At 66.3% G+C, this 114,818-nt stretch carries 108 protein-coding genes and 1 riboswitch (2 of these 109 only partly in view); of the genes, 43 read left to right on the top strand and 65 right to left on the bottom strand.

Going from position 1 to position 114,818, the window contains the following annotated elements:
- On the bottom strand, window positions 1–20 hold the 5' portion of the coding sequence (locus VMT40_RS24915; RefSeq protein WP_326361162.1) for a hypothetical protein. The gene continues 310 nt to the left of window position 1, outside the view; the window shows 20 of its 330 coding nt (coding positions 1–20); its start codon is at window positions 18–20; the stop codon falls past the left edge of the window.
- A gap of 264 nt (window positions 21–284) precedes the next feature.
- On the opposite strand from VMT40_RS24915, the gene VMT40_RS24920 reads away from it, so the two are divergent.
- The 4 genes from VMT40_RS24920 to VMT40_RS24935 all read left to right on the top strand — a co-directional run bounded on the left by VMT40_RS24920 (window position 285) and on the right by VMT40_RS24935 (window position 2,031).
- On the top strand, window positions 285–449 hold the full coding sequence (locus VMT40_RS24920) for a hypothetical protein (protein ID WP_326361164.1): 165 nt from the start codon (window positions 285–287) through the stop codon (window positions 447–449).
- Window positions 450–538: 89 nt separating this feature from the next.
- Window positions 539–940 carry a nuclear transport factor 2 family protein gene (locus VMT40_RS24925; protein WP_326361166.1) on the top strand — a complete coding sequence of 134 codons (402 nt, stop codon included), beginning with the start codon at window positions 539–541 and terminating at the stop codon, window positions 938–940.
- Between the two features lie 285 nt (window positions 941–1,225).
- Entirely contained in the window at window positions 1,226–1,552 is a 327-nt protein-coding gene (locus VMT40_RS24930) for an ArsR/SmtB family transcription factor (RefSeq protein WP_326307584.1), read from the top strand.
- Window positions 1,549–2,031, top strand: a complete 483-nt coding sequence (locus VMT40_RS24935; RefSeq protein ID WP_326361168.1) for an SRPBCC family protein — start codon at window positions 1,549–1,551, stop codon at window positions 2,029–2,031. Before VMT40_RS24930 ends, VMT40_RS24935 begins: the two co-directional genes overlap by 4 nt.
- 19 nt (window positions 2,032–2,050) lie before the next feature.
- Here the strand turns inward: VMT40_RS24935 and VMT40_RS24940 are convergent, their stop codons facing one another.
- Window positions 2,051–3,178, bottom strand: coding sequence for a PLP-dependent cysteine synthase family protein (locus tag VMT40_RS24940; RefSeq protein WP_326361169.1), 1,128 nt, complete (start codon window positions 3,176–3,178; stop codon window positions 2,051–2,053).
- A gap of 102 nt (window positions 3,179–3,280) precedes the next feature.
- On the bottom strand, window positions 3,281–4,240 hold the full coding sequence (locus VMT40_RS24945) for a LysR family transcriptional regulator (RefSeq protein ID WP_326361171.1): 960 nt from the start codon (window positions 4,238–4,240) through the stop codon (window positions 3,281–3,283).
- Between the two features lie 240 nt (window positions 4,241–4,480).
- Between VMT40_RS24945 and VMT40_RS24950 the strand changes: the two genes are divergently transcribed.
- Window positions 4,481–5,323 (top strand): DMT family transporter, encoded by an 843-nt coding sequence (locus tag VMT40_RS24950; RefSeq protein ID WP_326361172.1) that lies wholly within the window; start codon window positions 4,481–4,483, stop codon window positions 5,321–5,323.
- Between the two features lie 21 nt (window positions 5,324–5,344).
- On the opposite strand, the gene VMT40_RS24955 is transcribed toward VMT40_RS24950, so the two are convergent.
- The 3 genes from VMT40_RS24955 to VMT40_RS24965 form a co-directional block, all read right to left on the bottom strand.
- Window positions 5,345–6,112, bottom strand: a complete 768-nt coding sequence (locus VMT40_RS24955; protein WP_442790041.1) for a 2-phosphosulfolactate phosphatase — start codon at window positions 6,110–6,112, stop codon at window positions 5,345–5,347.
- 64 nt (window positions 6,113–6,176) lie between these two features.
- Window positions 6,177–7,157 carry an AraC family transcriptional regulator gene (locus VMT40_RS24960; protein WP_326361173.1) on the bottom strand — a complete coding sequence of 327 codons (981 nt, stop codon included), beginning with the start codon at window positions 7,155–7,157 and terminating at the stop codon, window positions 6,177–6,179.
- An 89-nt stretch (window positions 7,158–7,246) separates the two neighbouring features.
- A complete protein-coding gene (locus tag VMT40_RS24965) occupies window positions 7,247–8,815 on the bottom strand; it encodes a hypothetical protein (protein ID WP_326361174.1) in 1,569 nt (522 codons plus the stop codon).
- A gap of 262 nt (window positions 8,816–9,077) precedes the next feature.
- Here VMT40_RS24965 and VMT40_RS24970 point away from each other — a divergent pair, with 262 nt between their 5' ends.
- Entirely contained in the window at window positions 9,078–10,043 is a 966-nt protein-coding gene (locus tag VMT40_RS24970) for a terpene synthase family protein (RefSeq protein ID WP_326361175.1), read from the top strand.
- A gap of 51 nt (window positions 10,044–10,094) precedes the next feature.
- Here VMT40_RS24970 and VMT40_RS24975 read toward each other — a convergent pair whose 3' ends face one another.
- Window positions 10,095–10,994 carry an oxygenase MpaB family protein gene (locus tag VMT40_RS24975; protein ID WP_326361176.1) on the bottom strand — a complete coding sequence of 300 codons (900 nt, stop codon included), beginning with the start codon at window positions 10,992–10,994 and terminating at the stop codon, window positions 10,095–10,097.
- A 218-nt stretch (window positions 10,995–11,212) separates the two neighbouring features.
- Here VMT40_RS24975 and VMT40_RS24980 point away from each other — a divergent pair, with 218 nt between their 5' ends.
- Genes VMT40_RS24980 through VMT40_RS25035 form a run of 12 tightly spaced genes read left to right on the top strand, consistent with a single transcriptional unit; the run spans window position 11,213 to window position 22,047 of the window.
- Window positions 11,213–11,437: a hypothetical protein gene (locus VMT40_RS24980; protein ID WP_326361178.1), complete on the top strand. Its 225-nt coding sequence runs from the start codon at window positions 11,213–11,215 to the stop codon at window positions 11,435–11,437.
- The gene (locus tag VMT40_RS24985) at window positions 11,438–11,626 is read left to right on the top strand and encodes a hypothetical protein (RefSeq protein ID WP_326361179.1); all 189 of its coding nucleotides are present in this window, start codon (window positions 11,438–11,440) and stop codon (window positions 11,624–11,626) included.
- The gene (locus VMT40_RS24990) at window positions 11,626–12,489 is read left to right on the top strand and encodes an MlaE family ABC transporter permease (protein ID WP_326361180.1); all 864 of its coding nucleotides are present in this window, start codon (window positions 11,626–11,628) and stop codon (window positions 12,487–12,489) included. Before VMT40_RS24985 ends, VMT40_RS24990 begins: the two co-directional genes overlap by 1 nt.
- A gap of 2 nt (window positions 12,490–12,491) precedes the next feature.
- Entirely contained in the window at window positions 12,492–13,355 is an 864-nt protein-coding gene (locus VMT40_RS24995; RefSeq protein WP_326361181.1) for an ABC transporter permease, read from the top strand.
- Window positions 13,356–13,363: 8 nt separating this feature from the next.
- On the top strand, window positions 13,364–14,713 hold the full coding sequence (locus VMT40_RS25000) for an MlaD family protein (protein ID WP_326361182.1): 1,350 nt from the start codon (window positions 13,364–13,366) through the stop codon (window positions 14,711–14,713).
- The gene (locus tag VMT40_RS25005) at window positions 14,710–15,732 is read left to right on the top strand and encodes an MlaD family protein (RefSeq protein WP_326361183.1); all 1,023 of its coding nucleotides are present in this window, start codon (window positions 14,710–14,712) and stop codon (window positions 15,730–15,732) included. The genes VMT40_RS25000 and VMT40_RS25005 overlap by 4 nt, the downstream gene beginning before the upstream one ends.
- The gene (locus VMT40_RS25010; protein WP_326361184.1) at window positions 15,729–16,739 is read left to right on the top strand and encodes an MlaD family protein; all 1,011 of its coding nucleotides are present in this window, start codon (window positions 15,729–15,731) and stop codon (window positions 16,737–16,739) included. The genes VMT40_RS25005 and VMT40_RS25010 overlap by 4 nt, the downstream gene beginning before the upstream one ends.
- Window positions 16,739–17,845, top strand: a complete 1,107-nt coding sequence (locus VMT40_RS25015) for an MCE family protein (RefSeq protein ID WP_326361186.1) — start codon at window positions 16,739–16,741, stop codon at window positions 17,843–17,845. The genes VMT40_RS25010 and VMT40_RS25015 overlap by 1 nt, the downstream gene beginning before the upstream one ends.
- A gap of 29 nt (window positions 17,846–17,874) precedes the next feature.
- Window positions 17,875–18,990 carry an MCE family protein gene (locus tag VMT40_RS25020; RefSeq protein ID WP_326361187.1) on the top strand — a complete coding sequence of 372 codons (1,116 nt, stop codon included), beginning with the start codon at window positions 17,875–17,877 and terminating at the stop codon, window positions 18,988–18,990.
- Complete coding sequence (locus VMT40_RS25025; RefSeq protein WP_326361188.1) at window positions 18,987–20,162, top strand: MlaD family protein; 1,176 nt, start codon at window positions 18,987–18,989, stop codon at window positions 20,160–20,162. Before VMT40_RS25020 ends, VMT40_RS25025 begins: the two co-directional genes overlap by 4 nt.
- Window positions 20,163–20,170: 8 nt before the next feature.
- A complete protein-coding gene (locus tag VMT40_RS25030) occupies window positions 20,171–20,824 on the top strand; it encodes a hypothetical protein (protein WP_326361190.1) in 654 nt (217 codons plus the stop codon).
- On the top strand, window positions 20,821–22,047 hold the full coding sequence (locus VMT40_RS25035) for a TetR/AcrR family transcriptional regulator (protein WP_326361192.1): 1,227 nt from the start codon (window positions 20,821–20,823) through the stop codon (window positions 22,045–22,047). Before VMT40_RS25030 ends, VMT40_RS25035 begins: the two co-directional genes overlap by 4 nt.
- Window positions 22,048–22,298: 251 nt before the next feature.
- Here the strand turns inward: VMT40_RS25035 and VMT40_RS25040 are convergent, their stop codons facing one another.
- Both VMT40_RS25040 and VMT40_RS25045 read right to left on the bottom strand, forming a co-directional pair.
- Complete coding sequence (locus VMT40_RS25040; protein WP_326361194.1) at window positions 22,299–24,407, bottom strand: amylo-alpha-1,6-glucosidase; 2,109 nt, start codon at window positions 24,405–24,407, stop codon at window positions 22,299–22,301.
- Window positions 24,404–25,690 carry a glycosyltransferase family 4 protein gene (locus VMT40_RS25045; RefSeq protein ID WP_326361195.1) on the bottom strand — a complete coding sequence of 429 codons (1,287 nt, stop codon included), beginning with the start codon at window positions 25,688–25,690 and terminating at the stop codon, window positions 24,404–24,406. Before VMT40_RS25045 ends, VMT40_RS25040 begins: the two co-directional genes overlap by 4 nt.
- 304 nt (window positions 25,691–25,994) lie before the next feature.
- Between VMT40_RS25045 and VMT40_RS25050 the strand changes: the two genes are divergently transcribed.
- A complete protein-coding gene (locus tag VMT40_RS25050) occupies window positions 25,995–27,074 on the top strand; it encodes an AraC family transcriptional regulator ligand-binding domain-containing protein (RefSeq protein WP_326361197.1) in 1,080 nt (359 codons plus the stop codon).
- Here VMT40_RS25050 and VMT40_RS25055 read toward each other — a convergent pair.
- Both VMT40_RS25055 and VMT40_RS25060 read right to left on the bottom strand, forming a co-directional pair.
- The gene (locus VMT40_RS25055) at window positions 27,047–27,889 is read right to left on the bottom strand and encodes an SAM-dependent methyltransferase (RefSeq protein WP_326361199.1); all 843 of its coding nucleotides are present in this window, start codon (window positions 27,887–27,889) and stop codon (window positions 27,047–27,049) included. The two genes, VMT40_RS25050 and VMT40_RS25055, sit on opposite strands and share 28 nt — an antisense overlap.
- Before the next feature lie 144 nt (window positions 27,890–28,033).
- Window positions 28,034–28,219 (bottom strand): hypothetical protein, encoded by a 186-nt coding sequence (locus tag VMT40_RS25060; RefSeq protein ID WP_326361776.1) that lies wholly within the window; start codon window positions 28,217–28,219, stop codon window positions 28,034–28,036.
- A 161-nt stretch (window positions 28,220–28,380) separates the two neighbouring features.
- A riboswitch (M-box (ykoK) riboswitch) is annotated at window positions 28,381–28,552 on the bottom strand.
- A gap of 146 nt (window positions 28,553–28,698) precedes the next feature.
- Here VMT40_RS25060 and VMT40_RS25065 point away from each other — a divergent pair.
- Window positions 28,699–30,081 (top strand): serine/threonine-protein kinase, encoded by a 1,383-nt coding sequence (locus VMT40_RS25065; RefSeq protein WP_326361200.1) that lies wholly within the window; start codon window positions 28,699–28,701, stop codon window positions 30,079–30,081.
- Window positions 30,082–30,087: 6 nt separating this feature from the next.
- Here VMT40_RS25065 and VMT40_RS25070 read toward each other — a convergent pair whose 3' ends face one another.
- On the bottom strand, window positions 30,088–30,543 hold the full coding sequence (locus tag VMT40_RS25070) for a pyridoxamine 5'-phosphate oxidase family protein (RefSeq protein WP_326361201.1): 456 nt from the start codon (window positions 30,541–30,543) through the stop codon (window positions 30,088–30,090).
- Between the two features lie 115 nt (window positions 30,544–30,658).
- Here VMT40_RS25070 and VMT40_RS25075 point away from each other — a divergent pair, with 115 nt between their 5' ends.
- Complete coding sequence (locus tag VMT40_RS25075) at window positions 30,659–31,639, top strand: adenosine deaminase (protein ID WP_326361203.1); 981 nt, start codon at window positions 30,659–30,661, stop codon at window positions 31,637–31,639.
- On the opposite strand, the gene VMT40_RS25080 is transcribed toward VMT40_RS25075, so the two are convergent.
- The 11 genes from VMT40_RS25080 to VMT40_RS25130 form a co-directional block, all read right to left on the bottom strand.
- Window positions 31,636–32,634 carry a 4,5-dihydroxyphthalate decarboxylase gene (locus VMT40_RS25080; protein ID WP_326361205.1) on the bottom strand — a complete coding sequence of 333 codons (999 nt, stop codon included), beginning with the start codon at window positions 32,632–32,634 and terminating at the stop codon, window positions 31,636–31,638. The two genes, VMT40_RS25075 and VMT40_RS25080, sit on opposite strands and share 4 nt — an antisense overlap.
- 82 nt (window positions 32,635–32,716) lie before the next feature.
- The gene (locus VMT40_RS25085; protein ID WP_326361207.1) at window positions 32,717–34,540 is read right to left on the bottom strand and encodes a 1-acyl-sn-glycerol-3-phosphate acyltransferase; all 1,824 of its coding nucleotides are present in this window, start codon (window positions 34,538–34,540) and stop codon (window positions 32,717–32,719) included.
- Between the two features lie 50 nt (window positions 34,541–34,590).
- On the bottom strand, window positions 34,591–36,126 hold the full coding sequence (locus tag VMT40_RS25090) for a hypothetical protein (RefSeq protein ID WP_326361208.1): 1,536 nt from the start codon (window positions 36,124–36,126) through the stop codon (window positions 34,591–34,593).
- 46 nt (window positions 36,127–36,172) lie between these two features.
- Window positions 36,173–37,582 carry a lipase family protein gene (locus tag VMT40_RS25095; protein WP_326361209.1) on the bottom strand — a complete coding sequence of 470 codons (1,410 nt, stop codon included), beginning with the start codon at window positions 37,580–37,582 and terminating at the stop codon, window positions 36,173–36,175.
- Between the two features lie 216 nt (window positions 37,583–37,798).
- Entirely contained in the window at window positions 37,799–38,413 is a 615-nt protein-coding gene (locus tag VMT40_RS25100) for a TetR/AcrR family transcriptional regulator (RefSeq protein ID WP_326361210.1), read from the bottom strand.
- Between the two features lie 78 nt (window positions 38,414–38,491).
- Window positions 38,492–39,652: a flavin-containing monooxygenase gene (locus tag VMT40_RS25105; RefSeq protein WP_326361211.1), complete on the bottom strand. Its 1,161-nt coding sequence runs from the start codon at window positions 39,650–39,652 to the stop codon at window positions 38,492–38,494.
- Entirely contained in the window at window positions 39,649–40,578 is a 930-nt protein-coding gene (locus VMT40_RS25110; protein WP_326361212.1) for an alpha/beta fold hydrolase, read from the bottom strand. The genes VMT40_RS25105 and VMT40_RS25110 overlap by 4 nt, the downstream gene beginning before the upstream one ends.
- 122 nt (window positions 40,579–40,700) lie before the next feature.
- Window positions 40,701–41,453 carry an IclR family transcriptional regulator gene (locus VMT40_RS25115; RefSeq protein ID WP_326361213.1) on the bottom strand — a complete coding sequence of 251 codons (753 nt, stop codon included), beginning with the start codon at window positions 41,451–41,453 and terminating at the stop codon, window positions 40,701–40,703.
- Window positions 41,454–41,482: 29 nt separating this feature from the next.
- Complete coding sequence (locus VMT40_RS25120) at window positions 41,483–42,613, bottom strand: epoxide hydrolase family protein (RefSeq protein ID WP_326361747.1); 1,131 nt, start codon at window positions 42,611–42,613, stop codon at window positions 41,483–41,485.
- A gap of 54 nt (window positions 42,614–42,667) precedes the next feature.
- Complete coding sequence (locus VMT40_RS25125; RefSeq protein WP_326361214.1) at window positions 42,668–44,239, bottom strand: alpha-amylase family glycosyl hydrolase; 1,572 nt, start codon at window positions 44,237–44,239, stop codon at window positions 42,668–42,670.
- A gap of 37 nt (window positions 44,240–44,276) precedes the next feature.
- Window positions 44,277–44,543 (bottom strand): SemiSWEET family sugar transporter, encoded by a 267-nt coding sequence (locus tag VMT40_RS25130; protein ID WP_326361216.1) that lies wholly within the window; start codon window positions 44,541–44,543, stop codon window positions 44,277–44,279.
- 47 nt (window positions 44,544–44,590) lie between these two features.
- On the opposite strand from VMT40_RS25130, the gene VMT40_RS25135 reads away from it, so the two are divergent.
- Window positions 44,591–45,802, top strand: a complete 1,212-nt coding sequence (locus VMT40_RS25135; protein ID WP_326361217.1) for an ROK family protein — start codon at window positions 44,591–44,593, stop codon at window positions 45,800–45,802.
- Window positions 45,803–45,890: 88 nt separating this feature from the next.
- On the opposite strand, the gene VMT40_RS25140 is transcribed toward VMT40_RS25135, so the two are convergent.
- Window positions 45,891–46,418 (bottom strand): hypothetical protein, encoded by a 528-nt coding sequence (locus VMT40_RS25140; protein WP_326361218.1) that lies wholly within the window; start codon window positions 46,416–46,418, stop codon window positions 45,891–45,893.
- A gap of 211 nt (window positions 46,419–46,629) precedes the next feature.
- Window positions 46,630–47,034 carry a hypothetical protein gene (locus tag VMT40_RS25145; protein ID WP_326361219.1) on the bottom strand — a complete coding sequence of 135 codons (405 nt, stop codon included), beginning with the start codon at window positions 47,032–47,034 and terminating at the stop codon, window positions 46,630–46,632.
- A 213-nt stretch (window positions 47,035–47,247) separates the two neighbouring features.
- Between VMT40_RS25145 and VMT40_RS25150 the strand changes: the two genes are divergently transcribed.
- Window positions 47,248–48,192, top strand: a complete 945-nt coding sequence (locus VMT40_RS25150; RefSeq protein WP_442790057.1) for a GlxA family transcriptional regulator — start codon at window positions 47,248–47,250, stop codon at window positions 48,190–48,192.
- Window positions 48,193–48,218: 26 nt separating this feature from the next.
- Entirely contained in the window at window positions 48,219–48,941 is a 723-nt protein-coding gene (locus VMT40_RS25155) for an HD domain-containing protein (RefSeq protein WP_326361221.1), read from the top strand.
- Between the two features lie 51 nt (window positions 48,942–48,992).
- Here VMT40_RS25155 and VMT40_RS25160 read toward each other — a convergent pair whose 3' ends face one another.
- Complete coding sequence (locus VMT40_RS25160) at window positions 48,993–49,676, bottom strand: helix-turn-helix domain-containing protein (RefSeq protein ID WP_326361222.1); 684 nt, start codon at window positions 49,674–49,676, stop codon at window positions 48,993–48,995.
- A gap of 257 nt (window positions 49,677–49,933) precedes the next feature.
- On the opposite strand from VMT40_RS25160, the gene VMT40_RS25165 reads away from it, so the two are divergent.
- The 3 genes from VMT40_RS25165 (at window position 49,934) to VMT40_RS25175 (ending at window position 52,547) form a co-directional block, all read left to right on the top strand.
- Complete coding sequence (locus tag VMT40_RS25165; protein WP_326361224.1) at window positions 49,934–50,911, top strand: hypothetical protein; 978 nt, start codon at window positions 49,934–49,936, stop codon at window positions 50,909–50,911.
- Between the two features lie 474 nt (window positions 50,912–51,385).
- Window positions 51,386–51,673: a MerR family transcriptional regulator gene (locus tag VMT40_RS25170; protein WP_326361748.1), complete on the top strand. Its 288-nt coding sequence runs from the start codon at window positions 51,386–51,388 to the stop codon at window positions 51,671–51,673.
- A gap of 505 nt (window positions 51,674–52,178) precedes the next feature.
- Entirely contained in the window at window positions 52,179–52,547 is a 369-nt protein-coding gene (locus VMT40_RS25175) for a hypothetical protein (protein ID WP_326361225.1), read from the top strand.
- An 85-nt stretch (window positions 52,548–52,632) separates the two neighbouring features.
- Here VMT40_RS25175 and VMT40_RS25180 read toward each other — a convergent pair whose 3' ends face one another.
- The 3 genes from VMT40_RS25180 to VMT40_RS25190 form a co-directional block, all read right to left on the bottom strand.
- On the bottom strand, window positions 52,633–53,058 hold the full coding sequence (locus VMT40_RS25180; RefSeq protein ID WP_326361226.1) for a hypothetical protein: 426 nt from the start codon (window positions 53,056–53,058) through the stop codon (window positions 52,633–52,635).
- Between the two features lie 318 nt (window positions 53,059–53,376).
- The gene (locus tag VMT40_RS25185) at window positions 53,377–53,817 is read right to left on the bottom strand and encodes a hypothetical protein (protein ID WP_326361227.1); all 441 of its coding nucleotides are present in this window, start codon (window positions 53,815–53,817) and stop codon (window positions 53,377–53,379) included.
- Window positions 53,818–54,012: 195 nt separating this feature from the next.
- A complete protein-coding gene (locus VMT40_RS25190; RefSeq protein ID WP_326361228.1) occupies window positions 54,013–54,606 on the bottom strand; it encodes an HD domain-containing protein in 594 nt (197 codons plus the stop codon).
- Window positions 54,607–54,766: 160 nt separating this feature from the next.
- Between VMT40_RS25190 and VMT40_RS25195 the strand changes: the two genes are divergently transcribed.
- Window positions 54,767–55,426 carry a hemerythrin domain-containing protein gene (locus VMT40_RS25195; protein ID WP_326361229.1) on the top strand — a complete coding sequence of 220 codons (660 nt, stop codon included), beginning with the start codon at window positions 54,767–54,769 and terminating at the stop codon, window positions 55,424–55,426.
- A gap of 264 nt (window positions 55,427–55,690) precedes the next feature.
- Here VMT40_RS25195 and VMT40_RS25200 read toward each other — a convergent pair whose 3' ends face one another.
- Genes VMT40_RS25200 through VMT40_RS25210 form a run of 3 tightly spaced genes read right to left on the bottom strand, consistent with a single transcriptional unit; the run spans window position 55,691 to window position 67,012 of the window.
- Window positions 55,691–57,166, bottom strand: a complete 1,476-nt coding sequence (locus tag VMT40_RS25200; RefSeq protein WP_442790058.1) for a DHA2 family efflux MFS transporter permease subunit — start codon at window positions 57,164–57,166, stop codon at window positions 55,691–55,693.
- Window positions 57,156–59,675 (bottom strand): FAD-dependent monooxygenase, encoded by a 2,520-nt coding sequence (locus tag VMT40_RS25205; protein WP_326361232.1) that lies wholly within the window; start codon window positions 59,673–59,675, stop codon window positions 57,156–57,158. Before VMT40_RS25205 ends, VMT40_RS25200 begins: the two co-directional genes overlap by 11 nt.
- Window positions 59,676–59,710: 35 nt before the next feature.
- Window positions 59,711–67,012, bottom strand: coding sequence for a non-ribosomal peptide synthetase (locus VMT40_RS25210; protein ID WP_326361234.1), 7,302 nt, complete (start codon window positions 67,010–67,012; stop codon window positions 59,711–59,713).
- Window positions 67,013–67,582: 570 nt separating this feature from the next.
- Between VMT40_RS25210 and VMT40_RS25215 the strand changes: the two genes are divergently transcribed.
- Window positions 67,583–68,260, top strand: a complete 678-nt coding sequence (locus VMT40_RS25215) for a carbon-nitrogen hydrolase family protein (protein ID WP_326361236.1) — start codon at window positions 67,583–67,585, stop codon at window positions 68,258–68,260.
- Between the two features lie 646 nt (window positions 68,261–68,906).
- Here VMT40_RS25215 and VMT40_RS25220 read toward each other — a convergent pair.
- Window positions 68,907–69,644: a hypothetical protein gene (locus VMT40_RS25220; protein WP_326361237.1), complete on the bottom strand. Its 738-nt coding sequence runs from the start codon at window positions 69,642–69,644 to the stop codon at window positions 68,907–68,909.
- A 92-nt stretch (window positions 69,645–69,736) separates the two neighbouring features.
- Between VMT40_RS25220 and VMT40_RS25225 the strand changes: the two genes are divergently transcribed.
- On the top strand, window positions 69,737–70,501 hold the full coding sequence (locus VMT40_RS25225; RefSeq protein ID WP_326361238.1) for an SDR family oxidoreductase: 765 nt from the start codon (window positions 69,737–69,739) through the stop codon (window positions 70,499–70,501).
- Window positions 70,502–70,556: 55 nt separating this feature from the next.
- Here VMT40_RS25225 and VMT40_RS25230 read toward each other — a convergent pair whose 3' ends face one another.
- Window positions 70,557–71,699, bottom strand: a complete 1,143-nt coding sequence (locus tag VMT40_RS25230) for a hypothetical protein (RefSeq protein ID WP_326361240.1) — start codon at window positions 71,697–71,699, stop codon at window positions 70,557–70,559.
- Window positions 71,700–71,788: 89 nt separating this feature from the next.
- On the opposite strand from VMT40_RS25230, the gene VMT40_RS25235 reads away from it, so the two are divergent.
- Window positions 71,789–72,910, top strand: coding sequence for a lycopene cyclase family protein (locus VMT40_RS25235; RefSeq protein WP_442790042.1), 1,122 nt, complete (start codon window positions 71,789–71,791; stop codon window positions 72,908–72,910).
- Here the strand turns inward: VMT40_RS25235 and VMT40_RS25240 are convergent.
- The 3 genes from VMT40_RS25240 to VMT40_RS25250 form a co-directional block, all read right to left on the bottom strand.
- Window positions 72,882–73,622, bottom strand: a complete 741-nt coding sequence (locus tag VMT40_RS25240; RefSeq protein ID WP_326361244.1) for a methyltransferase domain-containing protein — start codon at window positions 73,620–73,622, stop codon at window positions 72,882–72,884. The genes VMT40_RS25235 and VMT40_RS25240 overlap by 29 nt on opposite strands.
- 203 nt (window positions 73,623–73,825) lie before the next feature.
- A complete protein-coding gene (locus tag VMT40_RS25245; RefSeq protein WP_326361246.1) occupies window positions 73,826–74,023 on the bottom strand; it encodes a DUF397 domain-containing protein in 198 nt (65 codons plus the stop codon).
- Window positions 74,013–74,918, bottom strand: a complete 906-nt coding sequence (locus VMT40_RS25250; RefSeq protein ID WP_326361247.1) for a helix-turn-helix domain-containing protein — start codon at window positions 74,916–74,918, stop codon at window positions 74,013–74,015. Before VMT40_RS25250 ends, VMT40_RS25245 begins: the two co-directional genes overlap by 11 nt.
- Window positions 74,919–75,291: 373 nt before the next feature.
- Between VMT40_RS25250 and VMT40_RS25255 the strand changes: the two genes are divergently transcribed.
- Together VMT40_RS25255 and VMT40_RS25260 are read left to right on the top strand one after the other, a co-directional pair.
- The gene (locus VMT40_RS25255) at window positions 75,292–75,585 is read left to right on the top strand and encodes a hypothetical protein (protein ID WP_326361248.1); all 294 of its coding nucleotides are present in this window, start codon (window positions 75,292–75,294) and stop codon (window positions 75,583–75,585) included.
- A 107-nt stretch (window positions 75,586–75,692) separates the two neighbouring features.
- The gene (locus VMT40_RS25260; RefSeq protein WP_326361249.1) at window positions 75,693–75,980 is read left to right on the top strand and encodes a hypothetical protein; all 288 of its coding nucleotides are present in this window, start codon (window positions 75,693–75,695) and stop codon (window positions 75,978–75,980) included.
- 220 nt (window positions 75,981–76,200) lie between these two features.
- Here the strand turns inward: VMT40_RS25260 and VMT40_RS25265 are convergent, their stop codons facing one another.
- The 11 genes from VMT40_RS25265 to uraD all read right to left on the bottom strand — a co-directional run bounded on the left by VMT40_RS25265 (window position 76,201) and on the right by uraD (window position 84,322).
- The gene (locus tag VMT40_RS25265) at window positions 76,201–76,350 is read right to left on the bottom strand and encodes a hypothetical protein (protein WP_326361251.1); all 150 of its coding nucleotides are present in this window, start codon (window positions 76,348–76,350) and stop codon (window positions 76,201–76,203) included.
- A gap of 12 nt (window positions 76,351–76,362) precedes the next feature.
- Window positions 76,363–77,493 carry a glycerate kinase gene (locus VMT40_RS25270; RefSeq protein WP_326361253.1) on the bottom strand — a complete coding sequence of 377 codons (1,131 nt, stop codon included), beginning with the start codon at window positions 77,491–77,493 and terminating at the stop codon, window positions 76,363–76,365.
- Window positions 77,494–77,593: 100 nt separating this feature from the next.
- Window positions 77,594–77,758, bottom strand: a complete 165-nt coding sequence (locus tag VMT40_RS25275) for a hypothetical protein (RefSeq protein ID WP_326361255.1) — start codon at window positions 77,756–77,758, stop codon at window positions 77,594–77,596.
- On the bottom strand, window positions 77,755–77,934 hold the full coding sequence (locus tag VMT40_RS25280) for a hypothetical protein (RefSeq protein WP_326361257.1): 180 nt from the start codon (window positions 77,932–77,934) through the stop codon (window positions 77,755–77,757). Before VMT40_RS25280 ends, VMT40_RS25275 begins: the two co-directional genes overlap by 4 nt.
- On the bottom strand, window positions 77,931–78,821 hold the full coding sequence (locus VMT40_RS25285; RefSeq protein WP_326361258.1) for an NAD(P)-dependent oxidoreductase: 891 nt from the start codon (window positions 78,819–78,821) through the stop codon (window positions 77,931–77,933). Before VMT40_RS25285 ends, VMT40_RS25280 begins: the two co-directional genes overlap by 4 nt.
- Entirely contained in the window at window positions 78,818–79,624 is an 807-nt protein-coding gene (locus tag VMT40_RS25290) for a hydroxypyruvate isomerase family protein (protein WP_442790059.1), read from the bottom strand. The genes VMT40_RS25285 and VMT40_RS25290 overlap by 4 nt, the downstream gene beginning before the upstream one ends.
- Window positions 79,612–79,995: an allophanate hydrolase-related protein gene (locus tag VMT40_RS25295; protein ID WP_326361261.1), complete on the bottom strand. Its 384-nt coding sequence runs from the start codon at window positions 79,993–79,995 to the stop codon at window positions 79,612–79,614. Before VMT40_RS25295 ends, VMT40_RS25290 begins: the two co-directional genes overlap by 13 nt.
- Window positions 79,996–80,181: 186 nt before the next feature.
- Window positions 80,182–80,718, bottom strand: a complete 537-nt coding sequence (locus VMT40_RS25300; protein WP_326361263.1) for an XdhC family protein — start codon at window positions 80,716–80,718, stop codon at window positions 80,182–80,184.
- 3 nt (window positions 80,719–80,721) lie between these two features.
- Entirely contained in the window at window positions 80,722–82,152 is a 1,431-nt protein-coding gene (locus tag VMT40_RS25305; RefSeq protein WP_326361264.1) for an NCS2 family permease, read from the bottom strand.
- Window positions 82,153–82,444: 292 nt separating this feature from the next.
- On the bottom strand, window positions 82,445–83,797 hold the full coding sequence (locus tag VMT40_RS25310) for an 8-oxoguanine deaminase (RefSeq protein ID WP_326361265.1): 1,353 nt from the start codon (window positions 83,795–83,797) through the stop codon (window positions 82,445–82,447).
- A 9-nt stretch (window positions 83,798–83,806) separates the two neighbouring features.
- Window positions 83,807–84,322, bottom strand: coding sequence for a 2-oxo-4-hydroxy-4-carboxy-5-ureidoimidazoline decarboxylase (gene uraD, locus VMT40_RS25315; RefSeq protein WP_326361266.1), 516 nt, complete (start codon window positions 84,320–84,322; stop codon window positions 83,807–83,809).
- A gap of 164 nt (window positions 84,323–84,486) precedes the next feature.
- Here uraD and VMT40_RS25320 point away from each other — a divergent pair, with 164 nt between their 5' ends.
- Entirely contained in the window at window positions 84,487–85,995 is a 1,509-nt protein-coding gene (locus tag VMT40_RS25320; protein ID WP_326361268.1) for a PucR family transcriptional regulator, read from the top strand.
- A gap of 199 nt (window positions 85,996–86,194) precedes the next feature.
- Here VMT40_RS25320 and VMT40_RS25325 read toward each other — a convergent pair whose 3' ends face one another.
- Window positions 86,195–86,629, bottom strand: coding sequence for a MarR family winged helix-turn-helix transcriptional regulator (locus VMT40_RS25325; protein ID WP_326361269.1), 435 nt, complete (start codon window positions 86,627–86,629; stop codon window positions 86,195–86,197).
- A gap of 89 nt (window positions 86,630–86,718) precedes the next feature.
- Here VMT40_RS25325 and VMT40_RS25330 point away from each other — a divergent pair, with 89 nt between their 5' ends.
- Together VMT40_RS25330 and VMT40_RS25335 are read left to right on the top strand one after the other, a co-directional pair.
- Window positions 86,719–88,290 (top strand): MFS transporter, encoded by a 1,572-nt coding sequence (locus tag VMT40_RS25330; protein ID WP_326361270.1) that lies wholly within the window; start codon window positions 86,719–86,721, stop codon window positions 88,288–88,290.
- A 279-nt stretch (window positions 88,291–88,569) separates the two neighbouring features.
- Window positions 88,570–88,938: a hypothetical protein gene (locus tag VMT40_RS25335; RefSeq protein ID WP_326361271.1), complete on the top strand. Its 369-nt coding sequence runs from the start codon at window positions 88,570–88,572 to the stop codon at window positions 88,936–88,938.
- Between the two features lie 3 nt (window positions 88,939–88,941).
- Here the strand turns inward: VMT40_RS25335 and VMT40_RS25340 are convergent, their stop codons facing one another.
- The gene (locus tag VMT40_RS25340) at window positions 88,942–89,361 is read right to left on the bottom strand and encodes a DUF6463 family protein (protein ID WP_326361272.1); all 420 of its coding nucleotides are present in this window, start codon (window positions 89,359–89,361) and stop codon (window positions 88,942–88,944) included.
- A gap of 194 nt (window positions 89,362–89,555) precedes the next feature.
- Here VMT40_RS25340 and aroQ point away from each other — a divergent pair, with 194 nt between their 5' ends.
- The gene (gene aroQ, locus VMT40_RS25345) at window positions 89,556–90,146 is read left to right on the top strand and encodes a gamma subclass chorismate mutase AroQ (protein ID WP_326361274.1); all 591 of its coding nucleotides are present in this window, start codon (window positions 89,556–89,558) and stop codon (window positions 90,144–90,146) included.
- A gap of 6 nt (window positions 90,147–90,152) precedes the next feature.
- Here the strand turns inward: aroQ and VMT40_RS25350 are convergent, their stop codons facing one another.
- Both VMT40_RS25350 and VMT40_RS25355 read right to left on the bottom strand, forming a co-directional pair.
- Window positions 90,153–90,581 carry an SRPBCC family protein gene (locus VMT40_RS25350; RefSeq protein ID WP_326361276.1) on the bottom strand — a complete coding sequence of 143 codons (429 nt, stop codon included), beginning with the start codon at window positions 90,579–90,581 and terminating at the stop codon, window positions 90,153–90,155.
- 122 nt (window positions 90,582–90,703) lie between these two features.
- Window positions 90,704–91,459 carry a bestrophin-like domain gene (locus VMT40_RS25355; RefSeq protein WP_326361277.1) on the bottom strand — a complete coding sequence of 252 codons (756 nt, stop codon included), beginning with the start codon at window positions 91,457–91,459 and terminating at the stop codon, window positions 90,704–90,706.
- A gap of 191 nt (window positions 91,460–91,650) precedes the next feature.
- Here VMT40_RS25355 and VMT40_RS25360 point away from each other — a divergent pair, with 191 nt between their 5' ends.
- Window positions 91,651–93,324 (top strand): flavin monoamine oxidase family protein, encoded by a 1,674-nt coding sequence (locus tag VMT40_RS25360; RefSeq protein WP_326361278.1) that lies wholly within the window; start codon window positions 91,651–91,653, stop codon window positions 93,322–93,324.
- 53 nt (window positions 93,325–93,377) lie between these two features.
- Window positions 93,378–93,854 (top strand): hypothetical protein, encoded by a 477-nt coding sequence (locus tag VMT40_RS25365; protein ID WP_326361279.1) that lies wholly within the window; start codon window positions 93,378–93,380, stop codon window positions 93,852–93,854.
- Between the two features lie 24 nt (window positions 93,855–93,878).
- Here VMT40_RS25365 and yjfF read toward each other — a convergent pair whose 3' ends face one another.
- The 4 genes from yjfF to VMT40_RS25385 are packed head-to-tail and all read right to left on the bottom strand — an operon-like array spanning window position 93,879 to window position 98,517.
- Window positions 93,879–94,901 (bottom strand): galactofuranose ABC transporter, permease protein YjfF, encoded by a 1,023-nt coding sequence (gene yjfF, locus VMT40_RS25370; protein WP_326361281.1) that lies wholly within the window; start codon window positions 94,899–94,901, stop codon window positions 93,879–93,881.
- Window positions 94,898–95,986, bottom strand: coding sequence for an ABC transporter permease (locus VMT40_RS25375; protein WP_326361282.1), 1,089 nt, complete (start codon window positions 95,984–95,986; stop codon window positions 94,898–94,900). Before VMT40_RS25375 ends, yjfF begins: the two co-directional genes overlap by 4 nt.
- Entirely contained in the window at window positions 95,983–97,527 is a 1,545-nt protein-coding gene (locus VMT40_RS25380) for a sugar ABC transporter ATP-binding protein (RefSeq protein WP_326361283.1), read from the bottom strand. Before VMT40_RS25380 ends, VMT40_RS25375 begins: the two co-directional genes overlap by 4 nt.
- Window positions 97,528–97,554: 27 nt before the next feature.
- Window positions 97,555–98,517 (bottom strand): ABC transporter substrate-binding protein, encoded by a 963-nt coding sequence (locus VMT40_RS25385; protein ID WP_326361285.1) that lies wholly within the window; start codon window positions 98,515–98,517, stop codon window positions 97,555–97,557.
- Window positions 98,518–98,654: 137 nt separating this feature from the next.
- On the opposite strand from VMT40_RS25385, the gene VMT40_RS25390 reads away from it, so the two are divergent.
- Entirely contained in the window at window positions 98,655–99,704 is a 1,050-nt protein-coding gene (locus VMT40_RS25390) for a LacI family DNA-binding transcriptional regulator (RefSeq protein WP_326361286.1), read from the top strand.
- Between the two features lie 60 nt (window positions 99,705–99,764).
- On the opposite strand, the gene VMT40_RS25395 is transcribed toward VMT40_RS25390, so the two are convergent.
- From VMT40_RS25395 to araB, 7 genes are all read right to left on the bottom strand, one after another.
- A complete protein-coding gene (locus VMT40_RS25395; RefSeq protein ID WP_326361288.1) occupies window positions 99,765–100,562 on the bottom strand; it encodes an aldose epimerase family protein in 798 nt (265 codons plus the stop codon).
- 124 nt (window positions 100,563–100,686) lie between these two features.
- Entirely contained in the window at window positions 100,687–102,009 is a 1,323-nt protein-coding gene (gene mmsB / locus VMT40_RS25400) for a multiple monosaccharide ABC transporter permease (RefSeq protein WP_326361290.1), read from the bottom strand.
- Window positions 102,006–103,556, bottom strand: coding sequence for a multiple monosaccharide ABC transporter ATP-binding protein (gene mmsA, locus VMT40_RS25405; RefSeq protein ID WP_326361291.1), 1,551 nt, complete (start codon window positions 103,554–103,556; stop codon window positions 102,006–102,008). The genes mmsB and mmsA overlap by 4 nt, the downstream gene beginning before the upstream one ends.
- 20 nt (window positions 103,557–103,576) lie before the next feature.
- Window positions 103,577–104,665 carry a multiple monosaccharide ABC transporter substrate-binding protein gene (gene chvE, locus VMT40_RS25410; protein ID WP_326361293.1) on the bottom strand — a complete coding sequence of 363 codons (1,089 nt, stop codon included), beginning with the start codon at window positions 104,663–104,665 and terminating at the stop codon, window positions 103,577–103,579.
- 15 nt (window positions 104,666–104,680) lie between these two features.
- The gene (locus tag VMT40_RS25415) at window positions 104,681–106,108 is read right to left on the bottom strand and encodes an L-fucose/L-arabinose isomerase family protein (protein WP_326361294.1); all 1,428 of its coding nucleotides are present in this window, start codon (window positions 106,106–106,108) and stop codon (window positions 104,681–104,683) included.
- 42 nt (window positions 106,109–106,150) lie between these two features.
- On the bottom strand, window positions 106,151–106,819 hold the full coding sequence (locus VMT40_RS25420; RefSeq protein WP_326361295.1) for an L-ribulose-5-phosphate 4-epimerase: 669 nt from the start codon (window positions 106,817–106,819) through the stop codon (window positions 106,151–106,153).
- Entirely contained in the window at window positions 106,816–108,483 is a 1,668-nt protein-coding gene (araB, locus tag VMT40_RS25425) for a ribulokinase (protein WP_326361296.1), read from the bottom strand. Before araB ends, VMT40_RS25420 begins: the two co-directional genes overlap by 4 nt.
- Window positions 108,484–108,866: 383 nt before the next feature.
- Between araB and VMT40_RS25430 the strand changes: the two genes are divergently transcribed.
- A complete protein-coding gene (locus VMT40_RS25430; RefSeq protein ID WP_326361297.1) occupies window positions 108,867–109,094 on the top strand; it encodes a hypothetical protein in 228 nt (75 codons plus the stop codon).
- A gap of 17 nt (window positions 109,095–109,111) precedes the next feature.
- Here the strand turns inward: VMT40_RS25430 and VMT40_RS25435 are convergent, their stop codons facing one another.
- Complete coding sequence (locus tag VMT40_RS25435; RefSeq protein WP_326361298.1) at window positions 109,112–109,597, bottom strand: MarR family winged helix-turn-helix transcriptional regulator; 486 nt, start codon at window positions 109,595–109,597, stop codon at window positions 109,112–109,114.
- 187 nt (window positions 109,598–109,784) lie between these two features.
- Here VMT40_RS25435 and VMT40_RS25440 point away from each other — a divergent pair, with 187 nt between their 5' ends.
- Both VMT40_RS25440 and VMT40_RS25445 read left to right on the top strand, forming a co-directional pair.
- A complete protein-coding gene (locus VMT40_RS25440) occupies window positions 109,785–112,007 on the top strand; it encodes a hypothetical protein (protein ID WP_326361749.1) in 2,223 nt (740 codons plus the stop codon).
- Between the two features lie 361 nt (window positions 112,008–112,368).
- Window positions 112,369–113,877, top strand: coding sequence for a chloride channel protein (locus VMT40_RS25445; protein ID WP_326361299.1), 1,509 nt, complete (start codon window positions 112,369–112,371; stop codon window positions 113,875–113,877).
- On the opposite strand, the gene VMT40_RS25450 is transcribed toward VMT40_RS25445, so the two are convergent.
- On the bottom strand, window positions 113,867–114,818 hold the 3' portion of the coding sequence (locus VMT40_RS25450) for an alpha/beta hydrolase (RefSeq protein ID WP_326361300.1). The gene runs 188 nt beyond the window's last position; only the last 952 of its 1,140 coding nucleotides appear in the window; its start codon lies off the right edge, out of view; it ends in the stop codon at window positions 113,867–113,869. The genes VMT40_RS25445 and VMT40_RS25450 overlap by 11 nt on opposite strands.

The raw sequence follows: 114,818 nt of genomic DNA on the forward strand, positions 1-114,818 counted from the left end.
GCGGGCAGTGCCTCGGTCATGCCAATCCCTTCGTTTCGGTCATCGGGTTCGAACCCGGCCGACAGTGCCCGTCGGTCCTGGCAGTTCACTGGCAGCACCGGCGGCACCCCAGCACCTGGACGGCACGCCCGAGTGCGGGATAAGTCAGAAGAATGGGACAATTGCCCATATATACGTGGTGCTGAGTTTTCTACAGTTAATCCAGAGCAAGCAGCTGCCCGCTTTGTGGTTCGGATTTAACTTCTATCGTCTCGGACGCTTTCACAGGGTCAGGAGAGGGAGACATGAATGCTCATGCACCACTCAATGAGCGGGCCATCGTCAAGTTCGAGCATCTCGAGGATCGATACAAGGTGTCAGTGACCCCGATCGATCGACTCAATTGGCGGGTCGGATACGCGCCGGATATGAAGGCCGCCGTGCAACTCGCCCACGAACTCGTGAACTGAGCTACCAGCCCGCATTCGCGACCGGCACCCGATCGGTCCGCCATAAAACCACTGGCCGCCGGACCCCTGCCCGGACGAGACTGCACCCCATGCCGTTCACCACAGCAGACCGCCTGGCCATTCACGAATTGCTTTCGCTCCACGGCCATCTCAGCGACAGCGGCGAATTCGACCGCTTCGGCGAGGTTTTCACCGACGACATCGTCTATGACATGACCGCCTACGACGCGGGCCACCTCACCGGGCGAGACGCCCTGCGCGACGCGGCCCTCCAACTCGGCGACGCCAACCCGCTGGCCCACCACGTCACCAACATCACCGTCACCCCCATCACCGACGACACCGCCGCGGCCCGCTCCAAGGGCTTGGCCGTCAACCTCGACGGCACCACCGCCAGCGTCACCTATGAGGACACCCTCGCCCGCACTCCCACCGGATGGCGCATCACCCGCCGCCGCGTCATTCCGCGCCAAAAGCCGCTCACCCCATAGGGTAAAGCCCCCGTCGCGCGGACTCTGAAGCCTCGGGGCGCGTGGCGGGGGCTGGGGTCACCGCTTCTCGGATTCGCTCGATCGACCACCTCCTTCCGCTCCGGTGACCGACATGTCCGGTACTGCGATCAGTGCCGTCGAGCATCCTCCGGTGGCCCGCGTCCCCAGTACGGCCGAAAGTCCCCCGGTCCCGGGCAGATTGCCATCGACCGGCCCGAACCGCCCGGGGCCGGACGAGCCGGGTCGGCCTTGCCAGTCTGCTTATGAAAGCGCACACTTACGTACGTGGCTGCTTTCAAAGAGGTCGACCTGACCATTCTCGGGGATCCGAGCCGGAAGGCGATCTTCGAGTTGCTGGCGCGGCGGCCGTGTTCGGTGGGCGAGTTGGCCGAGCGGTTGCCGATTACCCGGCAGGCGGTGTCGCAGCACCTGCGGGTGCTCAGGGATGGCGGGCTGGTGGTGGCCACGGCGGAGGGCACGCGACGGATCTATCGGATCAATCCGGAGGGTGTGGCCGCGATTCAGGCGTACTTCCAGCGGATCTGGGATGACGCGCTGACCAGTTTTCAGAAGGCCGCCGACGCGGCCGATCCCGAACAGGAGCAATCATGAGCACTCCCACGATTCCCGCGCTCACCGGCACCGCGACGGTGGCCCTGCCGCAGGAGCGGGCCTTCCGGTTCTTCACCGAGAACTTCGGCAGCTGGTGGCCCGCCGACTATCACATCGGACAGGCCGACATGGTCGACGCCGTCATCGAGCCATCGGTCGGGGGCCGCTGGTTCGAGCGCGGCGCGGATGGCAGCGAATGCGATTGGGGTCGCGTGCTCGCCTGGGAGCCGCCACACCGCTTCCTGGTCACCTGGCAGATCAACGGTTCCTGGCAGTTCGATCCGGATCCGGCGCACGCCAGCGAGATCGAGGTGCGCTTCGTGCCCGACGGCCCGGAACAGACCCGGGTCGAGCTCGAACACCGTCACCTCGATCGACTCGTCGACGGGCAGACCATCCACGACATGATCGCCATTCAGGGCGGCGGATGGGGCACGCTGCTGGAGCTTTTCGCCAAAACCGCTGCGGCACAGGCTTGATCGAAGGGATGGACGCGGATCAGGCGGACAGGTCACCGGTCCGGAGGAAGCGCTCCAGGCGTTGGGTGTAGGGCTCGGGATCGATGCCCTGTTCGGTGAGCCAGGCGTCGGAGTAGTACTTGTCGAGGTAGCGCTCGCCCGGGTCGCAGAGAAGGGTTACGACGCTGCCCTTTTCGCCTCGGGCGAGCATCTCGGCGATGACGTGGAAGGAGGCCCAGACGCCGGTGCCGGTGGAGGCGCCGCAGCGGCGGCCGAGGAGTCGCTGCAGGAGGTGGATGGTGGCGACGCTGGCGGCGTCGGGGACGCGCATCATGCGGTCGACGGCGTGCGGGACGAAGCTGGGTTCGACGCGCTGGCGGCCGATGCCCTCGATGCGGGAACCCTTGTCGGAGGTGATGTTTCGATCCAGGGTGCGCCAGCCTTCGAGGAAGGCGGAGTTCTCCGGGTCGGCCACGCAGATGCCGGTGGCGCGCTGGGTGTAGTGGACGTAGCGGGCCAGGGTGGCCGAGGTGCCGCCGGTGCCCGCGGTGGCGACGATCCAGCTCGGCTCGGGGAAGCGTTCCTGCTCGAGCTGGCGGAAGATCGATTCGGCGATATTGTTGTTGCCCCGCCAGTCGGTGGCGCGTTCGGCGTAGGTGAACTGGTCCATGTAGTGCCCGCCGGTCTCCTCGGCGAGCCGGGCCGCGACCTCGTACACCTCGCACGGGTCGTCGACCAGATGGCAAGTGCCGCCGTGGAATTCGATGAGTTCGACCTTGGACTTGACGGTGGAGCGCGCCATGACGGCAATGAACGGCAGGCCGATCAGCTTGGCGAAGTAGGCCTCCGACACCGCGGTCGACCCGCTGGACGCCTCGATCACCGGGCGGCCGGGCCGCAGCCAGCCGTTGCACAGCGCGTAGAGGAACAGGGAGCGCGCCAGCCGGTGCTTCAAACTGCCGGTGGGATGGGTGGATTCGTCCTTGAGGTAGAGGTCGATGCCCCATTCGGCGGGCAGCGGGATGGTCAGCAGGTGGGTGTCGGCGGAGCGGTTGCCGTCGGCCTGGACCTTGCGCACGGCCTCGCGCAGCCAGGCGCGGTATTCGGGGTCGTAGCGATTGATATCGCTCTCGTCGACGAGCGTTTGCGATCCGGTTGCCAGTGCCATGCCCCCGACGCTAGTCGAGGACCGGCTTTCGAGGGACTGACCTGGGCCGACAAATCCTAAGCGTTCGTAATAGGGGGTGAAACTCCCGATAATGGTCGGGCCCTACCCTGTGACGGCCGTCTCGACGAGCGGCACGGTCGCCTGGAGTTCGTCGATGACCGCGCGCACCGCGGGCACCTTCTCCAGTTTGGGCAGGGTGACGGCGAGAATGCGCCGCTGCATCGCGGGTTCCACCGCCACCGACCGCACCGAGCCCACGGCCGGGATACCGGCGATGGCGAGTTCGGTGGCCAGCGCGACGCCCAATCCCTCGGACACCAGGCCGACGACGGCACCGAGATTCTCGGTGGCGAACGAGATGTCCGGGTGGAATCCGGCCTCCCCGCAGACATCGATGAGGTAGCCGCGACATTGCGGGCATCCGGCAATCCACTTCTCGTGCGCCAGCTCCGACAGCTGCAGCGGACTCATCCGATAGCCGCCCGCCAGCTCGTGCCCCGGCGGCAGCAACACGCGCAGCCGGTCGGTGAACATCGGCCGCACACTCAGCTCGGACAGATCGGGACTGGCCGCGTCGCAAGAGCTTTCGGAGTCAGGCACCCCGCCGTCCGGGTAGTCGAACATGAGCGAGATCTCGCACTCCCCCGCCCGCAGCATGGCCACCGCCTCCGGCGGTTCGGCCTCCACCAGCGCGATCCGCAGCTCGGGTTCGGCGGCGCGGACACGCGCGATGGTCTTGGGCACCAGCGTCGACATCGCACTGGGAAACGCGGCCAACCGCACCGTGCCCGCCCGCAATTCGGTCAGCGCGCGGATCTCGGCCTCGGCGGCGTCGAGACTGCCGAGCACCGTGGCGGCATGGCGGCGCAGCGCCTCACCGGCCTCGGTGAGCTGGAGTTGATGCCCCGAACGCGACACCAGCGCGGTGCCGAGCTGACGCTCCATGGCCTTGATCTGCTGGCTGATCGCGGGCTGGGTATAGCCGAGATGCCGGGCCGCGGCCGAATACGAGCCGGTCCGCGCGACCGCCTGGAAAATCTTCAGCTGTCTGACCTCCAGCATGTCGACCATCCTAAACGGGCCAGTTCAGTGGCCCGGGACACCTGCTAGGTTGGATATCGATCGCGTATAGGGTTCCGCGCACCGCCGTCAGAGCGACACCATAATCAGGCGAATGCGGACTGGTCCGAGCTGCGCCTCGGTGCTTCCGCCGGAAGTGCCGACATCTAAAGGGACAAAAGCCTGGAGGACTCCCTTCCGCCTGCGCCGGTGCCGGTGCGGCCGACCGAGAGCCCGAGGCACATGCCCGTAATCGTCCTGGTGGGAACACTTTTCGCGGCCGTGCTGCACGCGAGCTGGAATGCCATCGCGCACAAGATTCCCGACAAGACCGTCGCCTTCACCCTGGTGAATCTCGGCAGCATGATCGGCGGCATCCCGCTGGTCTGCCTGGCACCGATTCCGGATCCGCGCAGCTGGATCTTCCTCGGCGCATCCGCCGCCCTGCACCTGGCCTACAACGGTTTGCTGATGGCGTCCTATCGGCTCGGCGACCTGAGTCAGACCTACCCGCTGGCTCGCGGCACCTCGCCGCTGGTGGTCACCCTCGCGGCGGCCGTGTTCCTGGGCGAATTGCCCAGCGCCGGGCAGATTTCTGGCGTTCTCCTGATCTCGACCGGCCTGGCCTGCCTGGTCGGCTGGGGCTACCGCGCCCACCCGGCCCGCCCCACCGCGATCTACGCCGCCCTCGCCACCGGCCTGATGATCGCCTCCTACACCACCGTCGACGGTGTCGGAGTTCGCCTGTCCCACAGCACACTCGGTTACATCGGCTGGCTCATGCTCCTCGGCGAATTCGGCGTCCCCCTCGCCGCCCTGACCCAACGCCGCCGCGCCCTACTGACCGACCTGCGCCCGTTCTGGCTCCTCGGCCTCACCGGCGGCCTGTGCAGCGTGCTCGCCTACGGCATCATCCTGTGGGCCCAGACCCGAGCCGACCTCGCCGACGTCGCCGCACTGCGCGAGTCGAGCATCATCGTGGGCGCACTGATCGGAACCCTGTGGTTCAAGGAAAGTTTCGGCGCACCCCGCATAGTCGCCACCTGCGCCGTGACCGCCGGAATCGCGCTGATGTACCTGGCCTGAGCCCATGGGTTTCGAGGTTGACTACGCCGCCGCGTCGCTGAACACACCGTCGGTCAATACGGGAACCACTGCGCTGCCGTCGATTTCGATCGCGATGGCGACGTCTTCGCCGAATCCGATGGCCGTCAGTTCCCGACCGGAAGCGCAGTCGGTGATCAAGCCGGGCACATCGGCAATGCCGGTGTAGGCGTTGCGCGCGATCATGGCCTCCGACGACAGCGCCCCGACACCGTGGTCGGCGAGCACCGCGATGACGGCTCCCGCGCCCACCAGGTCTTCGATCGCGGGCCGCAGCACATCCTGCCCGGGCCAGTGCTCACCCGCGGCGATGACACCGACCGGCCGGTCCGAGGTCCCCCACCCGTGCTTCGCAATCCATGCCCCGACCGCCGAGGCGTTCCTCAAACACGCCGCGATCACCGGAACACCATCGACCGCAGCCGAAATGGCCGACCCGTTCGGTGAGGGCAGGACCAGCCGCTCCGGCACGGGCGCACGCCGCAGCGCCGCCGGGGACAGTGACCACGGCTGTTCGGCGGTCATCGCACTGCGCCCGACCGCCAGTCGGGCATCGTGTGCGGCCGCGAAGTCCGCGGCCGTCCGGTCACGCGCCGGGTAGGGATACACGCACGTCCCGGCGTCCATCGCAACCGACACCGAGGTGGTGAACGACAGCACGTCGACGACCACGATCGCGGCGCACCCCGGCCCGAGCGCTCGCGCCCCCGTGATCCCCCACTCGAACCGCACCCCGGCCCCGTCCTGCCTCGACCACGCGGGCAACTCCACGACCCCGATCCCCCTCTCCGCGAATTCCCTTCGCGGCCCTCACTCCCACAACGAGCCCACCACCCTACCGCCCGCGGCCCCGGGGGCCGAGTTGGTCGCGGAATTGGCCGGGGGTGAGGCCGGTTTCCTCGCGGAAGGCTCGGTAGAAGTGGCGGTCGGTGGAGAAGCCGGAGGCGGCGGCCACCGCGGCCAGAGAGCGGGAGGGGTCGGCCCGGATGAGGCGGCGGGCGTGGGCGATGCGGGTGCGGCGGACGATGGCCCCCGGTTCGCCGAAGCCCTCGCAGACTCGGTAGAGGGTGCGGCGGGAGATCAGGCAGGCGTGGGCGATTTCGTCGACCGTCAGATCCGGGTTGGTGAAGTTCTTGCGGATGTAGGCCAACACCTGCTGGCGGGTGTAGAGCGAATCCGAGGGTGCGGGTGAGGTTTCGCCCGTCGCCAGCAGCAGCGCCGAGGCCATCATGCCCGCGGCGTCGGTGCCGAAGACCGAGACCGCCTGGCTGATGTCGTCGGGCGGGAGTTCGGCCAGGCCGCGGAAGAAACTCGTGACCACGCCGAGCGCCCCGACCGCGGGAACGGCGGTGGCCGTGGGCAGTTGCTCACGCGTGAGGCCGGAATGTTCCATCACCAGTTGGAGCGGCGCGCGGACCAGCGTCGACAGGCAATTGTCGGTGGTCCGGCTCTCCAGTGGTAGGCCACTGTCGAAGAACGAGATGGTGCCGGGCTTGCATTCGGCCACCTGCCCGCCCTGCTCGGTCCAATTCGTCCCCTCCAGGACGATATTCACCAGGATGAACTCACCGGTGGACTGTGCCACCATCCTTTTCGTCCGCAATGCCCGTTGCGCACTGGCCTGCATGCGCGAGACGGCGAATCCGTCGAATTGGGTCGTGGTGATTTGTCCATGCCAGTGACCTTGGCGCAATGGTTCGATCACCGTCGGGGCGACCGCATCCGACATCAAGGCTTCCCACTGCTCGAACGCCTGACGTGGCGAAAGGGTCGAGGACGATGAGATCTCGACAGCGCCGAAAACGGCTTGCTCCACGCCGGTAATCTTCCCACCACATATCGCTCAGCAACCACGTTTCGAACGAGTTCCGTATTCGGTTGTCGGTGAAGGCCACGGCGATGACCTCACGGAACGGGCGAACCGCTCATCAAGAGTGCTGTCAATGTATACAGACGCTCGATTCGGAGCGGCGAACCGAGATCTTTGTAGTGCCACAATGGGGTTCGCACAGAATCGGTTACTGCGCTGTCGAAGGAATCGACAAGAAAAATGTGAGCACGCCGTAACGCGGTGGCCACGAAGCGCTCGATCATGGGATTTGTACATGTGCCCAGCGCGTGGACCGCGCAGGCGGTCTCCTCGGTCGTCGAATGCCACACACCCCACGAACCGTTCGGTCGCTGAGTCGCGAGCAGCCAGGCGACGGCGCGCGAAACCGCCAGCAGCGCATCGGCGGAGAACTCGGCCTCGATCGCGCGGGCCAGGGCCATGGCCGCGGCGGCGGTGGGCAGGTACGGGGAGGCGACCGACCTGTCGCTCCAATGACCGTCCGGGTGTTGGGTTTCGACGAGCGTGCGCAGCGCCGCCGTTTCGCGGTCGCGAACCGGGCCGGTGCGGCGTGGGGAAATCGTGGTCAGCGCCTCGAGCAGGTGCGCGGTCGCCATGGGTGCCGTGGTCGCGGGAAAGGCCATCAGGCAGCCGGGATTCACGCCGTCGTCCCACGAGTTCAGGACGAACACCGCGAGCGCGGTGGAGTTCGCGTCCGGCGGCAGACCCGATGCGAAGGCCATGCCGTCCGCGCCGAGCGCGGCGCGCAACGCAGCGCTCAGCGACGCGGTGAACCCGGGCGGCAGCGGGAAGCCCAGCCGCACGAAAAGCGCCGCCGCCATGGCCCGTTCGAAGTTCGTAGCGGGGGCGAGGGCGGGCCACAGTCCTTGGTGGCGCACGCCCTCGCGGCGCAGATAGCGTTCGACACCGCGTATTTCGGATCCGCGCCAGCGGACCGCGCTGGCGGTCAAGGCCGGTGAGCATGCCACCGCTCCGCCGCTCAGCGAATCTTCGGCACGCCAACCGCGGGGTGCCGTCGGGAGCAACTCCAGCGGGTACTCGCGCCACGCATCGCGATCACCCTCGCCCGCTCGCGCCCGCATTCCCGCGCAGCGATCGGCATTGGCCCGCTGCGTCATTCGGGCCCGGTCCAGTGCAATCGCGTACCGACCGCCCTCGAATAGGGGCCGTCCGGCAACCCGCTCCAGCAGAACAGGAACCGTGCAGTCGATCGACTCCAGACTGGGCAGTCGGTCCGGCGCAAGCACTTCCGGATCGGCGAACAGGAACTCACACCCGCCCCGCACCGCGTCCCGCACCCACCCCCGATCGATCGGAGCGTCCGACGGCAGCGCCGACAACGCGGACACCACCGCCAGCGTCGGCACCGTCCGATACCCGGTCGGCGCATGCGGACTCCCCCAGCTGCCATCCCCATTCCGCATGCGCGCCAACGCATTCAGCCCCAGTCGCGCCAGCGAATCGGGCAGTAGCCGTGGTGTTTGCTGAAGCCTTTCCACCACCACCGCGGTGGCATACGGCGACCCGGTGATCATGCCGTCGGCGTCCTCGTCGACCAGCCTGATCAACTGCCACAACGACATCAGAGCGCGCTTGCGGATCGCGCCGATGGATTCCTCGTTCACGGATGCTCGCACGGGGTTGCGGACGGGGACGGGAACTCCTTCACGATACCCCCGCGACCATCGCGAACCCGTCTCCACGGAAAGCCAAAACGATTGCAGCCCTGCAGATCTTGCGAATCCACCGATATTCGCCCGAAATGTCGGTTATGCTGGCGACGGAGGGATCCCGCCTCCGGCCGAGTGAACCCGAGTGTGTCCTATGAACGAACACGAATTGCGGCACCTGGAGATCCCACTTCCGTTCCCGCCGCAAAAACATTCCATGAGCGATCGAGCACAGGAAAGAGTTCAGATCTGGGCGATGCGTTTCGGATTACTGGCCGACGAGGACGCGGCACGGCGATTCGATTCGCTCGGATACGCTCGCTTCTCCGCCTATTGGTGCCCCACCGCGTCTTTCGCCGACATGCTGCTCGTCGCCGAATGGATCACCGTATTCTTCATCTTCGACGATCTGCAAAATCTGGCCATCACCACCGGCCGCCTCGACGATTACGACCGACTGCGCCACGCGGCACTGCGGGTGGTGCACGAGCGCGGGGTGACCGGTCCGGTACCACCCGTCATCGCAGCTCTGTCCAATCTGTGCACCCGAACCTTCCCGCGCAATTCCGAAGTGTGGCAACGCAGATTCGCCTTGAACCTGGAATTGTGGCTCATCGGACATGCCCGGGAGAACGCCTTCCGGCAAGCGCTCCGGTCCCCCAGTCCGGAGGAATACCCGCGGCTGCGTCGCGACGCGTGCACGGTATTGCCGACGGTCGATCTGGCCGAAATCATCGAGCACACCGAACTTCCCGACGCCCTCTATTACGGGCCCGCCTATCAGGAGATCATCGCCACCACCGCCGATATTATGTGCTGGACCAACGACTTACACTCGTTGGCCATCGAAACCGACGCCGAGGACACCATCAATATGGTGACCACACTGCGCGATCATCGCGGTATGGATCTGCCTCGATCCGTCGTGGAAATCCGGCGTCTCATCGATACCCGGGTGACCGATTGCCAGCGCGCCGCGCAATCCATTACCGCCGAAATGGATGCCCTGCGCCTGCCCCCGAGAATTCGCAACGGAGTCCGTCGCTGCATTCGCGATTGCCAATCCGCGATGGCCGGAATGGAACTCTGGGACCGCACCGACACCGTCCGCTTCACCCCGAACGACGAGCTGCGCGAACCCCGGACCATCGACTACGGCAACGGATTTCTCGATCGTGTCTGAGACCAGCGCGGCCCGATCCGCGGATTCGCGGAAGGTGTAGCCGACCCGTCGTCAGATCAGGGCTCTGTGACGCTTCAGACGACGCCGGACGTTCGCCATCATCGAGCGGGTGCCCGCGGTGCGCAGGAACCTGGGGATGAAGCGATTGACGAAGCCTACGAACAGAAAGAGGTGTTCGAAGCGGCGCTGGTCGGCCGCGGTCCAGGTCAGGCCCATCTGGTCGCGGAAGTAGGGCGGCAGGTAGCCGACGGTGAGGAAGCGCAGCAGTCCGCCGAAGAGGACCCGCAGGTACCAGTGGATCATGCGCAGGTGCAGCAGGTCGTCGATGAAGGCGCGGATCTTCTCGTCCACGGCGATCTGCTCGCAGGCCACGACCCAGTATTCGTCGAATTCGGCCCGGGTCTTGGGCCACATCTCCTCGGTGACCTGCAGGGTGGTGCCCAGCGGCGCGGCGGTCGCGTAGAACGCCTCGGCCTGTTCGGGACTCATCCTGCCGTTGAGCAGCTGGTAGGAGTCCTCGAAACCGATGTAGAGGCAGGCCGCGACCCACAGCTGCAGGTTGCGGTCGAAGGCGTTGTACTTCACCGGGGCACCGGGTTCGGACTTCACCTGTCGGTGCGCCACATTCACCGCCTCCCGGAACGCGACCTTCTCCTCGGGCGTACCGAGAATCGCCACCGCGAGGTAGGAAGCCGTGGTGCGCAACCGCTTCCACGGATGCACCATGAGCGCGCCCGACTCGACCTTGCTGTCGGCGACACCGTGCCCGACGCCGGGCCGCGCCATCTGCATGGCCACATTCGCCGCGGCCCCGGAGAACTGCCAGAAGTCCAGCGCGTCCTCGAGTTTCGGCGGCCGCTTACTGTCGGGCCGGTGCACGCCGGGGATGTGGATGCGAGTCTGTTCGAGGGTGAGGGACGCGCCGGACGGCTGCGCTGCCGCGATTGTCATGGGTACCACTCCCGGGCCGATCTGACGATGAACAGATAGTAACTTAGCGCCGTTCCACGGCGGCAGATACTTGCAGTCATCAGCGATTCTGCACCACAGAGCTGCGCAAAGAAAGATCTCCCAAATCACTACCTACTCGAAGAATGCTGAGTAACATACTGCGCTGCGGCGGCTCGTGCACAGGGGCACGGGCAGGGACCGGAAGGACGCGCGGCGGCATGCTCAGACGCTTGGATCGCATACTCAGCTACGAGATGAAGGTGTCGGAATTTCTCGGCACGCTCATCATTCTCGGCATCCCCTACGGGCTGGTCGGGGTGGTGTGGACGCTCACGCACACCTCGCATCTGAAGCAGATGCACGGCCTCGATGTGATCATCTCGTTCCTGGGATCCATCGTGTGCTGGCCGGTGCTCACCTTCTCGAACGTGTGCATGACCTAGATGATGGCCCTGGTCTGGCTCATCGACATCCTGGTGATCGGGATCAAGATTCTCGGTGGGCGTATGAAAGTCAATCCCGTTCTGCGCGTGGGGCTCTGGGTTGCCGTGCTGTGCACGGTGGCGGCGGGGATCGCGGTGGTCGGGTTCGGCCTGGTGCTGTTGCAGAGCTACCTCGAGGGCACGGCCTGATGACGACACTCGAAAAGCACTCGGCCCCCGCCGAACCGACCGAGCTCGAACGCATCGCCAGCAGCGTTCGCGGACTTTGGCAGCGGCATCCGCAACGGTCGCTGGAAACCCTTGGGCGACAGGTCGATCTGGGCCGAGACGCGCTGCGGCAACTGGTCGTTTCGATCCTGCGACGCCGCTTCCCGTACCGGGAGTTCATCAAACAGTGCGCCTTCATGACGAGCGTATCGGCCGCGCCGACCGTGCTGGTGGCCATACCGATCGCCGTCGTGGTGTCGATCCAGGTGGGCGCGCTGGTCAATCAGGTCGGCGCGACCACGTTCATCGGCGCGGTCGCCGGGTTGGGCATCATCCGCCAGGGCGCGCCGCTGGTGACCTCGCTCATGATCGCGGGCGCGGTCGGGTCGGCCATTACCGCCGATCTCGGCTCCCGGACCATTCGGGAGGAGATCGACGCCATGATGGTCATGGGCGTGGATCCGGTACGCCGACTGGTCGCGCCCCGGCTCGCGGCGGCTGTGCTGGTGAGCATGCTGCTGTGCGGATTCATCGTCTTCGTCGGCTTCGCGACGGCCTACATGTTCAATGTCTATGCCCAGCAGGGGACGCCGGGTTCGTTCATCGGGTCGTTCGCGTCCTTCGCGGTGGCCAATGATCTGGTGATCGCGGTGCTCAAGGCCGCCATCTTCGGGCTGCTGACCGCGGTCATCGCCTGCGATATCGGCCTGCACGCGCACGGCGGGCCGGGCGGGGTGGCCAATGCGGTGAACTCGGCGGTGGTGAGTTCGGCGCTCATGCTCTTCGCCACCAATATCGTGCTCACCCAGCTCTACAACACGCTGCTGCCGACGAAGGTGGTGTGAGGATGAGCAGTAGCTACACTCCCCCGGCGCTCAAACCCGTGCGGATGGCCGCGAATGTGGTGTCGATTCCGGTCGAGGCCAATCAGCGCCTCGGGCATCAGGTCATCACGTTCTTCCAAGTGCTCATCGCGATTCCGTTCGTGCTGAAGCACTATCGACAGGAAGTGCTGCGGCTGACCGCCGATGTCGGCTGGGGCAATGGCTCACTCGTGGTGGGCGGCGGCACCATCGGCGTGGTCGTGGCGCTGTGCGGGTTCGGCGGGATCACCGTGGGCATGGAGTCGTTCACGGCGCTGAACCTGCTCACCATGTCGCCGCTGACCGGTGCCATTTCCGGCTTCGCCACCACGCGCGAGCTCGCGCCCATCATCGCCACCCTGGCCTTCGCCATTCAGGCCGGGTGCCGGTTCACCGCGCAACTGGGTTCCATGCGCATCTCCGAGGAGATCGACGCGCTGGAATCCCTTGCCATTCGGCCACTTCCGTATCTGATCGGCACCCGCATGATCGCGGCCACGCTGACCATCATTCCGCTCTACAGCGTGGGATTGGCGACGGCGTATCTGGCCACCAAGCTGTCGGTGCTGTTCCTGGGCGGGACCACCGCGGGCACCTACGACCACTACTTCTTCCAGTTCCTGCTGGGCCCGGACGTGTTCTGGTCGCTGCTCAAGGTCGTCCTCTTCGTCATGATCTCGACATTCATCCAGTGCTACTACGGCTACGTCGCCACCGGCGGGCCCGAAGGCGTCGGGGTGGCGGCCGGGCGGGCCATCAAGATGGTCATTGTCGTCATGGTCTTCGTCAATCTGTTTCTGACCCTTGCGATCTGGGGCATCGACCCCGGCTTCCGCATTTCGGGATAGGTGTTTCGATGATTCTCGATCCCAGCGGACGGGGCCCGACGGCCCGGCAGCTCACGCTGGCCGGACTCGCCCTGATCGCCACGGTGGCGCTGCTGCTGTATCTGCTGGCGCTGCGCTACAACGGCCGCTTCGAGGAGAAGGTGCCGGTTGTCGCGGAGCTCACCAGCACCGGCGACGGGCTGCCCGCGCACGCGGACGTGAAGTTCCGCGGCATGGTCGTGGGCCGCGTCGAGGATGTGACGGTGGTGGCCAAAGGAGAGCGACAGCGGGCCGCGCTCGCCCTGAAACCCCAAGTGGCGGGCACGATTCCGGCGACGGTCGCCGCACGGGTGATTCCGAACAACATCTTCGGGGTCACGGCGATCGAACTGGTGGACACCAGGCCGACCCGGGACACATTGCGGGCGGGTGCGACCATTCCCGAGGACACCAGTTCGGCGACGGTGCAGCTGCAGACGACGCTCAATGTGCTGCGCACCGTGCTCAACACCATACAGCCGGAGAAGTTGGGGCGGGTGCTGTCGACCTTGTCGGCGGCACTGGATCCGGGCTCGCGGGTGCCGGGGTCGACGGTGGAGCGGCTCGATCACTGGATCACCGAGGTGCGGAGCATCGACGGCATCGGGGATCTGCTGGGCAACCTCGGACGCGCGGCCTCCGCACTGAGTACGTCGGCCCCGGATCTGGTTGGCACACTGACGAAGTCGGTGACCACCGCGCGGACGTTGACCGAACAGCGGGCCGCCCTGATGGATCTGCTGATCAGCGGCGGCACGGCCGTCGACACGGTGAACGGCCTCTTCGCCCGCAATCCCGATTCCGGCAAATTCCTGGTCTCGGGCCTGAACCAGCTCTTCGGCAGCCTGGCCCAGGACCCGCAGGCCATCCCCTACGCCATCGCCAATCTCAATACGGCGCTGCAGCGGTTGCAGACCACGTTCACCTACGGACCCAAGAAGCAAATGGTGTGGAAGATGGATGTCTCCTTCACCCCGTTCCAGCAGTACACCGCCAAGGACTGCCCGCACTACGGAGATCTGGCCGGACCGCGCTGCGGCGGCGGGACAGTGCCGGAAGCCGCTCCGGCACAGGAGTTTCCGCAGCAATTGACGCCACAGCGTCTCGATGCGGCAGGACCGGCTCCGACCATTCCCGGGATTCCGGCCCTACCCGCGATTCCCGGGCTCACCGCGCCCGCGGCGGCTCCCGCCGCCGAAGTGGAAGGTGGCGGACTGCGCGGTGTCGACGCCATCGCGGCACTGGTCGGGCGTACGCCGACGGCCGCCGAGATCCTGCTGCTCACCCCGGTGTTGGCCGGTGGCTCCCTGGTCCCCGCCGAGGCCGGGGGTGCCGCGTGAAGTCGGGGAAAGCCTTGGCGGGCTTCAGTCTTTTCGCCGTGGTGGCGATCGTGTTGACCTACACGATCTGGTCCACACTCCAGCGGGCGGTGCCCGGTGGGACACACAGCTATTCGGCGGTGTTCTCCGATGTGCTCGGGCTGCGGGTCGGGGATGACATTCGGATGGCCGGGGTGCGGGTCGGGCGGGTGGACAAGATCTCGTTCGGTGACGAGTACCGGGCGCGGGTGGACTTCCGGATCCAGGACGATCAGCATCCGACCACGACGACCAAGGCGCTGGTGCGGTACCAGAACCTCATCGGACAGCGGTATATCGCGCTCATGCCCGGTAAGGACGCCGGGCAGCCGCTCGCGGCCGGGGATCAGATTCCGCTCGAGCGGACCGAACCGTCGTTCGACGTGTCCTCGCTGCTGTCGGGCTTCGAACCATTGTTCAGTGTGCTGCAACCGGATCAGGTGAACTCCCTGTCGGAGACGCTGATTCAGGCCCTGCAGGGCAATGGCGTGTCGCTCAGCGCGCTGGTGACCCAGACCGCGCAGCTGGCCGGGACCTTCGGGCAGCGGGACGAGATTCTCGGGCAGGTGGTGAGCAATCTCAGCGGCGTCATCTCGGGGCTGGCCCATCGCAGCAATGAGTTGGAGACACTGATCACGCAGGCCCGGGCGCTCACCGAGGCGCTGTACACCCAGGGCTCGACCTTGAAGTCCTCGGTGGAACGGGTTGCGACGGCGACGGATTCGCTGGTGAACATTATCGCCGCGGTCAAGCCCGGTGCCGCCCGCGCGCAGACCGATGCCTCCGCCGGTGTCGCGCTGCTCCTGCTCAATGGCGCGTCGCTGGACAAGGCCGCCGTCGAGCTGCCCGACGTGCTCAATGGCGTCGCGCGGTTCAGCGGCTATGGCGCGTACGGCAATGCCTACCTGTGCAGCCTCGACGTCTCGCTGTGGGGCGTGCTGCTTCCGCCGGGTCTGTTCAATCAGATTGGCGGCCAATCTCATTCGGAGGTGTGCCGATGAAGCGGCTGCGCTGGCCCGGATTCCTCGCCAACCGGTACCTGCGGCTCGGGCTGTTCGCCGCCGGGTTCGTGGTGCTGCTGCTGGTCGGATCGACCGTGCTGAAGCAGGCGCAGGTGGGCGACAAGACGATTCACGCCGAGTTCGCCCAGGCGGCCGGGCTGCGGCCGGGTGCGACCGTGGATGTGTCGGGCATCGAGGTCGGGCAGGTGAGCGCGGTCAAGCTGGACAACGGCAAGGTGCTCGTGGACATGCGAGTGCATCGGGATGTCAAGCTCGGTGATGACGCGCGGGCGGCCATCAAGATGTCGACCATTCTGGGTCGGCTGCACGTCGATCTCACGCCGGGGCGCGGTAGATCGCTGGCCGGGGATCGGATCAAGCTCGATCACACCGAGGTGCCCTACAACCTGGGCAAGGTCATTCAGGATCCGCAGTACAAGAACTCCTTCGAGCGCATCGAGAAGCTGGATCCGCAGAAGCTGCGGCAGGCCCTGGATCTGGTCGATCAGCAGATGGGCACCTCGCCCGAGCTGACCGTGCAGGCCCTCGACAGCGTGGGTGCGCTGGCCAAGGTGATCAATGATCGCCGCGACGAGGTGGACACGCTGTTGAAGAGCATGGACACCGTCTCGCAGCTGGCCTCGGATAATCAGAACAGTGTGCTGCTGTTGTTGACTCGCGGTGAGGCCATCGGCAATGCGGTGCAGCAGCGGCAGACGCTGTTGAAGCAGCTCCTCGACAATGTGGCCGCCCTGTCGAGCCTGCTGCAGCAGATGGGCCTGGAGAACAACAACCAGCTCGGGCCGCTCATCACCGATCTGAACACCATGTCCGAGGGGCTGGAGAAGAACAAGGGCAATCTCGACCGGCTGTATCAGATCATGCCGGTGACCTTGCGGCAGTTCAACAATGTGCTCGGCGACGGGCCGTACGGAAATGTGTACGCGCCGTGGCTGTTTCCGGACAACTGGCTGTGTTTCGCGCAGGCCGTGCGGGGGTGCAGGTGATGACATTTCGCAGACTGTGCAAGTTCGCCGCACTGTGCGGCGCGTTGCTGCTCACCTCGGCGTGCGCGCTGCTACCTGACTCGCTCACCTCGCTACCGAGGGAATACCTGGGGGCGCGGATGAAGGTGACCGCGGATTTCGAGAATGTCGCGGGGCTGTATGCAGGCAATGACGTTGCGGTGCTGGGTGTTCCGATCGGAACGGTCGAAACCGTCACCCCCAAGGGCAGTTACGTGCAGGTCACCATGTCGCTGGACAAGAGTGTGAAGATTCCGGCCGATGCCATTGCGGCGCTGGTGAATCCACAGTTGATCACGAATCGTCACGTGGAGTTGGCTCCGGCCTATGCGGGTGATGGTCCGACGCTGGCCGACGGGGCCTATATTCCGTTGCAGCGCACCAGGGTTCCCGTCGAGCTGGATCGCATTCTGGCCACCTTCTCCCAGTTGGGCGATGCGCTCAAGGGCGACAATCAGAGCGGACCCATGGCCAGCCGCGTGCTGTTCCCGCTGCTCAACGGCAATGGCGACAAGCTGCGCGAGACACTCGACGCGCTGTCCTCCGCTTTCGAGGTGACCTTCGCCAACAAGGATCAGATCTCCAACACCATTATCAAACTCAATGACATCACCCAGGTCATCGCCTCGAACGATCAGACCGTGCGCGACTTCAGCGGGCGGCTCACCGAGCTGGTGAACCTCATGGGTCAGCAGGCCCCGGGCATCGAGGCCGTCCTGCAACAGCTCGACGACTTCGTCACCAATACCGCGACACTGGTCGGACAGAACCGGGATCAGCTCGCCGGGGCGCTCACCCGCTTCGTCGGGATCACCGATCAGATGCGCGCCAATGCCCGCGGCCTCACCGAGATCGTGGACGTCGGGCCGCTCATGTTCCAGAACCTGGCCAATGCCACCAGCACGGAACGCCAAACCCTGCGCCTGCACGGGCTGCTGGACAAGTCACTGCTCGACGGCGAGATCCTGTCGACCTTCTGCGAACGCATTCAGATGCGTCTGGACGGCTGCCGCACCGGCAAGGTGCAGGACTTCGGGCCCGATTTCGGCATCACCGCCGCACTCCTGGGGATCGCGAACCTGAAATGAGACTACGCACAACGGCTTCGGTCGGAATCATGACCGCCACCGCCCTGCTCGCCGCCACCTCGTGCGCGGTCACCGTGGACACCCTGCCCATGCCCAAACCCGGGCTGGGCGCGCAGGGGTACACCGTGCACGCGGCGTTCGCGGACGCGTTGAATCTGCCCGACCACGCCCACGTCAAGATCGGCGGAACCGATATCGGGGTCGTCACCAGGATCAAGACGACGAATTTTCTCGCCGATGTGCAGATGCTGATCCGTCAGGACATTCGGCTGCCCAAAGGCACGACCGTGGAACTGCGGCAGGCCACTCCGCTGGGCGACATGTTCGTGGCCATGACCCTGCCCTCGGCGCAAGAGGCCGGGGAGCCGCTGCGGGACGGGGACACCATCGGGGTCGATCACACCGCGGCGGGGGCGTCGGTGGAGCAGCTCATGATGTCGATCTCGTTGCTGCTCAACGGGGGTGGGATCAATCAAGCCGCGAAGATCACCGGGCAGTTGGACTCCATGTTCGCCGGACGCGCGCCCGAGCTGTCGCATCTGATCACGGAGATGACCGCGGCCATTGCCGCGCTCAACGCCCGCACCGGCGATATCGATCAGGTGCTCGGCGGGATGAACTCGCTCTCGGGCGAATTGGCGCGACGCAAGGCACAGCTCGGGCAGGCGGCCGACACGTTTCCCGCGCTCATCGCGCTGCTGACCGAGAACAATCAGCAGATCGTGGATCTGCTCGCCAAGGTGGCGACGACCACCGACGCGCTCGGCGACTTCGCCACGACCACCGGTGACGATTTCGTGGGGTTGTTCAACAGCATTCAGGCGCTCATGTCCGGATTCGCCCAGAGTGATCAGCTGACACCCGCGTTGGACGGGCTGCATCAGATTTACCCCTCGCTCATGGCCAGCCTGCGCGGTCCGGCGCTGGCCGTGGCGGCGACGGTGTCCTATCTGGATATCGGCGCGCTCACCGATCCCAGCGGTAGTCGCTGGCCGGAGGTCGGGGATGTCGGGCAGTTCATCGGCAGTCTGGCGCAGGTGCTGGCGAAGGTGTTCGGGCGGGTCACCAGTCCGCCTCGGCAGCCGGACGCGCAGCCCGAACTGCCGCAGAGCCAGCCCGAGCCACCGCAGGGAGGGGATCGATGAATCCGCCGCTGTGGCAGTGGGTGGTGCGGCATCGCATCGCCATCGCCAATTTCGGGTTGATCGCCGTGCTGGTGCTCGGGTCGGGGTATATCGGCGGGTATGTGTTGCGGTTCAATCCGATTCCGCACACGTATTCGGTGACGGTCGAATTGGCGTCCTCGGCCGGGCTGTCGCCGGGCAATGACGTCACCTTCCGGGGTAGCCGGGTCGGGAAGGTCACCGATGTGCACGTCGCCGGGGACGGTGTCGCCGCCGTCGCCCAGATCGAGGACAGCGCACGGATTCCGATCGGTGGGACCGTGGCGGTGGGGCGGCTCTCGGCGGCCGGGGAGCAGTACCTCGACTTTCGGCCCGACTCCGACACCGGGCCGTATCTGCGCGACGGCGCGGTGGTGGAGCGGGCGCGCACCAGCACTCCGGTGCAGATCCAGGCGGTGTTCACCAATCTCAGCGATCTCATCGGCGGCATGAATCCCGAGCGGATCGATGTCATCGTCGACGAGCTCGACAAGGCGCTGGCCGGTGGGCCGGATCGGCTGCGCAATATGGTGTCCGGGATCAGCCGCGCCATGTCCGGGCTCGACGGTCTGCTGCCGCAGACCCGACAGTTGATCGAGAACCTCGAGGTCATCGCCGATACCACGCAACACGCCCAACCCGATCTGGGGACGCTGACCAGGGCGGGCAGCGTGCTGTTCGACCAATTCGCCGCCGCCGATCAGGAATTGCGCAAACTGCTGCAACAGGGGCCGGGTCAGTTGGCGACGCTCAACGGCTTCATCTCCGAAACCCAGGACCCGGTCACCAATCTGGTGACGAATTTCGTAGCGGTCACCAAGGCCGCCAAGCTCCGCGCTCCCGCCATTGCCGCGCTGTTCCCCGCCCTACGCGCGGGCTCCGAGGCGCTCGGCGTCCCCGCCCACGACGGTGCCTACAACACCCTCGTCGACCCTTGGCCCCGCCCCAGCTGCGACTACGAGACGATCCCGGTCGTCCCCACCGACATCCAAGCCGATACCCGAGTCCGGCTCTACAACTACTGCGTCACCTCGAATCCGGCCCTGCAGATCCGCGGCTCCGCCAACGCTCCGCGGCCTGCCGTCCCCGACAACGGCGCGACCGCACCGCCCGGTGTCGGCGGCAACGAGCTCTCTCAGCCCATCCCCCGATAGGAAACCTCATGAGCGACACCACAATCGACCCGGCTTCGACCGAAGCACTCGAAGCCACTTCCGAGACCACGGCCGAATCATCGGCCGATACCGAGTCGAACTCTATTGAGCGCCCGCGGAAGTCGCTGTCCGCTCGCTTGCGGCCGCTTCGGCTGGGTAAGCGCGGTCGGATCATAGGGGGCGCGGCGGTTGTGGTGGTGTTGGCCGCATCGATCGGCTCGAGCATTGTTCTCTACCGCCACAATGCACACAGCGACGATCTGTTGGCGGCCCAATCGGAGGCTCAGGCCGCGGCGTGCAAGTACGCGCCGGTGCTCGCCACCTATGACGCCAAGAATCTCGACCCGTATTTCACCGCGGTCCTCGATGGCGCGACCGGCGACTGGCGCAAGCAATTCGATTCGACCAGCAAGGATTTGCGAGATGTGCTGACCCAGGGACAGGTGGTGTCGAAGGCCACGGATGTGCAGTGCGCGGTGCGGAACGTGGACCGTGACTCCGCCGAGGCCATTGTGGTGATCGGGCAAACGATCACCAGCCTCGGCACCCAGGGCAAGCCCGCGCCGGGTCAGCTGTCCATGGTCATGCGCCTGGAACGGTCCGGCGACCGCTGGTTGGTGAACAAGGTGAATTCTCCACTGGCACAACAGCCTCAGCAGTGAGCCACCTCGGCACGCCCGACGCCGATCCGGGTGCGCGGGCCGTGCGTCGACGCCCGAAGAACCGGCGGACACAGATCGCCGCCGTGTCGGCGGCCGAATTCGCGGCACTGGGCTATCACCGAGTGAGTATGGAGGACATTGCGACTCGCCTCGGCATCACCTCGACCGCGCTGTACCGGCATTTCCCCAGCAAGTACGCGCTGTTCGCCGGTGAACTGCTGCGGCTCGGTGAGGTGACGGTCGCGGCGGTCGGTCTGCCCGAGGTGGCCGCGGGCTGGCCCGCACGCCGTCGGCTCGGATACGCCATCGACCGGATCATCGCCCAGACCATCGCCAATCGCGCCACCGTCGGCCTGGCCCGCTGGGAGCACCGCTACCTCGAGGAACCCGACAAGCGCACGGTGGACCAGCATTTCGCCACCGCCCTCACCGAGCTGAGCGCCCTGATCGGCGCGGTCCGGCCGTCGCTCTCGGCGCACCAGCGCCGGATACTCGCCGTCGGCATCTTCAGCACGGCCAGCTCCCTCGGCGACCACCGCATCACCCTCGCCACGAAACCTCTTTCCGCCCTACTGAATTCAGCCTGCTGGTCCCTCATCGAAACCGATCTCCCCACACCGACAGAACCGCCGCCCGGCCCCCGCGCGATCGAGATCCCACCTACCCTCAAACACGAACTCCTCCTGCACGAGGCGATCCGCCTCTTCCACGAGCACGGCTACCCGAACGTCACCGTCGAAGACATCGCCGCCGCCGCGAACCTCCCCTCGCCCTCCGCCGTCTACCGCTACTACCGCGGCAAGGCGGACCTCCTCACCACCGCCTTCCGCCGCACCGCCAATCACATGTCCGCCGTCATAGCCCCCACCCTCGCCGAATCCCCCACCCCCACAGCGGCACTCACCAAACTGATCGACATGTACGTGGCAGGTGCCCACGAAGACCGCGCCCTGATCCACGTCTATTTCGCCGAATTCGCTCGCCTCCCCGACAGCGCCCGCACCCCGCTCCGCCTGATCCAGCGCCAAATAGTCACCGAATGGTCCACCCTCCTCGCCGCCATCCGCCCCACCCTCACCCCCGCCGAATCCCAGATCCTCATCCACGCGGCCCTGACCCTCCCGGTCGACTACGACCGAGCCCTCACCCCCACCACCCCTTTCCCCCGCCAGCACCTAACCCACCTGATGAAATCCCTCCTCATGATCCCCACCCACCCCTGACGACCGATGCTTCGATCATGGTTGGTGGGTGGGGCGGGTGGGCCGCCCCGGCACCGGCGGGGTTAGTGCTCGCCGTCGCACCACTGGTCGGTGGGGACGATGGCCTTGACTTCGGCGATGTGTTCGCCGCAACCGGCCCAGGTCGTCTTGCCGCAGGTCTCACAGGGGACGGGCTGACACATGGGGGTTCCTCTCTCGTCGGGTTCGATGCTTCGTCACTATGCTGCCCGAACCGTTCGAGCGCCCTTTCATCAGGTCTGACGCAGCTCCCAGTCGGGCGGGAGGCCCTCCACTTTCACCGTGGTGGTTCTGGCCTCGATCGTCACGGTCGCGTCGCCGAGTTTCAGGTCGGCAAGACGGACCTGACCGATGCGTTCGGGGAGGCGTGGGGAGACCGTGAGGGTGCGGTGGGGGACGTCGGGTTCCAGGCCGAGGAAGGCGCGCAGGAGGAGCAGGGGCGCGGCGCTTGCCCAGGCTTGGGGGGAGCAGGAGGTCGGGTACGGCACCGGGGTGGGGAGGGCGGCGCGCGAGAAGCCGCAGAACAGTTCGGGTGGGCGGCCGCCGAAGGCGATGATCGCCTCCAGCAGGCCGCCCGCGAGACGTTCGGCGAGTTCGATGGCACCCGAAATGTGTTGGTAGCGCATCAATCCGGCGACCGCGAGGGCGGTGTCGTGCGGCCAGATCGAGCCGTCGTGATAGCTCATCGGGTTGTAGCGGCCCATGGTGGAGGCCAGCGTGCGCAGCCCGAAACCGCTGTCCATGCAGGCGTCGCCGAGGTTCTCGATGAGGGTGCGGGCGTGGTCGTCGTCGACGATGCCGGTCCACAGGCACTGTGCGGCATTGCTCGACAGGGCGTCGATCTGCTGCTTGTTCGCATCCAGACCGATGGCGTACCAACCCATTTCGGGGATCCAGAAGGCCTGCTCGAACTTCCGACGCAACTGCTCCGCCTCCCCGCGCAGCCGCCGCGCGGTGGCGGTGTCACCGAAGGCTTCGGCTATGTCCGCGCGCCCGAGCTTGGCCGCGTACACATAGCCCTGGACCTCGCACAGGGCAATCGGCGGGTCCGCCAGGCGCCCGTCGGCGAAGTTGATCGCATCCCAGCTGTCCTTCCATCCCTGATTCGCCAGGCCACGGTCGGTTTTACGGCGATATTCGACGAATCCGTCGCCGTCCGCGTCCCCGTACTCGTCGATCCACGCCAGGGCCGCGTCGGCGGCAGGCAGCAGATCCTGGATTTCTCGTTCATCGGCTCCCCACCTCCAGCATTCGGCCAACAGCATGACGAAAAGCGGTGTGGCGTCGACGGTTCCGTAATACACGGACCCGCCGAGCACCTGCTCACCCCCGGGACCGTGCCGCATCTCGTGCATGATGCGACCCGGCTCCTCCTCGGTAACCGGCTCCGACACGGTGCCCTGCAGCTTCGCGAGCTGATGCAGGGTGCCCAGCGCCAGTGCCGAATCCAAGGGCAACGCCATCCACGAGGTGAGCAGGCTGTCGCGCCCGAACAACGCCATGAACCACGGCGCGCCCGCGGCCACATAGGCCGGACCGCCATTGGGTGAATCGTCGATTCGCAGTGCGCCCAAATCACTTTCGGTGCGCTGCAGGATCGCGGTCAGGCTCCGGTCACCGGTGGTGAGGGAGGTGGCGCTGGCCCGCCACTGCTTGAGCCGCGCCAGCGGACTGTCCTGCTCGTCGTCGCCGAAGCTCATCTCGACGGCCCGATGCGCGATGACCGGGCGGCAGTACACGGTGGTCTGCCAGTGCGCCCGCCCGGGCACCACGATCCGCCAGCTGAGCGTGCCGGGCAGGGCGAGCGGATGGCCGTCGGCGCTGATGATCAGCCCGCGTCCGCCGCCCGAGCGGTCGGTCAGGTGCAGTTGGCCGTCGTCGGCGCGGACCTCGCCGGTGCCGGTCGCGGCCGTGCCGGACTTCACCGCGAACAGATCGGCGAAGTCCGACTCGGCGTGCAAGGTCACCGTCATGGCGGTGTCCTCGTCACCCAGATTGTCGATCAGGATGACCTCGCGCATGCCGTCGCCGATCATGCGCCGCCGCACCACCAGCACCGTGGAGTCGGCCACGCCCGGACGCGGTGGCTTGCGCAGAATGAAGCGGGCGCGAAACGCCTCGGGCGTGGTGACCGAAAGCGGTTCGGGCGCATGGTCGTCCAGCCGTAGCTCCCAGCGCGACAACACGCGCGCGTCGCGATAGAACAAGCCCTGCGAGGTGCCGTCGTGAATGTCGCCGAGGTGGTCGGACAGGCAGAACGTGCTCGATTCGACGAGGGTCACCACGCCCCCGCTCGCGTCGACCGGCACCGGCGGACCGGCGTTGAACACCGCGCCGGTCATGACCGCACACTCACGGCGTCCTCGGTGTCGGTGGCGGTGAGAGTCTCGGTAGCGGTGAGGGTCTCGGCGGAGGGCAGAACCTCCGCGGCGGTGAGACTCTCTGTGACGGTGAGACTTTCGGGGGCGGTGAGCGGATCCGGCGTGGATACCGGCATCGGCAGCCCGCGCCAACCCTGAATGCGGGCCCGCGCCTCGGCCACCATGATGGCGTGCCGGTAGACGTCGACATAGCCCGTCCCCAGCCGATCCAGCGAAAACCGTTGCACCACACGCTCACGACAGGCGAATGGATCGAGTTCACCCACGCGAGCGATGGCGTCGGGCAGCTCGGCCGGATCATCGCAGATCCACCCGGTGACGCCGTGCTCGACCACCTCCTCGACCGCGCCGCCGCGCAGGGCGACGACCGGGGTGCCGCACACCATGGCCTCGATCATGACGATGCCGAACGGCTCCTCCCACGAGATCGGGAACAGCAGACAACGCGCCGAGGCCAGGAGTTCGCGTTTGGCAATCGCGTCCGCCTCACCGAAAACGCAGTCGTTCGCGGTCAGGCGCGGCCGGATGTGCTCGTCGAAATACGCGTGTTCGGCTGGCTCATTGCATTTTCCGGCCAGAATCAGGCGAATGCCCGCCGCGTGCGCGGCATCGAGCGCACGGTCGGGGCCCTTGTAATCGGCGTAGCGGCCCAGGAACAGCGCGTAATCCTTCTTCTCCTCGTGGAACGGCCAGTCCTCCGGATCGATCGCATTGTGTACGCGTCCGATCCACGGCAATTCCGGCGCGAGCGCGCGTTGCCGGTCGCTGATCGCGACCAGCCCGACGCCGTCGTCGAAGGAATGGTAGTAATCCCGCATGTCGTCCTCGACCGGGCCGTGCACGGTCACGACCGTGGGGATGCCGAGCAATCGGTAGAACGGCGCGTTCGACGGACCCGCGAAGGTGTGATCGTGCACGATATCGATGTGGTCGGTGGCGGCCAGCTCCTCGATGACGGCGCGAACCTTCATGGCGTGCACCACTTCCGGGTAGATCTCGCCCAGCCGCTCGGTCAGCAGGTCGTCCCAGATCCGAATGAAATTCGCCGCCGTGCCATCGCGTCCGGCACCCAACAGGGTGACTCGATGACCTTGGGCGACCAGTTCGTCGCACAGACTCGCCACAATGGCCTCTACGCCGCCATATCCGCGGGGTGGAATATCGAAATACGGTGGGGCAACCATCACAATGTGCAAAGGTCGGTCCGATTCGGCCAGACGGTCGCGGTACAGATCGAAACTCATCGCAAACTCCTTCTCGTCATCGAGAGGCGAAAACTCGAGTATCTCTGTGTACAGCCGATACCCACCCTGCCAAGACCCCAAACGAGCGGCAACCGAGAAACACGGTGAGCGGATTCTTCGTAGAGAATTCCCGATATATTTTGCGGCATCGCGGATGTGAACAGCCCGGTGTTCACCGGTAAATATCATTCGATTCCGCGAAATTGGAATCGGGTGCGCGCCAGACACTTCCGGTGCCTCTCCCCCGCCGCCCCGGTGCGCCGAACCGGTGGCGGAGCGTGGGCGGTGCGTTTAACGTCTCCGTATGGCATGGCCGCGCCACGACACGGAGCCGATCGGGACCGACCAGACGCTGCTGCATCGGTTCGTCATCCGGCAGTTGACCGCCGCCGGTCTGGATCGCGACCGCCTGATTCGCGAGTGCGGGGTACCCGAGTGGACGCTGACTGGATCGGGTGTGCACGTGCCCAGCGAGACATTCTCGCGGCTGTGGGAGATCGCGGCGCGGTGGCTCGACGATCCGGAAGTGGCTCTGCGCGTCGGCAATCGGTACGAATTGAAGGCGACCCAGCTCTACGACTACCTGTTCTCCTCCGCACCCACGGTCGGCGCGGGGCTGGCCACCTGCGGCCCGTACGTGAGCGCGGTGACCACCAACCACCGCTTCGACTTCTTCGCCGAGTCCGAAGGCGAGTGCACGCTGACCCTCGACATGGTCAATGGCGAGGGCCGTGCTCGCGACCTCACACACGCCTGGGGCCTCACCGCCGTGCTCGCGCGAGCCCGCGGCGTGGTCGCCGAACCATTGCACCCCGTGCGAGTGTCACTGCGGCAGTCCGCACCTCGCGACCTCACCGTCTACCACGATGTATTCGGTTGCACCGCCATCGATTTCGGAGCCAACCAGGATTCGATGACCTTCCGCGCCGCCGACATGGACCTGCCCCTGACCACAGCCGATCCGGTCCTGGCCGATGTCCTGCGCCCGCTGGCCGCGGCCCTGCCGCCCCCGCCGCCCCTGGCTACCGCCTGGCCCGAGCGAGTCGCCGTGGCCATGGCCGAGGAGCTGGACCTCGGTGAGGTCTCCCTCGAACAGATAGCCCGCCGCCTCACCGTCAGCCCCCGCACCCTGCAACGCCGCCTCGCCGAGGCCGGAACCACTTGGCGCAATGAACTCGACCGCGCCCGCTACGCCCGCCTCGTGGCAGCCTCCGCCGACGGCCCTCTCAGCCGCACCCAACAGGCCCGACTCCTCGGCTACGCCGACACCACCTCGGTCCGCCGAACGGCGCTCCGCTGGGCCCTGGCCACCGCGACCCGCCCCGACACTCGGGACAGGTCGGCGCAGGACGCGGGTCAGGGTTTGCGGCCCAGGCCCGCGTAGGCCCAGGCGGGACCGGAATACGGGTCGGGTTCGAAGAGGGGCGCTTCGGCGAGTTCGGGGTGCCAGTCGTCGAGGTGGACGACGCCGGGGTCGACGAGATCTGTTCCGGTGAACAGGGTTTCGGTCTCGGCGCGGGTGCGCAGGGCCATGGTGATGCCCGCGCGCTCGCAGGCCTGGGCGGCCAGGTCCGCGCCCTTGGGGTCGACATCGGCGGTGGGGTAGGTGATGACCAGGCAGCTGCCGGAGGGGACGGCGTCCAGGAGACGGGCGATGATGCCGTGCGGGTTGTCGGCCTCGCGGAAGTACATGAGGACCGCGACCAGCATGATGGCGACGGGGCGATCCAGGTCGATGGTCTCGGCGAGGGTCGGATCGTTCAGAATGGAGTCCGGGTCACGCAGGTCGGCGAGGATGAAAGCCGTTCTGCCCTGCGGGGTTCCGGACATCAGGGCGCGGGCGTGGGCCAGCACGATCGGATCGTTGTCCACGTAGACCACCCGGGCCTCGGGATCCACGTCCTGGGCCACCTGGTGGACATTGCGCGCGGTGGGCAGGCCGGTGCCGATATCGAGGAACTGGGTGATGCCCAGCTCGGTGATGGCATAGCGCACGGCCCGGCCCAGGAATGCGCGATTGGCGCGGGCCATCGCGCGAATGCCGGGGATATAGGAGGCGATCTCGTCGCCTAGTCGACGGTCCGGTAGGTAGTTGTCGCGGCCGCCCAGCCAGTAGTCGTAGAAGCGCGCGGGATGCGGCCGAGACGAATCGATGGTGGATGGCACACCCGAGATGATCCGGCCCCGGTGTCTGGACATTGTGGAACCCTTCTCCCAACGACGCGCAGGCGATCGGCGATGGCCTGGCTACCCGTTCAGGATCAGGCATTCCGGGAACTCCGGCGGGCGAATCGCCGGAGTTCCCAGGGTTTCAGCTCGGCGCGGCCGAAAACCGGCCGGTTTTCAGGCGTGGAACGGGTGACCGCCCAGCGAAGCCGTGTACACGGCCGCGCGGGAACGGGCGAGTCGCATATTGGCGCGCTCTTGATCGGTCAGGCCGTACCGGGCGCGGACGCGGACGATCGACTCACCCAGCACCGACAGCACGGTCATCGGGGTACGGACGCGCGGAATCGCGAAAGTTGCCATGGCGGAACTCCTTTGCGGGAAAGAGGTGGGTACTCGGATACGGACTATCGCCGGAACTCATTCGTCCCTCACCTCCTCGCCGCCAGGACGCACGCGCGCGTCGACCACATTCGCTGTGCCGCACCGGGCGAGGGATCCGAGACCGCACATGACCGGCGGCCGAGGCACCCCTCTCGTCAGAGCTTCGGCACTGCACGACGTATCCCGCTGTGCGGGAAGCCACTTCGGATCACCCCTTAATCCGGGGAGATCTGTCCTAACCCTGGGCGTCTCTCGACGTCGTCGGATCAGTGGCCTGTGTTCGTACAGGAGCCTCGCCTAGCGAGGTGCTGACCAACCCATCCTCGGCCCGTCCACGCCGGGAAGTCAAATCCCTTTACGAGTTCCATGCGCGGCCTAGGGCCCGTCGAGTGCGGTCCACGCGGACCGGTGTTATCGAACTGGTCGCTCACACAACACCTTCCGACAATAATGGGCCAATGCAGTTGGGGCCCGGAGCCGTCTTCGCCGGTCACCTGATCGAACGGGAGATCGGGTCGGGCGGGATGGGGACGGTGTATCTGGCCCGTCATCCTCGGCTGCGGCGGCTGGTGGCATTGAAGGTGCTGACCAGCGAGAAGAATCGCAGTTCGTCGGTTGGTGCGCGCTTCGAGCGCGAGATCGAGCTGATCACGGCACTGGAGCATCCGAACATCATCCCGGTCTACGACCGGGGTGTCGAAGAGGGCATGCCGTGGTTGTCGATGAAATACGTCGCGGGTGGGGATGTCGCGAGCCTGATCGCGACCGAAGGAACGCTGGCACCGCAGCGTGCCGTGCGGCTGCTGGCCGATGTCGCCGCCGGATTGGATTTCGCGCACCGCAGGGGCGTGATTCACCGGGACGTGAAACCCGCCAATCTGCTGTTGGAATCCGTCGATGGGCAGGAGCGTGTTCTGGTCGCAGATTTCGGCATTGCCCGCGCGGTCGATGCCACCGTGACGGCCACGGGATTGCTCGCGAGTTTCGCCTATACGGCACCGGAGCGTTTCGAAGGGGAAGCCGCCGACAAGTACTCCGACATCTATTCGCTCGGGTGCACTTTCTACCAAATGCTCACCGGCAGAGTGCCTTTCCCCGGTGACAGTGAAGGCGCTGTTGTCGCGGCGCATTTGACCTCGACGCCGCCGCGGCCGAGCAGTATCCGCCCCTCGGTGCCAGCGGGATTGGACGCCGTCATTGCCAGAGCGCTCGCCAAAGACCCGCAGGAGCGTTACCCCGACTGCTCGTCCATGGTCGATGCCGCCCGGGCCGCGCTGGCCGAGGCCACCACCTCCGAGTCCGAGCACCCGGGTACGACCTGGAAGCGACGCCCATCCACTCGCCGCGCGGCCGTCATCCTCGCGGCGGTCGGCATTGCGTCCGCCGCCGCGATCGCGACTCCCGTCTACCTACACCTGCGGGCCGTCAACAGCCACAGTGGTATCGCCGCTACAGCGACCGACACATCACCGGCGAGTTCGGCCGACTCACGTTCACCCTCCGCGGCACTGCCATCGCCGGTGTCGGCACCCCCACGCGTCATCTCCCACTGCGGTGATCAACCAGAAATCCGTCCCACGAAGATCTCCGCCCTACACTGCGGCACCAACGCCGACATTTGGATCGACGACCTGGTCTGGTCGAAATGGGACCAAACCGCCGCAGCCGGAACCGGCACCATTCACCGCAACACCTGCCAGCCCTCGTGCTCGGCGGGCCACTACATGACCGTCCCGGTTTCCGTTACCCTGCAGCGATATTCGCCATTTTTCAACGTGTACATGAGCATCACCATCGACGACGGCACCGCCCTCGAAAGCGACGACCTGCCCACCGGCTGACTTCGCTCAGCTGGCCTCGGCCCGGATCGAGCCGCGCTCGACCAGTCTCACCCCGGTCACCAAGGTGGGTTCGATGGCCACGATGGTGTCCATGAGTCCGTCGATCCACGGCCGCACCTGCCGGTCGTAGCGGGCCACCCGCATGGGATCGGTGACGGTCCGCGCGATACCGGTGACCACGACCGACCAGCCCAGCCGCCGCACCGGATCGATCTCGTCGGCCTCGAAGGCGACCACGACCTCCGAGTCGGCGCGCACCGTGGTGGTGAGCCGCGAGCTCAGTCGGGTCCGCACGATCACCTGGTCACCGTCGACAATGTGGTTCACCGGCCGAATGGCGGGCAGCGCGTCGCGGGTGAACACCACGCGGCCGAACGGAACGCTGGCCAGCAGACGCAGAGATTCGGTCCGCGACAGATTCACCATGCTGCGCGTCTCCTCGAGGGAGTCGAACGGGTCCATGTCCGCACCTCCTGTCGACTGGTTCACGGATCTGTCCGATCTCCATCTGACCATCGACGGATGCCCATTCGACAGGGACAAACGCCCTCGATTGTCCTCCCGTTACGATCGTCGGATGCCGATTCCGAAAGCCGAGTTGCATCTGCACATCGAGGGCACCCTCGAACCCGAGTTGGCCTTCCAGCTCGCCGAGCGGAACGGCATCACGCTGCCCTTCGGGAGCGTCGAGGAATTGCGGGACGCCTACAGTTTCAGCGATCTGCAGTCGTTTCTCGATCTGTACTATGCGCTCACCGATGTGTTGCGGACCGAGCAGGATTTCACCGATCTCGCCAACGCCTATCTGGCCAGGGCGCGCGAAGACGGCGTGCGGCATGCCGAGATCTTCTTCGATCCGCAGGCCCACACCTCCCGCGGCATCCCCTTCGACACCGTCGCGCGCGGACTGCTGGCCGCCCTGGACCAGAGCCAGCGCGACTACGGCATCACCACCGCGCTGATTCTGTCCTTCCTGCGCGATCAGTCGGCGGAGTCGGCGCTCGAAACCCTCGACGCGGCCGAACCTTTCCTGGACCGCATTGTCGCCGTCGGCCTGGACTCCGCCGAGGTCGGCCACCCGCCCGCCAAGTTCGCGGCGGTCTACGAGCGCGCCCGCGCCCTCGGCCTGCGCGCGGTCGCGCACGCCGGTGAGGAAGGCCCGCCCGAGTACATCCGGGAAGCCCTCGACATCCTGCGCGTCGAACGCATCGATCACGGCGTACGCTGCCTCGAGGATTCCGACCTGGTGGATCGCCTTGTCCGCGAACGCATTCCACTCACGGTATGCCCCTTCTCCAACGTGCGCCTGCGCGTCGTGAACACCCTCGCCGACCACCCCCTGCACCGCATGCTCGACGCGGGCCTGCTGGTCACCGTCAATTCCGACGACCCGGCCTACTTCGGCGGCTACGTCCACGCCAACCTCACCGCGACCGCCACCGAACTGTCCCTCACCGACGCCCAGGTCCGCACCCTGGCCCGCAACTCCTTCGAGGCCGCCTTCCTCGACGAGCCCACCCGCGCCACCTACCTCGCCGAACTCGACGCCTACCACTAGCTGTTGAGTAACTCTGGGGCGAAGACGTCGTCGACTTTCCAGCGGCGCGACGACAATCCTTGTTCGAAGTGGTAGCGCAGGTAGGTATCGAGGGCGGCGTGATTGGCGGCGATGCCATAGGGCCACCAGTCCGCGCCCAGCTGGTCGATATCGCGGTCGATCAGCGCGTTCATCCACGGCACCATGGTCTGGACCTGGTAGAGCCTGCGACCACGCCGATAGTGTTCGGCGGCACGTTCTTTCGCCTGGGTGAAGGCCCGGTAGACATCCTGTGCGAGACGTGGCCGGGCCTGGAGCAGATCCTTGCGCACGACGATCGTGTGCATGATCGGGAAGATCGCGGTCCTGCGGTAATAGTCGCGTTCCAACGGTTCGAAGTCGGGGAACAGGCGCGCGACATTCGGGGAGCCGTCGAGCACGCATTGCGGCACGTTCGCCGAGAACAAGGCGTCGATCTCGCCCGCGTCCAGCATCGCGTTCAGAGACGCCCCTTCCGACGCCGCGCTCCATTCGAGCTCGGCCGGACGTGGGTGCGGAACGAAATCGAAGGGGGGCGCGGGCGATTCGAGGCCGCCGATCACCCAGCGATTCCGTTCGGGCCGGAATCCGTACTCGTCGCTGAGGATCCCCTTGGCCCAGACGCCGGAATCCTGGCCATAGATGCCGAATTCCCCGATGACGCGTCCGCTGAGATGCGTGGGATCGGTTATGCCGCAATGGACATTGACGAATACGCACGAGTGCCGAAACACCCGGTTGGGGAAGATCGGTAACGCCACATACGGCAGCCCGGTTTCCAGCAGCCGCAGATAGAACGTGAGCCCGAGCTCGGCGATGTCGAACTCGCTCGCCCTGATCAGCCGCTCGAAGAGCTCCGGCAGGGTCGCTGCGGTCGCCATCGTGACATCGGCGCCCTCGAGGCGGACGCTCCCGTCGAAGAGCGCGCGTGTCGTGTCGTATTGAAAGCATCCGATGGTCAAAGCGCAATCGGTCATGACTGTGGATCTCCTTGTCGGCTCGATGCTTTCAACAGTCCTCCCCCGATGAGTCGACTGTCAGGAGTTCCAGACGGTTTGGCTACGCACCGGTTTCGCCGCGGCGGGCATCGAGGCGGTCCTGGATCCAGGCCCGGACCTGATCGCACAGGTCGAGGACGGTTTCGGCGTCGTCGACGGCGTCGGGGCCGAGGTGTGCGGTGGGGATGGGCGGCCCGAATTCGATGGACAGCCGAGAGCGGCGCGGGATCAAGCCCAGCGGGCCCAGCCACGGGAATGTCGGTGTGATCGGGAAGTACGGCACCCCGAGCAGCTTCGCCAGCGGACGGGCCTGCGAGAGCATCGGGTAGAACTCCTCGGCGCCGAACACCGCGGCCGGGATCAGCGGTGCCCCGGAAAGCAGTGCGGCCCTGACGAATCCGCCGCGGCCGAAGCGTTGCAGCCGGTATCGCTGCGAATACGGCTTCCCGAGTCCCTTGTAGCCCTCCGGGCACACCACGACGAGTTCCTCGGCGGCCAGCAGCCGCGCCGCGTCATCGTGACAGGCTGGTACGCAACCCAATCGGTGCATCACGTCGCCGATGTAGGGGAACGCGCCCACGAGATCGCCGCCGAGCACCCGCGCGGCCCGCCGCGCCGGGTGGACGAAGCCGAGCGCGTAGCCGAGCCCGATCATGTCGAGGGGAATGGTGCCCGAGTGGTTCGCCACGATCATGGCGCGGCCGGTATCGGGGACATTGTCGAGCCCGACCGCATCGAGTCCCAGGTAGCCCTCGAACAACGGCTCGAGCACACGCTTTCCGCACCAGCTCAGGAATTCGGGATCGAATCCGTATTCGTCGATCTCGCCCGGGCGCGGCAGGCCGGTCAGTGCCGTCGCGGTGTCGGCGATCCGGCCGATCGTGCGGGCCACCTCCCCCGGGCGCGGCAGGCCCATCCATGACGATTCGCGGCCGCGAGACCCGAGATGGTCGGCGACTGCCGCCGCCGTCGTATAGGCGGCGGTGAACCCCAATACCGTTGCCGCCCTCCGGGTGTCGAGGCAACGACCGAATCGCAGCAGGGCGATGTCCTCGCCGCTCAACCCGGCGACGCCCATCGCGCGCGCGGCCCGCGCCAGCAGCGGATGCGGTACCGCGGCGGGTCGCTGACCGCGCTGCCGGGCGATCTGCCCGAGGGTGGTCACGCCCGACCCGGCGATATTGAAGGTGCCGCCGACGGTCGCGGTGAGGGCGGACTCGATCGCCGCCGTCGCGTCGTCGATGTGCAGCAGTTGCAGGCGCGCGTCGTATCCCGTTGGCTTGAGCGGGATTTCGGCGGCCAGCAGCCGTGCCAGCGGTGAATCCGTCCCCGGACCCACCACCGGCGCGAGTCGCAGCACGATGACCTCGATCCCGGATTGTTCGACGCCCCGGGCCAGGCGTTCGATTTCGGCCAGATCCCGCACCGCTTTCGAACTCGTCGCCGTGGGCGCCTCCTCACCGACACACGACGGCGAGGACGGCCCGCAGGCGTACACCCGCGCATCGGAGACCACGACAATGCGGCGGACGGTGGCGCACTGGCGGCAGGCCGACAGCAGCCGCATCGCCCCCAGTACCCCCGCCACACCGGATCCCGCGGCGATCAGCACCACCGTCCCGGTCTCGGCCGCGGCCAGCAGTGCCGACCAGGACGGGACGCGGACCTCACGGGTGTGTGCCATGTATCGGACACCCATGGTGAGCTCGCGCGGCTCGCGCCAGCTCACCGCCGCCGCGGTGCCGTTCTCGGCGTGGTCGGCGCGAACCAAGCGGCGCAGGTCGCCGCGGGAGGCGAGTCGGCGCGCGACCGCGTCGGCGATTTCGCCGGTGCCGACGACCAGCACCGAGCGGTGCCCTCTCCCCTCGTCGACCACAAGGGGCACAGGGCTTTTCGCCTCCGAGCCATTCCCGGAGCCCCGGGAAGCGGAGAGCGTCATTCGATGCCTTGCGACGCCACCGCGCGCAATCCCGCCGCCGCCTGTTCGACATCCTCGGCCGCGCGCTGGCAGCGTTCGGCCTGCTCGAACAGCACCACCCGGACGTCGTAGAACCGGTCGGCGGCCAGGTCGGCCCCGTCCGCGCAGTCGCGCAGCCGCTGGGCGTGCGCGCGCAGGCGGGCCGCCGAGGCCGCGGCCAGATCGCCGTACCGCTGGGGAGTGTCGCCCTTGAACACCAGATCCCCGACCGAACCGGTCTCGAACGCCAACACGTCGACATCCCGCGGCAGATCGCCCCGGGCGATGAACCGCAACCGGATTCGGTCCACGGGCAGCCGCGCCGGGAGGCGGCTGGCCGCGAGTCCGCGCGGCGCGATGAGGGTGGGCACGGTGTGGTCGGTGATCGCGGTGAGGAAGGCGGAGAGCGCCTCCGAGACCAGGTCATCGACGAAACACCGTGCGGTGCCGCCACATACGCGTGCCGCAGCGAAGGCGTCCGCGCGACGACGGAGACCGGGATCGATGCTGAATCCGTCCGGTGCGGCGAAGACCCGCCCATCGCGCAGCAACCACGCGACGGGAACCTGAATCGTTTCACCGAAGCCGAATTCGTAACCGCGCCAACGGAAAGGGGCCGCGGCGACATAGACCAGGTGCGACCATCCCGGCCAGAGCCGCCGCGATTCGGACACCACCGCCCGCGGTGCAGCGTGGGTCATGGCCCACAGGGCCAGTGCCCGGCCGCCGCGCTCCAGCGTCCCGGACAGGTTCAGCAGCAGATGCGCCACCACCTCGCAGGCCGCGGCCGTACCCAGTTCGGTACACGCGATCGCCGCGATCGTGTCCGGTTCCGGGTCTTGCAGATACGGCGCGATTCGGGCGGTCAGGCTCTGTTCGGCGCGCTCGAGCGCGGTCAGCGGCGCCTGAATGCGCGCACGTATCTCGCGGTGCAGCAGCGTGTCCAGCCCCGCGCGGTCACCCAGAACGATTCTGCGACAAAGCCTTTCCCAGGCCGCGACGCCGTGCTGGAAGGGAATCCGGTCGTCGAAATGCCGACGGCGCAGCAGCCGGTCGACCTCGGCCGCCGCCACGGCGCGGACGGTTTCGCGGGCTGCGGTCCACCCGATGTCGTACGGCGGGCAGGCTTGCAGGTATCGCCTGCTTCCGTCGTCCCCGACGGCGATCTTCAGGCTCCGTGGCGAGGCGTCGAGCACCGCCGTCGACAATTCCTCGGCGGTGTCGACCGTGCACGGCAGCACCACCGTTCCGTCGAGCGTGGGCAGCCGGATCGGCTTGCCGCCGTGCGCGGCCTCGACACGGTGCAGCCAGGCCCGGGCCAGCTGCGGAGCGCTCGGGGCGAGTGCGCCCACCAGCGGCGGCCGGGGCAGCCGGGGACCCATGATCAAGCCGTGGAATGCCGCGATCTCGGGCGGCGAGGCGAGCGGCGGGACGACCGGACGGGGCGACTCGTCCCGCTCGGAGTCGACGACGTGCAGTCGCCGGGAACCGTTGTCCCCCAAGGGGTTCTGCATCGCTGTCTACTCCTCCGATCTGCACATCGGTAACGGGGGGCCGCGCCTAGTTGTCGCGCACCGCGTACGGCCGGTCGGCGATGACATCGCCGTCGTACGCGGCGATCAGGGTGTTGGTCCGCTCGCGGATATCGGGAACGATGCTGAGCAGGGTCGCCGCATACGTCTGCGGCGCGTGGCTGAGCGGGAAATCGTAAGTCTCCTCGCGCCAGGTGAATTCGGTCCAACTGGCCGGAACACCGACCGGGCAGGCCGGTCCCCGGCCATCCAGGCACGGGATCACGTCGCACTCGTTGACCAGGCTGATCACCTTGGTCGCCGGATCGGCGGGCCGCTTGTTGTCGATCGGGGAACCGACCGTGACCACATGCGTCAGCCGGTACATGGCGGCCGTGACCGGATCGCAGGCCAGATTGATGGCGGTGATCCCGCCCAGACTGTGGCCGACCAGCATCACCTCCGACCCCTCCGGTACCTCGGCATCGGCCAGCAGCTTGCGCACCGCGCGGGTATAGGTGGTGTCGATGTGGACCAGGTTGTCGAAGCAGCTGACCACATCCTGCGGTGTCGCATTGGACAGCCGGGCAAACGAGGTGCCGGGCAGCAGCACCACATGGCGAACCTTCTTGTCGCGGCAGCGGATTCGCCGCAGCAGCACCAACCCGTGATTGCCCATGGCGGCAATGATGTTGACGTAGTCGACGATATCGTTGGCCTGGTTGCGACGCATGGTCGCCCGCAGGATCCGATCGGGCTCCACGCGGTGCGCCCGGCCCCGACCGCGGCTGAAGCGGGCCAGCGCCTGCACCGGAATTCCGGCCATCGGATCCGCCCGCGGCGTCCCGCCCATGAGCACCACCCAGGCGACATCGTCGTTCCACGGGTTGGCGTCGACCAGACCGCCCAGCGCGCACAGTTCGATCGTCACCGGCGCCAGCACGGTCAATGTCCGGGTCAGGCCCAGGTTTCCGATCATCGACCGCAGACTGGCCGCGACCTGGAACGGGTTCGCCGCCACCAGCGCGGCGATCAGATTCTGGACGTCCGAGACCGCCAGATTCGGGTTGTCCGCGGCCGCGGCCTGCAGGCGCGTCCGGAACGATTCCACGGCCAGCCCGGTACTCAACGGCCGCCGCCGCCCCAGCACGCCGATCGCCCGCAGCCCCTCACCGACCAGCCCTCCACACGGCGAAAAGCCCAGGCCGCCAATGGTCAGCGATTTGGCCGCGCCGAGGACCGCCCGCCCCGCGCCGACCGGATCCGTCAGCGACGAGAAGGAGCACAGGCTCGACAGTCCGGCCGAGATGGTCGCCGAGGCCCGGCGGGCCTCCACCGCCGCCTCGGCCAACGCGACCGAGACCGCCATCAACGGGTCGACGCCCCGCTCCCGACCGCACGCCTCGCCTCCGAGCTCGATGGACGGCGTGCTCTTTCGTGTTGTCGTCTCCGCTGTCATATTCGTCCCATCCAGAGCAGCCAAAGCTGGCCCTCACGAGATTGATGCCGAATACCGAGAACGAACCGGAACGCAGGCCTGGCCCGGCGACACAGCGAGAACTGCGCCCCGCCGACCAAGATCGTTTGACGCCGATCCTAACGCACGCTCAGCCCCGCCCCGCTCACCCGCACCGACATGCCCGCGGGTTTGGGCAACCGATGGATTCGGTTCGGATCAGCTGGTCTTGCGGCGCTTCGGTCGATCGGGCGTCGGGAGGGAGAGGCGGGTCAGCAGTTCGTCGAGAGCGGGGGCCAAGATGGCGGTTTCGAATTTGGGCCGGGGATAGGCGAGTTGCTTGAGGAGCAGGCCGGTGATCGCGGCGATGAGGAGCGGAGCGTGGGCGTCGGGGGTCGCCGAGCCCGCTTCTCGGAGGGCCACGACGGCGAGGCGTGATTGCGCGGCGGTCCAGTCGGACATGACGTCGCGCAGGCCCGGGCGGCGGGCGCATTCGAGGAGCAGTTCGTAGGTGGCCTGGAGTTGGAGGGCACCGGCTCGGGTGCGGTCGGCCAGGTAGCGGGCAACCGTGGCGACCCATTGGGCCTGATCGAAACCCGAGGTCGCCAGGCTGAGGGTGAGCTGGTCGAGGGTCTGCTGTTCACGCTGGGCCAGCAGCCGGAGAGCCTGTTCGACCAGGACGTCGCGCGTCTTGAAGTGGTGCGTGATCGCGCCCAGGGAGACTCCGGCCTCGGCCGCGACACTGCGGTGGGTGACGGCCTGCGGTCCGCCGGAACCGATCAGGCGCAATGTCGCGTCGAGGATGAGCTCGGTGCGGTCGGTGTGCACGGGCACGTGGCCATTCCCTCCGGACTGGACGAACAGATGTTCTGTGTATGAGAACAAACTAGCAAACTGTCCGTCCCGGTCGGGTCAGTCGTCGGTTCCCGCGCCGATTCGCCGTCGCGACCGGCGGATGATGGCATCGGCGACATCCCGTGAGCGCAACCGCAACTCGCGCAGCGGACCGGTGAAGGGCTCGCCGAATCCGGGGAAGTACAGACCCGGCGCACCCGCGGGGTTGACTCCGCCCTGCGCGCGCGGCCTGCCCTCCGCGTCCAGGACACCGAGATGGCCGACCAGCGGCTCGAGATCGCGACGGTAGCCGGTGGCGACGACGATCGCGTCCACCTCGATCGCGGATCCGTCGGCGAGCACGACACCGCGAGCGGTCAATCGCTCTACCGCACCGACGATTTCGATACCGCCCGCGCGCACGGTGTCCACGAAGGAGTCCGACACCGTGGGAATGCGGCCCAGTCTCCGCACCTGCGTGTACACCCCGTGCGGCGGTCTGCCCAGCCCGTAGGCCTCGAGGTCACCGAAGAGCAGACGGCGCGCCAGCCAGCCGAGCCCGTCCACCACCGCGAGCGGAAACCGCTGCAGCGCAATGTTGTACACGTCGACCGGCAGCGGTCCGATCCGGCGGGTGAACAGGTGCGGCGGCGTTCGAATCGCGATCCGGACCCGCGCCGCGCCCTCGTGGGCCAGTTGCACGGCGATATCCGCGCCGGAGGATCCGGCACCGACCACGAGCACGTCCATACCCCGGAAGGGCTCGGCATTGCGGTAATCGCGCGAATGCACGACCGCCCCGGTGAATTCGTCGAGCCCGGGCCACGACGGGACGTCCGGTGTGCGGTAGTTGCCGGTGGCGATCACGACCTGCGCGGCCCGCAGCACGCCTTTGTCGGTGCTGATCCGCCAGCCGTCGCCGTCGGTATCCACCTGTCGCACTTCGGTATCGAACGCCACCTCGAGGCGATGGTGCGCCGCATAGGAATCGAAGTATTCGACCATGGCGTCGCGCGTGGGCCACAGGCCGTGTCGGCCGGGAATGCGCAGACCCGGAAGGTGCGAGAACCATCGAGAGGTGTTGAGCCGGAAGCCGTCATAGCGTCCACGCCAGGCGGCCGCCAGCTGCGCCGACCGCTCGAGCACCAGGACGTCGGACAGCCCGAGCTGGCGCAGCCGCCCGGCCGTCGCGAGTCCGGCCGGACCGGCTCCGACAATGATCACGTCGTGTCGGGTCACGCGGCACGCTCCTGATCACCGAGGAACTCGCGCACGGTCGCGGTGAACCATTCGGGGTGCTCGAGATGCGGCCAATGCCCGCAGTGCGGCCGCACCGTCAGCATTGCGTCGGGGATCCCGCGTTCCAGCGCGAGCCCCCATTCCAGCGGCACGAAGCGATCCTCGCGCCCCCACAGCAGCAGCGTGCGCGCCCGCACCCGGCCGAGTTCGCCGCTCAGGTCGCCGAGCCGAGCGACCAAGAGCCGCAAGGCCAGCCGCTGCACCGGACCGGCCGACAACAGCGCGCCGATCGGCACGCCCAGCCGCACCAGCCGATCGACGATCGGCGGCACACCGGCGGCGGCGCGCACCCCGGGCTCGAGCGATGCGAGATAGCGCTGTTCGACGAGTTCGCTTCTGTCCCAGGCGGAGTCGTAGACGGCGGCACGGACGAACCGCTCCACGTCGGCGGGGGTCGACCCCTCGATCAGGTCGCGCAACAGCAGCGCGAGCCCCTCGGGCAGGGCGCGTTCACCGGGCGGCACCACACCGGCCGAGCCGAGCAGCACCAGTGCGTCGACGAGGTTCGGCTCGTCGATGGCGATCTTGGCCGCGATGCCCCCGCCCAGGGAGTTGCCGATCAGCCGCGCCCGTTCGCACCCCAGCGCCCGCAGCGCCGCCGCCAACTGCCTTGCCCCGGAATCGATCAGGGGGTCGGTGCTGCGCGGCTTGTCCGACTCGCCGAATCCGGGCAGGTCGAAGACGAGGTTGCGATGATCCTCGAACGCACCGAGGGTGCGGCCGTAGCTGGTCATGCCGGAGGCGCCGGGCCCGCCGCCGTGCAGCCAGATCAGCGGCCGTCCGCTCCCGAATTCGTGATATCGCAGGGTGATTCCGTGGACTTCGATCGACCGTGCGACGGCCGTGCCGGTACTCGACTCAGACATGAGAACCCATCAGACGCGGGCATGAGCCAAAACTCATGTTCCCTTAGACAGAACGTTTGTTCCGTGAAGCTAGCATGACGCTCCGCGGCCTGTAAAGCACGCGCAGGCCCGGCGCGAAAGGTTCAGCGGTCCGTGGCCAGCCACTCCGGATCACAGTCGCGACCGATGGCCTGCCCGATACCGGCCGCGGCCTCGAGCAGGGGGCGCAGTACGGCGTGGCCGCCGGTCGCGGTATCGGCCGGGAACGCCACCGACACCGCCGCGACCACCCCGAGCCCACTGCGAATGGGCGCGGCCACACAGGACAATCCGGCCGCGGCCTCCTCCCGATCGACCGCGAAGCCGGACCCGCGGATCCGCCGCAACTCCGCCCGCAAGCGGCCCGGCTCGGTGTACGAATGCCGGGTCAGCGGCCGCAATGGCGGCTGGAGTCGATGCGCTAGTGATCGTTCGGGCAGGTCCGCCAGCAGCACCTTGCCCACGGCCGTGCAGTGGGCCGGATTTCGACCGCCCGTGACCGTCGGCGTCGCGGGCGTGCCATGGGCGCGCAGCTTCTCCAGATACACCACCTCGCCGCCCCGGAGCACGGCCATATGGACGGTCTGGCGCGTACGGCCCTGCAGCTCGGCCAGATACGGCATCGCCTGGTCGCACCATGCGCTCGCGGGTGTCATCGACGCCAGCGTGCCGACCGCCAGGCCGATCCGGTAGTCATTGCCGTGACGTTCCAGCGCCCCGAGCGCCACCAGCTTGCGAGCCAGGCGATGCACCGTGGAGGTAGGCAGGTCGACCGCCCGCGCGAGTTCGCTCAACGTCATCACTCGCCTGTCCGGGCCGAAGGCCTGGAGCAGGTCGAACGCCCGCTCGAGGATCATGAGTTCGACATTACAGAACAAATGATCCGCTATGGCGGGTTGGTGCTGCGGATCGCGTGGTCGGTTGCTCGCAAGTCTGCGACGAAGAGGTCGGGTTGTTCCCATGCGGCGAAATGGCCGCCGCGGGTGGGTTCGCTCCAATGCACGATGTTGGTGAAGCGGCGGGCTGCCCAACGGCGTGACGGACGCGGTACTTCTTTGGGGTAGACGGTGCAGCCGGTCGGGACGTCTATCGTGTCGTCGACGGCCGCGGTGAACCATCGGCTGACCTGGGCGATGCTCTCCCAGTACAACCGGATCGAGGACGTCGCGGTGCGGGTGAGCCAGTAGAGGGTGACGTTGTCGAGTATCTGGTCGCGGGTCAGGCCGGGATCGTCGGTCCAGGTGCACAGTTTCTCCGCGATCCATGCCGCGAGACCGGCCGGTGAGTCGGTCAGCCCGTATCCCACCGTTTGTGGCCGGGTGCCGTGGATGGCCGAGTAGCCGGATCCGGTGCTGGTGCGTTCTTCGAGGTCGGCGAGGGACGCTCGTTCGGCATCGGTGAAAGGCGCGGAGTGATCAGGGGGTACGAGCGGGGGTACGAGGTGCAAACCGATCAACCGTTCCGGTTGCTGGAGCGCGATGCTGGTGGAAATGCTTGTGCCCCAATCGCTTCCCGCAGCGAGGAAGCGCGGATAGTCCAAGCGGGTCATCAGTTCGCACCAGGCTCGGGCGATGCGCTCGATGCCCCAGCCGGTGGTGGCGGGCTTCCCGCTGAATGCGTATCCGGGTAGCGAGGGAACGACGACGTGGAACGCCGACTCGTCATGCGGTGGGTCGGTGAGCGGCGCGATGACCTGCTCGAACTCCAAGAAGGCGCCCGGCCAGCCGTGGGTGAGGACCACCGGCGTGGCGTCCGGCCGGGGCGAACGCACGTGGAGGAAGTGGATCGGCAGGCCGTCGATGGTGGTGTGGAACTGCGGGATCTGGTTGAGGCGTCGTTCGGTGGCGCGCCAGTCGTATTCCTGCATCCAGTAGCGGCACAGCCCTCTCATGGTGTCCAGCGGAATGCCCTGGGACCAGTCCGGCACCGGTTCCCGCTCCGGCCAACGGGTTTCGGCCAGCCGTCGACGTAGGTCGTCGAGTTGGGGTTGTGGGATGTCGATGCGAAATGGGCTGATGGCCTGGGACATTGGCGGTCTTCCGTCTTCGCGAGCCACGTTCCGGTCGCGTGGTCAGGGGGTGCAGATCATCGCCTCGCCGGGTAGCAGGGTGACAGTGTTGTGCGGCAACGAAATACGGATGGTGGACAGGCGGGGCGTCATGCCGGTCGCGGGAAGCGGCGCGTCGGTGGCACCGAGATTCGCGGCGACGCAGAGGTTGTCTCGCCGGTAGGCCACAACCTCGTTGCCGGTGTCCAGCCATGTCGGTTCGCCTCGCACGGTCCGGCGCAGCTCCCTGGCCAGGTGCAGCAGGCGACGGTAGGCGTGTAAGGGCGAATTCGGGTCGGCCCGTTGCACGGACACGGTATCGCTGGGTGCGCGCTCCCCGTCCGGCAGCCAGCCTGCGGCAGCGGTGGTGAACCCGAGCCCGGGTCCGGGTCGCCACGGCATCGGGGTTCGTACCGGGTCGCGGGAGGCGTGCAGCGCGCCGCCAATGCGGACCATCGGATCGCGGGCCGCCTCGATCGGAACCACACCATCCGAGAGGCCCAACTCTTCGCCCTGATAAAGAAACGGCGTACCGGGCAGGCCGAGAGTCAGGGCGGTCAAGGCCAGTGACCGCCGCTGCGCGGCCCGACCGCCGCCATAGCGGGTGACGGGCCGCGACCAGTCGTGGCTGCTCTGCGGCCACGACAGGCGTGTGCTCGCGGTCGTCGCGGTCCGGATCAGCTCGGCCGCTCGGCCCGGATCCTGTTGGGCCAGACCGAAATAGAACATCGAATGCAGGCCGCTCTGATCGTTCAAGTGTTCGGCGAGCCGGTGTGGATCCAGGACATGCGTCTCACCGACCAGGAAGGCGTTGTAGTCGTCGGCCAGGGTCCGCCAGCGGCGGTGGATATCCCGCAACTGGGGCTGACCGATATCGTGCCGGTGGTCGTAGCGATACCAGTCGGCCACCGCGCCACCCATGGTGGGCACCTCGTGCGCGGGCAGCAGTGGATTGTCCGGCAGCTCAGGATGTTTGGCGAGATAGTGCGCGGTGTCGACCCGGAAGCCCGCCAGACCGCGGCCCAGCCAGAACCGCATGATGGCGTCGACCTCGTCGGCCACCTTGGGATTGGACCAGTTGAGATCGGGTTGATCGGGAGTGAACAGCTGCAGATACCACTCATCGGTGGCAGGGTCGTGGGTCCAGGCTCGCCCGCCGAAGGTGGCGACCCAGTTGTTCGGCGGCCCGTCTCCCCTACCCGGACGCCACAGGTAATAGTCGCGATAGGGGTTGTCCCGATCGGCGCGAGACGCGGTGAACCACGGATGCCGACTGGAAGTGTGGTTGACGACGAGGTCGGCGATGACCCGAATACCGCGCGAACGCGCCGCGCCGATCAGCCGGTCGACATCGGCCAGCGTGCCGAAACTCGGATCGACGTTCAGGTAATCGGCTATGTCGTAGCCGTGGTCGGCGATCGGGGAGACGAAGAACGGACTCACCCAAAGCAGATCCACGCCAAGCCAACTCAGATAATCCAGATGATCGATCAAGCCGGGCAGGTCGCCCCACCCGTCACCGTTGCCGTCGGCGACGGACGGTAGATATACCTCGTACCCGATGGCATGCTGCCACCAGGCGGATGCATCGGACATGATGGCTTTCCTTGCCGCGCAGTGTATTTCGGATTCCTCAGCCCGGTTGTTCGGCGAGGGTGTGTCGTGTCTTCACCACGATCAGCGTGGAGATCAGGACCATCATCGCCGCGTTCGTGACCGCGACGGCCAGATCGGCACTGCGCACGCCGTATACGAGCCAGCCGCCGACCGCGGCGGCGAAAAGTGCCAGCCACCACCATGAGAGATCGGTCGTTCTGCCCGTACGGATCGCGCGGACGACCTGGGGCAGCAAACTGGCCGTGCTCAATGCTCCACTGGCGAGACCGAGAGCGGTGTCCACGTGACCTCCCAGGTTTGTGCAGTAGCTGCACAAAGTATGCTAGGCGGATGGCACCGAAACGGCAAGAGACTGGCCGAGACTCGCTTGCCGCGCTGATCACCCAGCTGCACCTGCTCGGCGGAACCGCAAGCCGCGCAACACTTACCGAACGGCTCGGCTGTGGACGTAGCGTGATGGGCTTCCTGCTCACCGAGTTGACCGATCGCGGTGTGGTCACCGTCGATCGGGCGGCGCGGCCGAGCAATGGTCAGGACACCGGTCGCCCGTCCCACCGCGTCTCGATCGCGCCGGAGGCACCGGTGGTGATCGCGGTGCAGATCAATGTGGATACGGCCACGGTCGCGACGGTGGCGCTCGGCGGACGCGTCCTGCGGAGTTCGACGATCTCCCTGCAGCGGCGAATCGCGGTGGAAACCCTGCTCGATCGGATCTGTTCGCTCGCCGCCGAACAGTCGAGGGCGCATCCGCGGCTGCTGGCCATCGGCGTCTCCGTCCCCTCGCCGGTACGACGCCGCGACGGATATGCTTTCGCGCCTTTGCATCTCGGGTGGGGAGCGCTACCGCTGCGCGAGATGCTGACCGAACGGATGGCCCGCGTACCCGGCCTGGCCGAGTTGCCGCTGGCCATCGGCAATGACGCCAACCTCGCCGGACTGGCGGAGTATCACCACGGCGCGGGGCGCGACGCCACCCAGATGCTCTACCTCACCACGGCCGATATCGGCCTGGGCGGTGGGCTGATCAGCAATGGACAACTCTTCGACGGTGCGCACGGCTATGCGATGGAACCCGGCCACATCACCGTCGACCCCGCCGGAGCGCCCTGCCCCTGCGGGTCCACCGGGTGCCTCGAGATCGAGGCCGATCATCGTGGGTTGTTGCGCGCCAGCGGACGCGCGACGGTGCCGGACCACGAAATCGCCCATTCCGCAGACCTATTGCTCCAAGCGGCCACTCGCGGTGAGGAAGCCGCCATGCTCGCCGTGCGTCATGTCGCCGCCCGACTCGGCAACGGCCTGGCCAGCCTCACCAACCTCACCGACCCCGATCGCATCGTGCTCGGCGGCAGCCTGGCCCGCTACCGCCAACTCGCTGCCGACACCATCGCCGAAAGTCTCACCGCGCGATCGTTTCTCAGCCACGCCGATCCGGCCCTCGTCCTGGAGGGCACCCTCACGGCACCGGCGCTACTCGGCGCCGCCGACCTCGCATTCCAACCCCTGCTCGACGACCCCCGCCTCACCTTGGACCGCCTGTGACCGCGCGAATCACTGTCGTTGCAGTCCTACTGGGCGGCGATTCGAGCCCGAAGGTCGGGTTCGAATCGCGCCGAAAGCTGTTTCCCTCCTAGTGACTCGAGCCTTGGCTCGACCCGCTGGTCAGTAGGCCGAACAGGCCGGAGAGCACGCTGCCGCCCAGGGCGCTGGGCAGGCCATTGCTCGAGCCGGACGCGAACCCACTGGCGGAGCCGGTCAGGTAGCCGCGCCCCGGGCCGCTGGTAGAACCCGTGAATCCATCGGGCGCATCGTTGTTCAACTCGTCGAGACCGCAGGTGGCCAGCCCGCCGCCGGAACCACTGGCCAGCGCGGTGAGGATGCCATTGGCCAGGCCCGCTGCCGAGCCAGCCTGCGGGCCGCCGGAGGATCCGCCAAGGAAGCCGGTCGCGGATCCGGTGACCGAACCCGTGGCGGCCGATTTGGCCCACCCGCTGAGGAAACCCTGCACGCAGGCCTCCCCCGGTGCCAGCACCGGCGCAGCGGCGTCGGTCGGAGTCGCGCTCGGAGCCTCCACCGAAAGCGGCTCGGCCGCAGCAGGTCCGGCCCCGACGGCCAGCGCGATGCCAAGGGAAGCGGTGATCAGAATGGTGTGTCGCATGAATAGCTGCTCTCGTGTGAGTCACGTCGAAGACAACGCACGGGCCAAGCATCCACACCTACTCCCCCGCACCGGTTCTCCCAACTCGATTACGCTGCGTAACAGTCGTTTTCGAGCAACTGGGATGATCCGTCCGGGCGACCACCAAAGATCACCTGGACGTGCGACCAAAATAGCGCGAAGCCCACGACCTCGCACGCCGTTCGCGGAATTAGTATTGACCACGCTCGTCCGCCGATGCCCTCGACCACACCAACTTCCAGGCTGCCCGATACTCGTTGGTGTCGGACCGTCGGCCTGCCAAACCGCGAAGCACCAGCAGTCCTCCGACAACGGGAAGTAATGCGAGCGCTTTGACACCGGGCCGAGTCTCCGGGAGCCGGAAGGCCAGCATGATGACGACGATGTAGGCGCAGCCGTGCACGGGGCCGATCAGCGTGGAGACCATCGGCCAATGCACGGTGATCAGGTTGAGCAGCAGCACCACCAGCGACAGCGTCTCGATGATCGCCGCGCGGCGCAGGGCCGTGGTGATCATGCCCTCTTCGGGCGAAATCGGTTGCGCTGCAGGAAGATCACCGTCATCCAACGCTGTGGATGTGTCGAATTTGGTCATGATTGTTCCTTCGAGAACGGCCGACCGTCGCGGTCCGGCGCGATGCGCTCAGTCTGTTCGGTTCGAAACAGCGCCCGCAATGACAAGAAGCCCACGGATCCGGACCTCGCCACACGGTGGGGCTCGCGCCGCGGCAACCTCTCAGCCAGTGGCCGGATCTGTGGGGTGGTTGTCCTTGTGGACTCCGCGGCCGGTACGCAAGATCGAAATGTGGTGGTTGCGAAGCCCGCGGACATCGTGGTGGCGGTGGCGGATGGTGTGGTGCTGCTGGATCTCGCCGGACCGGTGCAGGTACTGCACTGGGCCGGGCATCGGATCCGGTTCGCCTCCCCGACCGGTCGGCCGGTGCGCACCGATATCGGGGTCGAGATCGGGATCGATTGTGCCCTGGGCGATTTCGCCGGGCCGATCGATACAGTGATCGTGCCCGGTTACGCACCGACCGGCGGTGTCCCCGCCGAAATGGTCGCCGCGATACGGGACATGCGGCAGGTACGCCGGTTCGCCTCGGTGTGCACCGGTGCGTTCGTGCTGGCCGAGGCGGGACTGCTGGACGGGCGGCGGGCCACCACACATTGGGCGGCCTGCACCGAACTCGCCGCCCGGTTCCCCACGGTGGACGTCGATCCCGACGCCCTGTACGTGCGCGACGGACCCGTGGTGTCCTCGGCCGGGGTGACCGCGGGCATCGATATGGCCCTGTCGCTTGTCGAGGCTGACCACGGTGCCGAGACCGCGTCCAGAATCGCGAAGTATCTGGTCGTCTTCCTGCACCGACCGGGCGGGCAATCGCAGTTCAGTGTCCGCACCAGCGTCAATTCGCCACGGACCGAGGCATTGCGCACCGTGCTCGATTCCGTGGTCGCCGATTTGTCTGCCGACCACCGGCTTTCGGCGATGGCCGAACGGGCCGCCATCAGCCCGCGTCATCTGACCCGGCTATTTCGTCGCGAACTCGGTATGTCGCCGGGGCAGTACCTCGAGCGGGTGCGGATCGAGGCCGCGAAAGCCCAACTGACCACGGGCAGTGACGGCGTGGCGACCATTGCCCGCCGATGCGGATTCGGCTCCGAGGAATCCATGCGCCGGATATTCCAGAAGGCGATGGGTGTCACCCCGAGCGACTACCGCCAGCGATTCCGCACCGCCATCGAGTGAAATATGTTGTCTGACAAGGAGTTATCGTGTCTATTCCACGTCGCCGCGCGCTCTGCGGCGGGGCAGCGGTCACCGGGATGTTCCTCGCCACTGCGCCCACCCGGTCGCGAGCGGAACCGGCCGGGCCGCCGCTGACCTCGCTCGCCGTCAAGGCAAGCCAGCTGCTGGACCAGGTGGCCCAGCCGCACGTGCGCAATCACAGCATGCGCAGCTACTTTTACGCCCGCGCCGTCGCCGAACAGCAGCGGCTGGCATGCGACGACGAAATCGTGTTCCTCATCTGCGTATTGCACGACATCGGCATGACCGACGTCGCCAACGGCGATCAACGCTTCGAGATCGACGGCGCCGATTACGCGGCCCGCTTCCTCGAAGACAACGGCGTCACCGACGCCCGAGTGGACATCATCTGGGACGCCATCGCCGCGCACACCTCGGGATTCATCGATTCCCCGGTCTACCAGCGCCGTCGCCCACCGGAAATCCAAGCCGCCGTCACCGGCATCGGAATCGACCTCGGCGGCAGCCCCTCCGACCTACCACCCGGCTACGCCGACGAAGTAACCGCCCGCTACCCCCGCCTGGGCGGCAGCCCCGCCCTCTTCCGCACCCTCGAACAACAAACACTCGCGAACCCCCGCAAGGCCAGACCCGCGACCCTCGCCGGTGAGATTGTGCGCCAGCGCCATCCGGAGGTCCGCGTCGAAACCGTGGAAGACATTCTCGCCAGCAGCGGTTGGGCCGACTAGGGCGGATCCGATTGCGACGCAGGAATTCTGGGTAGAAGTCCTGTGGTCCGATCAACCCGGGAGGTCGCGCCAGCGGTCGGCCGACGCCAGGCCGTCCACGCAGATCCGCTCCAGGAACGCACCGCCCCTGGCCAGGCGGGCACCCATGGGGGTGTCGAGGCCGAGTGTCTGTGCCGCCGCCTTGGCGCTCTCGGCCGCGGCGAGGGTGCGCTGCAAGCTGATCACGGTCGAGCGGTACCAGGCGTCGTCGTCGACGACGTAGATGTCGCGCCGCCGACGAGGATCGCGTTCGCGCCTGATCAGGCCCTGCCCGATCAGGTAGCCCACCGCCGTGGAGATCGAGGCGGGGCTGACTTTCAGCCCGCGTGACAGCTCGGCCGCCGTGAGTCGGCCGTCCTCGCTCAGCCACAGGCCGATCAGTACGCGCGCAACCATTTTCGGCAAGCCCATCCCTATGGCCATCTCGACGGCCCCGTCCTCCACCTCCGACACCTTGCGGTCCCGGGGTTCTGCCTCGGGCGGGCGCGGCCGTGCGCTGCGTCGCGCCCGACGCGCCGTCGCCTGGTGTGCTCGTTCGGGGCGATAGTCGCCGGGACCGCCGTTTCGAGCGACCTCACGGCTGATCGTCGAGGTCGGTCGATCCAGCCGTCGGGCGATCTCGGCGTAGGAGCGGCCTTCGGCGAGGCCGGTGGCGATGCGGCGGCGGTCCTGCAGGGTCAGCCTTCCTTCCGACATGACATCACTATTGCGTTCGGTGCCACACAATGCAATGGATCATTGCATTCAGCCTCATCGTCAACGCATGAATTTGTCTGTTTTTACCTGCGGATATGTAATTCAAACAATTGACGCAATTTCTGAAAGCAACGTAGCGTTCAATTGTGATGAATATGTTCCACCGCGGCGAGGCCGGGCAGGTTTCCGTGAATACCCAGGCTCCGGCACCGGTGAGATCGCACCTGCTGAAACGAGTTCGACCAGCACTGGGCCTAGTGGTTCTCGCTCCGCTGATCGGCGAGTATTTGCTCGGCAATGTGCCCATCAATGCCCTGCCGATGATCATCGGACTGATTCCGCTCTACGGCGGTGGTGCGCTGCTGATCCGTGAGGTCGCCCGGCGGTGGCGGCTCGGATGGCCCGGGATCGTCCTGCTCGGGCTGTCCTATGCCGTGATCGAGGAGGGCCTGCTCACCCGGTCACTGTTCGATCCCGACTACGCCGGGTTGCGACTGCTCGACTATGGCTTCATTCCAGCGCTGGGCATCGGTGCCTACTGGACCGTGTTCGTCCTGGCCATCCACGGAGTGTGGAGCATCGCGGTACCGATCTCGATGGTGGAGGCAGGCTCAGATCGACCGGACACACCCTGGCTGGGCAAGGTCGGCCTCACGGCCTCGGCCGCCCTGTTCGTACTGGGTGGCGCGGTGCCCGTCACCCTGACAGGTTCGGCCCTCTACCCGTTGTCGACCGCCCAGGTCAGCGGGACACTGATCACGGCCGTCGCCCTGATCATCGCCGCGTTCATGTCGATTCGACTCCGCCGCCCAGTCCGATCTGGCACGCCGACCGGTCCGGGGACCGTCTTCGCCATCGCCCTCGCGGCCGGGCTGGCGTTCTGGATCCCCAGCCTGCTCGCCGCCGCGGGCATCAAGCTGGAATCCGTTGTGCCCGCGTGGATCACCGTCAGCTGCTACCTCGCGCTCTACACCACGATGGCGCTGCTCATCCTGCACTGGTCCCGATTTACGGGCTGGGGACCGTGGCACCGACTCGCTCTGGGCGCGGCCGGGCTACTCACCTACGCATGGCACGGCTTCCTTCAACGGCCGAGCTTCTCGGCACCCCCGAATGTGGACCGCATCGGCAACGCGATCTTCGCACTCGCCGCCCTCGGACTGCTCGCCTTCACGACGGCACGACTCCGTCGCCCGGCCGCGGACCTGGGCTATCGCGTGTCAAAAAATCTGTAGTGGCGACTCTAGACATTCGGCCTTGGGGTGTGTAATTTCACTGTCGTTCAAGTGAGAGATCGAGTGACTGGGCAGCTGAACTGCCTGGTATGCGGTACCCCCGTCCCCGCCGGGGCAGGCGAGAATCCGGCTGGCCCTCTGGCTGCCCGACCGCCGTCGGTGGGGACGGGGCACAGCAAGACGAAAACTCGCAAACATGACGTGCACGCATGGAGGTGGTGGCCACTGAGTAGTCCAAATCCTTGTCCGCAACCCGAGCGGTTACGGGTGCGGTGTACGCCATCGGCCTTCGGAGGCCGGTGAACAGTTCGACCCTTTCGTATACGTAAGTTCCAGGCCCCGGCGCACCCCGCGCCGGGGCCTCCCGTCGTTGAAAAATCTTTGAGAGGTGTTGTGCAGCAATCGGATATGACTCCCACGCCCGCCACAGGCGGCGTGGACCGACTCGACGATGAAGATTTCCCCGCCTACAGCATGGGCCGCGCCGCGGAACTCCTCGGTGTCACCCAGGCCTTCCTGCGCACCCTCGACGCCGCCCGCCTCCTGACCCCCCAACGCTCCGAAGGCGGCCACCGCCGCTACTCCCGCTACCAACTCCGAATCGCCGCCCGAGTCCGAGAACTCATCGACGCAGGCAACTCCCTAGAAGGCGCCTGCCGCATCGTCATCCTCGAAGACCAACTAGCCGAAGCCCAAGCCCTAAACGCCACCCTCCAAACCGCCCTCGACGAACACAAATCCCGCAACCCAAAGCACCCCTAACCCCCACCCGAAGGCACCCCCAGGTGTGAGACCGTTCCACCGCGATTCATTGCGCCACGTCCGTGTACACCGCAGGGATCTAAGATGGCCGAGGGTCAATGGATCGAGATCATCTCGGCCCACCGACCCATCTGGCCTGCCGAGTTGCGTGTAAGGTGCCGAGCCCGCATGGCATCGGCATGGCCACTGTGCGGCGGGCTGAACGCTCGCCGTCGATGCGTAGACGCGATGTTCCGATTACGGCCGGTGTACTGGCGGCACCGGCGCCCAACCCATCCCGGACATTGGCCAGTGCCTGCATATCGGTCCGACGGGACACGAAACGTCGGCCACAACGGCGTGCATTGGCCGCACCGATGGCCGCACCGCCCTGCGCCACAAGCGAATCGATACGGTGCACCGGGAGTCGGTCCGGCTCGGCTTGGGGCGAGGCCATGGAGAATCGTGTCGCAAACCAGAGCGCCCGATTTCTAGATACATATCCCGAGGGTGCACCTCTTACGGGATGGACGGGAAACTGACGATGATCGAGTTATTGAGCGAGACAGACCTGCCCGCGGGGTTCACCTATCCCCACGAATTCGCACGGATAGTCGACCTTGGCCTATTGGACCTCGAGCCTTGGAACATCCTGCACGGCAAGGTGCTCGAGTTGCGATATCACGGCATGCGCGAGCGCTACCCCGACCGGCAACTTGTGCCGTTCGCGGCACGCATCGACAACGACGATGTTGCGTGCTGGGAGCACGGATCGTCCGAGATTGTCACCGTCCACGACTTCGCTCAGCCTGGGTGGGAAAACCGCGACACCTATCCCTCCTTCTACGACTGGCTCAGAAAAGCGGTAGACGACCTGATCGACTTCGACAGTTAACCTCCGACGCCCACAGCTGTCCGACTCGGCCAGCACGTCCTCAATTCCGGATAGTCGTGCCGATATCGCCCAGCCCGGTTGGCTTTCAAGAACTCGAGTTCATCCGAGGCGCGAAGTCACGTTCCCAAAGCTCTCGAATCGCCACCGCGGCCAGGATAAGCACCAAGGCAGGAATCGGGGCGAGAGTGTCGTTGGTGTAACCGCGTGGCAGCGCCAGGTGGATCAGAATCGCTGATACGAAAGGGATCACGATGGTGAGGACTCCCGCGATCGGGCGGCGGATGGCCACCGCTTCGACGACCGCCGCGAGGATCACCAGGCAGAACGCCGCCAATTGGATCGGTCCCAGAGGATCGAATCCGTCGGAGGGGACATAGTCCGCGTAACGGCGCGGTTGCCCGGGGTGCGCCGTCCAGTCGTAGTTGCCGGACAGCAATGTCGAGACGAGGAACAGCCACCAGAATGCGTGGCCCGCAAGCTTTGCTGCGCGAAATGTCCGATACCTGGTCACCTAAGCGAATGTAGAGCTGAACTGACGCATTTCCTTGTACGTCGGTTTTCGTAGCGCGGCGGAGTGGAACGCATTGGACTGCTGCTGCGCGCTCAGTTCAGGGCTGCCGCCCGATACCCGTCTGCGATTTCTCGGATTTGCCGCAACCCACGCGATCCGGTGCGACTTGGCACGGTTCGGCTGGATGCCGACGGTCAGAGGTGAATTCGGCCGTTTCGGTGCACCTCATGCCGATGAGCGTAACAATGGAGGTGTCAGGTCGGCGAATTTGCAGGCCTCGGCACCGACCCGATCGAAACATGCGGCTGCCCCGCTGGATCAGGCTTCCTCGCGCAGCGCTTCCAGCATCTCCGTCAGCGCCCGAGAACGGTCCCGCTCGCCGAAATCCCGCAGCGCGCCAGCGTATTTGAAGACCACGTTATCGCCTTCGGGGTCGTCGAGACAGCTGCGGATCCAGTTCAACGTGAACTCGACAGTGCCGTTCTCGTGGACCGCGTAGACGTCCTCGAGGTGCATAACCTCACCCTTGACAACCCGGGTCACACCCGGGCATGTCGCTGCCAACACCTCCGCCAAATACACCGAATAGGCCAGCAGCTTGACCGCACGCAGCGACGGCTCCTCATCACCGTCCGTGGACATCGACTCGACGACACCCTGAACGAAGAAGACACTTTCGTCGGTGCCGTCCAGGTCCGCGCCATTCTCACGAGCCCATATCAGAAACCGATGCGCCTCAGCCAGCAGTTCGTCAGCCACCGCTGCATCCTAACCAGGCACGATCCGGCGAAAACGGATCAACGACCTATGTCCCGACAGGGCCAATCTTGGTTTCGATCCAGCCGAGGACTTGGTCGCGATGCCGTTGCGCTGGACGATTCGTTGCCCGTCGTCGAAGTAGTCGGCAAAACGCACGGTATTGGCCCATTCAGCGCGGATCTATTGCGGTGCAGCCTATGTCGTGACCGGGTAGGCGGCCTGGAACGCCAATCGTTGATCGGCGTCGGCGGCGATCCTGTCGAGTTCTTCGTCGAGGGTCATGAAGACGTGCCAAGGTTCTTGCCCGCTGACCTGGACCAAACGCTGAACGATGAGTGCTTCGAGTTCGGGAATCCGCTTGGCCTTCCAGATCTTGTCGGCCAGGCTGACCAGAAGGTCATCCATGCCGATGTCGGGTTCGGTCCATGCGGCATGGGTACGGGCGAAGCGGGCGGCGCTTTCGGACACCCCATGGTCGAGCAGGAGTTGGTATCCGGCAGATTCGTGCGCTGAACCAGTGCCGGACAGTTCGGCAGGATGGAGAACCTTCCCGATGTCATGGGTGGCTGCACCGAACAACACAGCATCGGCGTCGAACTGCACCGTGCTATACGTGGCCTTCAGCCAATCGACCAGTTGACACGCCACGTTGTGAACCGCCCGCAAGTGCGCAGCCAGCCGAGGCGGAGCATCCGGCGCCCGAAGGATCGCCGCAGCGCTGTCGGGCAGCGGGCGCAGGGGAGGCTCGGGTTGGTCGGTCAATGCCTGCTCGAGCACACCTGAGGTCACTCGGCCACGGTAATCCCCACAAGATCGGATTCGCCGAACCCACACGAATGCACTCATCAGGTAGCCCGCCCCTCACAATGTTTGCTGCAAGATCGCTCCGGCTAGGGTAGTTCTCGGCTCGGGTCTGCTTCTGATCGTTCGATCGAGAGGAGTGTTCGCGATGGCCGAACCCGCCGACAAGGGACCCGCGGTCGACAGCATGATCGTTTCGCATCGGTACTACCGTGGACAGCTCGCGCAAGCCCCCATGCTGGTGCGCGAGTTGCGAGCGGGCAACGCCACGCGAATTCGGTTGGTGATCGGTCACGTGTATGCGGTGGTCCTCGGTCTTCAGAATCATGACCGCGACGAGGACGACCTTCTCTGGCCATTGCTGCGGGCTCGCATCGACCCACCGCCCGAGGCGATCGGGCGCGTCGAGAACCAGCATCACCAACTCAGCGCACTCACCACTCGCGTACGCCAGGCTCTCACCGACCTGCTCGCCGATGCGGACCTCACCATGTGTGAACCGACCGCTGAACTGCTGACGGAACTCTCCGAAGCGGCCGACGCCCACATGCTCGACGAGGAGAAAACGATCCTGCCGCTGGTGGCCGAGCATCTCACTGCCACCGAATGGACCGAATACGCTGCCCGCGGAATTTCGCGAATGAGCAAGGCGCAGAGGCGATATGCCAAGAGTGCGATGTTCGCTTACTGCACTCCCGACGAGCAAGCCATCATGCTCGCGAAGTTATCGGTGTGGGCGCGGCTGATGTGGCAGCTGCACGGTCAGCACGTCTACCCACGGCACCTGGCACGCATCCACGGCCGGTGAACCCCATAGCCAACAAACTCGAACACGACCGTGCCAACCGCTGGAAGTGAAATCGACGGGAGGAACGATGCGCAAACTCGGCTCCACCTCATGCGCGGCGGCAGGTGATGGGCTGCGCGGCCACAGGAACCTGCAGGTTCGTCGTGAGCCTGCGACCGTCGAGATAACGGTACAGCGCACGACGGACAACCACGCTACTACCGAAAGTGGCCCGGAACCATCGGGTTCCGGGCCACTTTCGGATTCGCGATCACCGCGATCCGGTTAGCCCACTTCGGCTTTGGCTTCCTCCTTCACCGCCGCCGACGCCATCGCGCCTGCGGGTTGGACCGGGACGAGGAACACCGTCGAGATAGCGCAGAACACCAACAACGCGAGTGTCAGGTACAGCGAGTCGGTCAACGCAGCAGCGTAGGGCACCTTGATGGCATCAGGCAGGTGCCCAGCCTGAATAGACGAGCCGGTGGGCAGCGAATGCGCGGTCATCCGGGCCGTGAGAAGTGCGCCGATGCCCGCGCTGCCGAGCACCGAGCCGACCTGGCGGGTGGTGTTGTAAATCCCAGAGGCCGCCCCCATCTGCTCTAGCGGCAGGCTCCGCAGCGCGGTCGCGGGCAGCGGTGCCCAAATGCACGCACCCGCCACACCGAGCATCGCCGCACTGACACAGATCCAAGCGATGGATCCATTCGGCGTGGCGAGGTGGATGAACCACCACAACCCCAGGGAAAACACCACGAAGCCGAACGTCGGTAGATAGCGCGGCGGCAGCTTGTCCGAGTACTTGCCGACCACCGGAGACAGCACACCGGACACAACGGCCATCGGGGCGAACACCAACGCCGCCTTGGTCGGCGAGAAGTCCCGCACCACCTGCAGATAGAAATAGGACGGCACCATCTGCGCGGCCATGCCCACCGACAAGGCGCTGGTCGCGATGTTGCCGATGGCGAAGTTTCGATTGCGGAACAGCCCCAGCGGCACCAGCGGTTCCTCGGTGTTACGGCTCTGATAGAACAAGAACAGCGCCAGCACCGCGAGACCACCGACGATCATGCCCCACACCCAGCTGGCCCAGTGGTAGGTGTTGCCCTGCTGAATGCCGAACACCAACGCCGCCATACCGATTCCGGCCAACAACACGCCTGGAACGTCGAAGCGATGACCGTTGGTCGGCAGCTTCGGAACCAGCCACCCGCCCAAGACAAGCCCGGCCAAACCGATCGGCACATTCACGTAGAAGATCCACTGCCAGCCACCATTATCGATGAGCACACCGCCGAGGATCGGGCCGACGAGCGTAGCGACGCCCGCGACACCGCCCCACACACCCATCGCGGCACCGCGCTTGTCCCAAGGGAATACGCGGCCGATCACCGCCATGGTCTGCGGCGCGATCAACGCCGCCCCCAGGCCTTGTACCGCGCGCGCCGCGATCAGCGAGCCGATGCTGTCGGCCAGCCCGCACCACAACGACGCCAGCGTGAACACGGCCAGTCCACCCAAGAACAGGTATTTCGGACCGAACCGGTCACCGAGCCGACCCGTAATGAGCAGCGGCACCGCAAAGGTGAGCAGGTAGGCGCTGGTCACCCAGATCACCTTGGACACGTCGGTGTGCAGGCCGGTCATGATCGCCGGGTTGGCCACCGCCACGATGGTCATGTCCAGCAGGATCATGAAATAGCCCACGCACAGCGCGGTCAACACCCACCAGGGGCTGCGTGTACGGTCAGTCGACATCAATGTTCCCTTCTTGATCAACAACAGCGACACCGCTGTTGTGCGTGGTCACCGCATTCCGCACGGCGGCGGCGACAGCGGCGACCAGCTTGTCTGCACGGCTGGCCGATAGCAGGCCTTCGACATAGCCGAGGTTCAACGACAGCGCGTCAGTTCCGACTTCCACGGTCAGCATCAACATGCCGCTCACCGACATCCCGGACACGAATTCGACATCGGAGCAGTCCCAATCGCCGATCCGGCTCGGAAACTCGCGGGTGTCGACACAGGTCATGCAGAGGAAACCGGATCCACGCGAATCTAGTTGCGCCACTGCCTGATCCACCTGGTCCGGCGTATCGAGGGCCATGTGCTCCAATGCCGCCAAGCCCGCCAGATGCCGTCGCTGGCCAACCCGCGAGTCGTAGTCGGACTCGAAGGCGGCCGCCACGTCCCACAACGACGGCCCGGCCGGGGTGGGCACCGCAAGCATCGCCTGGTACGCACCGGTGTGAATGTCTTCGAGCGGCGAAGCCAGATGTTCCCGGAACAGCACGGAGATCATGACCGCGTAGTGGGCTTGCGGTTCCCCGGTGTCCGCAGCAGCGGCGGCCGCCAGTGCAGCCGCGACCACGCTCTGCGGCGAGACGCCGCGTTCGTCGCATGCCTTCAGCAGTGACTGGTAGTCGCTGCCCGCGAGCGCTCGGCGCACCAGTCTGGTGTAACGCTGTGCGGGGGCTGGCTGGGCCTCCGCGGACAACCGCAGCGGCTTCAGTTCGCGATCACTCTCGGCTTCCGCCATTAGAGCGTCGAATGCCGCTCGTTTGCCCTCGGCGGTCTGAAATTCTTTGGGCAGCAATGTTTCCGGTGCAGGTGGTGCTGGGATCTCGGGAACCCAGCCGGTCGTCCCCGCAGCCGCGAATGCGATCGTCTGGCGCGCGAACGACAGCACCGTGACCGCGTCAGCGATGGCGTAGGTAGACGTCAGGAGAAGGTCGTGCACACCTGGTGCAGCGCCGACCAGAGTGGCTCGCAGGGGCGGAGTGTCCGGCGCGAACCGTTCCCGCAATTCTGTGTCCGCTTCCGCGATCCAGTCTCCGGCTGTTACTTCCCGCAAGGGAATCGGCGCCCCGGCGACGGGCACGAACCGCGGGTTGCGGCCGTCGTCGCTGCGCACCCGGGTACGCAGCATCGGGTGCCGCTGAACCAGCGCTGCCAGCCCTGCACGGACAGCATCGGCATCCAGGTCACCGGTGACCCGAACCCGAGACACGATGTGAAGCGGCGCAACCTGATCCGCGCTCCAGTGCCAGCGTTCCAAAGGAGACAGCGGTCGCGGCAGCGTGGCCGATTCCCAATCGCCGAGACCGGGCCAGGTCATCGGGACGATGAGCCGAGATTTGCCGCCGTTCTCCGGGGGACTCGCCATCGCACGGTTGCGGGCCTCGACTTCTTCCGGGTCGACGGTCTGCTCGAGGTGAGCCAGCCAGCGCGACTCGTCAACCAGCATGGTGGCCCGTGAAATTCGACGCCGTTCATAGACACGTAGTGCGGTTTCAGCACTGTCCTCAGTAGCCAGTGCATGTGCCAGCACGATCGCGTCCTCGACAGCCGCGTTCGCGCCCTGGCCAAGACTGGGCAGCATCGGGTGGGCAGCATCGCCCAGCAATGTGACGCGGCCTCGGCCCCATTCAGCGATCGCGGGCCGATCCTGTGCCGGGCGCGTCAGGATGTCCTGCTCTGGTGTTCTCGCGATGATCTCGGATATCTCAGGAGCCCAGTCGGTGAATCTGGCGAGCAGATCGTCCTTGCCGTGAGGCCAATTCGCCGCCAGCTCCGCGGTAGTGGTGAGTGTGGCCCACCAGTAGACTCGACCGTCGCCGAGGTCGCTGATGCCGAATCGCTGTCCGGTACCCCAATATTGGATCGACTCGCCCTTCTCCACCACGGGACTGTCGAACTGCGCGAGGGCCAGCCAGCAGACGAATTCCCCGGACCGGGGCGGCTGGGCGCCGTGCAACTGGCTGCGTACCGCTGAATTGATGCCGTCGGCACCGATCAGGACATCGGCGCTCAGTGTGCGGCCGTCCACCAGCTCCACCTCGACACTGTCGGCGGTCTCGGCGAATCGCAGCACCTCTGCGCCCAACTCGAGCCGCAGATCCTCACCGGCGTGGGCCAACAGGACCTCGTGCAGGTCGGGTCGGGCCAAAACCACAGCCGGAGCGCCAAGTTCGGCTTCCGTGAGGACCGCGTCGACGCGACGCAAGACGTAACCGTCCGAGCGGCGATAGCTGGCCGACAGCGCCCGCTCCCCCACCCGCAGCAGTTCTTCGTCGATGCCCAGATCGAGGGTCCGAAGTGCGTTCATCGCGTTCGGCTGCAACGACAGGCCGAACCCGGCGGCGCGCAATGTCGCAGCGCGCTCACACAGCACCACCTCGATGCCCGCGCGGCGAAGAGCGGCCGCTGCTGTGAGACCGCCGATGCCTGCTCCGACGACGAGTGCCGACTTTGCCGCCGTATTCACGGAATCTCCTTGCTGTACAGCGAGATCCAATCGCTTCATGAGGCCACCGCCGACGCCGTATCGAGAAGGCGGACGAGCTGGCGTGCCACATCGGCGACATGGGGCTCGGTGATCATGGTGAGGTGGTCGCCCGGCACCTCGATGACGTCGAGGCGACCAGCGGCATATGGCTGCCAACCATTACTCGGGTCGCGATGCAACGTGCCGACTCGATCGTGAGACAGGCGCAGTATCTCCGGCAACGGCTCTGCCGCCCGAAGCAATGTCATCGCGCCCCGGTACGGCTGCGGACGGTAACTCGCGAAGGCCCGCCAGCTGTTGACGAACACTTCGTACAATCGTCGCACCAGCTCCTGGGAACCGGCCACCGGAAGCACTCCTGCATCGACAGCGGTGGCGAGCATGAAAGCGAAGACCTGATCATCGCCCACGAGCCCATCGGGGATCTCGACTCTCGCGGCCTCCGTGCCGCGTGCCAGCAACAGCAGCTCCCAGAGGAAGAACTCCTGCAATCGACGCTCTGACACGATTGTGGGGTCACCATTGCGGACCGTCATGGCATCGATCAGCACCAATGTGGCGACCTCATGACCGGCTGCGGTCAATTGTTGCGCCATTTCGAAGGCCATCATGCCGCCCAATGACCAGCCGCCCAGATGGTAGGGGCCCTCCGGCTGTATCTGGCGGATGGCCTCCACATACATGGCGGCGGTCTCCGGCAACGATGTCGATGCGACGCTTCCCGGCTGTAGACCTGGTGCCTGCAGGCCGTAGAGCGGTCTGCCCAAGGGAAGATGTTTGCCCAATTCGACATAGCAGAGCACGTTGCCGCCGATCGGCGGTGCCAGGAACAGCGGCGTACCGGCACCCGCGCGCAGACGCACCAAGGGATCGAAGCCGATCTCCGGCCGCTCCTCCAGATGCACCGCCAATGCCGCGACTGTCGGGCCCGTAGCCAACACCGAGACCGGGAGCGATACTCCGAATCGCTGATCCAGCGAGACGATCAGCCGCACGGCGGTCAGCGAGGTTCCGCCCAACGCGAAGAAGTCGTCGTGCACACCGACTTCAGGCAAACCCAATGCTTCGGCCATCAGGGCCGCAACCGTCGATTCGACGGGGGTGCGCGGCGGCACATACCCGGCGGTTTCGATGGCGGGCAGCTCCATTCGGGCCAGCACGGCGTCCGCGCGCTTGCCACTGGGCGTCAACGGCAAGGCATTCAACCAGACAAGGCGGGCAGGAATCATGTATTCGGGAAGCCATTCCCGCAGTGCCGCAATGATGTCCGCCTCGTCGACGTCGGCTTGGGAGCCCACCATGAAAGCCACCAACCGGGTATGGGCGCTCGAGCCACCCGTGCTGTCGTGTGCCACCACGGCCACCTCGGTCACGCCTGGCAGCGGCCCGGTGACGCGTTGCAGTGCCAGCTCCACCTCCATCGGCTCCACTCGATGACCGCGGATCTTCGCCTGCCCGCCACGCCTGCCGTCGCTCACTACCGCACCGTCAGGAAGCCGCCGACCGATATCGCCTGTGCGATATAGCCTTTCGGCCGGTGCGGTGGGATGCGGTACGAAGACCGCATCGGTCAGGTCCGGGCGGTTGAGATAGCCATCCGCGAGCGCGGCACCGCCGAGGCATATTTCGCCTGGAACACCGTCCGGAACCGGTCGCAGCCGCTCGTCCAGGACAAGGATCTCGACATTGTCGATTGCGGTGCCGATCGGCGGCAGCACGGGAAACCGGCTCGGGTCGCCAGTCATGCTGTAGCGCGTCGCAACGTGGGTTTCTGTAGGGCCGTATTGGTTTTCCAGAATCACGTCGGTACCGGCAGCGCACAATGCGCGGATCTCATCGGTCACGCGCAGCTGCTCGCCGGAGGAGATGATCACCCGCAGAGCCGTCGGCTCGGAGCCGAGCCGTACCGCAGCTTCGGCCATCTGCTGCAAGGCAACATAGGGCAGGAATACGCGCTCGGCATCGGTGGCACTCAGAAGACCCGGCAGTGCGGGTAGATCGCGTCGCTGCTGTTCGGTGAGCAGGATCAGTCGTCCGCCGCCGCACAGGGTCGAATAGATTTCTTGGAACGAGACATCGAACGACAGCGGGGCGAATTGCGTAGTAGCCGGTGATCGCCCGTGTTCGGCTAGCCAACCGCTGGGTGTCGACAGTTGCCAGGCGATCAGGTTCGCCAGCGCCCGATGCGGCATCACTACGCCCTTCGGTGTGCCAGTCGAGCCGGAGGTGAACAAGATGTACGCGGCGAGGGCGGGCTCGATCGTCGGCAATTCCACTGAGCTGGACGGAATCACGAGCTCTTCCAGTGTCAATCGCTCGTGCCGCGCAGGTACCAGACCTTTGTGTTCCGGTCCGGTGATGACAGCGAACGGGGCTGCCTGATCGAGCATGGCGTGCAGGCGAGATGGTGGGTAGCTCACATCGAGCGGTACACATGCCGCGCCCGCCATGCCGATCCCCAAGACCGCGGCGATCTGTTCCGGCGAGCGGTCCACCGCCAGCGCAATTCGGTCTCCAGCCTGGACTCCGCGCGCCACCAAAGCTGTCGCGATCCGCTGGCAGGACTCGAACAGTTCCGCATATGTGACTGTCTGCGAGCCGAATTCGATCGCGACGGCTTCAGGGGATTGGGATGCGCGGGCCCCGAACAGATCGATCACGCTCCCGGTATCGGAGCGTATCAGCGACGCCTCGACTTGTTGCAGAGCGAGTGATCCAGCTTCGGCGCCCGACAACTCCTGCGGAGCAGGGGCAAGAGAGCTGAAATCGACTGGTGCGGCCAGATCCCTGGTGAGCAGATCCAGGACCGCCACGTAGGTTTCACCGATCAAATCCAGTTGATCGTGAGTGTAGAGGCTGGCGTCAGCGTCGAGGCGCAGCGATAGCCCGTGATCGGATGCGCTACGCACGGCATTGATCAACAGAGCGAAGTTGGTTTCCTCTCGGATGTCGACTTCGAGCAGCTCCACGTCCAGCGCCTGCAGCGTCGCACCGAATGCGTGGAAATGGATGTAATTGAACGCCGTATCGATCGTCAGGCCCAGGTCGCGCTGGATTTCCAATACCGGGAATCGCCGATGCGGTGCGCTGTCCTTCTCTTGTTCGAAGACCTGTTCCAGCACCTCCCACCACGTGCGGGCGGAGTCGATTTCCAGGCGGAACGGCATGGTATTCAGGAAAAGTCCAACCATCCGCTCGGCATCGAGCCGCTCTGGACGGCCATGAGTGACGACACCGGTCGTGATGTCCGCTTGTCCGGCGAGCAGGCCGATGGTGCACAGGTGGGCTGCCAGCAGGACCGTCTTCAGCGGGAGGTGGACATCGGCGGCCACCTCCTCGACACGAGCCTGCACGTCAGGTGGAACTGGAATCGACCGGGTGACACGCGCACCCGGCGACATGAGATCCGCGGACGGATCGACCGGAACGTGCGGGCGCACACCCGGGATTCGGCCGCTCAGCGCGCCCGCCAGGAGGGTGGTCCAATACTCTCGGTCCGCTTGCCCGCTGAGCGAATCACCCTCTGCGCGTACGTATTCCGCGAACGACGGGAGTTCGGGCTCGGGTGCGCCGACCGTGCCTACAGCCAGTGCGCGATAGTCGGCCAGTAGTTCCGACACGAGTGTGGAGACACTCCAGCCGTCGAGGATGGCGTGGTGGAACGACAAGACGAGGTCGATCCGGTCCGCGCGCCGGAACACCGCGAGGTGGAACAGGCCCGGCGTCTCGAAATGGTAAGGCTGTGTGCGGCGCTGGGCGACGTGAGCGGCGACCGTCGTATCTGCGGCCTGCGTATCGACCGACCGCAGATCGACAATGGTCAACGGCGGGGTCACGTCGGTATGGACGAGCTGCAAGGGCTCCGAATAGCCCGCCAAATCGAACGACGTGCGCAGCATGGGATGCCGGTCCACGGCGTGCGCCAGCGCTGCCCGCATCGCGGGCTCATGCCAGTCCATGCGCACCGAGTAGCGGAAAACATCGTGGTATAGCGCTGATCCATGCCGCTCACGACTGTGGAACAGCATGCCCAGTTGCAGTCGTGTCAACGGATACGCGTCCACGACGTGGCTGAGCCGGGCGCGGTCGATAACCGCAACCAGTTCGAACGGCTCCACTGCCGTCCTGGCGAGTTCGCCGACGCGAACTCGACCCGCCAGCTCGGAGATGGTCGGCGACTCGGCGAGATCACGTGCCGTGAACAACAGTCCGCGCGCCTCGGAAAGAGCGAGCACCCGCAGCAGCAGGATGGAGTCACCGCCCAGGTCGTAGAAGCTGTCGATCACCGACACCGAGTCCCTGCCGAGCACCTCCCGCCACACCGCGGCCAGCTGTTCTTCGACCGCACTCTGTGGCGCAACGTGAGAAGCGGAGTCATCGTCATCGAGACTGGTCGCGGCCAATGCCGTGCGGTCGGCCTTGCCGCTCGGCGTCAGAGGAATTTCCGGGACACCTACAAACCTGGCGGGAATCATGAATTCCGGCAGCTTCTTCGCAAGGGTTTCCCTGAGCCGCCGCGGATCCAGGGCCGTGGTGGATACACAGTAGGCGGCCAGATATGTACCACGCGTCGGGGATTGGATGTCAATGACGGCGGCGGCAAGGATCTCGGGTAGCGCGGCCAGTGCGTTCTCCACCTCGCCCAATTCCACACGGTTGCCCCGGATCTTGACCTGCCGGTCTATCCGGCCCAGGTATTCCAACTCGCCGGTGGACAGCCAGCGCGCCAGGTCCCCGGTTCGGTACATTCGCTCGCCGGGATGAAACGGGTCCGCGACGAACTTCTCCGCGTCGAGCTCCGGCCTGTTTCGGTACCCGCGCGCGACACCGACGCCCGCGATGCACAGTTCACCCGGCACACCGACCGGCTGGGGCTGATCGGCGGGATCTAGTACATACAGCCGCGTGTTGTCGATAGGGCGACCGATCGGCACCCGCGTGATCGGCACACCCGGATCTCTGGGGCAGTCGTGATAGGAGACGTCGACGGTCGCTTCCGTCGGCCCATACAAATTGATCAGACGCGGCGCTGCTTCGCCGTGGATCGCGAAAACTCGATTCCACCGTGCGACCTGGTGCGGCAGAAGCGCTTCGCCGCTGCAGAAGACGGTCCGCAGGGTGTCGGCTCGCAGCACAGCGGCCGGGTCGGACTCCAACACATCCAGGAAAGGGGTCAACATCGACGGCACGAAATGCATTACGGTGACACCGAATTCCGCAATCGCGGCGAGGATATCGCGCGGATCCTTCTCTCCGCCCGGCTTCAGCAGTGCCATCTGAGCACCCGTGAGCGCCCACCAGAACAATTCCCACACCGACACATCGAAGGAGATCGGCGTCTTCTGCAAGATCACGTCCGTCGGCTGCAAGGGGTAGCGGCGCTGCATCCAGGACAGTCGATTGATCACCGAATGATGCTCGACGGCAACACCTTTCGGCGTGCCGGTGGAGCCGGAGGTATAGATCATGTAGGCCAGGTCATGGCCTCCGGGCACCGGTGTCGAGGAGGCGTGAGACCGCGACGGGTCCGCCGTCCACTCCTCCGGTGTCAATACCGACGCCGCGGTCGGCGGCACCGATTGCACTTGGGCGGCATCCGTGAGCAGCACGGTGGCCGCGCTGTCGACCAGTAGGAACTCGATCCGGTCGGCCGGGTAGCGAGGGTCCACCGGTACGTACGTCGCACCTGCGTGCATCGCGGCCAGGATGGCGACCATCATGTCGGGCGAACGGTCCAGCATGACTGCCACCACATCGCCGAGCCCGACCCCGCGCCCACGCAACAATGCAGAAAGCGCTGACACGCGATCGATAAGCTCGCGATACGTCAGGTTGAACTCGGGCGTCGCATGCAACGCGATGGCCTCCGGAGTCCGCTCGGCCTGGGCCACCATCGCGCTGATCACGCTTGTCCGATCGTCGTAATAACGATCGGTAGCCCGATCTTGGTCGATCAACGTGTCGTAATCGGTCGGCGGCACGACCGACAGTGCGGCCGGGTTGGCATCCATTGCTGAAATGCCTGACTCCAGCAGCGAAATCAGCCCCGCGACGACCGACTCGATTGTGTAGTCGTCGTCGAAGACGTCGGCCGCGTAGTCCAACCTGATGTGCAGCGGTCCCTCTTCGTCCAGTTCCAAGATGGTCCATGCCAGCGCATTCGGGCCATACGCTTGCCGACCATCCGGGGAGGAACTGCCGAAAGTCGTCGACACCGGTGGCTGCCGCACGCCTTGCTGTCCCACCATGTGGCCGCGACTAATCGGCAATCGCAGATACGAGACAGTCACATCGAACAGCTGGTGAACCGACTCTCCGGCGCGGCGCAGCTCGCCCACCAGGTCGCCGAGTGGGTAGCGCTGATGCCGTTTCATCTGGCGTACATCGGCTTTCACGGTTGCGACCAAGTCGGCCACCGTCGGGGAGTCAGCAGTCCGGATAAGCAGGGGAAGCGTATTGGCGAAGTGGCCTACGGCAGCTTGTTCGGTTGGATTGTTGCGGTTGTTCTGCGGGATGCCGATGATGACGTTCTCCGTACGCAGCACCCTGGACAGGTATACGCCGATCATCGTGCAGAGATACGGATACAGCGAGATCCCCTCGGCTCGAATCCGATTCACCAGCTCCCGTTCCAGGGAGAACCCGCGGGTGACTATCGGAGCGAGTTGTTCGACGCCGTGGCGGCGGTCGAACAGCGCCGGGACCACCCCGCGCAGCCTGGGCACAAAGGCGTCGCGGTCGATACCATATTGTTCGCTGGCTCGATACTCCTGTTCGTAGGTCAGACACTCCACGAACGAGGATCCGGGCAGTTCAGGCTGGGCTCCCGTAGTGCTCGTCACCGTATAGTCGGTCAATAGCTCAGTTCCGAAGGCGCGCAGTGAGGTGGCGTCGACGGTCACGTGGTGCGCCGTGGTGACCAGGTAGTACGACGCGGACCCGGCTCGAATGACGGTGAAGCGCACCGGCTCCGGCCCGGTCAAATCGATGGGCGCGTTGGTCAGCGCGCGAATGCGCTGCTGCGCTGCGGATTCTGGATCGTCAGCATCGGCAACGTCCACCAACCGCACCGGCGGCACCCAGTCGGATGATAATTCCTGATAGGGAACGCCATCTCGCGTTCCATAACGCATCCGCAATCCGTCGTTGCGCCTCAACGTGCGCTCCGCTGCCGCCAGCAGTTCTGGCACATCGATATCTTCGGCCAAGTGCCAAACCGCACAGCAGAGGTAGCTGGGCACACCGGGATGCAGTTCGGCGATAGCCCAGATGTCGCGCTGGTACGCAGTGAGCGCATAGCGCATCAAGTCAGACATGAATCCCCCATGGATCTACTTCCAGTAGTGACCATCGGACGCCCCAAAGTACTAATGTCCGACGGTCACGAAACGGCACTCTGCGCTCAAACACGTTGCTACACAAGGCCGTATCGCACCAAGCAAATGCTTGATGCGAACTAACCGTACAGTCGTCCAACTTCGGCCGTCAACCCGAACCGCACCACAATCCCCGTGAACAGCACATGAACAACCGGGGCGCACCGGCAAGTCGGCCACACCCATCGAGGCGGCGACGTTGACAGTGAAACATCTTGTGCGCTATAGATTTTGAGGTTGCAGGGATCGAACCGGGGTGGGAGCGACTCCCGGAGGGCGGCAGGTTTCAGACGGCGAGCAATCGTCCCCAATCTGGCCGCAGCCCCGACGGTGTCGGCAGTCACGACGAGGAAGTCGAGGGTCTCGATCCGTCCGCCGTCACTGCGGAATACACACGCTCTCACCGCTTGACACACCACTGGGGCTCGACGCCAGTCTCGTTGAGCCGCAATCCAATACGTTGCTTCGCAGGCCGTCGCTGCCTGAACTGACCATGGAGATGATGCGATAATGCGAATCGCCGTCGCGCAATTGAGCGCTTCCGCGGATGTACAGACCCGGTTAGACGATCATGTGAATGCAATCGACGCAGCCGGGGCACGAGTAGTCGTCTTTCCCGAGCTGTCGCTCACCGGCTACGCATTGGACGCCACACCAATAGATATCGCCGACAGTCGTTTCGAACCGATCGTGGCGGCATGCAAGAGGTCCGGCAGCATTGCTCTGGTGGGTGCGCCGGTACGTGAGGGCGACCACACCTACATCGCGATGCTGGCGGTCGACGATAAAGGTGTGCGTGTCGCCTATCGCAAGACCAACCTATTCCCGACCGAAGTCGATCACTATGCCGTCGGCCCAGGTCCCGTCGTCTTGCCGGTGGACGGCTGGCAGCTTGGCCTTGCGATCTGCTACGACACCTATATCGAGAGCCATGCCAGCGACACGGTGGCGCTCGGCATCGACGTGTACGTCGCTGGCGTCGTCGACTACGGCCCGCTCATGCCGCTGCCGGAGCGTGCGGCGAAAATCGCCTCCCAACACCAAATTCCGGTCGCCATCGCAAACTCGATAGGCCCCAACGGCGGTTACGAAAGCACCGGAGGGTCCGGCATCTGGGCCGCCGACGGCACCGCATTGGCCCTCGCCGACGAACTGCCCAACGCTGTTGCCGTGACCGTGCTCAGCTGACGGATCCCGAGGCGCGATCCACCGAGCACGAAACCCGTTTCGGTGGAAGCAGCCTGTCCGGCTGGGGTGTTGCAGCCCAGGGCGAAATATCTTCTACTGTGGTCATATTCGCTCTCTTCACCCTTCCCAGAAGACGCAGTCCCCGGACTCGCCAGGGGACTCACTTGCTCTAGTCGCCGTCGGGCAGGTGCGCTCCGCTCGGATACGCGTAGGACGCCGCGAGGAATCGACATGGTATTGCCCGATCTGTTCTGATCCGATTCGTGCCTCAATTGCGGATCGAGAGTCTTTGTGTCGTCCCGGTCAGCGGACGACGCATTGCGCGTCGGCGTTCCTGCGCAGCGGCTCTGGCCTTCTCCCGGGCGCTGTCGACCAATTTCTTTCGATGCTCTGCCGCCCGGCCGATGGTGACCGCCGCATCTATCGAGGGCACCGAACCGGACTGGTGCGAATCATCCTGATTGCCAGCTAGTTTCGTCGGATCCGGTCTCCAGCCGTTCAGTTCGGCCGACCCGGCTGACAACCGGAACCGCATCATTCCGGAAACGTGGGGGTTGGCGAGGGGGCCCAGTTGGCGATGTTTCGGCTATCTGCCGATCGCGTGATGCCACGTATATCGGCGTCGCTTCTCCGGTGAGAGATCCGATCAGGGGTGGAGGCGGGTGTCGATGGCGGTGAGGAGCTCTAGGAGGGCGGGGGCGTTGGTGCGGGTGAATGCGAGGGTGGTGGCCTTGGTTGCTGGGCCGTCGTTGAGCCAGGTGGTCAGTTCGAGGTGGGGCTTGGAGTCTTTGTTCCAGAAGGCATTGGTTGGGATGAGTCGACCGGACTTCAGTTTGATGCCGCAGTTGACGGGGTTGCTGTCGTCGGCGCCGACGAAGTCGGCCAGGTTTTGGATTGCGGCTGGGGTGGGGAGTTGGGACCAGGAAGAAAGGCGTTGGGTTATAGAGCCTTCGGCGAGGGCGAGGGAGCATAGGAGGTCGTCGGCGGGGAGGATCGGCGGGTGGTTCGTGAGGAGGTCGGTCCAGAGGGCGTCGAAGAATTCTAGTAGTGCATCAGCCTCTGGCCAGGTTCGCCATGGCAGGTTTCCGACGTGGCTGAAGGTGATTTCGATGCAGGGCATCGGGTGTTCGGCGGCCAGCGATAGTCGGAGGATGCGTGGCAGGAAGTAGCGGAAGTCGTGCTCGGAGCCGCAGGTTAGCGTGGCGTTGTGGGCATAGCTGGAGAGTTGTGCGGCGGTGAGGTGCTCGCGTGGGGTGTGCAGGAGGGGCGCGATCTCCCTTTCGTCGACGCAGCAGGGGCAGCCGTCGATGGATCGAGGGCGGGGGACCTGGGCGAAAGCGTCGTCCAGGTTCGCCAGTAGCGCGTTCAACTTCTCGGTCTGCACCTGATGGATTGTGCCCTGACCGGTACAGCGATTCATCGAGGAACCAGGGGTGAATCCGCCCAACTCACGTGACTGACGTAACGTGCCTGCACATGAGTGATGACTTGCTGGGTAAGAGTGCGCTGGTTACCGGGGCCAGTCGCGGGATTGGGTTTGCGGTGGCGGCGGAGCTGCTTGGGCGGGGGGCCAATGTGGTGATTTCGGCTCGGAAGGCGGAGCCGCTGGAGGAGGCGGCGGAGCGGCTGCGGGGGCTGGGGCATCCCGGCAGGGTGGTCGCTGTGGCGGGGAATTCGGGGGATGCCGAGGCTCGGGCGTTGCAGGTTGAAACCGCGGTGGAGCAGTTCGGGTCGTTGGATGTGCTCATCAACAACACCGGGATCAATCCGGTGTACGGGGCGCTCATGGATGCCGATCTGGAGGCCGTGCGCAAGATCTTCGATGTGAATGTCGTTGCGGCGCTGGGGTATGTGCAGCAGGCGTACAAGGCGTGGATGGGTGAGCACGGGGGCGCGGTCGTGAATGTGGCCAGTGTCGCGGGGCTGCGGTCGACGGGAGTCATTGCCGCCTATGGCGCTTCGAAGGCCGCGCTGATTCGGCTCACCGAGGAGCTGGCCTGGCAGTTGGGGCCGAAGATTCGGGTGAACGCGGTCGCGCCGGGTGTCATCAAGACCAAGTTCGCGGATGCGCTGTACTCGGCGGATGAAGAGGCCGCGGCCGGGGTCTATCCGATGAAGCGGCTCGGTTCGCCCGAGGATGTGGCGGCGCTGATCGGGTTCCTGGCCTCGAACGAGTCGGCGTGGATCACCGGCACGACCGTGCGGGTGGACGGCGGTCTGCTCGCCACGGGCGGCATCTGAGCATCACGAAAGTTCGCACCCGGCACCGGGATTCGGTGCCGGGCGCGGGGGATGATCAGCGGAATCCCAGGGCGGCGACGGTATCCGTTTGCCGGTAGTGCATGTACTTGTCGGCGGTTGCCTCGTCCACCGCGCTGGTGGTGGTGACCTCGGTGACGACCAGGAACGTGCTCTGGTTGCCGTCGACCCATTTGCCGGTGTCGAAGTCGGCGATGTAGGTGCCCTTGGGTAGCACCAGGTCCTCGTCCTTGAAGAGGTCCACCGCGGAGCGGGCCTTGTCGGCGTCGGCCATGGTCAACACGAGCTGGGTCAGCATGAGCCCGCCGTTTTCGGACTTCCACGCCATCAGGGAGGCGGCCTTGCAGCCCATGCTCGTCAGCTTGCCGCTGTCCTCGATCGGGGCGCAGGTGTCGTAGTCCTTGCCGGTCACGTAGGTGGCTTGCAGCGCAACGTCATTCCACTTGAAGTTCCAGTCCTTGCCGTACTCGGTGTAGCTGAAACCGCGGCCCGCGGGGGCGGCCTTGGAGGTGGTCGGCGCGGTCGTGCGCGTGGTGGCAGGTGCCGAGGTGGTGAGGGCCGTCGTGGTGGTCGTGGTGGCGTCCGCCTGCGAGGAGTCGCTCTTCTTGGACACCAGCAGGATCGCGCCGACCGCGACCGCGAGCACCACCACCGCGCCGATCGCCACACCGACGATCAACCCGGTGTTCGACTTCGGCCCCGGCGGCGGCGAAAACCCGGGCTGCTGACCGAATCCCGCGCCCTGAGAACTCCCCGCCTGCTGCCCGTATCCAACAGGCGTCCCGGCCTGCCCGAACGCGGGCGGTTGGCCGTAGCCCTGCTGCCCATACCCCGCACCCTGAGCACCTCCGGGCTGCTGCCCGAAACCGGGATCCTGCCCGTACGCGGGCTGGCCGTAGCCCCCATCCTGTCCGTACGCCGCCTGCTGCCCGTAACCCCCACCCTGCGGACTCCCCGCCTGCTGTCCATATCCGCCATCCTGCGGGTATCCCTGCTGCGGCGGATACGGTTGCTGCGCAGCCATATTCAGCTGCGTCGGCTGCCACCCCTGGGGATCCACCGGCTGCGCCTGCTCGCCGGTCGGCTGCGCGGGGTGGTCCCACCATGCCGCGTCGGGCTGTTGGGGCTGCTGTCTGTGGACAGTCGGATCGCCACCGACCCCGCCGGGTGGATTCGTCATCTGCTCACCTTTCGTGGCCCTCCCGGGCCCTCCCCGGCCCGGCATACATTCCCGAAGCGTATGCGGACCACGCGGCATGATCCAATCACGTGGTGACCGACGATCTGCTGATCTGCGGCGCGGGCCCCGCAGGCCGCGCCCTCGCCCACCGCGCCCTCGCGCACGGGCTCACGGTCACCGTCGTCGACCCGAACCCCCATCGCCGCTGGACACCCACCTACGCGGCCTGGTCGGATGAGCTTCCGGATTGGTTGAAGCCGAACACCATCGCGGCCACCGTCGACCGCCCCGTCGCCTGGACCACCCGCCGCATCGAACTCGACCGCCCCTACGTCGTTTTCGACACCCCGGCTCTCCAGGACTCCCTGGACCTTTCCGGCGCACGCCTCTTGCAAGACCGCGTCGTCGAGATCACCCGCCCCGCCCGCCACCGCACTACCGGCCTCGATCTCCCCTCCATCCGCCTCGCCTCGGGCCCGATCCTCCCGGCAGGCCGCGTCATCGACGCTCGAGGCGTCCCCCGCTCCCGTGCCCTCGCCGAGCAAACAGCCTTCGGCGTCATCGTCGACCGCACCCGCTGGCCCGACACCGACACCTATTTCATGGACTGGCGCGACGACAACGGCGCAGACCCCAATGAACCCCGCTCATTCCTCTACGCGGTACCCCTGAACGACAACCAGGTCCTCTTGGAAGAAACCTGCCTCGCAGGCCGCCCCGCCCTCGACCTGACCACCCTGCGCGACCGCCTCCACACCCGATTGCGTTCCCGCGGAATCACTCTCACCGGCACCGAGCCCACCGAACGAGTCCGCTTCCCCCTCCACGGCGGCAAACCATCCCCCTCCGCCTTCGGAGCCGCGGGCGCGCTCATGCACCCCGCCACCGGCTACAGCGTCGCCACATCCCTCTCCCTGGCCGACGCCCTGATAGCCGGAGACCCGATCTGGCCCCTCCCCGCCCGAGCCGTAAACCTCCTGCGCCACGCCGGTTTACGCGCCCTCCTCACCCTTCCCCCACCCGACCTCCCGCTCTTCTTCGACGCCTTCTTCACCCTCCCCACCGCATCCCAACGCGCCTACCTCTCCGACCGCGACCATCCGCGCGGAACCGCCGCCGCCATGGCGTCATTGTTCGCGGCCCTGCCGTGGCGAGTACGTCGCGCGCTCGCCACGGCCATGGTCAGCCGGGGCGTCGCCCCCACACGGTGACGAACGCATCGGGGCTGTCGAAGAAGCTGGGTTCGTCGAGGAGGGCCACGCCCGCAGCGAGGTCGTCCGGGGTCAGCAGGGCCAAATCGACCATGCGCGGGCCCACCTGGGAAAAGAAGGCGCGCCAGAACCGGTCTGCGGGGCCGCCACCGCCCACGACAACCGTGTGAATCGCCATGTCGACCTCGGCGAAACCGGATTCGGCGATGGTGCGGGCGAGCCGTTGCCGACCCCAGAGCGGGTCACCGCCATGGGCGGTCATCAGAGTCCAGAAGGCGTCCATGAGGCGACGCCATTCGGGATAGGGCGAAGAGGCGGAGGTGAAGCCAGTGGGGTCGGTGGCTACCAGCCAGCCGCCCGGAGTCAGCCAGGATCGAAGACGGGAAACCAGCTCGACCCGCTCCGGCAGGTGCATGAGCATGGCGCGAGTGTGGATGAGATCGAACGAGCCGGGCGCGAAATCATCAGTGCGCGCATCGAATTCACGAACGTCGACATTGCCCTCGGCAGTCAGGAACTTGACGTCGATGTCCGCCGCGATCACCTGACCATCCGGACAACGTTTCCCGAGCCACCGCGCGACCCCGCCCGCCCCCGCCCCGAGATCCAAACAACGCCAACGCGTTTCGATCCCGGTACGCTCGAGCGCCGCCGTAGTGATCGGCTCCAGAAACTCCTCGAGCAACCGCAACCGCCCCAACTCGGTCGGCATCTCATGACTCAGCGCACTCTCGCTATAAAAATTCCCACCCATCCCGCCAGTATGCGACTGAATCCCCCTCTCCCCCACCACTTCGAGAACTTCGCACCGGCCGGGTCGCCCGCACCTCACCCCACCAGAACAAGATCAAGGAGCTTCCAGGGCGGTGAATCGGACAAATCCCCGCACTGAGAGCTCCCTGATCTTGATGACCGCTAGATGCGACCGGCGCGAATCGCGGCGGTGAACGAATCCCATTCCGCCCCGGCGAAAGCGAGCGCGGGACCAGTGGGGTTCTTCGAGTCGCGGACGGCGGTCTTGCCGTTTGCGAGAAAGGCCACCTCTACGCACTGACCGCCGGACTCGCTGTAGGTGCTTTTGAACCAGTGGGCATTCGATAGGTCAGTGCTCACGCTCGTACTCCTTCGCTGCACGGCGCAGCAGGTCTCGAGTTTCGTTCTCGCCGAGGGCAGTTGCTCGGATGGCGGCCGCCAGATCATCGTAGCGCCGGACTTCGGCTGCTTTCTCGAGGTAGACATCGCTGGACGGGCCGCCTTCGAGGAAGACGATCGGCGGCTCGGCCGATCGAGTCGGCGCGTCGCCATCGAAGCCGAGAATGACAAACTGGCCATGCAGGATTCCCCATGTCATTCCGGCCGCGTAGGGGCTCACCCGGATTGTCACGTTCGGCAGTTTGCTGATCTCGGCGAGGTGGCGAAGCTGGACGGACATGATTTTCCGATTGCCGATGAGGCGGTGCAGCGCCGACTCGTGCAGGAGCACTTCCAGTATCAGCGGATCGCTCTTGCGGGTCACGATGATCTGACGCTTCATCCGCAGTTCGACACGTCGCTCGATATCGTCGAATGAACTGTTCACATAGAATGCGCTGATCAGCGCGCGTGCGTAGTCGCGCGTTTGAAGCAGTCCCGGCACCTGCTCGTGGTACACGATCAAGCGACGCGCCGAGGCCTCCAATCCGATGTACATATTGAATTCGTCGCTGAACAATCCGCCGAACGCGTGATACCAGCTCTTGGCCTTCGCCTGCTCCGCCAGCTCAACCGCTTGCGCGGTGTCCACCGCGTCGACCTCGTACATCTCGCACAGTGCGCGGATGTCTTGCTTCCGAATCCGTTGGTTTCGGCCGGATTCCAACCGCTGTAGTGCCGACTTCGACAGATCCACGAGTCGGGCCGCGGCATCGATGGTCAGACCGTTCTTTTCCCGCTCCTCCCGCAGGAATCGACCGAGTTGCCGTCTCGGCAGCGTTGAGGCGGGGCTCTCTTCATCATTCTTGCTGGTCATCGTTCCAGTTCCTCTAGGTGTGAAACTCGGATCAAGCAGCATCGATAGATGGGTCCGTTGTACCGCGCCCGTGGGTTCGGTCGTGCGGATTTCGACCAACTTCATCTTGGGATCCCGATTTCGCGCGTTTCGCGGCGCGTCGGTGGTCTGCTAGGGGTGTCAGCAATCCCCGAATGACGGGAGGTTCCAACGATGTTCGGACTTCCAGCGACCGGGCACAGTGCCCTGCCGGTGATGACTGAAGGCGATGCGCTACGAGCGCTCCGGGAACATGCGGATTGCCCGATTACCGTCTGCGCGGCCAAGTTACAGGCGAAGACGTACCTGGTGCGGATCGGGAAGCGGGCTCCCCGGCCGCCCTGGAGGATCTGACATGGACGACATGCGCGAGATCGAGATTCGCGTCCTGCGGGATGTGATCGAGGCGGTCGAGCAGCGGTTGCGCGCGCACGAGCTCGCGGGTGGATGTGTGGTCGCGCCCCGGGCGGAGGTGTATGCGGCGCTGATCTATTCGGTGATCGCCAGCGCGCGGGCGGGCGGACACTACGGGGCAGGGAGCCTGGTCCGGGCCCCGATCCTGGATGTGATTCTCGGCGGGGCGGAGGCCGACCCGTGGGAGGCGGCAGTCTACGCGGTGGCCATGGATGGTGCGTTGATCTTGGGGTGACCCGGATTGGATCGGACCGAATTCTCCCGAATCGCTGTGCCGAAGCGGTCGCTGATGGTGTGCTGGTATCGGTTTCACATCCGGCGAGCTGCGCAGGGGGTTGTGACGTGGATAGACAGAGTGATGTCGAGATACGTGCGCTACGGGAGGTGATCGATGCGGTGGAGGATCGTTTGCGGCGACTCGAGGCCGCGGGCGCGGTGATACCGGCGGCGCGGTCGGAGGTGTACGCCGCCGCGATCTACGCGGTGATCGCCAGTGCGCGCGAGTCCGGGCATCACGGGTCCGGCAGCATCGCGCAGGCACCCCTGCTGGACGAAATTCTGATCGGAGTCGAAGAGCCTTGGGTGACAGCGATATACGCGCGAGTCGCCGACAAAGCCCTGACGCGGTAACGAGGCCGTCCGGTGAAACAATGCCCCCTCGGCGAGACAGCGCTGCGGCGGTGACACAGGTCCGCGGCGGTGACACGGCGCTCCCGCGGCACGACAGCTGCCGCCACCAGTCGGCGTGGCAGCTGTGAACAGCACCGCCGCACCGCACGGCGCTGGTGCGGGAAGTGTGGGGGCCGCCGACCCCTCATCGGTCAGCGGCCCCCGGCTCGGCGTGGGGTTGTCAGCCCCAGCGGGTGGTCAGGGCGCGTTCGCCCGCGGCAGCGAGGGAGGTGAGCATGCGGACTCGGGCGATGCCGCCATCGCTGGCTGCGATGTCGGCGGCACGCTCGGTGCACACGGTCAGGTCGGGCACCATGTTGATGTCAGGCACAATCCTGTTCTCTCAGTGGATGTTTCGTGCCAGCGGGCGATCCAGGTGGGCGGCGGCGATGCCCTGGGCCAGCTGCTCGAGCAAGGGGCCCGCGTGCGTGAGGCACACCTGCGGATCGTGTTCCAGATCGGTGAGGGCGTAGGCGTTGTCGATGCCGAAGCGGCGCAACATATCCCGGTCGATGCTCAGCCGACCGGACACCGCCACCACGGGCACCTCGGCCCGCCAGGCCGCCCGCGCGACACCGATCGGAGCCTTGCCATAGAGGGTCTGCTCATCGATGGAGCCCTCACCGGTGATCACCAGCCGCGCACCGGACAGCGCCTGCGCGAAATCCAGTTGCTCCAAAATGATTTCGATTCCCGGCCGAATCGTCGCGCCGAGGAAGGCCAGCGCCGCGAAGCCCACTCCCCCGGCCGCACCCGCGCCCCGACTGTCCGCCTCGTCGACCCCGAGATCACGGCGCGCGATCTCGGAGAACCGCGCCAGCCCGGCCTCCAGGGCCTCGATCTCCCGCGGCCCGGCCCCCTTCTGGGGCCCGAAAATCTGTGCGGCACCGCGCTGCCCGAGCAAGGGATTGTCGACGTCCGACGCCACGACGACGGGCACCCGCAGCAGCTCACGCGTATCGATTCGCGCCAGCCGCCGCAATGCCGCCCCACCAGGCTGCACCGGCCGCCCGTTCGCGTCGAGCAACTTCGCACCGAGTGCCGTGAGCATGCCCGCACCCCCATCGGTGCACGCACTGCCACCCAACCCCAGCACCACCCGCCGCGCCCCACGCATCACCGCGGTCCGAATGAGTTCACCGGTGCCGACGCTGGTGGCGGACATGGCCGTCGCCGCCGTGGCCCGGCCGGGCAACCGCCGCAGCCCCGAGGCCTCGGCAAGTTCGATGACCGCCTCCGCACCCCGCATCGCGAACGAGGCGACCACCGGATTCCCCACCGGCCCGGTCACATTCGTCTGCAGCCCGGCATACCCGGAGGCGACCAGCGCGGCCACGGTTCCCTCCCCGCCATCGGCGACGGGAATCGACACCACCGGCACATCCGGCCGCGCCGCCCGCAGTCCGGCCGTCAGGCGCGCGGCGACCTCGAGCGCGGTGAGTGACCCCCGGAACCGATCCGGAGCCACGATCACATGCCCCTCCTGCCACCCCTTCCGCACCCCGCCCCGAGGTTGAATCATCGGCCGCCCCCGCCGCATCCGTGACCGACGCGCATCGTTCGGCGCGGCTGGATCATCGCTCGGTCCTGCCTATTCCGGCCGCGTCGTCACGGCTGATGGCGAGTACCGGGTCGCAACCGGCTCGGCCGGGCATGCGCAGCCAGCCGGAATCGTCGCGGCCGAGGCTGGGCGCGGAGCGGTCGGTCTCAGCGGCCGGATCGGAGTCTTCGGGGCTCATCGCGGGCATTCGGTCGAGTCGCATTCGGGTTGCGCCGCAGCGGTTTCGGTGGCCGAGTCTGTGATGACCGGCAGTTGCACGGTGTAGCGGTCGACGGTCCAGCCTGCGGGCCAGGCCATTTCGCCCGTGCCGTGTCGGTCGAGCCAGTGCGGGGGGCGGTTCATCACGTCGTTCACGCGTTCGCCTCGCCGGAGTCGGTCTTGCCCGAGAGTGCCTCCGCGACGAGGAGGAGGGCGGAGTGGTCGAGGGAGCCGTGGCCCATGGCGCGGGCGGCGGCGATGAGCTGGGCGGTGAGCGCACCCATGGGGATGGTGACCTCGGCGTCGCGGGCGGCCTGCTGCACGATGCCCATGTCCTTGTGGTGCAGGTCGATGCGGAAGCCGGGGCGGAAGTCGCGCTCGAGCATGGACTTTCGCTTGAGTTCGAGGATCTTGCTGCCCGCCAGGCCACCGGCGAGGACGTCGAGGCCCTTGGCGGCGTCCGCGCCGAGGCTCTCCATGAGCACGATGGCCTCCGCGACCAGGGCGTAGGTGCCGCCGACGATCAGCTGGTTGGCGGCCTTCACGACCTGACCCGAACCGTTGGGCCCGACCAGTTCGTAGGTTTTGCCGACGGCGGCGAACACCGGCTTCGCCGCCTCGAAATCGGCCTCGGCCCCGCCGACCATGATCGAGAGCGCCGCATTGATCGCCCCCGGCTCGCCACCGCTGACCGGCGCGTCCAACACCCGCAGCCCAGCCTTCGCGCCCTCGGCGGCGGTCCACTCCGCCGTCTTCGGCGTGATCGAGGAGAAATCGATATAGAGCGCACCGGGTTTCGCGTGCCGGAGAATCTCGGTGAACACCTCCACCACCTGCTCGTCCTGCGGCAGCATCGTGATCACGATGTCCTTGCCGTCGACGGCCTCCGCAATGCTCCCGGCCGCGGATCCACCGGCGGCCTTCAGCTTCTCCAGCGCGCCCGGCGACCGGTTGTAGCCGGTCACCTCGTGGCCCGCGGCGACCAGGTGTCCGGCCATCGGGCCGCCCATGATGCCGAGGCCGATGAATCCGATGGTGCTCACTCGATCCAACTCCAATCGTGTTCGGGATCCTTGTATTCCAGGCCGATCCAGCCGTCGTAGCCGACGGCGTCGAGTGCGGCGAAGAGGCTCTCGAAATCGAGCGTGCCGGTTCCGGGACGGCTGCGCTCGGGCGCATCGGCGATCTGTACGTGGCCGATGTAGGAGGAGTAGGACTCGATGACCGAGTGCAGGTCCTCGCCCATGCGGGCGAGATGGTAAAGGTCGCAGAGGAATCGGAGATTGGGTTCGCCTACCTCGTCGATCACCCGCACCGCACCGGCGGCCGAGACGATCGGATAGTCCGGCGACTCAATGGAATTCAAGGCCTCGAGCACCACCTGCGCGTCGATGCGCGCGGCCGCGCGAGCGGCCAGCCGCAGGTTCTCGAGCGCCAGCTCGTCCTGCACGGCCGGATCGACGCCGGGAATCCGATTGCCGTACAACGCATTCAACGAGCGGCATCCCAGCCGCTCGGCAATCCCCACCGTGACGTCGATATTGTCCCGGAACTCGCGCTCCCGCCCCGGCACCGACACCAGCCCGCGCCCCGCGGGTACCAGATCGATGAAGTTCAGCCCAATGAGCCGAACCCCGGCGTCGCGGACCGTGGAGACGAACGCGTCGACCTCCTTGTCCCCGGGCACCGGGTTCTCGCCGAAGGGCCACCAGAATTCGACGGCCTCGAATCCCGCCGCCTTGGCCGCCGCCGGACGTTCCAGCAGCGGCAGGTCGGTGAACAGGATCGAGCAGTGCGCGTCGAATCTCCGCAGGGCGCCCGCGGCGGTGTACTTCATCGTGTCGATTCCTCCCGATAGCTCTGCCAGCTGCCGAAATCGGTGATGTCGATGAGCTGCGGGTGGGACAGATTGGGCAGGCGCAACATCATGGACAGCACCGAACGGTTGTCGTCCAAGGCAATCACACCCAGTTCCAGCTCCTGCGCCTTGGCCGGGAGCAGCCGATTGCGCAGCACCTCGAGCGGCACGTCGAACAGCTCGCCGGAGATGTGCGCGCCGCCGTAGGCCACCGGGTGCAGCCCCGGGAAGCGGTCGTCGATCGAATAGAACCGGTACTGCGCCGCGGTCTTGGCCTCCCCGGCGAACGGCGCGCCCTCGAGCAGGTAGTTGAGGGGTCCGCCGCGCATGGCACCCCCGTTCAGGAAGATCAAAGGCATTGCAGTGGTTCCTTTTTCGGTCGAACGATGGAAAGTCAGCGGTGGATCGGTCCGCCGCGGGTTCCGGGTGGCCACCCGGTGCTCCCGCGGCGGACCGCACCCACAAACGCCACCGGCAGAGGAAGCGCCGCCGCCAGCGGCACAACGAATTTGGCGTCGTGAGTGAGTACACGGTGCGTGGTCGCGCTAGACATGCGCGACCATGCCGAATACCTGTTGGGCCGCCTGCGATTGCACGAACACGGTGATCGCGTCCGCGCCGCGGCCAATGGTGCGGACTCCGCTTGCGGCGGCGTCCAGCATGGACTGGGCGGCGATCACCACCCGCTCGTCGAGCTCAGCTCCGGCGGTCCACCAGGTGCCCAGCGCCATGACGGCGCCGCTGTCGAGGTCGCGGACCAGTGCCACGGCCTCCCCCTCAGCTCGCAGGACCAATTCCACCGCATCGCGATTGGCCTCGGTCACCGACTGGACGAACACCTGAATCGTTCCGACGGTCTCTCGCATCGATCGACCCGTTCGCAGCGACTCGCGGCACAACTCGGCGATGGCAGCCTCCATCGGTCCCTCTCCGATGCTCCCCACGACCGTCCCGTCGGCGTCCACGGCCAGGGCCGAGCCGAGCGGACGGGGCGCGGAGCCACCGGTCCCGAGGAGGGAGGCGAGGGCGTAATCCTTGCCCGTCGCATGCCATTCCAGCAGTTGTGCCGCGATGTCACGCATGAGTTATCCCAGCACCTGTTCGATGCCGTTGATGCCGAAGTAGGCGACGAACACGACGCACACGACGGCCACCAGCGGGTGGATCTCGCGGAACTTGCCGCGGGCCAGCTTGATCACGGTGTAGGCGATCAGACCCGCGCCGACACCATTGGTGATCGAGTAGGTGAACGGCATCAGCACGATGGTGACGAAGGCCGGGATGGCGACCTCGAGGTCGTTCCAGTCGATCTTGCGGGCCTGGGTCATCATGAGCGCGCCGACCAGCACCAGGGCGGGCGAGGCCGCCTGGATCGGCACCACGGCCGCGATCGGGGTGAAGAAGATGGCGGCGCAGAACAATCCACCGGTGAACACGCTGGCCAGACCGGTACGGGCACCCTCACCGACACCCGTCGCGGATTCGACGTACACCGTCGAACCGGCACCGCCGGACAGGCCGCCGATGATCTGGGCGACACCATCGGTGGTCAGAATCTTGCCCATGCCGGGCACCTGGCCGTTCTCGTCGACCAGACCCGCCTCGTCACAGACGCCGAACACGGTGCCCATGGCGTCGAAGAAGCCGGTCAGCACGAGGGTGAACAGCACGACGGTCGCGGTGACCGCACCCGCGGTGGCGAAACCACCGAACAGGTCGATGTGGCCCATCAGACCGAAATCCGGGGTGGCGAACAGCGACTTCGGCTTCTCGGGCACGACGGTGCCCCACTGCTTGGGATCGATCTTCGCGACGCTGTTCACGATGATCGCCAGCACGGTGGCGATGGCGATGCTGATCAGGATCGCGCCGGGCACCTTGCGAATGAACAGCGCCAGCATCAACAGCAGGCCGACCGCGAAAATCACCGTGGGCCAACCGGACAGATGCCCGTCCACGCCCAGCGTCACCGGAGTTCCGGCTCCCTTACCGACCACACCCGAGGACGCCAGGCCGATCATGGCGATGAACATGCCGATGCCGACACCGATGGCGTTCTTCATGGCCAGCGGAATGGCATTGATGATCATGGTCCGCAGGCCGGTGGCCGCGAGGATCACGATGACGATGCCCATCAGCACCACCAGGCCCAGGGCCTGGGGCCAGGTCATGTGCGGGGCCGCCTGGAAGGCGACGACCGGTACCAGTCCGAGACCGGCGGCCAATGCGAGGGGCACATTGCCGACCAGGCCCATGAGGACGGTGGTCAAACCGGCGGAGAAGGCGGTCGCCGTCGTCAGCTGAGCGATGCTCAACTTGTCGCCGTTGATGTCGGCGACACCGCCGAGAATCAGCGGCACGAGCAATATGACATACGCCATAGCGACGAATGTCGTGATGCCGCCGCGGATTTCGCGGGATAGTGTGGTCTTGCGCGCAGTCAGCTTGAAAAGCCGGTCGAGCGCGGAACTCCGCGTCACTTCCGATGTGGTGATCGGTGACTGAGTCTGGGTCATGGCTGCCCTCCTATGGGCGTAGCCGACCTTTGGCGCGGGGGCTGGGGTTCCCGGGCCTCGGATTCGGTGATGCTTGTTGTGGGGTCTTTACCGCGAATGCGGACTTGCCCCTGTTAATCAACTTTTCCGGAGGTTGTCGTCCGGACTCCCGGGAACCAGGGTGATGGTCCCGGTGCCGCCCCGCGTGCGGCAGGCATCGCGAATCGCTGCGGCGATCGCAGGTGTTGCGGGAGAGCGTGGGTGGCTCTCCGGTACTGCGGGTGGATCGAGGATGATGGGGTCTACCAGAACGTCATCGGTTCTCCTGTCGCATGATTCGCCGTCGGGCGGCGACACCGGCCTGTGCGACCGTGTCGTGCGGCAAAGTCTTGAGTTCGTCGTTCTCCACGACGGTGCGGCCGCCCACGAGCAGGCGGGCCAGCGGCGGCTGCGGGCCGAAGACGAGCGCGCAGATCGGGTCCTCCACGGCGGCGCGGAATCCGTCCACCCGCCAGACCGCGATATCGGCGAGCTTGCCGACCTCCAGGGAGCCGATCTCGTTGTGGCGACCCAGGTTTCGGGCACCCCCCAGGGTGCCGACCTCGAGCGCCTGCCGGGCGGTCAGGGCGCGGGGGCCGTGCACGGCGCGCTGGAACAGCAGCGCCTGGCGCATCTCCCCGGCCATGGAGGTCAGCTCGGCCGAGGCCGCGCCGTCCACGCCCAGACCGACCGGCGCACCGGCGGCGAGCAGGTCGGTGACCCGCGCAATACCCGCGCCCAGACGGGCATTCGAGGTCGGGCAGTGCGCCGAACCGGTACCGGTCCTGGCGAACGCCGCAATGTCCTTGTCGTGCAGGTGAACCGCGTGCGCGAACCACACGTCGTCGCCGAGCCAGCCCAGCTTCTCCATGTATTCGACGGGCGTGCAACCCATCTGCTCGATGCAGTGCTCCTCCTCGTCGAGGGTCTCGGCGAGGTGGGTGTGCAAACGAACGCCGTGCCGACGCGCAAGCGCCGCGGATTCGACCATCAGACCCTCCGACACCGAGAACGGCGAGCAGGGGGCGACGGCCACGCGCAGCATGGAGTCGAACGACGGATCGTGGTAGGTGCGGATGATTTCCTCTGTGCTGGCGAGGATTTCATCGGTCTTCTCGACCACCTCGTCCGGCGGCAGACCGCCGTGCGACTGACCACGGTCCATGGAACCGCGGCACGGGTGGAAGCGCAGGCCGACCTCGCGCGCCGCGCGCACCTCCGCCTCGAACACGTCGCCACGACCCTTGGGGAAGATGTAGTGGTGATCGGTGGAGGTGGTGGTGCCGGTCAACGCCAGCCAGCCCAGGCCCGCGGTGGCCGCGCCGTGCACGATCTCGGCGTCCATGGTCGCCCACAGCCGGTAGAGACCGGTCAGCCACTCGAACAGGGTCGCGTCCTGGAACAGGCCCTGGGTGGCCCACTGGTAGAGGTGGTGGTGGGTATTCACCAGGCCCGGGGTCACCAGGCAGCCGGTGCCGGAGAGGCGTTCAGCACCCACCACCATCGGCGCCGGTCCCGCGCCGAGGGCTTCGATCCGGCCGTCGTCGCCGACGATCAGATAGCCATTGGGGATCTCGTCACCGACAACCGGTGCGATATAAGCATTTTCGATAACGAGCTTGGACACGTGCGACCTCTAACAATCCGCCAGCAGTTTGCGAACGCGCAAGCCCGTGATGTCGGCCAGTTCGCGACGCACGACCAGCTGCTCGTCGGCGACCGAGTTGCCCAGACGAATCTGGAGCTCGGCCAGCATTTCGGCGGCGGTGCGGCCCGCGGCGCGGATCAGGAAGACATGCCCGAACCGCTCTTCGTATGCCACGTTTCCGGCGGCCAAATCAGCCTTCACCTGTGCGTCGGCATCGGTCGCGCCGGACTGCTCGTCGGCGGACCACTTGGCTTCCTGCTCGGACTGGTGCTTGGCGGCGGTGCGCTCGCCAATGCGCGGATGCGCCGAGAGCGCCTCCTCGATGTCGGACCACGCCAGTTCGGTCACCCCGGTCACCGCGGCGGCGATGAGACTCGACTCGTCGGCGTAGGGCCGATTCGCGACCATCTTGCGCGCCCAGGTCCGGGACGCATTGCAGGTCAGCAGCTGCGCCTCGGCGTCTTCCAGGGACAGCGCACCGAGCCATTCCAGGCGACTCGACATCCGACCTCCAAACCGTCATTGGCGTGTTTCCACTACCTAACCCGTCCGACCACGATGCCCGAAAGGACGAGACATCCGAATCTGTGGCCTGGAACACAGGGGCACGTTTGTAGTTACATCCAAGTTCGGTAACCGGAGTGTCACCGACTGTTAGCCTCGGACAAATGCGGTTACGTTCCCTGCTGACCATGAACGACCTGGGCCTACGGCTCGTCACCGGAGAGGACGAGCTGGACCGTTTCGTACGCTGGGTAGTAACTACCGACATGCTGGATCCCAGCCGATACCTCTCCGGCGGCGAGTTTGTCCTGACCGGCCTGCAATGGCGACTACAGCCGGAGGACAGTGAGCAATTCGTCAGCAACATTGCTCGGGCGAAGGTCGCGGCCCTCGCCGCGGGCGACGCGCTCTTCGGCGACGCGCCCGAGGATTTGATCGAGGCTTGTAAGAAACACCGAATCCCGTTGTTCCGGGTCGAGGAGCAGATCGCCTTCGCCACGGTCACCGAAACCATCAACCGGCGACTGTCCTCCGGGCGGGCCGCGGACCTGAGCGCGATCCTCGATCGGCATCGGCAGCTGGTCTCGGGCGGCGGCCTGGATTCGGTCCTGGACCTGGTGCATCGCACGCTCGGCACCCGCTGTTGGGTGGTGTCCTCGCTGGGTCGAGTCGTGGCCGGGCCGACCCGGGATCTGCCCGAGCAGGTGCGCTCGGCCTTCCTGGGCGCGAAGCGGCTGCCGCATGTGCTTTCGCACAGCCAGATCCGCTACTCACTGTTCGCGGTGGACGCGGACGGGACCTCGCGCATTGCCGACTGGTTCCTCGTGTTCGAGAGCGACTACAAGGACTGGCCGGAGGATCGACGCGCGCTGATCGGCGAGTTGGCCGCGGTGGTGTCGCTCGAGAAGGCTCGTCAGGACGATCGGCAGAGCGCCGAGGGGCGGCTGGCGCAGGAACTGATCGAGCTGATCATGTCCGACGCCAAGCCCGCCGACATCGTCTCCCGCCTGGAACTCACGGGACTGGGCTTGTCCGAGCGCTATATCGCGGTGGCGGCCACCGCCGACTCCGGTGCCGTGCGGCCCGGTGAGCTGCGCGCGGTGCTGCGCGAAATCCTGTCGGGCAAGAGCCCGGCCATCGGCGTGGTCGATGGCGAGGTGATCCTGCTCGTCGCGCTCGGCGACGAGAAGGCCCTCGACGACCATGTGCATCGCGCCATCGAAGCGCTCGAACCCGGGCTACAGCAGAGCCGTCTGTCCGTGGGTATCAGTGGCGCGGTCGACGGCGAGGGCCTGCGCGGCGCGGTCGAGGAGGCCCGCTACGCCCGCCGCATGGCCGCCGAGCGTCAGCAGCCCACCAGCGTGGTCCGCCACGACGAACTGGCCACGCACATGCTGCTGCTGGCCAGCGTCCCCGACGAGGTCCGCCGCATGTTCCGCGTCCGCCTGCTCGACCCCCTGCGCGTCTACGACCAGGACAACCGCGCCGACCTGGTCCACACCCTGGAAACCTTCCTCGAGGTCTCCGGCTCCTGGACCAAATGCGCGGATCTGCTTCACCTGCACGTGAACACCCTCCGCTACCGCATCCAACGCATCGAGGAACTCACCCAACGCGACCTGTCCCGCCTGGAAGACCGAGTCGACTTCTTCCTCGCCCTCGCCCTGCGCTGACGCTCGGTGACGGTGATCCCGCGTCGCGATGCGGGATTCCAATCACGCTGTCCCACACCGTGATCAACGCCTCTTTTACCGCGCGTCGGCGGCGAGCCATGCCCTGCCGCTATAACAGTGGGCCGAATATTGCCGAGCCTGGACCGGAGGTCCACGCGGAACGGTAAGGCGGCCGGTCGATTCCGCCGAACGGTTCAGGTCAGCGGCATGCTTCGGCCATGCCGCCCAACCATTCTCGGATGAGGGCGCGTTGCTCGGGGGTGAATCCGGCCTCCAGTTCGGCTTCACGGCGGCCGACGGCGGCATGCGCCTTTCGGTAGACGGCGCGGCCCTTCTCGGTGATCGCGATCTGGTGGGTGCGGCGGTCGGTGGGGTGCGGGTGGCGTTCGATGAGCCCGTCTTTCTCGAGGCTCGCGAGCATTTCGTTGGCGGCCTGGCGGGTGCTGCCGACCTCGCGGGCGATGTCGGAGACCGACATGCCCGGCTGGCGCTGGGTCATCATCAGCGTGGCGTATTGCGAAGAGGTGAGGCCGAAGTCGGCGAGCACCTCGCCGATCGAGGCGCGCATGCTCAGCCAGACCTTGCGGACCATGAAGGTCAGCGAACCGCCACTGCCGCAATCGTCTTGGCTCACGGGCATCACCTTTCCATACATTGACAGGTTCCTGACAATCGGCCACACTGGCGATCGTCAGGTTCCTACCAATCTTATCGAAGGTTTCCATGACCGCGTCTGTGACGCTGCCGAAGTCTCGGCAGCGGCTGATTCTGGCCGTCCTTCTGCTGTCCTCCCTGCTGATCTGGATCGACAATACGATCCTGGCCACCGCGCTCGAGACCCTCGCCAATCCGGTGCGCGGGTTGGGGGCGAATCCCGCTCAGCTGCAATGGGCTTCGGGGTCTTACACGCTCGTGTTCGCCGCGCTCATGTTCACCGCCGGGGCGCTCGGCGACCGGTTCGGGCATCGCAGTGTGCTCGCGACGGGATTGGCGGTCTTCGCCGTCGCCTCGGTTTGGGCTTCCTACGCCGCCGACCCGGCGCAGCTCATTGCCGCGCGGGCGGTCATGGGTGTGGGCAGCGCGCTCATCATGCCCGCGACCATGGCCACGGTGACGTGGACGTTCACCGGTCCGGCCCGGGCGACCGCGATCGGGCTGTTCTCGACGTCGGCGGGTGTCGGGCTGGCCGCCGGGCCGCTGTTGGCCGGGGTGCTGCTCGACCATTTCTGGTGGGGCTCGGTGTTTCTCGTGAATGTGCCGGTCGTCGTGATCGCCTTGCTCGGGATCGCGTCCTTCGTGCCGAACTTCCGCAGCCCGACACCGCGGCCGCTGGATTTGATCGGGTTGGCGCTGTCGGTGAGCGGATTGGCGGCGCTCGCCTATGGTCTCATTCGCGCGGGGCAGGTCGCGGCGTGGACGCCGGTGCAGGTGTGGGCTCCCATCGCGGGCGGAGTCGCCCTGCTGGCCGCGTTCGTGGTCGTCGAATTGCGTTCCGCCCAGCCAAGTTTCGATCCGCGGCTGCTGGCCGAGCGGGTGTTCGGCGGCGGCAACGCGGCCTTGGGTCTGCTGTTCCTGGCCATGACCGCCAGCGGCTTCTACTCGGCGTTCTATCTCCAAGGCGCACGCGGCTTCTCACCGCTGGCCGCCGGTTTGATCAACTCCCCCGCCGCGCTCGGCGTCATTGTCGGCGGGCCGCTCGGGGTCCGTCTAGTGCGCCGCTGGGGTCTGCGCCCGGTCACCGCGACCGCCCTCACCGTCGGCGCGCTGTGCATGGGCAGCATTGTGTTCTTCGGTCTGGACACACCCATCGTCTGGAATGTCGTTCTCTCTGGGCTGCAAGGCTTCTCGATCGGCATGGTGATCGGCTCGGTCACCAGCGCCTTGATGAGCACGCTGCCCCTGGAGCGGGCGGGCGCGGGATCCGCGGTCACCAATACCGTCCGCCAAACCGGCAGCGTCCTGGGCATCGCGATTGGCGGCACCATCATGGCGATCACGTACCGCAATGGGATTCGCGCCTCTGTCGACACCCTTCCCGACGCCGCCCGAGAGCCCGCTCAGGTCTCGGCCGAACAGGCCCGCCACGTCGCCGCCACCATCGCCCGGCCCGATCTGGCCCATGCCGCCGACCACGCGTTCATCCACGCGATGCACGTCGGCTCCCTCTGGACAATGGGTTTCGCCCTGGCCGGGGCCCTGGTTCTCGCCGCGACACTGCGCCCGGCCAAGCTCAGCGAGCCCCGCGCCACGCGTCCTGCACCACGCGTCGATGATGCACCACAGCCCGTTCACTGAACTGCTCGCGATGCGCCTGCACCATCTTCCGGTGCAGGTGCCGGGCTTGCTGTAAGGGCTTCCGAATCGACATGACGTTTCCTTCCGCTGATCGGGCGCTTCGTGCGCCGCCTACTACGAAAGACGGGGTACGGAAGGGAAATTCATCGCTGCGCACCTGCGCGATGTGAACCCGCGCCAGCGCGGTGAGCTGCGCTGATCAGCGGTTGTAAGGCGACTGAAATGTCCGGCCGACACAGTGTCGCGGAACCGACAGGCAAATCGATGAAGGAGTTCTTGATGGCGAAGATCGTGGCACTCGTGAGTGCTCTGGCCGCAGTCTCGGCACTGGGTTTCGCGAGCCTGGGCACCGCCGCGGCCGCCCCCGTCGCGGTCGACTTCGACCAGTGCGGCGAAGCCGAGTACGTGACCGAGCTGTTCACCGCCCTCGACCGTGGCGACTTCCAGGGCGACCACGTCGCGGCCTCGGCCCGCGCGCAAGCCTTTGCCGCGGCCGCCCCGGCCGAGATCCAAGGCGACGCGGTCCTCGAGGCGAACGCGATCACCGCCGTCCTCGGCGGCGCGCCCAGCGAGGCGACCCTCCGCACCGACCCGGTCTGGCAGGCCTGGGGCGACGTCATGGACTGGCACACCGACCACTGCTTGTGACAGTCAGCTCACAGCCTCCGGGACCTCGATCTTTGCGCCCGTAGCGCTGTAGATACCGCGCAGCAGGACGGCGGCGGCGATCACGACCACCGGGGCCGGAGTCGGCTCGACGAGCAGGGCGCACAGGACAGCCCAGGCCAGCACCGTCCAGGCCAGAAAGGCCGGTGGGACAATGCCGTTCCGGTCCAACCACACCACCAGCACGCCAATCAGGGCCAGTGGCAGGCCAAATCCGGCGGGGTTGGCCCAGAACGACATTGCCATTGTGGTGTCCTCCCACCAGTGGCCCCAGAGCCGCAGCGAAAACCAGTCGCCGACGTAGCTCGAGCTGGCCAACAGCCCGACGGTGAGATGCCCGGCACCGATGAACGCGAGAATTCCCCCGCCCCACTTGATCATTCGATTCCCACCCGACCGCTTCATCGCAACCTCCCAGATCTATACGCAACCGTATAACCCGCAGCGTAGCTCCAGATATACGGAGGCGTATAGATGCCGGATGTGTGATGAGGGACGCAGGCGCGGCGGCCTGCGTCCCGGCGTCGACAGTGTCGGATTCCATTGCGGCCCCGGAGGATTCTCAGTGATCTTTCAGCGAACCGCGCAAGAATGACCGGATGCGAGGTCTGGCGGTCGCGGCCGCATCCACGATTGCACTGCTGAGCGGGCAGTTCGGAGCCGCCGGTGCGGAAGCTCCGACGCAGCCTGCCGGATCCCTGGATCGGTTGGTCAGCCTGCTGGCCGAGCGATTGGATACCGCCGACAGTGTCGCCGCGGCGAAATGGACGCAGGCCGAGCGGGATGGGACGCAGCCAACAATCGACGATCCGACGCGAGAGGCCGCGATCTATGCCGACATGATTCGGCTGGGCGCGCAACAGGATCTGCCCGCGACTCAGGTTCGGCAGGCCTTCGAAGCCCAGATCGACGCGAACAAGATCGTGCAACGCGGGCTCGTGACGCTGTGGAACACCGGGCTGAGTCCCGCGCCGTCGACCGCCCCGGACCTGACGTCCGTGCGCCCCATCATCGATCGCGTCAATGTCGAGATCATCGACGAATTGGCCCGCGACCATACCGAATTGGCGGCCCCGGACTGCACCGCCCGGTTGATCGGCAGCGTCCTGGCCACCGTCGGCACCCGCCATCTCGATCCACTGCACCAGGCTGCGCTCACGCGGGCCTCGATCCCCTTGTGTGAGGCCTGACCGGGCTCAGGTGGATTGGGATTCGGCGGCCCGCTTCAGACCCTCGGCCTCCATCGTGACGTAGCGGCGGGTGCGCTGACCGAACAGGGCCCAGACGAGTCGGTCCAGCGGACCCGACTGTGTCACACCGAGAATCAAGCGAGTCCGGCCCGGGTTCACCTCCTGCAGGCGGTGCGTCGCGCGCACCGTAAGCCCGGCGAGCCGCGTCTCCCAGTCGAAGGACACCCCGGGCTCACACGCGGTGACGGTGTACACCGCGGCCTTCAACCGCGGTTGCACCACCCGCGCACTGCTTCCCACCCCGAATTGCCCGTCCTGCAGACGCTGTACGGAGGTCATGGAGGTGGTCCATTTCGGCCATGTCTCCACATCGGTGAGCACTCGCCACACAACGTCCGGTTCGGCGTCGATATCCACTTGCGTTTCGAATCGCATAGTCATCCCTCGATTCCGCCATGGCACCAAGAGTTTCACTCTACGGAGATGACGCACAGCCAAAGTCGGTTCGGCGCAAAACAATCGAAGGCTGGGCGTGAATCGTGGTCAGCGACTTCATCTCAGCGCTGGGGCGGAAGTCCACGCAGGAAGATCTCGAAGGCCTCGGGGTCGACCGCGATGGCACCGGCAAACGGTTGATCGAGCATCTGGATCAATGCGAGCACCAGGATGACGAGGACGGCCAGCGCGCTCCCGAGCAACAGATGCGCTCGAAAATTGTTCAGGCCGAACACAAAAGTGAACGCGACCGTCACCGCCGCGCCCACGGCCAGTGCCAGCCACAGCGCCGGGGGCACATTGTGTCCGCTCTGGCTGAGCCGCTCGCGCCGCGCGGAGGCCAGATCGTTCACCGTCGAGAGCGAATGGTCGAAGATCGCCTGCGCGTGCGGATCGTCGGCGGGCAGCGCATTGATCTCCTCGCGCATCCGATACACCAGGTCGGTCGCCTCCGCGCTGTAGCCGCCGTGGCCCAGCAGCGGCCATTCCTGATCGATCACCACTCGTGCGTACCGCTGGGTCGTCGCCTCGAGATCGCGTCCCGCCTCGGCGGGCAGCGCCCGGGCATTCCAGTAGAGCGCGCCCAGCTGGTTGGCCTCGGTGAAGGTGTTGTTCCTGGCGTCCTGCAACGAAGTCCATTCGCTGACCACGACAAAGGCCAGCAGCACCGCGTACAGCGCGCCGACGGTCTGGAAAACCATTCCCGCGACCTCATTGTGCTCATCGTGCGCGCCATTGCGTACCGACCGCCGCAGCGCGAACACACCTCCCACCACCATGATGGCCGGAGCGAGCATGGCGAACGACGCCCACGACATCGGGAAATCTCCTCGGATAGAAGGCGCTCAATCGTTGTGTTGTGAACAGAACGTACCGGTGCGCGGACTCCGATACGCGGCAACCCGCCGATGGTTTCCACAATTGCGCGATTAACCGGAGGGCAGGGCTCGAAAACTAAACCGGAAAGCCGCTCCGGCGTCTACCTCGCCGTAGCGCTCATAGGATTTCCATGAAGATCATAAGAAATGTTTCGGACCCTAAATATAGATGTAAGGTTCGTCACGGTCGCAAACCATCTCTACGACGCCAAAAGATTTGGAGAGGGATGACGGTGATCGGAAGAATCAATTCCTCGGCAACCGGCAGCACGGGCGGATTCCCCGAGCTGCCGAATGCTCCGAAGCCCAGTGCAACACCTCCGGTGAGCGAGGACCTGCTCACCATTGCCCGAAAAGGGTTCGAGCACAATGATCATGGCCGCAAGCGGGTGATCGTGTTGGGCGGCGGAGTCGCCGGGCTGGTCGCCGCGTTCGAATTGGAGCGCCAAGGCCACGAGCCGATCGTTCTCGAGGCACAGCATCGCATTGGCGGCCGCATCTACACGATGCGCCAGTTCGCCCCCGGCCTGTTCGCCGAGGCGGGCGCGATGCGCATACCGCGGGTGCACACACTGACTTTGGCCTATTGCGCGTTGTTCGGTCTGAACCTGCGGCCGTTCATCGTGGACAACCCCAGGGCGATGGTCAATCTCTGCGGGAGAAGCATGACTTTCGAACAGGCCGAGAGCCATGTGGACGAGCTGTTCAAGCTGGCGGACCACGAGCGCGGCAAGACCTGGACGCAACTGTGGAACGAAGCCACCCGCGACATCAAGTCGATCTACGACCAGGAGGGCCCCGCCGGTTGGGACCGAATCATGGCCGAGTACGACGACTATTCACTGCGTCAGTTCCTCAAGCACAAGGGCTGGTCGGACGGCGCCATCGAAATGTACGCGATCATGAGCTTCCGCGAACAGAATATGAATACGGCCGTGGTCGAGCAGTTCTTCGAGATCGTGGGACGCTGTTTCGAGGATATGCAATACATCGAGGGCGGCACCGACCGGCTGACCGAGGGATTCTATCGACACATCAGCCACCGCGTTCGATTCGGCGCGGACGTGCAGGCGATACAGCAGGACGAATCGTCCGTCACCGTCGAGTACAAGAACCGCGGCGGCCGCTACTCGGTGACCGGCGACTACGCGATCTGCACGCTGCCGTTCCCGGTATTGAGCAATATCGAAATCGAACCCGCGCTCTCGAAGGCGAAACGTCAGGCGATACGAGAACTGCGATACAACGCCTCGACGAAAATCCTCTTCCAGGTACGCAGGCGCTTCTGGGAAGAACCGCCCTACAACATTCTCGGCGGCACAACCGCCACCGACCTTCCCATTCGGCGCATCGTCTACCCCTCACCCGGGTCGTACGCACCGGACGAGGAGCGCGGCGTGCTGCTCGCCAGCTACACCTGGGGTCAGGACGCGCTCCGCTGGGGTTCGCTGCCCGAGGACGAATGCATCTATCAGGCCTTGGAAGACGTCGCCAAGATCCATCCGGAAATCATGGATGTCTTCGAGTTCGGGGCCTGCCACGCCTGGTTCAACGACCCCTACGCGGGCGGTGCCTTCGCTCAGTTCGAGCCCGGTCAGGCCAGCCGCATGCAGAAACACATTCTGGAGCCCGAAGGCCGACTCCTGTTCGCGGGCGAGCACTGCTCCCTGTATCACGCCTGGATTCAGGGCGCGTTGGAATCGGGTCTGCGGGCGGCGAAAACGATTCACGAGGCCCCACTGTCGACGAGTTCGGGCGTGCGCGAATCGGCGGTCCTGACCGGTAGCGCGGTCGGCGCGATGTGAGACGGCGAGGTCCTTTTAGGCCCCTGTACGCAGTGCGACAAGAAAGGTACTTCATGCAAACCGTGCGAACCTACACCACGGATTTCCAGCGTCAAATCGTTTCCCACGCCCACGAATCCATGATCGGAACGGTGAGCGTCATGGGTATCGTCCAGTCCGAGGACGATGGCCGGGTGCTGCTCGTCCGCCGCCCGAGCACGTCCCATCTGATCGCCGGGCACACCTGGACACTGCCGGGAATGCACGCCGGTTCGGCGGAGATGCTGGAAGACCTTGCGGTGGAGATGTTCTCCCACTACCTGGGCGCCGAATTCCGCCTGATCGGATTCGGTGAGCCATACCCGTCCGAGGACAAGTCCCGCCTCATCGTTCCAGCCCTCGCCACCGTCACCGCGACCACGATGGAAGAACTCACCGCCGAGGACCAGTACGACTGTCTGTCGCCCGGGCGGGAGGCGGAGTTCGGCGCGCCGATCGACCACGACAGTGCGCACTTGCTCCGGACCCTCGATCAATTCGCCATCAGCTGAGGCGCGTCCCGGCGGCCGTCGCGCTCAGCCCCGACCTCGCGCGCGGCCGCCGAGAACCCGCTGAAGCAGGATGAACACCAGCAGCAGTGCACCGATGACAATCCTGGTCCACCAGGAGCTCAGGGTGCCCTGAAAACTGATGATGGTCTGAATGACGCCCAGGGTGAGCACGCCGAGCACGGAACCGAGCACGAATCCGCTGCCGCCGGAAAGCAGGGTGCCGCCAATGACCACCGCGGCGATGGCGTCGAGTTCCATGCCGACGGCGTGCAGGCTCCAGCCCGAGAGCGTGTAGAAGGTGAACAGGATGCCGCCCAGCGCCGAGCAGCCGCCGCTGATGGCGTAGGCGGCAATCTTGGTGCGCGCCACGGGAAGTCCCATCATGAGCGCGGATTGCTCATTGCCGCCGAGCGCGTAGACGGCACGGCCGAGCCGGGTGTAGTGCAGCACCACGAAGGCGGCCGCCACCACGACCAGGGCGACCAGCATGCTCACCGAGACGAACACGCTCGAGCCCAGATGGATGCGCTGCTGGGCCAGGCGGGTGTAGGTGGGGTCGGTGATGGTGATCGAGTCCGTGCTGATCACATACGACAGTCCGCGGGCGAGGAACATGCCCGCCAGGGTGACGATGAACGGCTGGATCTCGAAGTAGTGGATGACCGCGCCCATGCCCGCGCCGAAGACGGTGCCGCCCACCAGGATCAGTGCCATGACGACCGGGGCGGGCCAGTGGTGCGTGGTCACGAGCCAGGCCGAGATCACGGTGCTCACCGACAGGACCGCGCCCACGGACAGGTCGATGCCGCCGGTGAGGATCACGAAGGTCATGCCGACCGCCAGCACCAGCAGAAACGCATTGTCGATGAACAGGTTCACGAAGACCTGCGGGTAGCCGAACGCCGGATAGCGCGCCACGCCGATGCCGTACATGATCACGAACAAGGCCGCGGTGACCAGCACGGGGGTGTAGCGCTCGCCTTGCAGGACAACGGATTTCAGTGTCGAGCTCGCACGGGCGGGCGCGGTGATCGTCGGTGCGCTCATCGGTGCACCGCCTCCTGTCGGCTGGGCGCGGCGTCCACGCGGTCGGTCGCGGGCAGGTCGGGGGTCGGATGCCGCCGGTTTGGTCGGGCACGCATCACCTTGGCCCGGAACGCCGGTGATTGGATCAGACAGACGGCGATCACGACCAGAGCCTTGAACAACAGGGTGGTCTCCGGCGGCACCCCGATGGTGTAGATGGTGGTGGTCAGCGTTTGAATCACCAACGCGCCCAATACTGTTCCGCCGAGGTGGAAGCGTCCGCCGGTCAGCGCGGTACCGCCGAGCACCACGGCGAGAATGGCGTCGAGTTCGATCCACAGACCGGCGTTGTTGCTGTCGGCCGCGGAGACATTGGAGCTGATCATGAGACCGGCCACCGCCGCGCAGCAGGCGCACACGACGTAAACCCCGGCGATCAGCCCGCCCGCGCGGATGCCCACCAGCCGCGAGGCCTCGGCATTGCCGCCGACCGACTCCAGCAGCAGTCCGAGGGCGGTGCGGCGCAACAGCAATGCCACCAACACGGTAACCACCGCCGCGATCAGCACGGGCACCGGCAGCGCGAGCAGGAAGCCGCCGCCGATCACGTGATAGGGACCGCTGTTGACGGTGATGATCTGCCCCTGGGTGATCAGCTGGGCCAGGCCGCGACCGGCCACCATGAGGATGAGCGTCGCGACGATCGGTTGAATGCGGAAGCCCGCCACCAGGATTCCGTTCCACAGGCCCAGCACCAACGCGACCGCGAGCGCGATGGCGACGGCCGCGAGGACGCCGCCGATCGCGCTCGGATCGGTCAGCTTCTGAATGCGCAGGCAGGCCAGCGCCCCGGCGATGGCCACCACCGCGCCCACCGACAGATCGATCCCCCGGGTCGCGATGACCAGGGTCATTCCCACCGAGATCAGCACCAGCGGCGCGCCGTAGCGCAGGATGTCGATCGGTCCCCCGTAGAGGTGACCGTCCTGCATGCGCACGGCCAGAAATCCCGGGGTGTGCACGACATCCACGGCCAGCAGCATCACCAGCGCGGCCACCGGCCACACCAGCCGATGGCGAATCAGCTCCGAAAGCCGCGTTCTCATGAGATCGCCCCGCTCGCAATGGTTTCCATGAGCCGGTCCACGGTCAACGTCTCGTCATTGGCCAGTTCGGCGACGAGTCGGCGGTCGCGCAGCACTTCGACCTTGTGGGACAGGCGTAGCACCTCCTCGAGCTCGGCGGAGATGAACAGCACGGCCATTCCTTCCTCGGACAGCGACAGCACCAGGCGCTGAATCTCAGTCTTGGCCCCGATATCGATGCCGCGGGTGGGTTCGTCGAGGATCAGCAGCCGCGGCCGGGTCACCAGCCAGCGCGCCAACAGCACCTTCTGCTGATTCCCACCCGAGAGCGACTTGACCGGCAGGTTCGGATCGGCGGGCGTGATGCGCAGGGCGGCAATGTATTTCGACACCCATTCGGCCCTGGTGCGGGCCGGGATGGGCCGCGCCCAGCCCCGGGCGGCCTGCGCGGCGAGCAGGATGTTCTCCGCCACCGACAGTTCGAGGATCAGCCCCTGTGTCTTGCGATCCTCCGGGCAGAACGCGAGCCCGTGCGCGACCGCGGTACGCGGTGACCGCACCGGGCCGCTCGCGCCGGTCACCGCCACACTGCCCGTGGCCGCGCGATCGGCCCCGAACAGCAGCCGGACGGCCTCCGTGCGCCCGGACCCGAGCAGCCCGGCCAGGCCGACCACTTCGCCCGCGCGCACCGTCAAGTCGAAGGGCGCGACCGAGTTTCGCCGCCCGCTCACCCCGGTCGCGGTGAGCAGCGGCTCGGATTCGGCCGCGCGCGCCTGCGGCCCGTCATGCTGCGCGCTCTCCTGCTCGATTTCCTCGAGGGTCTCGGCCGCGCTGCCGAGCATGCGCGCGACGAGGGTCTTGTGGGTCAGATCGGCGACCGCGTACTCCCCCACCAGGGTGCCATTGCGCAGCACGGTCGCCCGATCGCACAGGGCGAAGATCTGATCCAGGAAGTGAGTGACGAACAGGATGGCGACGCCGTCGGTGGCCAGGCGGCGCATGAGCGCGAACAGCTGCCCGGCCTCATCGGCGTCCAGGGAGGAGGTGGGTTCGTCGAGCACCAGCACCCGCGCGTCCAGGTCGACGGCCCGCACGATGGCGATGAGCTGTTGCACCGCAAGCGAATACGAGCCGAGCGGCGCGGACACGTCCACGTCCAGCCCCATGCGCGCGACAAGGGCTGCGGCCGCGCGCCGCATGGCCCGGAACCGCACCAGCCCGGCCCGGCGCGGTTCCCTCCCGATGTAGATGTTCTCCGCCACCGAGAGATTCGGGCACAGGTTGACCTCCTGGTAGACGGTGCTCACCCCGGCGCGCTGGGCCTGCTGCGGCCCGGTGAAGCGCACCGGCTGCCCGTCGAAGCGGATGGTTCCGGCATCGGCGGGGTGAATCCCGGTGAGCACCTTGATGAGCGTGGATTTGCCCGCGCCGTTCTCCCCGACCAGGGCGTGGATCTCCCCGGGGAACAATCGCAGGTCCACCGCCGTCAGCGCGGTCACCGCGCCGAATCGCTTGCCGATGCCGGTCATCGACAGCAGCGGTGCGGTCTTGGGGTCCGACATCGCTTGCGCCTCAGTATCTTCGAGTAATCAGTACTTGCGACTCGGCAGGGCCGCGGCGGCCTGGTCGGGGCCGAAGGTGGTTTCGGTGGTGACGATGCGATGGTCCACCGGCTGCCCCGCCTTCACCTTCTTGACCAGGTCCATCAGCTGGGGTCCGAGCAACGGATTGCATTCCACGACATAGTTTTCCTTGCCGTCGACCAGGGCCTGCAGCGCGTCGTGCACACCGTCGATGGACACGATCTTGATGTCCTTACCCGGCTTGAGCCCCGCCTCCTCGATGGCCTGGATCGCGCCCAGCGCCATATCGTCATTGTGGGCGAAGAGCAGATCGATCTTCTGATGCGAGGCCAGGAACGCCTGCATGACCTCCTTGCCCTTGGCGCGGGTGAAATCGCCGGTCTGCGAGGCCACGATCTTGAACTTGGGATCGGCCGCGATGAGATCCGAGAAACCCTTCTTGCGGTCGATGGCCGGGGCCGAACCCGTGGTGCCCTGCAGCTCGGCGATGTTAACGGTCTCATTCGAGCCCTTGTAGGCGTCGATCACCCACTGCGCGGCCTTCTTTCCCTCCTCGACGAAGTCCGAGCCGAGGAAGGTCGCGTACAGCGTGGGGTCCTTGGAGTCGACGGCGCGATCGGTGAGAATGACCGGGATCTTGGCGTCCTTGGCCTCCTTCAGCACGGTGTCCCACCCGGATTCGACTACCGGGGAGAACGCGATGACATCCACGTGCTGCTGGATGAACGACCGGATAGCCTTGATCTGGTTTTCCTGCTTCTGTTGCGCGTCAGCGAATTTCAGGGTGATTCCGGCCTCCTTGGCGGAGTCCTGGATGGATTGGGTGTTGGCGGTGCGCCACCCGCTCTCGGCTCCGACCTGGGAGAAGCCGAGGGTGGTGCCGCCACCACCGGATCCGCTTCCGCAGCCGGACACCGCGGCGGCGGTGAGAATAAGAGCGCTGGCGACGATGACAAGCCTCTTGTACACGAGGTGTCTCCCTTGCGACGAACAGTTGATGAGGGGGGAGGTCCTGATAGTGTTAACGCTCACATGGACGCCGTCAAGGGTCGAATCGAACCCCGTACCCTGAAGCGGACCGGCCGAGACAGCCGAAAGGTGCGGATGTGAGGGACAACGAGAAGCTCGCCGACGGCGCTGCCGCGCAGCCCGCGCGACCCGCCGTCATGATCGATGTGGCCAAGCGGGCCGGGGTCTCCCATCAGACCGTCTCCCGGGTGCTCAACGACAGTCCGCGCGTGCGGCCCGAGACCCGGGAGCGCGTGCTGCGCGCGGTCGAGGAACTCGGCTATCGGCCCAATGCCATGGCCCGCGGTTTGGTGAGTCGTCGCTCGAAGGTGTTGGGGGTGGTCACCTTCGACACCGTCCTCTACGGTCCGGCGTCCATGCTGCTTGGCATCGAGCGGGCGGCGAGGGCGGCCCATTACGGCGTCAGCATCGTGACCCTGCAGCGCGCCGACCGCGCCGAAGTCCTCGACGCCGTAGGCACTTTGGCCGATCAGGGAGTGGACGGCGTCATCATCATCGCCCCGCTCATGGTCGCCGCGGCGGCGCTGCACAGTCTGCCCGCCATGCTGCCCGCGGTCGCGGTGGAGGCCGGGCCGGACGCCGGGCTGCCGTCGGCGTCGGTGGACCAGGTCGAGGGTGCGCGGCTGGCCGTGCAGCATCTGCTGGACCTGGGTCACGAAACCGTCTGGCACATCTCGGGTCCCAATGGCTGGCTCGAGTCCCGCGATCGCGTGGACGGCTGGCGGCAGACCCTGCAGGCCGCGGGCGCGACGGTGCCGCCGATCATCGCCGGAGACTGGAGCGCGCGGTCCGGGTACGAGGCGGGGCCGGTGCTGGCCGCGCAACCCGGCGTGACCGCGGTCTTCGCGGCCAATGACCAGATGGCGCTGGGTTTGTTGCGCGCCTTCGCCGAACGCGGGCTGCGGGTGCCGGAGGACATCTCCGTGGTCGGCTTCGACGACATTCCCGAGGCCGCCTACCTGTCTCCTCCCCTGACCACGGTGCGACAGGATTTCGACGAGGTCGGCCGCCGGAGTATGCGAATGCTGTTGGGGCTCATCGAATCCGACGCGACGCCCGCGGACTCCCCGCAGGTGGTGCCCACCCTCGTCGTCCGCGACAGCACCGCCGCGCCGCGCTCGCGCTGATCCGACACCCCACAGCCGCCCGAAGATCGGTGCGCCACAGTCGTTCTCGGCGCACCGCTCTCAGAAACGCTCCCAGCTCCAGCTGGCCTCGACCGTGAGCGGGGATTGCGGCGAGACCATCCGGGGCATGGTGTTCAACCCATTGGGCGGCCCCGATTGTGGCTCGACGCAGACCGCTTCGGGCTCCATGTCGTAGACGACCACCCACTGTTCCGGGCTGCGCACGGTCAGCCGCAGCTGGCCCGGCCAGGTCAGCGCGACCAGCACCCCGTCCGGCATGCCGAAGCAGTCGTCCCAGGGCCCGGGTCGCGGCGCGATGCGCTCGCCGGTCGGCAGATAGTCGGGTCCGCGCAGTTCCTGCCAGCTCGGGGTGAAGTCGATTCGGACGGGCTCACCGTCCGATTCCAGCGAGCGATTGAACCAGGGATGCCATCCGGCTTGCGCGGGAAAGGGATCCGCGTCGGCCGCCACCTCGAATCCCAGCTCGAGCCCGTCCTCGGTGAGCGTGAACCGCTGGGTGACCCGGCCAGGGAACGGCCAGGGCGCAGTGAGCGACTGCACCAGGGTCGCGGTGGTCTTCGTCTGCTCCGTCACCTCCCAGACGCCGTCGCGCACTGTGCCGTGGATGGCGTGGGGCGCGGCGTTGCGCGGCAGCTCATAGGTTCCCGCGTCGGTGACCAAGCGACCCTCGGCGAGGCGACCGCACCACGGTGCCATGGGAAAGCACCCGTAACGGTCGCCCTGCCGCAGAAGTTCGCGCCCGCCGATCTCCAGGCCGGTGATCCGGCCCCCGCGCCGTGGCGCGAGCCGCAGCCGGACGTCGGCGGTTTCCAAGGTCAGAATGTCGTGCTGGCTCAAGGCAATCGGTCCTCACCCGGTCCGGTCTGGCGAACGTGTGGGTTGCCGGAACCCCGGGGGCACCCGGGGACTGTTCGGACCGGGGTCCCGGCGTGCCGGAATGCGCCGATGAATTCCGGCGGTCTCACGCCGCGGCGCGCTTCTTGTTATAGACGTCGAAGGCCACCGCCGCGAGCAAAACCAGTCCCTTGATCACCAACTGCCAGTCGCTGCCGACGCCGAGCATGGACATGCCGTTGTTCATCACGCCCATGACCAGCGCGCCGACAATCGCGCCGACCACGGTGCCGATGCCGCCGCTGGCCGACGCCCCGCCCACGAAGGCCGCCGCGATGGCGTCCAATTCGAAGTTCTGCCCGGCCTTGGGAGTGGCCGCGCCGAGGCGGGCGGCGAAGATGATGCCCGCCAATGCCGCGAGCACGCCCATGTTCACGAAGACCCAGAAGGTGTTGCGGCGGGTGTTGACCCCCGACAGTGCGGCGGCCTTCTCGTTGCCGCCGACGGCGTAGATGCGGCGGCCGATTACCGTGCGGTTCATGACGAACGAGTAGACGACGATGAGCACCACCAGAATCAGTCCGATGACCGGCAGGCCGTTGTAGGACGCCAGCACGAATCCGGATGCCCCGATCACCGCGCCCAGCGCCACCATCTTGGCCACGAACACCGCGCGCGGCCCGGCGGGCAGGCCGTAGGAGCGGCGTCGCCGCCGCATCCGCAGCTGTGTCCATACCAGCGCGGCGATCGCCGCGATCGCCAGCAGCAGTGTGAGGCCGTGCAGCTCACCGGTTTTCAGCCGCACCACCACACCGTGGCGGAAGCCGTCGAAGACCAGTGCGTGAATCGGCAGCCAGTTGGGCAGGTAGCCCGCCGCGATGTTCACGAAACCCTGCGGGAAGGGCCCGATCGACTGTCCCTGCAGCACCAGCTGCGCCAGTCCCCGGAACAGCAGCATGCCGCCCAGGGTCACGATGAAGGCCGGGATCTTGACGTAGGCGATCCAATACCCTTGCCACACACCGATGATCGCGCCCAGCGCCAGGCCCGCCACCACCACGACCGGCCACGGCCAGTGCCAGTGCGCGATGGCGATGCCGGTGAGCGCGCCGACCAGGGCGCACACCGAACCGACGGACAGGTCGATGTGCCCGTTGATGATGACCAGCATCATGCCGATGGCCAGAACCAGGATGTAGCCGTTCTGCAGGATCACATTGGTGACATTGAGCGGCGTCAGCAGGCTGACTCCATCGCTGAGCCGTGCGGTGGTGAGGCCCTGGAACAGCAGCGTGATCGCCACCAAAGCGACGATCATGCCGTATTGACGGACATTGCCGCGCAAGGCGTTTCGCACGCTGTCCAGCACACCGCCCCGGTCCTGCGCCGCGGCCTTGGCGACAATGGCCTCGGCGTTCGCGCCGTCCTTCAGTTTGTCGAGCAGGGTCATTCCTGACTCACCTCCACCGGGCTCGCGCCGCGGGTCATCAATCGCATGAGTGCCTCCTGGGTGGCGTCGGCGGCGGCCAGTTCACCGGTGATGCGGCCCTGGCTCATGGCGTAGATCCGGTCGCACAGGCCCAGCAGTTCCGGCAGTTCCGACGAGATCACCAGCACGCCTTTGCCTTCCGCCGCGAGTTCTCGAATGATCAGGTAGATCTCGTATTTCGCGCCCACATCGATGCCGCGGGTGGGTTCGTCGAGAATGAGCAGGTCGGGTTGGGTGAAGATCCATTTGCCCAGCACCACCTTCTGCTGGTTGCCGCCGGAGAGCGTGCCGACCTTGGCGAACACCGTGGGCGCTTTCACCGTGAGCCGGGTGCGCAGTTCCTCGGCCGCGGCCACCTCGGCGTGGGTGTCGATCACCGCGTTGCGCGACACCGCCGCCAGGTTGGCGAGGGTGAGGTTGCGGCGAATGTCCTCGTCGAGGATCAGCCCGAGCTGTTTGCGGTCCTCGGAGACGTAGGCGATCCCGGCGTCGATGGCCTGCGGCACCGTCGAAACCGGCACCGGCGTACCGTCTTTGCGGACGGTGCCGCGAATATTGCGGCCGTAGGAGTGTCCGAAGACGCTCATGGCCAGCTCGGTGCGGCCCGCGCCCATGAGCCCGGCCAGCCCGACGATCTCACCGCGTCGCACCCGCAGCGACGCCCCGCGCACCACCTGCCGTCCGGCGATGGTGGGGTGGTCGACACTCCAGTCCTCGATGTCGAAGAACACCTCTCCGAACGCTGAGTCCGGCCGCGGCGGGAAGCGGTGGTCCAGATCCCGGCCCACCATGCCCTTGATGATCCGGTCCTCGGTGACGGTGCCGTCCACCTCGAGGGTCTCGATGGTGTGCCCGTCGCGCAGCACCGTGATGGTGTCGGCGACCTCCAGCACCTCGTTCAGCTTGTGCGAGATGAGAATCGAGGTGATCTGCTGGCCGCGCAGCTCCCGCAGCAGGGCCAGCAGGCCCTCGCTGTCGGCCTGGTTGAGCGCGGCGGTGGGCTCGTCGAGGATCAGCAGCCGCACCTGTTTGGCCAGCGCCTTGGCGATCTCGACCAGCTGCTGTTTGCCGACACCCAGGGTGGCGACCAGGGTTTCGGGGTCCTCGATCAGCCCGACTCGCTCCATGAGCGCCATGGCCTGCCGGTTGGTCTCCTGCCAGTCGAGGATGCCGACGCGCGCGCGTTCATTGCCGAGGAAGATGTTCTCGGCGATGGACAGCTGCGGCACCAGCGCGAGTTCCTGGTGGATGATGGCGATGCCCGCGGCCTCGCTGTGTCGGATGTCCTTGAAGGCCATCTCGGTGCCGTCCACCAGGATTCGCCCGCTGTAGGCGCCGTGCGGGTAGACGCCCGACAGCACCTTCATCAGGGTCGATTTGCCCGCGCCGTTCTCCCCGACCAGGGCGTGGATCTCGCCTCGGGCGACGGAGAAATCGACCTGGTCGAGGGCCTTCACGCCCGGGAATTCCATTGTTATGGAGCGCATTTCGAGAATGTTGGCCGACATCGCCCGCTCCTTCCCGGCCGCTATTGCAGGTCCTTGTCGGTGTAGTAGCCGGTGTCGATGAGTGCGGCCCGATAGTTGGACTTGTCCACCGAAACCGGTTGCAGCAGATACGCGGGTACCTTCTTCGCGCCGTTGTCGTAGGAGGAGGTGTCATTGGTTTCCGGGGTGCCGCCGGTGAGGATGGCGTGGGTCATCTGCACGGCGCGCTTGGCCAGTTCGCGGGTGTCCTTGAAGACGGTCTGGGTCTGCTCCCCCGCGATGATCGATTTCACCGATGCCCGCTCGGCGTCCTGGCCGGTGACGATTGGCATCTTCTTGGCGCCCCCGTAGCCGACGGCCTTGAGCGCGGACAGGATTCCGATGGACAGGCCGTCGTACGGCGAGAGCACCGCGTCGACATTCGCGGCGGCGTAGTGTGCCGAGAGCAGGTTCTCCATGCGCGATTGCGCGGTCGCGCCGTCCCAGCGCAGGGTGGTGACCTGGTCGACATTGGTCTGGCCGGAGCGCACCACCAGCTTGCCCGCGTCGAGGTGCGGCTTCAGCACCGACATCGCGCCGTTGAAGAAGAAGTAGGTGTTGTTGTCGTCGGGCGAACCGGCGAACAACTCGATATTGAACGGTCCCTTGCCGTCTTTGAGCCCGAGGTGGTCGGTGATGTAACTCGCCTGCAGCACACCGACTTTGAAGTTGTCGAAGGTCGCGTAGTAGTCGACATTGGCGGTGTCGCGAATGAGCCGGTCGTAGGCGATGACGGCGACCTTGTTCTGTTTGGCCTGCGCGAGCACGCCGGTCAGCGACTTGTTGTCGATGGCCGCGATCACCAGCGCCTTCGCGCCCTGGGTGAGCATGTTCTCGACCTGCGAGACCTGGGTCTCGATCACGTCCTCGGCGTACTGCAGGTCGGTGGTGTAGCCGAGATCCTTGAACTGGTTGACGATATTGTTACCGTCGGCCACCCAGCGCTCGGAGGACTTGGTGGGCATCGCGATGCCGATTCGCCCGCCGCCCTTGCCGCTCGAACTCCCGCTGTCCACCGAACAGGCGGCCGCCAAGAGGGCGAGTGATCCGCCCGCGACGGCGAAGAAGTCGCGGCGATTGATTCCGGTCATGTGCTGGCTCCTTGATCAGACCTGGACGAATTCGATGCCGGACAGGCGGCAGAACACGCGCCAATCCGCGGCGTGCCGACCGAGATTGAGCACCTGGTGGTGTGGGCCGCCCGCGGCGAGCCAACCGTCCATGCAGGCGCGCACACCGGTGTCGGGGCGGAACTGGCCGTAGGGCATTTCCAATTGCGGCAGCGGCGGCGCGTCGAGCACCTCGCCCTCGGCGACGACCAGGCGGAAGCGTTCGTCGCCGAGGGAGACCAGGCAGGCCAGGGTGGCCGGGCCGGGGCGGTAGCGGAACAGGAAGGTCGGCGGGGCGTCGAGTTTGCCGATGCCGAGTTCGCGGTGGATGAGCCGCACCGGTTCGTCGGTGCGGGCGATGCGCCAATTGCCCTCGCCCATATGGCTCATCAGGATCGAATCCGACGGGAAGTCCATGGCGTACATCTCGGTGAAATGGCCGTCGCCGATGAGCTGGTGTCCGGCGTAGACCATGGCCGCGGCCAGGGCGTCGCCCTCCGCGCCGTAGCCGAAGCCCTTGGCCATGAGGCTGGAGGCGGCGGCCAGGGGCAGGCGCCGGAAGCGGCCGTCCTCGCCGATGGCGTCGAAGTGGGTCGAGTACGCGCCGTAGCCGCGGTCGGTGAGGATGGCCTCGATGGCGATCTGCATGCGGGCGTGGTCTTCGCGTTCGAGCTCGGTGAGTGCCTCGTCGACCGCGAAATGCGTGTTCTCCCAGTCGATGAGCGCCTTCACGTCGTCGTCGGGGACATCGCGGGTGCCGCGGTAGAGGTCGCCGGGGGCGAGGTAGCTGATTTCGGGACCCAGTGCCCGCAGCAGGGCGTTCTCGTCGACGCGAATGTCGCCCATATCGTTCATGGCGTAGCCGAAGACGCCCACTTTCAACGACTTCCAGGCCGTGACGGCGCGGGCGGCGCGGGCCCAGCGGTCCACCTTCTTGCGGAAGCGGTCGCTGCGCCAGTCGTCGGTGAGGACCTCGAAGGGACGGTCGGCGCGGACCATGGCGTTGGCGGTGTCCTGTGCGCCGTGGATGCCCTGGTTGTAGGTCATGTCGGCCATGTCCCAGGCCGCAGTGACGGCGGGTTCGGGCTGAATATTGGCCAGCAGCACCGGCATTCGGTTCTCATTGAACAGTCGGGCGACGCGCATGGCGGGGCCGTAGGTCAGCATGGTCACCATGACGCCGTCGAGATCGGCATTGGCGAATTCCCGCATGACCGCTTCGGCGTCGGCGCGGTCCTTTACCGGGCGGCCGACCCGCCAGTCGGCGATATCGGCGAGCTGGTCGGCGATCGCCTCGGCGTACCCGGCCTGGCGTTCGGTGATGCCCGGGATCATGTCGTCGTAGAGCGCCTGCATGATGCCGAGCAGACCGATGCGGGGCTTGCGGGTCACGGCCGCGGCGGCCGGTGCCTGGGGTGCGGTCACAGGGGTAACTCCTTCATCAGAGCCGGTGGCGGACCGGCGAATTCAGCGCTGGCCGTAGACGTTGCGGTAGCGGTCGTGCAGGCTGTCCACGTCGGCCTGCGGGATGGGGATCGGCTGGCCGATCTCGTGGGCCAGATGCGCGGTGCGGGCCACGTCCTCGCACATGACGGCGGCCTTCACCGCCGCGCGGGCATCGGCACCGATGGTGAATACGCCGTGGTTGCGCATCAGGACGGCCGGGGATCGTTGTCCGGCAAGGGTTTCCACCACGCCGCGGCCGATGGCGTCACCGCCGATGAGGGCGAACGGGCCCACGGGGATCTCCCCGCCGAACTCATCGGCCATGGCGGTGAGCACGCACGGGATGGGCTCGCCTCGCGCGGCCCAGGCGCTGGCGAACGACGAATGCGTATGCGCCACACCGCCGATGTGCGGCATGTGGCGGTAGACGTAGGCGTGCGCGGCGGTGTCGCTGGACGGGGACAGCTCGCCGTCGACCAGGTTGCCGTCGAAGTCGCAGACCACCATCGATTCCGGGGTGAGGTCGTCGTAGGAGACGCCGCTGGGTTTGATGACCAGCAGTTCCGCGTCGGGGACCCGGGCGGACACATTGCCCGCGGTCCACACCACCAGGTTCCAGCGCAGCAGTTCGCGATGCAGGTCGACCAGTTGCGCGCGCAGACCGGCCACGGCGAGATCGAGTGTCGTCATCGGGTCACTACCTCCTGGCGTGCGGAATTGCGTAGGCGACGCAGCCGGTGCAGCACCTCGGTGCCGCCGCGGCCGAAATGGTCGTGCAGCGCGCGGTATTCGGCGTAGAGGGCGTCGTAGGCGACCGCGCGGGCCGGGTCGGGCAGATACGCGGCCTTGTCGACGCGGCCCATGGCCGCCGATGCCGTGCGCACGTCCGGATATGCGCCCGCGGCGACGGCGGCGTGGATGGCCGAACCGAGCGCGCAGCCCTGCTCGGAATCCAGCACCGACAGCGGCAGACCGGTGACATCGGCGTAGATCTGCATGAGCAGGCTGTTTTTCACCAGGCCGCCTGCCACGGTCATCTCGCGCACGGGAACGCCTGCCGCCCCGAAGGTTTCGATGATCGTGCGGGTGCCGAAGGCGGTGGATTCGAGCAGCGCGCGGTAGATGTCCTCGGGCCGGGTGGCCAGTGTCAGGCCGATCAGTACGCCGGAGAGATCGTGGTCCACCAGCACGGATCGATTGCCGCCCAACCAGTCCAGCGCGATCAGGCCGTGCTCGCCGACGCGCTGGCGTTCGGCCAGCTCACCGAGGTAGGTGTGCAGATCGACCCCGAGGTCGGTGGCCCGATCGCGATAGTCGGCGGGCACGGCATTGTCCACGAACCAGGCGAAGATATCGCCGACAGCACTCTGTCCTGCCTCGTAACCCCAACTGCCGCTGATAATTCCGCCATCCACCACACCGCACATGCCCGGCACCTCCGCGAGGTGGTCGGCGTTCATCACATGGCAGGTGGAAGTGCCCATGACCGCCAGCAGCTGTCCGTCCCCGACGGCCTGCGCCGCGGGCGCGGTCACGTGCGCGTCGACATTGCCGACGGCGACCGCGATCCCGGGGCGCAGGCCGGTCCATCGCGCCGCCCGCTCGGTCAGGCCTCCGGCACGACCGCCGAGCGGCGACAGCGGATGGGCGAGCTTGCCGACGAAATCGGCGAAGCCCGGATTCAGGGCGGTGAGATAGGCGGGCGAGGGCCAGGCACCATCCTGATACTGACCTTTGTACCCGGCGGTGCAGACATTGCGGGTCTCGCGACCGCACAGCTGCCAGACGATCCAGTCGGCCGCCTCGATGAAACGGGTTGCGGCGGCGTAGATCTCGGGGTCCTCCTCGAGGATCTGCAGGCCCTTGGCGAATTCCCACTCGCTCGAGATGCGGCCGCCGTAGCGGCCGATCCACGGTTCGCCGCGCTCGTGCGCGACGGCGGTGATGCGGTCGGCCTGCCCCTGCGCGGCATGGTGCTTCCACAGTTTCGGATAGGCGTGCGGATGGTCCGCGAAGCGCTCCAACCGGCACAGCGGGGTGCCGTCCGCGGTGGTCGGCAGCACCGTGCACGCGGTGAAATCCGTTGCTATCCCGATGATCTCCGCCGGATCGACCCCCGCCTCCCGCACCGCGGCGGGCACCGCCACACGCAGCACCTCCAGGTAATCCGCAGGATCCTGCAACGCCCAGTCCGGCGGCAACGGCACACCGGTGACAGGCAATTCCCGCTCGATCACGCCATGCCGATACTCACAGACCGCTGTCCCAAGTTCCGCCCCATCGCGCACCCGCACGACCAGGGCGCGACCGGACAACGTGCCGAAGTCGACACCGACGACATACTTGTCGGCCATGTATTGCTCCCAGCTATGTTAACGCGCACATTGTTACCCAGAACACCTCACCGGTGTCAAGGTTCGGGCGGCGGCAAGGGCGTCCTACTGAGCTGAATTAGGCTGTATAGCAGCAGTAATGTGGCAGTCGGCGTTCAGCCGGGTATCGCCGCCACGATGAGCTACGCACTAGAGGCCTGTGTTAACGCTAACCACGCACCGCGGGAAGGGGCTACCGGTGCGACACAACGGGTTCGATGCCAAATCGACGCATAGAGCAACTATTGCGTAATGCATGCTTTTGCTACTCTCGGAACACGCCTCAGGGGTGTGGCGACCGGCACGCCGACCGCACCAAGGGCTCGGGCGGACAGATGAATTCGCTACCGAGGAGCCGAGAGCCCATGACGCTGGACATCATTGCCTTCACCTTGGCCGCGCTCTACTTGGCCACCGCCTTCGCCATGCTCACCATTGGCGTGATCGGCTTCCTGAATCCGCCGGTCGCCACGCGCTGCCGACGCTGCTCGCAGTGGATGACGGATTTGCGGCGCGGACCTGCGCCGATCTGCCTACGATGCCGACTCCACCCCGCGTCGCCGTCCACCCGACACCCGGTTCCCCGGGGGTGACGCGGATTGCGGTTCGGTCAGAGCTGATAGCTGTCGACATCCAGGTCACGATGGGGTTCGCCGCCCGCGGCGGTGAACGCGGTGAGCGCGCGCACGAGGCCGGAGCGATCCTGCTCCGGCATCCGCTCGACCACGGCGGCGATTTCGCGCCGCCGATGGTCGGTCACCTGATCGACCACTCGGTGGCCGAGTGTGGTCAGTTCGATGATCAGTTCACGCCGAGAGTCCGGATTCGGTTTGCGGTTCACCAGACCGGCAGCAACCAGACGGTCGACCATCCGTGCCGCCGTGGACGGTTGGACGTTCAGCGCGTTCGAGAGTGTGACGACCTTCGACGGTCCGCGCGTGGACAGGATCACCAGGGTGCGGAACTGCGGAATGGTGATGGACTCGTCGACCAGCGCGATCGAACGCGCGGAGAGGGCGACCAGCAAACGGGAGGCAGCCAACAGCGCATCGGTGATCTCGTCGGCGGACTCGCCGACCAACACGTCCTTCGCCATTGCGACCACCTCCGCCAACCGGACATTCACATACTCCCTCCATCCTGCCGTGTCGGCCCCGATTTCGCGCAACCGCACCGCAGATCGATGGCCGATTTTCAACTCACGCACACAGAAACTGTTGCATAATGCTTTGATCGGGTAGGGTCTCCGGCTCGTGGGAGTTCGTGCGGCGTTCGAAGCTCGAATGGGCCTGTGCCGGTGGGGATTTGTCACCGTCGTCGGCGTGGTCGCGGGGTACGCGTCAGTGTTGTTGGCGAATCCGCGCCACTTCTATACCGATGACACCGAATCCCAGTACGGGCCGATGTGGGTCATGCTGGGACGGCACCTGCACGAGGGCCGCTTCCCGGCCCTCGTGCCATGGGAGTGGATGTCGGGCAACTACGCCATGGAGGAGGCGGGCCTCTACAACCCGGCGCAGATGCTGGTCGACTGGTTCGCACCGGAATTCGACAATCTGGCGCTGTACGTGACGATCGTGAAGCTCATCTTCTCGATCATCGCCGCGCTGGGCGTGTTCCGGGTCTGCCTGGCCTACGGGGCGCGCCCGTCGTGGGCGACCGTGGCCGCCATCGCTTTTCCGCTGTCGGGCTGGTTTCTGTTCTTCGACGAGGCCAGCTGGGCGACCTCGCTCACCGGCACCGCGTGGATGCTGCACGCGTGGGCCTCCGCGATCCGCTATGTCCGAACGCCGCGTGAGGGGCGGCGTTGGTACAACGGGCCGATCCCGGTATTCGTGTTCCTGTACCTGGCGATCTCGGTCCAGTACGTCTTTCCCGCGGTCGAAGCCGCGCTGATGATCCTCGCCGTCACCGTCGGCGAGGTGGTCTACCAGCGGGCCTGGCGTCCGTCGCTGCGGCTGCTGGCCGTCGCCGCGTGTGCCGGGCTGGCCGGGCTGGAGACCTACCTACCCGGAATGCTGTCCTCACCGGTGACCTGGCGCGGCAACGAGCGGATTCTCAACGAGGATTTCCTCAATGTCGGCTGGTCGGAATCGCTGAATGCCAGCCTGCCCAGCACGGTTCCGGCGTTCACCGGCTGGTGGGGATATGTGCAACCGCTGCCCATGGTCTACATCGCCTGGTTTCTGATCCCCCTGTTGGCCTTCATCGATTGGGACACGGTCCGGCAAGCCTGGCGCGAACACACCGGGATGGTGTTGTTCGCGCTGGGGTTTCTGATGTGGACGGCCGGGCCCGGGCGCATCGGTCCGCTGCGCTGGCCCGCGCGCGTGCTGCCGATGCTGGCCGTGGGACTGCTGGTGCTGGTGTGCGTATGGCTTTCTCGCTACGGCAGTTTCGCGGACTGGCGGCGACGAAGTGTCGCCGCGGCGGTGCTGATCGGCCTGCTGTTCATCCGATCCTTCTGTGCCGCACCACATCTGGTGATCCGACATCTGGTCGCCACGGCGGTGGTGGCGACACTCACCGGCGCGCTGGTGTGGCTGATCCGTACGCGCGGCGTCGCCGCGGCATGTGCGCTGGCGATCGTGGCCATGTTCCCCATCGCCTACGACCAGGTCCGCGTCCAGTCCCCCACGCCGATGTCGTATCACTTCCCGGAACGTCGCTCGGCGATGACCGCTGCCTTCCCGCATTTCGACGGTGTCACACTGCAACTCGCCGACCGCGCCCTGGTGTCGCCCGCCGAGCAGTCGATCACCGGCGCGTGGGGTTCGCTGGCATTCGGCAACTATGCCAAGAACATGCGCCTGAACTACGTGAACGCCTACACCCCGATCGGGTACCGCAAATTCAGCAAACTGCTGTGCATGGGCTGGGACGGCAGCACCTGCCCGGCCGCGTTCGGCGCGGCCTTCTCGGTCGAACCCACCACGGGGCGAACCTATGTCGATCTGATGAAGGTGGATCGCGTTGTGCTGCAACGCGCCCAGTACCCGGACGCGGGCGAACACCCCGCCCCACCGGGCTGGAAGTGGGTCGACTACCCCGGCCACGAGCGCTACATCTGGGTGCTCGAACGCGAGGACGGCCCGATCTCGACCCGCGACGGGTACGTCGCCGACCTCCGGGACGTGACGACCAGTCCGATCGGTCGTGACAGCATGAACAGCCACCTGAGCGTCTCCTCGGCGCAGGGCGGGCAGATCGTGTTCGCCCGCCTCGCCTGGCCCGGCTATCGAGTTTCACTCGACGGCCGCGACATCGGCTTCCACACCATCGCCGGAACCTTTGTCGCCGTGGACATTCCACCCGGTACCGAGAACGGCGAACTGATCGTGTCCTGGCGGCCACCGGGCTGGAAGATCGGAATCGGCACCGCCGTGCTCGGCCTGATCGGCCTCGGATTGCTGCAATGGGCACACCGCCGCAAATCCAGCGACACAGACCCGGATCCGGACCGGATCGAGCCGGTCATCGAGCCATTGGCTCCGATGCTCGTCTGATCCACCGATGCACGGGTTCGATCCGCACGCAGATCTGTTCACACAGCCAATTTTTGTGCGCACGGCAACTATTGCATACTGCAATCATGTTGGTGCTCGACGGAGCCGGGCAGAATCGGCTCCGGATCTCGCTAGGTTCACGCAGGTCATTTTTCGGCTGGCTGCGGGAGAGTTCGTCCGGAACTCTCGTGCTCGCGGTCGCCGTCGGCGCTGCCACCGGTCTCGCGGCGGTGGGCTTCCGCTACCTGATCACCGGGGCGACACGCTGTTCACCGGGTACGACGACTACTCCGGACTCGGCCGGATCGCTTCCGCGCAGTGGCCCGCATTGGGCTTCTGGTTCCTACTACTGGCCCCCGTCGTGGCCGGTGCCATCTACGGTCCGATCATCTACCGGTTCGCACCCGAAGCCCGCGGCCACGGCGTGCCCGAGGTGATGTACGCGGTCTCCGAACGCGGCGGCCGCATCGCGCCGCAGGTGGTCGTGCTCAAGGCGCTGGCCTCGGCGCTGTGCATCGGCGGCGGCTCGGTGGGCCGGGAAGGACCGATCGTGCAGATCGGTTCGGCCACGGGATCGACCCTCGCGCAACTGATTCGGCTCGACACGCCACGCGTGCGCTTGCTGGTCGCCTGCGGCGCGGCGGGTGGCATCGCCGCCACGTTCAACGCCCCGCTGGCCGGGCCGTTTTTCGCCATGGAACTCATCCTGCGCAACTTCGCCGCCGAATCCTTCGGCGCGGTAGTGCTTTCCAGCGTCACCGCCAGCGTGATCGGCCGAGCCATCCTCGGCGACACCGCGTTTCTGAGCCTGCCGGTCTTCGCGGTCCGCAACCCGATCGAATACCCGCTGTATCTGCTGCTGGGCCTGGTGGTCGGAATCATCGGCGTGTGCTTTTCCAAGGTGCTCTACCTGATCGAAGACCTCTGCGACTGGGCATGGCGCGGACCCGAATGGGCCAGGCCCGCCGTCGGTGGCCTGCTGCTCGGCGGGCTGCTCATCGCGCTGCCGCAGATGTACGGCGTCGGATATCCGGTGCTGGAGAACGCGGTCGAAGGCAAGTACCTGCTCGGCATGCTGGTGCTGCTGCTCATCGGGAAGATGGTGGCCACCAGCCTCACCATCGGCATCGGCGGCTCCGGCGGCGTCTTCGCGCCCACCCTGTTCATCGGCGCGATGGCCGGGACGGCCTTCGGCGAGATCGTGCACCAAATCCTGCCCGCCGCAACCGAATCCCCCGGCGCGTACGGCTTGGTCGGGATGGCCGCCGCCCTCGGCGGCTCCACCCGCGCACCTATCACCGCGGTGATCATCCTGTTCGAGCTCACCGGCGAATACAGCATCATCCTGCCCCTCATGGCCGCCGTCGCCGTGGCGACCGGAGTCTCCAAGCTCCTGTCGACCGACACGATCTACACCCGCAAACTCCTGCGCCGCGGCATCGACATCGAACGCCCACGCCACCCCTTCGCCGCGGTGACCGCCGCCGACGTAGCACAGCCCATCTCCGAATCGCTCTGGGAGAACACGAACCTCGCCTCGGCAGCCAAAGCGCTCGAACGAACCCCGGGCGGAATCCTCCCGGTGGTCGACGACGGCGGCCGCTATCGCGGCTGCGTGTCCGCCCGCGATGTCGCCGAATCTCTCGACACGCCCGACCCACCGGCCACCGTGTCCACTCTGATCCGCAGGCTGCCGCCGGTGACCGCCGACACCGGCTTCCACGACGTGGTCACCGCCCTCGACGGTCACGGCGGCACCGGTCTCCCGGTGATCGACCCGGACCACACGGCCGTCATCGGCTGGGTGAACTACGAGCGGCTGCTCTCGGTCCTGCATCCCGCCGATCCCCAGAGCGCATTCAGTGCGTGATCGCGCACTGAACCGCTGGCTGACAATTCGGCGACGAGACCGAGCCGGGCTGGGCCCCCGCCAAAGCTGTTGGGGCCGAATCTTTTCGAGGTCGGCTGAGCTGACTGTCGAGCCAGCCGAAGGCTTTCGGGTACATCGCGCGCCAGGTGCCCCAGTTGTGGCCGCCGTCGTCGGCGATCAATGCGGGCGCGACCCGCGTGGGCGCTTTCGCGGCCGCGGCCAGCGCCTGTGCGTTGGCGACGGTGCTGAAGGGGTCGCGGCGGCTCGTCGCGACCAGCAGCGCCACGCGAGGTCCGGTGCCCGCCAAGCGAATCGGGTCGTTCAAGCGTCGCAGTGTGCGGCTGGGCACTACGTCCGGATCGCCGTGGAAGTCGTCGGGGCTGAAGCCGAGACCGGTGGCAAAGCCAGACGGGTATTGCAACGGCAGCGAGATGGCACAGTAGCCGCCGGTCGAATCCCCGGCCATCGCCCAACCCGTGGGCTGGGTGAGTGTCCGGAAATGGGTTGTGACGAGATTGCGGACATCCTGGGCCAGCCAGGTCGCGGTCTGCGGGCCCCGGGGGATATTGGCGCAGTCGGTGTTTCCGGCGGGATCGATGCGGGGCATGACCAGAATCGCCGGAGCCAGTTCACCTTTGGCCATCATGTCGGCGAGTTCGGTGGTCGCGTGGCCGCCCTTGATCCAGGCCCGGGGCGTGCCCGGGACGCCGTGCAGCAGCATGATCACCGGAAAGCGGTAATCCCGATACTCGGGCTGATCGTATTGCGGTGGCGTCCAGACCAATACGCGCCCGCGCAGATGCGACAGCGGGCCTCGATAGTCGGCCTCCATAACCCGGTCACCGAGATCGTGGAAATCGGCGGCACCGGCACCCGGTCCCGCCGGAATGTCGGCGGATTGCTCACCGAGCAGATCGTTCCACGAGCTGTAGAGCGCGAAA

The organism is Nocardia sp. CDC160 (assembly GCF_035818795.1).
Taxonomy (GTDB): domain Bacteria; phylum Actinomycetota; class Actinomycetes; order Mycobacteriales; family Mycobacteriaceae; genus Nocardia.

What these genes read in the sequence shown, in the direction of transcription:
- VMT40_RS24920 (WP_326361164.1), top strand. Translation starts at nt 285, where the DNA reads ATGAATGCTCATGCACCACTCAATGAGCGGGCCATCGTCAAGTTCGAG.
- VMT40_RS24925 (WP_326361166.1), top strand. Translation starts at nt 539, where the DNA reads ATGCCGTTCACCACAGCAGACCGCCTGGCCATTCACGAATTGCTTTCG.
- VMT40_RS24935 (WP_326361168.1), top strand. Translation starts at nt 1,549, where the DNA reads ATGAGCACTCCCACGATTCCCGCGCTCACCGGCACCGCGACGGTGGCC.
- VMT40_RS24940 (WP_326361169.1), bottom strand. Translation starts at nt 3,178, where the DNA reads ATGGCACTGGCAACCGGATCGCAAACGCTCGTCGACGAGAGCGATATC.
- VMT40_RS24945 (WP_326361171.1), bottom strand. Translation starts at nt 4,240, where the DNA reads ATGCTGGAGGTCAGACAGCTGAAGATTTTCCAGGCGGTCGCGCGGACC.
- VMT40_RS24950 (WP_326361172.1), top strand. Translation starts at nt 4,481, where the DNA reads ATGCCCGTAATCGTCCTGGTGGGAACACTTTTCGCGGCCGTGCTGCAC.
- VMT40_RS24970 (WP_326361175.1), top strand. Translation starts at nt 9,078, where the DNA reads ATGAGCGATCGAGCACAGGAAAGAGTTCAGATCTGGGCGATGCGTTTC.
- VMT40_RS24975 (WP_326361176.1), bottom strand. Translation starts at nt 10,994, where the DNA reads ATGACAATCGCGGCAGCGCAGCCGTCCGGCGCGTCCCTCACCCTCGAA.
- VMT40_RS24980 (WP_326361178.1), top strand. Translation starts at nt 11,213, where the DNA reads ATGCTCAGACGCTTGGATCGCATACTCAGCTACGAGATGAAGGTGTCG.
- VMT40_RS24985 (WP_326361179.1), top strand. Translation starts at nt 11,438, where the DNA reads ATGATGGCCCTGGTCTGGCTCATCGACATCCTGGTGATCGGGATCAAG.
- VMT40_RS24990 (WP_326361180.1), top strand. Translation starts at nt 11,626, where the DNA reads ATGACGACACTCGAAAAGCACTCGGCCCCCGCCGAACCGACCGAGCTC.
- VMT40_RS24995 (WP_326361181.1), top strand. Translation starts at nt 12,492, where the DNA reads ATGAGCAGTAGCTACACTCCCCCGGCGCTCAAACCCGTGCGGATGGCC.
- VMT40_RS25000 (WP_326361182.1), top strand. Translation starts at nt 13,364, where the DNA reads ATGATTCTCGATCCCAGCGGACGGGGCCCGACGGCCCGGCAGCTCACG.
- VMT40_RS25010 (WP_326361184.1), top strand. Translation starts at nt 15,729, where the DNA reads ATGAAGCGGCTGCGCTGGCCCGGATTCCTCGCCAACCGGTACCTGCGG.
- VMT40_RS25015 (WP_326361186.1), top strand. Translation starts at nt 16,739, where the DNA reads ATGACATTTCGCAGACTGTGCAAGTTCGCCGCACTGTGCGGCGCGTTG.
- VMT40_RS25020 (WP_326361187.1), top strand. Translation starts at nt 17,875, where the DNA reads ATGACCGCCACCGCCCTGCTCGCCGCCACCTCGTGCGCGGTCACCGTG.
- VMT40_RS25025 (WP_326361188.1), top strand. Translation starts at nt 18,987, where the DNA reads ATGAATCCGCCGCTGTGGCAGTGGGTGGTGCGGCATCGCATCGCCATC.
- VMT40_RS25030 (WP_326361190.1), top strand. Translation starts at nt 20,171, where the DNA reads ATGAGCGACACCACAATCGACCCGGCTTCGACCGAAGCACTCGAAGCC.
- VMT40_RS25040 (WP_326361194.1), bottom strand. Translation starts at nt 24,407, where the DNA reads ATGACCGGCGCGGTGTTCAACGCCGGTCCGCCGGTGCCGGTCGACGCG.
- VMT40_RS25045 (WP_326361195.1), bottom strand. Translation starts at nt 25,690, where the DNA reads ATGAGTTTCGATCTGTACCGCGACCGTCTGGCCGAATCGGACCGACCT.
- VMT40_RS25050 (WP_326361197.1), top strand. Translation starts at nt 25,995, where the DNA reads ATGGCATGGCCGCGCCACGACACGGAGCCGATCGGGACCGACCAGACG.
- VMT40_RS25055 (WP_326361199.1), bottom strand. Translation starts at nt 27,889, where the DNA reads ATGTCCAGACACCGGGGCCGGATCATCTCGGGTGTGCCATCCACCATC.
- VMT40_RS25060 (WP_326361776.1), bottom strand. Translation starts at nt 28,219, where the DNA reads ATGGCAACTTTCGCGATTCCGCGCGTCCGTACCCCGATGACCGTGCTG.
- VMT40_RS25065 (WP_326361200.1), top strand. Translation starts at nt 28,699, where the DNA reads ATGCAGTTGGGGCCCGGAGCCGTCTTCGCCGGTCACCTGATCGAACGG.
- VMT40_RS25070 (WP_326361201.1), bottom strand. Translation starts at nt 30,543, where the DNA reads ATGGACCCGTTCGACTCCCTCGAGGAGACGCGCAGCATGGTGAATCTG.
- VMT40_RS25075 (WP_326361203.1), top strand. Translation starts at nt 30,659, where the DNA reads ATGCCGATTCCGAAAGCCGAGTTGCATCTGCACATCGAGGGCACCCTC.
- VMT40_RS25080 (WP_326361205.1), bottom strand. Translation starts at nt 32,634, where the DNA reads ATGACCGATTGCGCTTTGACCATCGGATGCTTTCAATACGACACGACA.
- VMT40_RS25090 (WP_326361208.1), bottom strand. Translation starts at nt 36,126, where the DNA reads ATGCAGAACCCCTTGGGGGACAACGGTTCCCGGCGACTGCACGTCGTC.
- VMT40_RS25095 (WP_326361209.1), bottom strand. Translation starts at nt 37,582, where the DNA reads ATGACAGCGGAGACGACAACACGAAAGAGCACGCCGTCCATCGAGCTC.
- VMT40_RS25110 (WP_326361212.1), bottom strand. Translation starts at nt 40,578, where the DNA reads ATGTCTGAGTCGAGTACCGGCACGGCCGTCGCACGGTCGATCGAAGTC.
- VMT40_RS25115 (WP_326361213.1), bottom strand. Translation starts at nt 41,453, where the DNA reads ATGATCCTCGAGCGGGCGTTCGACCTGCTCCAGGCCTTCGGCCCGGAC.
- VMT40_RS25125 (WP_326361214.1), bottom strand. Translation starts at nt 44,239, where the DNA reads ATGTCCGATGCATCCGCCTGGTGGCAGCATGCCATCGGGTACGAGGTA.
- VMT40_RS25135 (WP_326361217.1), top strand. Translation starts at nt 44,591, where the DNA reads ATGGCACCGAAACGGCAAGAGACTGGCCGAGACTCGCTTGCCGCGCTG.
- VMT40_RS25140 (WP_326361218.1), bottom strand. Translation starts at nt 46,418, where the DNA reads ATGCGACACACCATTCTGATCACCGCTTCCCTTGGCATCGCGCTGGCC.
- VMT40_RS25145 (WP_326361219.1), bottom strand. Translation starts at nt 47,034, where the DNA reads ATGACCAAATTCGACACATCCACAGCGTTGGATGACGGTGATCTTCCT.
- VMT40_RS25160 (WP_326361222.1), bottom strand. Translation starts at nt 49,676, where the DNA reads ATGTCGGAAGGAAGGCTGACCCTGCAGGACCGCCGCCGCATCGCCACC.
- VMT40_RS25170 (WP_326361748.1), top strand. Translation starts at nt 51,386, where the DNA reads ATGGGCCGCGCCGCGGAACTCCTCGGTGTCACCCAGGCCTTCCTGCGC.
- VMT40_RS25175 (WP_326361225.1), top strand. Translation starts at nt 52,179, where the DNA reads ATGGACGGGAAACTGACGATGATCGAGTTATTGAGCGAGACAGACCTG.
- VMT40_RS25195 (WP_326361229.1), top strand. Translation starts at nt 54,767, where the DNA reads ATGGCCGAACCCGCCGACAAGGGACCCGCGGTCGACAGCATGATCGTT.
- VMT40_RS25200 (WP_442790058.1), bottom strand. Translation starts at nt 57,166, where the DNA reads ATGTCGACTGACCGTACACGCAGCCCCTGGTGGGTGTTGACCGCGCTG.
- VMT40_RS25210 (WP_326361234.1), bottom strand. Translation starts at nt 67,012, where the DNA reads ATGTCTGACTTGATGCGCTATGCGCTCACTGCGTACCAGCGCGACATC.
- VMT40_RS25215 (WP_326361236.1), top strand. Translation starts at nt 67,583, where the DNA reads ATGCGAATCGCCGTCGCGCAATTGAGCGCTTCCGCGGATGTACAGACC.
- VMT40_RS25225 (WP_326361238.1), top strand. Translation starts at nt 69,737, where the DNA reads ATGAGTGATGACTTGCTGGGTAAGAGTGCGCTGGTTACCGGGGCCAGT.
- VMT40_RS25230 (WP_326361240.1), bottom strand. Translation starts at nt 71,699, where the DNA reads ATGACGAATCCACCCGGCGGGGTCGGTGGCGATCCGACTGTCCACAGA.
- VMT40_RS25240 (WP_326361244.1), bottom strand. Translation starts at nt 73,622, where the DNA reads ATGCCGACCGAGTTGGGGCGGTTGCGGTTGCTCGAGGAGTTTCTGGAG.
- VMT40_RS25250 (WP_326361247.1), bottom strand. Translation starts at nt 74,918, where the DNA reads ATGACCAGCAAGAATGATGAAGAGAGCCCCGCCTCAACGCTGCCGAGA.
- VMT40_RS25255 (WP_326361248.1), top strand. Translation starts at nt 75,292, where the DNA reads ATGGACGACATGCGCGAGATCGAGATTCGCGTCCTGCGGGATGTGATC.
- VMT40_RS25275 (WP_326361255.1), bottom strand. Translation starts at nt 77,758, where the DNA reads ATGAGCCCCGAAGACTCCGATCCGGCCGCTGAGACCGACCGCTCCGCG.
- VMT40_RS25295 (WP_326361261.1), bottom strand. Translation starts at nt 79,995, where the DNA reads ATGCCTTTGATCTTCCTGAACGGGGGTGCCATGCGCGGCGGACCCCTC.
- VMT40_RS25300 (WP_326361263.1), bottom strand. Translation starts at nt 80,718, where the DNA reads ATGCGTGACATCGCGGCACAACTGCTGGAATGGCATGCGACGGGCAAG.
- VMT40_RS25305 (WP_326361264.1), bottom strand. Translation starts at nt 82,152, where the DNA reads ATGACCCAGACTCAGTCACCGATCACCACATCGGAAGTGACGCGGAGT.
- uraD (WP_326361266.1), bottom strand. Translation starts at nt 84,322, where the DNA reads ATGTCGAGTCGCCTGGAATGGCTCGGTGCGCTGTCCCTGGAAGACGCC.
- VMT40_RS25320 (WP_326361268.1), top strand. Translation starts at nt 84,487, where the DNA reads ATGCGGTTACGTTCCCTGCTGACCATGAACGACCTGGGCCTACGGCTC.
- VMT40_RS25330 (WP_326361270.1), top strand. Translation starts at nt 86,719, where the DNA reads ATGACCGCGTCTGTGACGCTGCCGAAGTCTCGGCAGCGGCTGATTCTG.
- VMT40_RS25335 (WP_326361271.1), top strand. Translation starts at nt 88,570, where the DNA reads ATGGCGAAGATCGTGGCACTCGTGAGTGCTCTGGCCGCAGTCTCGGCA.
- VMT40_RS25340 (WP_326361272.1), bottom strand. Translation starts at nt 89,361, where the DNA reads ATGAAGCGGTCGGGTGGGAATCGAATGATCAAGTGGGGCGGGGGAATT.
- aroQ (WP_326361274.1), top strand. Translation starts at nt 89,556, where the DNA reads ATGCGAGGTCTGGCGGTCGCGGCCGCATCCACGATTGCACTGCTGAGC.
- VMT40_RS25350 (WP_326361276.1), bottom strand. Translation starts at nt 90,581, where the DNA reads ATGCGATTCGAAACGCAAGTGGATATCGACGCCGAACCGGACGTTGTG.
- VMT40_RS25355 (WP_326361277.1), bottom strand. Translation starts at nt 91,459, where the DNA reads ATGTCGTGGGCGTCGTTCGCCATGCTCGCTCCGGCCATCATGGTGGTG.
- VMT40_RS25360 (WP_326361278.1), top strand. Translation starts at nt 91,651, where the DNA reads ATGAAGATCATAAGAAATGTTTCGGACCCTAAATATAGATGTAAGGTT.
- VMT40_RS25365 (WP_326361279.1), top strand. Translation starts at nt 93,378, where the DNA reads ATGCAAACCGTGCGAACCTACACCACGGATTTCCAGCGTCAAATCGTT.
- yjfF (WP_326361281.1), bottom strand. Translation starts at nt 94,901, where the DNA reads ATGAGCGCACCGACGATCACCGCGCCCGCCCGTGCGAGCTCGACACTG.
- VMT40_RS25375 (WP_326361282.1), bottom strand. Translation starts at nt 95,986, where the DNA reads ATGAGAACGCGGCTTTCGGAGCTGATTCGCCATCGGCTGGTGTGGCCG.
- VMT40_RS25380 (WP_326361283.1), bottom strand. Translation starts at nt 97,527, where the DNA reads ATGTCGGACCCCAAGACCGCACCGCTGCTGTCGATGACCGGCATCGGC.
- mmsB (WP_326361290.1), bottom strand. Translation starts at nt 102,009, where the DNA reads ATGACCCTGCTCGACAAACTGAAGGACGGCGCGAACGCCGAGGCCATT.
- mmsA (WP_326361291.1), bottom strand. Translation starts at nt 103,556, where the DNA reads ATGTCGGCCAACATTCTCGAAATGCGCTCCATAACAATGGAATTCCCG.
- chvE (WP_326361293.1), bottom strand. Translation starts at nt 104,665, where the DNA reads ATGACCGGAATCAATCGCCGCGACTTCTTCGCCGTCGCGGGCGGATCA.
- VMT40_RS25420 (WP_326361295.1), bottom strand. Translation starts at nt 106,819, where the DNA reads ATGACGACACTCGATCTCGCCGTGGCCGGTCTGCGCGCGCAACTGGTC.
- araB (WP_326361296.1), bottom strand. Translation starts at nt 108,483, where the DNA reads ATGGCCGACAAGTATGTCGTCGGTGTCGACTTCGGCACGTTGTCCGGT.
- VMT40_RS25430 (WP_326361297.1), top strand. Translation starts at nt 108,867, where the DNA reads ATGACGCTGGACATCATTGCCTTCACCTTGGCCGCGCTCTACTTGGCC.
- VMT40_RS25435 (WP_326361298.1), bottom strand. Translation starts at nt 109,597, where the DNA reads ATGGCGAAGGACGTGTTGGTCGGCGAGTCCGCCGACGAGATCACCGAT.
- VMT40_RS25440 (WP_326361749.1), top strand. Translation starts at nt 109,785, where the DNA reads ATGGGCCTGTGCCGGTGGGGATTTGTCACCGTCGTCGGCGTGGTCGCG.